The organism is Buchnera aphidicola (Rhopalosiphum padi) (assembly GCF_005080845.1).
Taxonomy (GTDB): domain Bacteria; phylum Pseudomonadota; class Gammaproteobacteria; order Enterobacterales; family Enterobacteriaceae; genus Buchnera; species Buchnera aphidicola_AO.
Genome location: NZ_CP034858.1, coordinates 403700 through 519042, shown reverse-complemented (window position 1 = coordinate 519042; position 115343 = coordinate 403700). Strand labels below are relative to the sequence as shown.

Here is a 115343-nt window from a genome sequence, read left to right as displayed (position 1 = left end):
CTTCATCATTTTTTTACCATGGGTGCTGGTTCAAACGTTAATGCTTTTTTCGGAATTACTACTATGATTATAGCGATTCCTACTGGAGTAAAAATTTTTAATTGGTTGTTTACAATGTATCAAGGTCGAGTTTATATGCATTCTTCCATGCTATGGACTATTGGATTTTTAATTACTTTTTCTATTGGTGGAATGACAGGTGTGTTGTTATCTATTCCTCCTGTTGATTTCATGTTACATAATAGCTTGTTTTTAGTTGCTCATTTTCATAATGTTATAATTGGTGGTGTTGTTTTTGGTTGTTTTGCTGGAATCAATTACTGGTTTCCTAAATTATTTGGTTTTATTCTAAATGAAGTTTGGGGTAAACGTGCTTTTTGGTTTTGGATAATAGGTTTTTTTACTGCTTTTATGCCATTGTATTTTTTAGGTTTTATGGGAATGACTCGTCGTTTAAGTCAAAATATTGATATTGAATTTCATTTTTTATTATCTATTGCAGCTATTGGTGCTGTTATTATTGGTATAGGTATACTATGTCAAATAATTCAATTTTGGGTTTCAGTAAGAGATCGTCATGTTAATTTAGATATTACCGGTGATCCATGGGATGGAAGAACTCTAGAATGGTCTACTTCTTCTCCTGCTCCATTATATAATTTTGCTATTATTCCAGATATTAAAAATAAAGATGATTTTTGGGAAAGAAAACAGAAAAAGAATCAAGTTCAAGAAAATCAATATAATGAAATTCATATGCCTAAAAATACAGGACTAGGTGTTTTTATTAGTTTTTTTTCTTTACTTTTTGGTTTTTCTGCAGTATGGGATATTATCTGGTTGTGTTGTTTATCTTTGTTCATTGTTATTATAAGTTTAATTTTTAAAAGTATAGACGAAAATATTGAGTACACTATATCAGTGAAAGAAGTCAAAAATATTGAAAATCGACACTTAGAAAATCTTCAAAAAGCAGGTTTAAAATGATAAAAGAAAAAATAAAAAATAATAAGTTATTTGGATTATGGATATATTTGATGAGCGATTGCATAATATTTGCTGTTTTATTTGCTGTATATGCAATTATTTCTTCAAATTTTTCTACAAATTTTATTAATCATAAAATTTTTAATTTATCTTATGTTTTTCTAGAAACATTTATTTTATTATTAAGTTCATTGTCATGTGGCATGCTGACTATACAAAAAAATAAAAAAAATATTAAAATAATATATTTTTATTTACTTTTAACATTTTTTTTAGGTTTATCTTTTCTATTAATGGAAATTAATGAATTTCATCAACTTGTTTTAGAAAACTATAGTCCTAGTCGACATGCTTTTTTTTCTATTTTTTTCACTATTATTGGTGTTCATGGTATTCATATTTTTTTTGGTTTAATTTTTATATTATCTATTTTTTATCAACTATTCAATTTAGGAATAACTAACACTATTCGTATTCGAATATTATGTTTTAGTTTGTTTTGGCATTTTTTAGATATTATATGGATCTGTGTTTTTACTTTTGTTTATTTAAATGGAGTTATTTAATGAATAAATGTGAAAAAATAAAAAACAATTTTAATAAAGAAATAAAGTCTTATATAGTAGGTTTTTTGTTTTCTTTATTTTTAACTATTATTCCATTTTTTTGTACTTTAAATCATTTATTTTCTAGAAAAGTGAATTTTTTTGTAATTTTACTATGTGCTTTTAGCCAAATTATAGTTCATTTTGTATTTTTTTTACATTTAAGTTTTTCTAAAAAAAATTCGTGGAATATTATATCTTTATTATTTGTATTAATTATTATTTTTATTATTGTGTTTGGTTCTGTATGGATTATGTATAATTTAAATCATCATCTTATGTTTTAACTACTACTTACTTGAAAATATTTTATTTATATGTTAAAAAATTATTTAGAAATAACAAAACCTCGTATTATTATTGGAAATATTATTTTAATAATAGGTAGTTTTTTGTTTTCATCTTTTCCTAATTTTAATTTTTTTTTATTTTTCTTTACTATTTTCGGAACTTCTTTAGTTATTGCTTCAAGCTGTATTTTTAATAATCTAATTGATATCGATATAGATAATAAAATGAATAGAACTAAGAACAGAGTTTTAGTAAGAAACTTAATAAGCCCCATATCAGCATTAATTTTTGCTTGTTTTATTGGAATTGTGGGGTTTTTAATATTAGGTTTTTTAGTGAATATTTTATCAATGTTTTTATCTTTTATAGGATTTATTATCTATGTTTTTTTCTATACTTTTTTATTTAAGAGAAAATCAATATACTCAACCTTTGTTGGGAGTTTTTCAGGTTCTATTCCTTCTGTTATTGGACACACTGCTGTTAGCAATGATATTGATTTTTTTTGTTTTTTGCTCTTTATTACTTTTATATTTTGGCAAATGTCTCATTTTTATGCTATTTCTATTCTTCATATCAATGATTACAGAAGAGCAAGTTTACCTTTTTTTCCTCTAATAAAAGGCATTTTAAAAACTAAAAAACATATCTTTTACTATATAATATGCTTTATGATTTCTACTTCGATGTTAACTTTTTTAGGTTATTTAAGTTATATTTTTCTTTTATTTTTTTCTTTTGCTTGTTTTTATTGGTTATATATATCCTATTTAAGCATACGAGCAAGAGATGATAAGAAACTTTCTAGTAAATTATTTTATTTTTCTATCGTAATAGTTACATTATTTAATTTTTTGATGTCTATAGATTTTGTGTTTTAAATTTTTATAAACATTGTGAAGGTTTAGGTATACCAGCTATCTTACTTGCTTGTTTAGCTGGTCCTTCAGGAAAAAGTTTAAATAAATAAATACTATTACTTTTTTCTCGACCTATTTCTTTTTCTATGCTTGTAATCAACATTCTCATAGATGGTGTTATATTAAATTCGAAATAGAATTTTCTTATAAAATGTATTACTTTCCAATGATCATCCTTCAAAATAATTTTTTCTTTTTTTGCAATTTCTTTTGCTAATTTTATATTCCAATCTGTAGCTTTTTTTAAAAATCCTTCGCTGTCTTTTTCGATTTTTTTATATATTTTTTTTTTATGATTTTTTTTTAGCATAATGTAAATAAGGTATAAAATTTTAATAACAATTGAGTTGGATATGAAAAATTATAAAATGAATTTTGTAGAATTACAAGTTACGTTGAGTTTTTGTATTGTTTTTTTGCTACGAATGTTAGGTATATTTGCAGTTCTTCCTATTTTAAGTAAATATGGATTATATTTAAATAATGGAAATAAATTTTTAATTGGATTGTCTATTGGTATTTATGGGGTGACTCAAATAATATTTCAAATTCCTTTTGGAATGCTTTCTGATAGATTTGGTCGCAAGGAAGTAATCATATTTGGTCTTTTTATTTTTTTTATTGGTAGTCTTATTGCTATTAGTACTAGTTCAATTTGGACTTTAATAATTGGTAGAGCCATACAAGGTTCTGGAGCTATTTCTGGTGTTTCTATGGCATTATTATCTGATTTAATTCGTAAAGAAAATCGTATAAAATCAATTTCTATTATAGGTGCAAGTTTTGCTATTTCTTTTTTAATTTCTATTGTTTCTGGACCAATCATTGCTGAAAATTTTGGTTTTTTTTCTATTTTTTGGATTTCGGCTATATTATCTATTTTTTCTATTCTAATTGTTCTTTTTTTTATTCCTTCTTCTGAGAAGAAAATTTTAAAAAATCAAAAAAAAGATATTTTTCAGCATAAAATACAATATATTTTTAATAAAATATTTGTTAGATTTTATTTAGGTGTTTTTTCTCTTCATTTTTTATTAACAATGAATTTTTTAATTTTACCTTATGAGTTTGAATGTTCTGGTCTTTTGTTACATTATCATTGGATAGTCTATTTAACTACTATAATAATTTCTTTTTTTATTTTGTTTTTTATTGTTTTTTATTTTAAATTTCATTTTTTTTTAAAAAATGTTATTGAAATATGTATTTTTTTTATTTTTTTATCATTTTTATTTTTTTTATTATCAAATCATAATTTGATATGTTTAATATTTTCTTTACAAGTTTTTTTTATTGCTTTTAATATATTAGAAATTTTTTTTCCTTCATATTTAAGTCAAGAAATATCTATAAATCACTATAAAGGTAGTATAATGAGCGTTTATTCTACAAGTCAATTCTTAGGGATAGCTTTCGGAGGGATTTTAAACGGATGGTTATATACCTTTTTGAGTACTAAAGATATTTTTTTATTTGAAATTTTTATTGTTTTTATATGGTTTATATTTAGTTTTTTTTGTAAGAAATAACTTTTTTGTAGTATAATTTATATAAATATTGCGAATATTTATATATTTTAAGTTAATTTTTTTATTAGTCTAATAATTATTCTTCTTTTAGGTGTTGGAATATGAATTTTTCTCATTTATATGAGACTTATTGTAATCGTATAAATAAAAAGTTATTTGAAATAATACAGGAATTGCCTTTTCAAAATTCTGTTCTTTTAAAGGCAATGAAATACAGTACTTTATTAGGAGGAAAGAGATTACGTTCATGTTTAATATATATTATTGGCGACATGTTTCAAGTACATATTACTACACTTGATGTTATATCTGCAGCTGTTGAATTAGTTCATTCTTATTCTTTAATTCATGACGATTTACCATGTATTGATAATGATCATTTTAGAAGAGGAAAGAGTTCTTGTCATATAAAATATGGTGAAAATTTTGCTTTATTAGCAGGTGATGCATTACAAGGATTGGCATTTAATATTTTATCAAGTAATCATATGCCAGGAGTTCATGATTCAATGCGTTTAAAAATGATTTCTGAATTTTCTAATTCAATTGGTTATTCCGGGATGTGCATGGGTCAAATGTTAGACTTAGAAAAAGAAAAAAAAAATATAAATATATCTGAACTAGAAGAGATTAATTTATATAAAACTGCATTTTTAATTCGGTGTTCTATACGTTTAGCTTGTTTTTCGTCAAATCATTTTTCTAAAGAAATTTTATTTATTTTAGATAAATTTTCAATTTCTATTGGTTTGGCTTTTCAAATTCAAGATGATATTTTTGATTTAAAAAATGATACTAAAAAATTGAAAGATAAAAAAAATACATATCCATTATTAATAGGATTAAAAAAATCTAAAATTAAAATAAAAGAACTATATAAAGAAGCTTTTTTTGCATTAGAACATTTAAAAAAAAAATTTGATGTTAATAAATTAGAATTACTAACGCAATTTATCATTAAACGTTTTAAATAAGTTTAATAATGAGTTTCCAATGAACTTTGATATTACAAGATATCCAATTTTATCTTTTGCTAATTCAGTAAAACGTTTGCGACTTTTATCGATTAAACAATTACCTCAATTATGTATAGAATTACGAAAATATTTATTGGACGTTATTTCTATTACTCAAGGACATTTTGCTTCTGGATTGGGTGTGATTGAAATTACAGTCGCTTTGCATTATGTTTATAATACTCCGTTTGATAATTTGTTATGGGACGTAGGACACCAATCTTATCCGCATAAAATATTAACAGGAAGAGCTAAAAAAATAGGTAGTATTAGAAAAAAAAATGGATTACATTCTTTCCCTTTTCGAGAGGAAAGCAAATATGATGTTTTAAGTGTCGGACATTCTTCTACTTCAATTAGTGCAGGTTTGGGATTGTCAATTGCCGCTGGAAAAGAAGGAAAAAATAGAAAAACTATTTGCGTTGTGGGTGATGGAGCTATGACTGCAGGTATGGCCTTTGAGGCCATGAATCATGCGGGTGTGATACAATCTGATCTTTTAGTTGTACTAAATGATAACCAAATGTCTATTTCAAGAAATATAGGTGCTTTAAATAAACATTTAAAATTTTTAAGAAATATAAAAAAAACTAACGAAATTGTCAATTTTTCAATATTTGAAAATTTAAATTTTAAATATTTAGGTCCATTTGATGGGCATAACATTTTTAAATTAATTGAAATTTTTAAAAAAATAAAAGATAAAAAAAAGAGTTGTTTACTGCATTTAATTACTAAAAAAGGAAAAGGTTATCTCCCTGCAGAATTAGATCCAATTAAATGGCATACAGTACCTCAATCTCTTTCTTCATCTTCTAAAGTTCTTACTTATTCAGATGTTTTTGGTTCTTGGTTATGTGAAGTGGCTTCATTTGATAAAAAAATAATAGCTATTACACCTGCTATGTGTGAGGGTTCAGGGATGTTAAAATTTTCCCGTCTTTTCCCTAATCAATATTTTGATGTTGCTATTGCTGAACAACATGCCGTCACTTTTGCAGCTGGTCTCGCTATTGCAGGATATAAACCTGTTGTGTCAATTTATTCTACTTTTTTACAACGTGCTTATGATCAAATTATACATGATGTGGCATTACAAAAATTATCGGTTTTATTTGCCATTGATAGAGGGGGAATAGTAGGACATGATGGTCCAACACATCAAGGAATTTTTGATTTATCTTATTTAAGATGTATTCCTGGAATTATCATCATGACTCCAAGTGATGAAAATGAATGTAGACAAATGTTGTATACAGGTTATATGCATAAAGAAGGTCCTAGTGTAGTTAGATATCCAAAAGGTAAGGGTATTGGAATATCATTATCACCAATGAATCCAATTCCATTAGGTAAATCTCTTATTAAAAGAATTGGAGAGAAAATAGCTATTTTAAATTTTGGTACTTTGTTACAAAACGCTTATTTAGCAGCAGAAAGTTTAAATGCCACACTTATTGATATGAGATTTGTTAAACCATTAGATACAAATATGATTTTAAGATTATCGTTAAAATATAAGTTTTTTGTTACAATTGAAGAAGGCGTTATTGCTGGTGGCGCAGGTAGTGCAGTAAATGAGTTCATTATGATGAAAAAGATTTTACTTCCAGTTTTAAATATTGGATTGCCGGACACATTTATTTCTCAAGGTAGTCAAGAAGAAATTAAACATGATTATCAATTAGATTCAGAAGGAATTCAAAAAAAAATACTTTTATGGTTGTCAGATTAGAATAATAAAATTTTTTTTAATTCTTTATTTTTTTATTTTCAATGCCGCTTTATCTAAAACACCATTAATAAATTTATGACTATCTTCAGATCCAAATAATTTTGCTAATTCAATACCTTCATTAATAGATACTTTATAAGGTATATCATTTCTTTTATATAGTTCATAGAATGAAATTCTAAGAATAGCTTTTTCAATCTGTCCTAGTTCTTTTAATGAACGAGACAAATATGGTTTCATTAAATTATCTATACTTTTACAATCATAGGTTATTCCTATGATTAATTCATAAAAATATATAATATCAATGTTTTTTTTATTTTTTTCTTTTAGAAATTCTATTGCACTATCTTTTATATTATTTTGAGAAATTTCCCAAGAATATAACATTTGTAAAGCACAAGCACGAGCTTTTCGTCGAAAATTTGGTTTTATTACCATATTTTTTTCCAATTCTATTTTATTTTAAAATTTTTTGTTTTTAGGTTCTAATTTCAATCGTATATCAGGTCCTATTCGACGAATATCCTTAAAATTAAATTTAAGACAGTTAAATAATTTTAATTTATTATCAAAAATAAATAATGGTTTTGCTTTATGTCCTAATATTTTAGGTGCCATATATATAATGATTTCATCAATTAATTCTAGTTTTAAAAAAGAACCAGATAAAGTACTGCCTGCTTCTATCCATAAATTATTAATTTCTGAATTTCCTAAAAATTTTAAAACAGACAACAAATCAACATTTTCTTTATGCGAATTCATTATAATTTGTTTTATGTTTTCTGGCCATATTTCTTTGTCTAATTTTAATCGCATTAATAAAATTTTTTCTTTTGTTTGTATTATTTTATGCGATTTTTTAACACGGTTTTTACTATCTATAATAACCCTTATAGGATGTTGAAATATTTTTTTAGGAAAAACAGATAACGTTTCTTTATTAAAGTCTTTATGACGTACAGTTAGTAAAGGATTATCATTTAATATAGTAGTACTACTAGTAAGAATAGCCGAGCTTTTTGCACGGAATTTTTGCACATCTTCACGTGAATTTTTTGAAGTAATCCATTGACTTTCTCCATTTTGCATTGCTATTCTTCCATCTATTGACATTGCTAATTTTAGTTGTATTCATGGCAATCCTGTTCTCATTCTTTTAAAAAATCCTTTATTGTACTTCTGAGATTCTTTTGACATTAACCCTGTTTTTACACAAATACCTTTTTTTCTAAGATATAAAACTCCTTTTCCAGAGACTTTAGGATTAGGATCTAAACTAGATATTATTACATTTTTTATTCCAGATTCTATAATTGCATCGCAACATGGAGGGGTTTTCCCAAAATAATTACATGGTTCGAGTGTAATATAAGCAGTTGAGCCTTGTGCTTTTTCTCCTGCTACTTTTAAAGCATTAATTTCGGCATGATTTTTTCCATATTGTTCATGCCAACCTTCTCCTACAATTTGATTATTTTTTACTATTACACATCCTACATTAGGATTTGGAGAAGTTGTAAATTCTCCTAATTTACTAATTTTTATTGCTCGTGTCATATAAAATATGTCTTTCATATTTCACCAATATTTTTGTATTTAAATATTTTTTAAATAAAGTGATTAAAACCTGTTTTTTTAAAAATTATTTTTTTTTGATTTTTTATTAAATTAAATCCATTTTCTATGGGTGTAACATAACCGATACACGTACATTTAATTATTTTTTTTTTAATAGCTAAATTTAATTTTTTAACATTTTTTTTCGAAATAGTAAAACATAATTCATAATCTTCCCCCGAATTTAAAGCCCAGTTTAAATATTGATTAATTTTAAAGTTATCAATTAAAACTTTAGAAATAGGTATTTGATTTAAATTAATATCAGCTCCACATTTACTACTTTTTAATATATGACCTAAATCAGAAATTAGACCGTCTGATATATCAATAGCGGCATTGGCAATATTTCTTAAAACTATTCCTTCAGAAATTCTAGGAATAGGTTTTAGATGTTTTTTGATTAAATAATTGCATATTTTTACATTTTTTAAAAAAGTTTTTTTTTGAAGTAAAGATAAACCTGCAGCACTTTCTCCGAGATTTCCAGTTATGTATATTAAATCTCCGTTTTTAGCATTTTCTCGTAGCAATGCATTTTTTCTCTCTATTAATCCATAAATACTTAATGTTATACTTAAAGGACCAGAATTTGTATCTCCTCCAATTAAATTTAATCCATATTTATTTAAAATATTAAAGAAGCTTATACTAAATGACTTCAGCCATATACTGTCAGATTTTGGCATTGTAATAGACAATGTGATCCATTTTGGTTTAGCCCCCATAGCAGCTAAATCACTAAGATTAACTGCCACAGCTTTGTATGCTAACTCTTTAGGAGTTATATTTTTTAAAAAGTGTTTTCCTTCAACTAAAGTATCAGTGCTAATTGCAAGAAAATTTTTTTTTGGTACTTTTATTAAAGCACTGTCATCTCCAATTCCCTTGATTTGATTTTTATCTTTTCTTTGACGGTTTTTAAAAAATTTAGATATAATTTCAAATTCGTTATATTCCATAATTTAATTGTTTATTTTTTTTAATTTTTTCATAACATTAATCATTTCTAATGCAGCTAAGGCAGCTTCAGATCCTTTATTACCCATTTTCGCACCTGATCTTTCAATAGATTGTTGAATATTTTCTGTAGTTAATATTCCCATTGTGATTGGTATAAAATACTTTGCGCTTATCTTTGAAAGATTCCCATAGGTGTCATTTGCAATATGTTTAAAGTGATCAGTACTTCCTTTGATAATTGTACCAATTGCAATTATGGCATCATATTTATTAGTATTTGCAAGATAACTTGCTACTACGGGTATTTCATAAGTTCCAGGAACATATATTTGTAAAATTTTTTCTTTCTCTATTTGACCTATTCTTGTTAATGTATCTATTGTTCCAGATAATAAATTTTTATTAATAAATTCATTAAATCTGGCTATTATTATAGCGATAGAAGTATTTTTAACGGTAATTCCTGATTGAATTATGTTCATAATTTTTCTTTTTTAGTTATTTTTTTGAATCAAACTTTAAGTATCCAAGCGTATCCATAATGATTATAGAAACCTGCTAATAAACCAGCTTTTTCTCCGATTCCTTGGTAAATATCAAAGTGTTGTCCTTTAATCACACCTCCTACATCTAATGCAATTAATAAATACATTTCATATTTATGAGTAAAAGCCCCTTTTTTATCAAGCAAAGGTATTTGTACTAACACTACACTTCCACTTTTTATTATAGATTTATCTACTGCCATCGCTGCTTTTTCAACTAATGGTATTGCACTAGCACCATATGCTTCTTTTCTTCTAGTTTCTTTAAAAAAAACAAAAGATTTATTTTTTTCAAGTAAATCTTGTATTTCCTTTTGATTATGATGTTTACACCAGTTTTTAATAGCTTGCATCGACATGTTTTTTTTTTGTATATCTCCATTTTTTATTAAAATTTGACCAATACTTGTATATGGCCAATTATTTTTTTTTGAATAACTAAAAAAAGATAATGGTTTTTTATTACCATAATCTATAAAACCACTGCCTTGAATTTCCATAATAAAATTATCTATTAAAGAATTGCTATAAGCTAAAACATATTTTTTTTTCAGAACACCATTATATATATCTTTTCTCTGTGGTAATGTTTCATTTTTTTTAAAATTAGAAGGCATTCTGTATATTGGATATATAAAATTTTTTCTTTTTATCTTACTTGCTTTTACTATTGGTGTATAATATCCGGTTATTTTAACATTCCCGTAGTTATCTACACCTTTCATTTGAAATAAATTAATTCCAAATTTGTTTAGTTCATTTATATCTGCTTTTTTTTTAACCATTTTAATATAACGTTATAAGTAGATATATTTTTTGCATATAAACTTGGAGAAAAAAATTTAATCTTTTCAAGTTGTAGAAGAAATTCTTTTTGATTCACTAATTTAGTTTTTGTATTTATTTTTTTTACATTAGTAAAGTTTTTAATTAACTTATTTTTATATTGTTGACCTTGATTTGTATTTTGAGTTGAAAAGGCTACTGAAAAAATAAAAATTAAAGTTAAGATTATTTTTGTTATATTTTCTTTCTTTTTGATTTCATTAAGTATATAAATTTTATTAAGTATATAAAAGTTAAGCATAGCAGTTTTATTAAATATTTTTAAGTTTTTTTAATAAACAATATATTCGAATCTAAGAAAAAATCATTAAAAAAAAGGTTGCTTTTTTTTTATTAAAGATGTATTCTTTATTACTAAAAGGCGCGGGGTGGAGCAGTCTGGTAGCTCGTCGGGCTCATAACCCGAAGGTCGTTGGTTCAAATCCAGCCCCCGCAACCAATTTTTCAGATTCTAAAAAAATAATCCCATCTTACAAAAAATATTCCAAATTTTACTTTTTTAAAAATTCATATTACAAATATGACAAAATTTTTTTATTTTTGATTTTTTAAGATAAAATATATGTTCAAAAAAAAGTGAATTATATAAAAAATAATATATAGATTTAAATAAAAATGCAAGAGGATTATCATGAGAGAGCGTACTACTGAATTAGTTCAGGGTTTTCGCCATAGTGTACCCTATATTAATGCTCATCGCGGGAAAAAATTTGTAATAATGTTAAGTGGTGAGGCAATTAAATATGGGAATTTTTCCGGTATTATTAATGATATAGGATTATTGCATAGTTTAGGTATTCGTTTGATTGTAGTATATGGATCTTGCCCTCAAATTAACACTAATTTAAAAGAAAAAAATATTAAAATCACTTATCATAAATATATACGTATTACTGATTTGTTATCTTTAGAACAGGTAAAACAAGCGGCAGGAAGATTACAACTTGACATAACAGCACGTCTTTCAATGAGTTTAAGCAATACCCCTTTACAAGGAGCTAACATTAATGTTGTCAGCGGTAATTTTATTATTGCTCAACCTTTAGGTGTAGATGATGGTATAGATTATTGTCATAGTGGTCGTATTAGAAGAATTGACAAGAAAGCGATTAATTGTCAATTAGAAAATGGAGCCATAGTTTTAATTGGACCAGTAGCTGTTTCTGTTACAGGAGAAAGTTTTAATTTAACTTCTGAAGAAATTGCAACTCAAGTTAGTATTAAGTTAAAAGCTGAAAAAATGATAGGTTTTTGTAGTAAGCAAGGTGTAATTGATAGTCAGGGAAAAACTATTTCTGAATTATTGCCTAATGATATACAAAATAAAATTAAAAAATTAGAGCAGCAAGGTGATTACATCTCTTCAACAGTACGATTTTTAAAAGGAGCAATCCAAGCTTGTAAAAGCGGAGTCAATCGCAGTCATTTGATTAGCTATCATAAAAATGGAGCACTACTACAAGAATTATTTTCGCGTGATGGAATCGGAACACAGATGGTTATGGAATCTGCAGAAAAAATACGACAAGCAAATATCAACGATATTGGAGGTATTCTAGAATTAATTCGTCCTTTAGAAAAAAAAGGAATTTTAGTACGTAGATCAAGAGAACAATTAGAAATAGAAGTAGATAAATTTACTATTATTGAACGTGATAATTTAACTATTGCTTGTGCTGCGTTGTATCCTTTTTTTAAAGAAAAAATAGGTGAAATGGCATGTGTAGCTGTTCATCCTGATTATCGAAATTCTTCAAGAGGAGATTTGTTGTTAAAAAAAATGAGGTTAAATGCTAAGAAAATGAATTTAAAAAAACTTTTTGTTCTTACCACTCAAAGTATCCATTGGTTTCAAGAAAGAGGTTTTATTTTAGTAGATGTTGAAATGCTTCCCGAAAGTAAAAAGAAAATGTATAATTATCAACGTTGTTCTAAAATTTTAATGATTGATTTATTTTAGATTTTTTTAATTTTTTTAATAAAAATTTCTTTTGTTGAAAAAATATTTAATTTTTTTCGAGTTCTTGTAATACCAGTGTATAAAACATCTTTTTTTAAAATTTTCGAATCTTTATTTGGTAGTATTAATGTTACATTGTCAAATTCAGAACCTTGAGCTTTATGTACAGTCATCGACCAAGCAGTTTCATAATTTTTCAATATTTCTACGGGAATATTTTTAAGGATATTATCTTTTTTTAAAAAAGACACTTGTAAGATATTTTTTTTACTAAGATTAGTGATACCTATTTCACCGTTAGATATTCCTAAATATTTATTATTTTCTGTGATTATAATAGGTTTTCCTACATACCAAAATTTGTTGTTTATATAAAAGCGTTTATCAAAAATATTTTTTTTATACATTTCTTCTTCTAAAATTTTATTTATAAAATTTACACCAAAAAAACCATTTCGTACAATGCATAATATTTGATGATTTTTAAAAATCTTTATTATTTCTTTTATATTTTTTTTTTCGTATATTTTTCTCCAAAAAATTTTACTGCTATTAATAATAACACTAATCATGTTTTTGTATTGTTTTTCAGAATTAACTTCATAGAAGAAAACGTTTTCTATTAAGTTTTTAAATAATTTTTGAAAAATTTTTTCTTTATTATTATAAATTGCATTTGACAATATATATATTCCTGTTTTTTTTCCAAATCTATAGCTTTTTTTGAGAATACATATTTTATCACTTATATAAGCAGTATTTTTTTCGTTTATTTTGTTATTTTCCATTGTATTTTGTGTAATTTTTTTTAAAATAGATTTAGTTTTTAAACTATATCCATCCTTAGCATAATTACAAATATGTTTCAAAATAGAACTTGATTTTACTGGTTTTAATTGATTATGATCTCCAATAAAAATTATTTTAGTTTTTTTAGAAAGTGCTGATAATATATTACTCATCATTAAAATATCTATCATAGATGCTTCATCAATAATTAAAACATCCATGATTAGACGGTTTTTTTTATTAAAAAAAACCTTTTCAGAAGTTTTTGAAATTCCTAGCAATTGATGTATAGTAATAGGATTAAAAAAAATTATTTTTTTTTCTTCTTTACCAAAATAACAATCAAATAATTTATCATTTAATGTTTCTATTAAATGTTCTGTAGCTTTTCCTGTTGGTGCGGATAATTGAATTTTTATTGTTTTTTTTGAATTTTTTATTAACGCAATAATTATTTTTAATATTGTAGTCGTTTTACCAGTTCCGGGTCCTCCAGTTATAAAAACAATATTATTTATTAAAGTTAATGCTACAGCTATCTTTTGAAGATCATCTTTTTTTTCAGGAAATAAATTATTTAATATGTTAAAGCATTTCTTTATATTAATTCCATCAAACTGATCATTTTCATATAAACGTTTCAAAATTTTTTTTTCAGCTTTCCATATCTTATACAGATATACTTTCTCTTCAAATAATACCAAAGGAGTTATAACAGAACCGTCACTAAACGACGTGTGTTTTGATAATTCTAATGACCAATTTATTTTTTTTTTGTTTAAACATTCTAAAATTTTTTTGATAAATTTTTTATTTGAGATAGAAAAAAAATAGTTTTTTTCGAAATATTTAATTGGTAAAAAAATGTGACCATTTTTACTTTCAAAGCTCATACAAGCAGATACCAACATAACAATAGAGTTTTCTTTTGAAATGAATTCCGAAAAATAAAAATCAATTAAACTGATAATATTTTTCTTTGCTAAATTTTTTAATAAATGAGACATCTTCATTTTAATTAAATTACTTATTTTTTTTTAGAAATAAATTAGTTAATTCTTTAATTAACAAATAATTTGGAATAGTAAAAAAAATGCTATCTTTTCTCTTTACACCTCGTACAAACATATAAAATATTCCGCCGAAATGAGTTTTATAATGATATTTTTTTATTTTTTTCTTTAAATATTGATGTAATGCTAATGTATATAGCTGATATTGTAAATCATATCGATTTTTAATAATTTCTTTTTTTATATTCTCAAAAGAATAAGAATTATCATCATTACCTAAATAATTAGACTTATAATCAAGTATATAATATTTTTTATTGAAAATAAAAACTAAGTCAATGAAACCTTTTAAAATTCCTGTAACAGGATTAAAAAATATTTTTGGAGAAACAGAAGAAATTAAATCAAGAGATTGAATAGTTTGATTAAAATCTTGACTATATAATATGTTTTTTATAGGTAAAAAAAATTCTAATTCTTTTATATATTTTGTTTTTTTTAATGACGATAACGTAATATTTAAATTATTTATTTTTAAATTTAAAATATCATTTATCCAAGATGTTAATGTTGGTATCCATTTTTCTGAAAATTCAAATTTTTTTAAAACTGTATAAAACCAACTAGTATTTAATGGGTTATTAAATTTTATTTTTTTTAATATGTAATGAATAAGAATACCTGTTTTATTACCATATGGAAAATTATGAATTGTTAGTTTTTTATCTTTTTTTTTAAAAAAACATGATTCAATATTTTCATATTGAATATTATTTAAATATTTATTTTCTTTTTTTAATTTTGTAAAACTAGTTATCTGAGAATACAATTCTATTTCTTTAAGTAAAAATTGGGGTTGCGATAATACATAAAAATTATCTTTCGTCGTTGAAATTTTTAAGTTTATAGCTTCATGTTTTACTTCAATGTACGATTTTTTATTTAGTATTTTTAATTCATCTAGCAACTCTTTATAATTCATACATTTTCCATCTTGTATGATATATCCCAAAGAACTTTGATGAATATCGCTATTATTTTTATCTTTTTTTCTTTTTTTTATTAAACAGGCTATTCCTATACTGCAATGATGAATTGATCTTGTTAAAGCCACGTATAAAAAACGTAAATCTTCTGCTAATCTTTCTTTATCTGATTTTTTTAAAGTTTCATAATTTTTTTTATTATCAAAAAATATTTTCAGAGTTTTTTTTTCATGATAAAAATATGATTTTGATTTATTAAAATCTATAATAAAAGGTATCCAAACAATAGGATATTGCAATCCCTTTGATTTATGTATAGTAATAATTCTTATTATTTTTGATTCTTTAAAATTTTTAATATATTCATTTTCTAATAGAGTGTTTTTCTCTAGTATTTTTTTTTCAAACCAGCGAATCAAAGAATTTTCTTTATAGAAATCTTCAGATTTTTCTTGCAATAATTCAGCTATATGTAAAAAATTTATGTTTTTTTCCTGATTTTTATAAATTTCAAAATTATTAGCATATTGCTGATATTCTAGTATCATTGCTTTAATAGTATTAAATATTCCTATATTTTTCCATTTTTCATTATATTCATATAATTTTTTTATTAAGAAATATGGCATCTCTTCTTTAGGATTTTCTTTTATTTTTCGAACAGCGATTTTATTTAAAATATGTGTTAAAATAGATTGTTTTAACAAATTTATATCATTTGGATCCAAAATAGATTTAAGTATTGACAGTAATTCATAAGCATCAGAAGTTTTAAATACACTTTCATAGGGAGATGAATATTTTGATGTAATATTAACTTTTTCTAATGATTCTTTAACAATTTTTGCTTCTTTTCTATTTCTAACTAATACAACAATATCTTTTTCTGTTAAAACCCTCTCTTTATTTTGATATGAAATTATTGCCTCACCTTTTTTTGCACAATTTAACCAATAACTGATTTCATTTGCACATTGTTTTGCAATCCAATCTCTATAATCTTCAATAGGGACTTTTTCTTTTTTTTGAAAGAAAAAAGAAATAGCAGCTTGATTTTTTTCTTTTATTTTAAATTTTATATTTGAGTTTTTAGAAGATGATAAAATAGGTTCAAATGGAATATTTTTAAAATAAAATGGATTTTTATTTCGTGAAAATAAATAGTTAATAGCTTTGCATATATCTTTTGAAGAGCGCCAATTTGTGTCAAGATAATAATAATTTTTAATTTTATATTTAGCATGCAAATATGAAAAAATATCTGCTCCTCTAAAGCTATATATTGATTGTTTTGGATCTCCAACTAAAAATAATCCTGTTTTTTTATTTTTATATAAAGTATTAAAAATTTGATATTGTTGTTTATTAGTATCTTGAAATTCGTCAATTAATGCCACTGGATATTTTTTAATTATTATTTTTCTTAAAATCTTTTGTTTTTTTATATTTTTTAAAAGAATTTCCAATAAATCATTAAATCCTAACAATGATTTTTTTTCTTTTTCTTTTTTTATAAACTTAGGAATGTTTTTTATAGCATAAAATAAAATAATATTTTTTAAAGAAAAATTTTTTTTTAGTATTTTGCCGATCTCTTTAAAAAAAACATGTTTTTGAAAATTATAATTTTTTGTATTTTTTTCTATATTTTTTTCTGAAAAATATTTTAAACAAATTGGAATTTTATAGTCTTTCGTTTCAGATTCAGCCCATTCTGTGATTTTTTTTTGCCATTTAAAGACATTAAAACTATTATATATTCTTTTATTAATTTGTAATGTATTAATTATTTTTAACATAATTGAATTATAATTCAACCATTTTTTTTTAAAAATATTTATTTTATTTATTATCTTTTCATGAAAACTTATTAAGGTTTCCTTTTTATCAAATTTTTCTTTAAAATTTATTAGTGAATTAATTTGCAATATTGGCTTTATTTCTCTTAAGAGAGCATCTGGGCTATTATAATCTTCATAAATTATTTTAATAATTTTTTTCGGTAAATTATAGAAAAAAAGTCTCCAAAAATCTTGTGTTGCTTGCAAATATAAAAAGGATTCGTTTTCAATTATTTCCCCACTAAAATTAAGAGTGTTGTTTTGTAAAATATCTTGACAAAATCCATGTATTGTATAAATAGAAGCATTATTTATGTTTATTTTAGCATTTTCTAATATAGAAATTGCTTCTTTAAAATTTTTTATTTTTTTTAAAAAAGATTGAAAAATAGGATCTTCGCTTTTTTTATTTATGCATGATGAATATAATTTTTCAATATTTTTTTTTATTCGTATATATAGTTCTTCTTTTGCTGCATTAGTAAAAGTTACCACTAGTATTTCTTCTATTGGTAATTTTTTTATATTTTTTTTGTCTTCTGATAATCCTAATAACAAACGTAGATATAAAAATGCGATCGTACTTGTTTTTCCTGTTCCTGCAGACGCTTCAATTAAGTTGATTCCGTTCAGAGGTATTTGAAATATATTTAATTTTTTTCTCATTATATTAATTTTAGATATTTTTTCATTTTTTTTGATTTTTTAGTATTGGAGTAAACCATTTTTGAGAAATTTTACAAATTTTTTTTACATTTAATTTAGAAATAATTTGTTGTATATACAAATCTTCTTTTTCTCCTGATATATGTTCATTTCCTATCCATGTCTGACATAGTGTTTTATATGCTTTTCTTTTTATATTATTGTCTTTGTGAATGCAATTATTTTTTTTATCATAAACTTTATCAAACCAATTTGATCCTGATTTAAGCAGTAACAAAGGATTTTTTATTCCTTTTTTGTATCCCTCAATATAGTTTAAAAGATAATTATATGCTACGTTAGATGGTAGAGAATAAAAAGAAAAAATTTGTTTTTTATACCCTATAATTTTACTTTCCCCAGTACCTCCTAAAATGCAGTAAATTAAGTGTTCTAACCATAGTGACATCTGATCTCTATAATTAATTATACCTAATTTCCATCGAAGTAAACCTGTACTTTGTATTTCATCTAAACTTCCGTTGATATTGTATTTTTCTATTTTTATATCAAAAATTTCTTTTTTAGGTAATATTCTATATTTGGAAATTTGTTTTATTAGTGTTTCTATTTCTTTCTTTTTTTCTTTTAATAGCAATAATCCAAAATATCCATGGGGTAAAACCCCAGATAAAATAATTTTTTTAAATGTATCTTTTATATTTTCATTTTTTAACATTTTTTTAAAAATTATATGACTGATTTTAAAATTATCTAATTTATTAATTGAAAATGGTTCTGTTATGATATTTTTTTCCGGTTTTCTAAGTTTGATATTTAATGTATGATTAAAGAAATAACGTATTGGATTTTTCCAAAAAGATATTATATTTTTAAAATTAATTTTAATAGAATCAAGGATTATTAAATCTTGTACAGAAAAAATTTTATTGTATATTTCTTTGTTTATTTTTTTTGTTTTTTGAATTTTATTAAAATTAACTTTTTTTATCTGTTTTTTTTCATAAAAATCTTCTTTTTTATGTTTTTTAAGAATGCTTTCAAAAATCTTTTTTTTATTATTTTTTAAATTGTAATGTTCTGAAAAATAAAAATTTGATGCGATATAATTTAATAATTGATCAATTAATATTGACGGATCAATTTTGTTATTATTTTTTAAAGAATATCCGACATAACTAACATAAAAAATTTCTTGAGTAGAAATGAAATTTTGAAGAAATATATGATAACTTTCATTGCAAGAATTAAAATCGCTAGTAAATTGATATTTATCCAGTAAATTAAAAGAATTTAAATTTTTTTTTTAGGAATTTCTTGATGATCAGCTCCAATAATACATTTTATTTTAAATGGTATATAACATATTAAAGATGGATGACAAAAATTTATTACACCTGGTAAAAATTTTTTTCTACTGAAGTAATTCATAACACATGAAAATTTTCTTTTCAAAATGTTTATAGGAATTTTTTTTTCATAATTAGACAACAACGCATCATCAATCATTTTTATCCAATTTTTATTGATCATATTAATACTATCTCTCATTTTTTTATTCTTATAAAAAAAATCATTTATGAAACAAATAAATAATGGACGCCAAGATTTAATTTTTTTTGAAAATAATAATTTTTCTCTCCATTTATCAAGTGTTTTAATTAAATTTATTAGCTTTCCTATTAATTCTGTTCTTGAAGTGTTAATGGAAGTAAAAGATAAAATGTTATCCCAAACTTTTTCTTCTTCATTTATTGCATAACTAACTAGTAGTTTTTTAATACCGTAAAACCAAGTGTTTTGATCAGTTTTTGGGGAAATTATATTGCTTTTTTGTTTTTTATCAAGACCCCATCTTATATTTGCTTTTTTGATCCATTCATGTAAGATATTTATTTCTTCTTCTGAAATATTAAAATTATCTCTTATATCCTGGATTTCAATTAAATCTAATATTTCTTCGTTGTTAAAACGGATGTTTGATAAATCTAGTATTTTATTAAAAACAAATAGTATTTTTTCTGTTTTATCAGAATGTTTTTTAGATATATAAAAAGGAATTATTTCTTTTTTATTTTTAGATTTAAATATAGAATTAATATAAGTTGTGTAAGTATTTAACGAAAATGAAGTCACAACAATATCACCAGCTTTTATTTTTGGATTTTTATTAAAAAAAGTTAATAATTTTTGATATAAAACTTCAATTTCATTTTTTTTATTATAGCAAATATTTATTGATATCGAATCATCTTTTGGTAAAAAACGTCTTTTATCTAGTATATTTTTATTTTTTTTTAAATTTAACATGTCATTTTTAATGATGTTAAGTAAATTTTTTTTATTATTTTTTTGAAAAAAATATTTGAATTTTATTTTTTTAAATTTTTTAAAGAATAAAAAATAAAATTTTTCATATTTTTCCCATAAATTTATTAATAAATTCTTCTTTTGAAGAACATAGTTTTTTTTCTCTCCAATAAAATTAGCATGAAAAATTTCTTTTTCACAAGCATTAACAGATAAAAAATATATATCTGTATGTATACTTATTTTTTTAAAAAATTCCATATATGTTGGATTTAAATGTGAAGAAGAAATAATAAAAATTCGTTTTGGAAATTTTATTTTTTCTTTTTTTATTAGTATTTTAAATTTTTTGAATAAATTTGAAAAATGCCATTTTGATTGTTTAAGTTGCTCTGTATAATGGATAATTTTAATCCATAATTTTACTTGCCATTCATCATCTTTATCAATTTTTAATGTTTTTTTTTGATTTTTTTCCCATGTATTAATCCAATTTGGTTGGTATAGAATATATTGCTCATATAAATGAGCCATTAAAAATGAAAAATTGAATTTTTTTGTTATTTTATCTTTTTTTTGAATTAATTCAATAAAATCATTTTCTTCTATAATTTTCATAATTTTCCAAGTTATAGTTGATCTTGAAAATGTGTTATTGAATTTAATATTAGGTAAAATCTTTTTAAATAATTTCCATATAAAAGCATTAGGGTGAATTAATTTAAAATCTGCAGAAATTCCTGTATTTTTAGCAATAAATGTATTTAAATATTGAAATAATATTTCATTGTCATTAATAATGATTTCTCTTTCAAAAATATTAAGAAATGGTTTTTCTTTTATTATTTCGCACATTTTGCTTAATAAAATATTAATTTGATTTGATTTGTAAACAAAAAACATAAATACCTTATTTTTAATAAAATAGAAATTTAGAAAACAATATAATATAAGTTACAAAAAATTAATTTTTATTTTTTTTATAAAGATGCACGTCTATTTGAGGATAAGGGATATTAATATTATTTTTATCTAGTTCTTTCTTAAATTTAGCCATTAAATCCCAATATACTGCGTTTAATTCGTCGGTACTGCTCCAACATCGAATAATAAAGTTTAAAGAAGATGGGGCCAATTCACTTAAACCAATAACAATATCTCGATCTTTCATGACTCTATCTTCATTTTCTATTACTTTTCTGAGTACTTTTATCACTAAATCGATATCAGTATTATATGAAACACTAATAGAAAATTCATTGCGACGAGCAGGTTCTCTAGAATAATTAATAATATTTCCAGAAATAATTTTGTTATTTGGAACTACTACAATTTTACCGTCTAATGTGCGTAATGTAGTATAAAAGATATGAATATTTAAAACTGTTCCCGCTACATTTCCTAAATTAACATATTCTCCTGTTTTTAAAGGTCTTAAAGTTACTAATAGCACTCCTGCTGCAAAATTAGATAAAGAGCCTTGTAATGCTAATCCAATTGCCATACCAGCAGCTCCTAATATAGCAATTACTGATGTTGTTTGTACTCCAATTCTTCCTAGTGAAGCAATAAGTGTAAAAGTTATAATAATGTATCGCATTAATGCAGAAAGAAAACCAGCAATAGTAGCATCTATATGACGTGTTATTAATATTTGATTTACTCCATTAGATACTATTTTGGCTATAAACATTCCAGAAATTAAAATGATAATAGCTGAAGTTAAATTAATTAAATATCCGAATAATAATTCTTGATTTCGTATTAACCAATTTCCTGCATGATTAATATCATTTACTACGTTTAATTCATCCATTTTTATCTCTATTTATTTTTTGTTAATGTAAATAATTTTTAATAAATTTAAATTATTTTTATTAATTTTTTTTAAAAAATTAAATAAATATAAAATATATTAATATATTACATAGAATAAATTTTTTAAAAAATTTCGGAGAATATTTTTATTTATTCCCCGGACTTAAATATAAAGTTTTTTTATTTATTTTTATAAAATATTAAAAGCATTAAGATCCTTAAATGTTTTTTCTAATCTTTTAGACATTGATTCTTGAGATTCTCTGATCCATGATCTAGGATCATAATATTTTTTATTAGGTATGTTTTTACCATTTTTATTTCCTAGTTGTTTTTGTAAAAAGTCTTTATTTTTTTTATAAAAATTTAAGACTCCTTTCCAACTTGCCCATTGCATATCAGTATCAATGTTCATTTTTACTATACCGTACTCAATAGATTCATGTATTTCTTTTAAATCCGAACCCGAACCACCATGAAATACGAAATTTAATGGAAGTTTGTTCAAATTATGTTTAATTTTTACATATTCTTGTGATGCTTTTAAAATGCTTGGTTTTAGATTAACATTTCCAGGTTGATATACTCCATGTACATTTCCAAATGAAGCTGCGATAGTAAAATTTGTGCTAATTTTACTTAAATTTTCATATGCATAATTAACATCTTCAGGCTGTGTGTAAAGTAATTTTTTATCTATTTTACTGTTATCTATACCGTCTTCTTCTCCTCCTGTGCATCCTAATTCAATTTCTAACATCATGTTTATTTTTTTTATTTTTTTTAAATAATTGCTGCAAGTGGAAATATTTTCTTTCAAATTTTCTTTTGACAAGTCAATCATATGAGAAGTAAAAAGAGGTTTTCCGAAATTTTGATAGTGTTTTTTACCTTCTTTTAGTAGTCCATTAATCCATGGCAACATTTCTTTCGAACAATGGTCTGTATGTAATATTACTGGGATTTGGTAGTATTTTGACATTAAATGTACGTGTTGAGCACCTGATATAGATCCTTGAATAGCTTGATCTTCAGGATTTTTTGAAGATATTCTTTTATAACCTGCAATAAAAGAAGATCCTCCATAAGAAAATTGTATAATCACTGGAGATTTTACTCTGGAAGCAGTTTCTAAGACTGTATTTATTGAATCAGTACCTATGCAATTGACAGCTGGTATTGCAAATTTCTTTTTTTTGGCTAATTCGAATATTATCTGACATTCATTACCTGTTACAACTCCAGGTTGAATGGAATTTAAAATTTTCAATTTTTTTCCTATTGTTTAAATTTGTTGTTAAAATAGATTATTTAAAATTTGTTTATTAAAATTCTCTTCTAGCATTTTTATTGCTGGTAATTTTTTTCCTTCTATAAATTCTAAAAATGCCCCTCCTCCTGTAGAAATATAAGAAATTTTGTCTTTTATTTGAAACATGTCAATGACAGATAATGTGTCTCCACCGCCTGCTATTGAAAATCCATTGTTTTCTGAAATTGTTTTTGCAATCATTTCAGTTCCTTTTCTAAAATTGGGAAATTCAAAAACTCCAACAGGTCCATTCCAAAGAATTGTTTTTGCTTTTTTAAGAATTTTAATGATTTTCTTTATTGTTTCATCACCAAAATCCATAATTTCTTCATTTTTTTTGATTTCAGAAGATAATTTTATTGTGCATTTTTCACTAGGAGAAAAGTTTTTTCCTACACGAGAATCAATTGGTATAACAATATTACTGTATTCATCACGTAATTTTTTAGCTTTTAGTATAAACTCTGCTTCATATAATGATTTTCCAACATTATTATCAATGGCTAAAAACGTATTGGCTATACCCCCTCCAACAATTATTGTATCTGATATTTTAGCTAATTTATTTAATACTTGAAATTTAGTTGATACCTTCGCGCCTCCTACTATAGCTACCATAGGACGAGTTGGATTTTTTAACGCTTTTTTTAAACTATTAATTTCAGATATCAAAAGAGGTCCAGCACATGCAATTTTAACAAATTTTCCAATGCCATATGTTGAAGATTGCATCCTGTGTGAACTACCAAAAGCATCCATAACAAAAATATCACATAAATTAGCATATTCTTTAGATAAATTTTCATCGTTTTTTAATTCTCCTACGTTAAAACGAACATTTTCTAAAACTAATATTTCTCCTGAATTTATTTCTATTTTTTTTAAATGATTATGAGAAAAATAAATTTTTGTTTCTTTTAATTTTTTTCTGAGATATTGAAAAACAGGAAATAAGGAATATTTTTGTGTGTAGTGTCCTTCTTTTGGACGTCCTAAATGAGACATAATAATTATTTTAGCTTTTTTTTGAATTGCCATTTTAATGGTAGGAAGAGCGGCAAGTATTCTTGCATCCGATTGAATTATTCCATCTTGCATGGGAACATTTAAGTCTGTTCTTATTAAAATTTTTTTTCCTGTTATATTCAATTCCGTCATTTTTCTAAAATTCATAAAATCACCTTTGTTTAATAATTTTTAATTTTTAAACCATGCTCTTATTCCATCAAGAAACATTTGGGTAGAGAGCATTATTAGTATAAGACCCATTAATCGTTCTAATGCGTTTACACCCTTATCACCAAATAATTTTAAAAATAAACCAGATAATAACAATATTATAATTGTAAAAAACCATGCAATTAGTAATGATCCCACTAAATAAGACATATGATGTAGATATTGATGAGACAATAACATTAACGTGGCTAATAAAGATGGTCCTGCAACTAATGGAATGGCTAATGGAACTAAAAATGGTTCTTCATCTGAAGAAGTTCCACTGTTGTTGTCATCTGAGGGAAAAATCATTTTTATAGCAATAAGAAATAAAATAATTCCTCCAGATATAGAAACTGTTTCAGTCTTTAAATTAAGAATAGTAAGTATTTTTTCTCCGACAAATAAGAATATTAACATAACAACTAAAGCTATAATCATTTCACGTATAACTACTATTCTTCTCCTTTTTGCATCTAAATTTTTTAGTATTGTCATAAAAATTGGAAGATTACCTAAAGGATCCATGATTAAAATTAGCAATATAGTTGTAGAAATTATTTCATTCATTTTAATTTATTATGTCCTTTTAGAAATGTAAAGTTTTTAACGATATGCAATTTGAATAAAATATTGAAAATTTTATTTAACAATATAAATATATTAATATTATTTTTTTTTATATATATATAAATCTTAATTTTAAGATAAATTTATAATTTTATAGTATATTAAAAATTTAAATAAAATTTTATATTTTCTGCAAATAACTATTTTTTTCATAAAAAGTATACAGTATTTATATTTACTTTCGGAGGACGGAAAGTTTTTACTTTAACTAAATTAGTTATCAATTTTGATAAAAATTGTTGTTAATTTAAAAATCCGTATATTAATTAATGATTAAGTCTGTTGGAATAATTGGTTGGCGTGGAATGGTAGGATCAGTTTTATTAAAAAGAATGCAGGAAGAAAATGATTTTTCAAAAATTATTCCTCATTTCTTTTCCACTTCTCAATCTGGTCAAGATGGTCCTATTATAAATAATACATTATTTAAAAATTTAAAGGATGCTTATAATATTAATTTATTACAAGAAATGGATATTATTATTACATGTCAAGGGAGTTCTTATACTGAAAAAGTTTATCCACAATTACGTAATAAAAATTGGAAAGGTTATTGGATAGATGCTGCTTCTACTTTACGAATGGAAAACGATTCTATAATCGTATTAGATCCTGTAAACTTAAATATTATAAACAATGCATTAGATAAAGGAATTAAAACTTTTGTAGGTGGTAATTGTACTGTTAGTTTGATGTTAATGGCTTTAGGGGGATTATTTTCAAATAATTTAATAGATTGGATTTCTGTATCTACTTATCAAGCAGCATCTGGTGCTGGTTCTCGTCATGTAATTGAATTATTAAAACAAATGGGTTCTTTATATAATGTTGTTTCTGAACAATTATTAGATAAATCTTATTCTGTTTTAGATATTGAGAAAAAAGTCACTCGAGCAAGTCGTAATAAAAACTTTCCATTAGAAAACTTTTCTGTACCGTTAGCTGCTAGTTTAATACCTTGGATAGATATAGAAATGAAAAATGGTCAAAGTCGAGAAGAATGGAAAGGACAAGCTGAAACAAATAAAATTTTAAATTTGAAAAAAAATATTTTAATTGACGGAACATGTGTTCGTATCAGTTCAATTCGATGTCATAGTCAGTCATTTTTAATTAAATTAAAAAAAGATATTTCTTTAGAGAATATCAAAAAAATGATTGTTAATCATAATCAATGGGTTAATGTTGTCCCTAACAACATGAAAGAAACATTATGTAATTTAACTCCATCTGCAGTGACTGGTACATTAAAGATACCAATAGGTCGATTAAGAAAATTAAACATAGGTAATAAATATCTTTCTGCTTTTACTGTGGGAGATCAGTTATTATGGGGTGCTGCTGAGCCTTTAAGAAGAATGCTAAATTTATTAGTTGATATTTAATTTTTTCAAGAAAAGAATTCTTATTTGTAGAGTATATATTAATATACACACTAAGTGTGTATATTAATCTTTTAACTTTTTTTTACATAAATTGTATGAATTAGTCTATCTTCGTAGAAGAAAGTCCTTTTTTTAATAAGTAGCGATATGGTTTTACATGAGTAAAAAAATCTATAAGTTCATGATCCATAAAATGACAAAAATGAGGAATATCTCTTTTAGTTGATGGATCATCTGTTAACACTAATATTTTTTCATTTTTTTTCATTTTTCTTAGTGTTTTTCTTATCACCATAATAGGTTCGGGGCATCGAAGTCCAATTAAATTTAATATAATATTTTTTTTTTCATATTTTTTGTTTTTTTAAAGAAATAGAAATAAATTTTGATTATAAATTTTTATACAGATTTTTTGATAAAATATATTTTTCTATTTTTGAAGGTAATAATCCATAAGAACTTTTACCTTCATAATAATTTTTCCTTATTTCAGTTGAAGAGACATTGATCATAGATATTTTTGAAAAAAAAATAAATCCAAACGGTTTTTTATGTAAAAAATTAATGTTATTAACAGTGTGAGATGTAATCCATTTTTTTAATTTGGAATTGTTTTCTTTTATATGTATTCTAGGACAAATTAATAAATGAGATAATGATAATATTTTTTTCCAATCTTTCCAAATATTTAAATTATTTAGATTATCTTCTCCTATTATAAAACATAATGGTTGTAGATAACCAATTTTTTTTCTTATTTTTGTTAATGTTTCTATGGTGTAAAAAGTTGTGTTTTTCTTTGTTTCTAAATAACTTATTGTAAATAGTTGATTATTTTTAATGGCGATCTTAATCATTTTCAATTTATCTATTATAGATGTTTTTGTTTTAGATCGATGAGGAGGTCCATGATTTGGTAGTAATATTATTTTTTTTATTGAGATTTCTTGTGCTAATTTTTCAGCAGAAGTAATATGACCATAATGAATGGGATCAAAATTCCCCCCAAATATTGCATACATTTCTTTCATTTTTTTACTATTTTTATGGTATGTATTTAATTGGTGAAGATAGTAACAATGTTAACGTTTTTAATTGTATCCATACAGAATTATTATATTCTTTTTTTATTTTAATTTCTATTTGTAATAAGATCCTGATTATTTTTAAAAAATTATTAAAATCAATAGAACGTAGTGCGTTAATAAAAAATTTAGATCTATTAAACCAAACATTATTTTTTTTTAAAAAAATATTTATATCTAATTTTTTTTCTCTTTTCATGTTTAGTAAAATTAATAAATCTTTTTGCAGTGATCGTATTAAAATAAGAGGGTTATATTTTTGTTTAAAAAAACCATCTAATATGTAAATAGCTTTTTCTGCATCATTATTAAATATTGCATTTATCCAATTTGATGGAGAAAAAATTGAAAATTGATTAATAATTTTTTTTATTTTTTCGATTCTTATATTTTCATTAGGCCATGTAATTAAAAGAATATCTAATATTTGATATGCACATAACGCGTTTCCTTCATAATATTTATGTAATAATGAAAAAGATTCGCGTGTTATTTTTAAATTTCTTTTTTTTATTTCGTACTGTAACCAGTTTTTAAATGCCCATTCATATGGAGTTGAGCAATATATAATATCGCTTTCTAACATAAGAACTTTTAGTGTTTTACTTTTTTTTATAAAACCGGATAATTCATTAAATTTTAATATTATTAATATATCTTTATTTTTAAAAAAAGGTATTTCATTTATATCTTTAATCAAAGATGGATTTAATTTTTTTATAATAAAATTAATTATTAAAATAGTTTTTTTGAAAAATAAATTTTTTAATTTATAGAAATTAATAACTTTATTCCAGTCTATAGCTTTTTCTATATTAATAATGTTTTTTTCTATAAATTTTTTATTCTTTGCTATATTAAATATTAATTTTTCAGTTTTGTTTAAAAAAAATGAATCTTCTCCTAACAATATATAGCAATAATTTAATTTTTTAATTAATTTTTTTTTTAGTTCTTCTGGGTATATAATTTTCATTTGGATAAAAATATCACTTTTATTCTCTCTTATATCTAAACTACAAAGTTGATTATTTTCTTGGGAATATAAATTGTTTTAATTATTTTTAAATTTTTTAATTTTTTTTGAATAATTAAGTTGTTTTTTATATAAGATAAAATTTCTTCTTTATTTAAATTATTTTTAACTTCTACAGTACATCTTTTTTTTCCATTTATTTGTACAATCAGTATATTTTTATCTTTAGATAAAATATTTCTTTCAAAAGTTGGCCAAGTTTCATAATCAATAGAACAGTTTTTATTTAAATTTTTCCATAATATAAAACAAAAATGCGGTGTAAATGGATAAAGCATTTTAATAATAGAAACTAAAGATTCTTTCATAATACATTTATCTTCTTCATTTTCTAGTTTAAAAATCATTAGTTCATTAACTAGTTTCATAATAGCAGAGATCGCAGTATTAAATGTTTTTCGACGACTTAGATCATCAGAAACTTTAAAAATAGTTTTATGCAGAAAACGATAAATTTTTTTTTGTTTTTCGTTTAATACATCAAAATTTATTTTTTTATTTACTGTTTTTACTTCAATATAATTAAATACTAATTTCCAGATTTTTTTTAAAAAGCGATAAATTCCTTTGACACCAGATTCTCTCCATTCTAACGATGATTCTATTGGAGCAGCAAACATTATAAACAAACGAACAGTATCAGCACCATAACGATTTATCATTAATTCTGGTTCAATCCCATTATTTTTAGATTTAGACATTTTGATCATACCTGCGCATATGACTTCTTTCTTGTTTTTATCATAGATTTTAATAGTTTCTCCTTTTAAATTTTTTTCTACTTGTATACAAGATGGATGAATCCAATTACGCTGATTATTTTGATCAAATTGATAAAATGCTTCAGCAAGTACCATACCTTGACAGAGTAAATTTTTTACTGGTTCATTAAATTCAACTAATTTGAAATCATATAATAATTTATGATAAAACCTAAAATACATTAAATGCATAATTGCATGTTCTATACCTCCAATATATTGGTCTACAGGTAACCAATATTTTGAAGCTATAGGGTCAAGCATTCCTTTATTATAATGTGGACAAGTATATCTTGCATAATACCAAGATGATTCCATAAATGTATCAAAAGTATCGGTTTCGCGGATAACATCTTGATTTTTAATTTTAATTTTAGCCCATTCGGAAGTACTGTTCATAGGTGTTTGTGATAAATTAGAACTATCTTGTATTTCTGGCAATACTACCGGTAGGTTTTTTTCTGGTATTGCTATAATTTCTCCATTTTTTTTTGTTGCCATAGGAATAGGTGCACCCCAATAACGCTGTCTTGATACACACCAATCTTGTAATTTATAATTTATTTTTTCTATTATAATTTTTTTTTGTGATAGTGTTTTTTTTATTTTCTGAGTAGCATCTTGATAATTAAGATTATTAAATTTCCCAGAATTAAATAATATTCCTTTTTCGGTTGTAAATAAATTATATAATTCTATGTTTTTACATTTTTTATTTTTAATGACATATTTTATTTTTAAATTATGCTTTATAGCAAAATTCCAATCATTTTGATTATGTCCTGGCACTGATATAACTGCACCAGTACCATATTCTTTTAGAATAAAATTTGCTATCCAAATAGGTATTTTTTTATTGGTAATTGGATGAATAACGAACATATTACTATTTATACCTTCAAATTTTATTTTTTCTATATCTTCTTGAGAAACATTATTGTTAGTTTGTTTTTGAATAAAATTTTTTATTTCTTTTTTTTCTTTAGAAATCTGAAGTGAAAATTTATGAAAAGGAGATATAGAAATATATGTTGCTCCCATTATTGTGTCTAATCTAGTAGTAAATACTTTAATTTTTTTAGTACTATTTAAAACATTCAAAACAATTTCAAATCCTTTTGATCGACCAATCCAGTTTCTTTGCATGTTTTTTACTTTTTCAGGCCAGTTTTCTAAATGATTCAGATCGTTATACAAAGATTCCGCATAATCTCTGATTTTTATAAACCATTGTGGTATTTTTTTTATTATTATTTTATTTTGGCACCTCCAGCAACAACCGTTTACAACTTGTTCATTAGCTAAAACAGTTTTATCGTGAGGACACCAATTTACAAAACTATTTTTTTTATAAACTAATTTTTTTTTGTATAACTGAATAAAAAACCATTGTTCCCAGCGATAATAGTCTGGTTTACATGTAGTTATTTCTCGGTCCCAATCATAACTAAAACCTAGCGATTGGAGTTGTTTTTTCATATATTCAATGTTTTTATGTGTCCAATCAGATGGTTTAGTTTTATTTTTAATAGCTGCTTCTTCAGCAGGTAATCCAAAAGCATCCCAGCCAATTGGTTGTAAAACGTTTTTTCCTAACATTCTTTGATATCTTGAAATAACATCACTAATTGTATAGTTTCTTACATGACCCATATGTAATTTTCCAGAAGGATATGGAAGCATCGGAAGACAGTAATATTTTTCTTTTTTGTCATCTTCATAAACGTGAAAAATTTTGTTATCTTTCCAATATTTTTGCACGTATGATTCAATATTTTTTGGACAGTATTCTTTTTCCATAATTTCACTCGTATAAAAGATATAATAATTTAAAAAAATTAGTTTTGATAAAAATATAAAAAAATGTTTTTTAATTTGATTTTTATGGATGAACGATTTATCTTATAAAAAATAAGAGGATTTTTAATTTTATTATTTAAATTAATTTTTATTAACTTTTTATTAAATTAAAAACTTAAAAATACACTGAATAATGTAATTTTAATTTTTAATAAAATAATTTTTCAGATAAAATATATGAATATAATTCTTATTTTGCTAATTTTTTGGGGATTTTATTTTCTGGAATAGTTACATGTATTTGTATAACTTTTCGACTGTCAGCTATAGAAACTTTAAAATTATATCCATTAATATTAATATTATCTCCTCTATTTGGTAAATGTCCAAAAGCTTTCATGACTAATCCACCAATTGTATCTACTTCTTCGTCGCTAAAATTAGTTTCAAAAGTATCATTAAATTCTTTTATTTCTGTAAGTGCTTTAATAGAAAATATACATTTTTTTAATTTTCTAATATTTACTTTTTCTTCATCATCATATTCATCTTGAATTTCTCCTACAATTAATTCAAGAATATCTTCTATTGTAACTAATCCTGAAACTGCTCCAAATTCATCTATTACTATAGCCATATGACTTCTTTTTAAACGAAATTCTTTTAGCATTCTATCTACAGATTTACTTTCAGGAACTACAACAGCAGATCTTAATATATTTTTTATACAGAATATATCTCTTGAATTTTTCATAAATGGTAATAGATCTTTTGCAATTAAAAATCCTTCTACATAATTTTGATCTCTACTCATTACTGGAAAACGTGAATGTGCGGATTCAATTATAATATCAAGACATTTATTAAGATTATAATTTAATTTTAATGTTATCATTTGTGTTCTTGGTATCATAATATCTTTAATTCTTTTTTTTGCAATATGCATAACGCCTTCTAACATATCACAAGTATCTTGATCTATTAACTCATTTTGTTCTGAATCACGAATTAATACTAGTAGTTCTTCTCTGTTTTTTGGTTCATCGTGAAAAATTTGATTTAGTAAAATAGAAAAAAAACCTTTTCGATTAATTTTTTCAGTACTTTGTGTGTCTTCATTGCTCATAGTATTATGATTATCTATTTTTAAAATATCTTTTTACTATTCTATAGGTAGAAAAAGATAGGTTGAAATATTTTTTATAAAAAAATTAGGAATTTTTCATAAAATATGGTTTTTCATAATTTAAAGATAACATTATTTTATTTTCTTTTTTTTCCATGATGTTTTTTTCTTTTTTATTTTTATGATCGTATCCTAAAAGATGTAGTGTTCCGTGTATTATCATATGTGCCCAACGTGATTCTAATGTTTTTTTATATTTTAAGGATTCTTTTTCAATTATTTTTTTACATAAAACAAGATCTCCTAACAATTTTTTATTTGTATTTATAAAAGAATTGAATGGAAAAGATAAAATATTTGTTGATTTATTTTTTCCTCTATATTTTAAATTTAGATTTTTTATTTCTATTTCATCAACAATTCTAATTGTAATTAAATTAATATTTTTTTTTTATATAAGGTTTGTTTTATCCATTTTTTAAAAAAATATTTTTTTGGTATATTTTTAGTGCTTTTACAATTTATTTGAATTGTTAAGATAATGTTATTTTTTTTTTTCATCTAATTTTAAATTAATTCAGCTTTTAATGAATGAGTATGTACTTCTTTTATTTTTAGTTTAATAAATTTACCAATCATATGATGAGATCCTTTAAAAGTCACAATTCTATTGTTTTCTGTTCTTCCGTATAATTCCATAATATTTTTTTTTGATATACCTTCTACTAAAACAGATTGTATACTTTTTAACATTTTTCTACTCCAAGACATAGTTTGTTTGTTTATACAATTTTGTAATGTATATAAGCGTTTTTTTTTCTCTTTTAAATCAATATTATCTTTCATTTCTGAAGCTGGTGTACCTGGTCGGCTAGAATATATAAAACTAAAACTCATATCAAAATTTATTTTTTTTATAAAATTAATAGTTTTTTGAAAATCTTCTTCAGATTCACTAGGAAATCCCACAATAAAATCCGAACTAATTTGAATATTTGGACGAGCTGATATAAGTTTTTCTATAATTGTTTCATATTCTTCTGTCGTATACGATCTTTTCATTAGCTGGAGAATTCTATTTGATCCACTTTGCACAGGAAGATGAAGAAAGCTAACTAATTTTGGTGTATCTTGATAAACTTCAATAATGTCATCACTAAATTCAAGCGGATTACTTGTTGTAAAACGAATTCTCTCGATACCATCTATTTCAGAAACTAATCGTAATAATTCTGAGAAAAAACAAATTTTTCCATTAAAAGTTCGACCTCGATATGCATTGACATTTTGTCCTAATAAATTAATTTCCTTAATACCATTTTCAGCTAATATTGATATTTCTAATAAAACATCGTCAGATGGGCGACTAATTTCATGTCCTCTAGTATATGGTACAACACAAAATGAACAGTATTTATTACATCCTTCCATTATAGAAACAGAAGCTGTATATCCTGTAGTTTTAGTTTTCAAAGAATAATTAAATTTTTCTAATTGAGGGAAACTAATATCAATTATAAATTGACGTTTTTTTTCGATTTTATCTATCATTTTAGGCAATTTATGTAAAGTTTGTGTACCAAACACAATATCTACATAATTTGCTCTTTTAAAAATTTCTTTACCTTCTTGTGTTGCTACACAGCCTCCTACTGCAATGATGACATCAGGTTTTTTATTTTTTAATTTTTTCCATCTTCCCAATTGATGAAAAACTTTTTCTTGAGCCTTCTCTCTTATAGAACAAGTGTTTAAAATTAATATGTCAGCTTTTTCGGCTTCTTTGGTAATTAAATACTTTTTTGTCTTTTCTAAGAATGTCGTGATCATAGATGAATCATATTCATTCATTTGACATCCCCAAGTTTTTATATATATATATTTCATTATGATAAAATTTATCCTAGTTATTATATAAAGATATTGTATCAGTATAAAAATATGATATTTTATACAGATATTTCTCCTTTAATTAAGGGATAGGGTTTGTATCCAACAATTTTAAAATCTTCGAAAGAATAATGAAATAATGATTGAGGTTTTTTTAAAATTATTAATTCTGGTAATTTTCGAGGTATTCGAAGTATTTGTTTTTTTGCTAATTCAATATGATTTTTATATAAATGAACATCTCCCCCTGTCCATAAAAATTCTCCAACTTGGAGTTTGCATTGTTGAGCTATCATATGTATAAGTATTGCATAGCTAGCTATATTAAAGGGTAAACCAAGAAATACATCGCAAGAACGTTGGTAAAGTTGACAACTTAATTCTTCTTTTAATACATAAAATTGAAATAATATATGACATGGAGCTAAAGACATTTTATCAATTTCTCCAACATTCCAAGAAGATACTAATATTCTACGAGAATCAGGATCTTCTTTTAGTTGTTTTAGTACATTTTTTATTTGATCTATTTTTTTTCCGTTAGATGTATCCCAACTTCTCCATTGTTTTCCATAAATTGGACCTAGATTTCCAAATTTATCTGCCCAATTATTCCAAATTGATATTTTATTTTTATTAAGGTATTCAACATTTGTTTCTCCTTTAAGAAACCATAGAAGTTCATGGATAATTGATGGTATATGACATTTTTTTGTTGTAATAAGAGGCAATCCTTTTTTTAAGTTAAATCTCATATTATGTCCGAAAATGGATAAAGTTCCTGTACCAGTCCGATCTTTTTTTAAATTTCCATTTTTAATTATTTTTTTTATTAAATTTAAATATTGTTTCATAATACCTCGAGAAAAAAATTATTTTTTATAAATAGATTTACATATTATAATACATCCAACAACAATCATTGGAATAGATAATATTTGACCCATAGTTATTATATTTTTTAATAATCCAACTTGAGGATCTGGCTCTCGAAAAAATTCACTTATTATTCTTAATATTCCATAACTTATTAGAAATAAAGCACTTATACTACCTGTATTCCTTTTTTTTCTAGAAAAAAAATAGATTATAAAGAATAAAAAGATACCTTCTAAAATAAATTCATATAATTGCGAGGGATGACGGGGTAGTACTCCATATTTATCTAATATAGGTTGTAATTCAGGATTTCTAGAAACTATTTTTAAATCTTCTTTGTATGTTGTGGGAAAAAGAACAGCATATGGAAAATTTGGTGCTATACGACCGCATAGTTCGCCATTGATAAAATTACCTAACCTTCCTGCTCCTAATCCAAAAGGTACTAGTGGAACTATAAAATCAGATATTTTTAATATTTTTATATTCTTTTTTAAAGAAAAATAATACATAGCAATCGTTGCTCCTATTAATCCTCCATGAAACGACATGCCACCTTCCCAAATGTGTAAAAAGCATAATATGTTTTGAGAAAAATATGAAAAGTTATAAAAAATTACATATCCTACTCTACCTCCGATACATGAACTTATAAAAATAATATATATTAATTTTTCTATCTTTTCTTTATCTGATTTTTTTTTAATTTTTTTTTTCCATACCACATAGCAAACACAAAACTTATAAAATACATAAAACCATACCAGTAAGCTTTTAGAGGACCAACTGAAAAAATAATAGGATTTATATTTGGAAAATTAATATACATGTATTGTATTACATCCTTTTAAATTTAAATTAGATTTAATCTTAAAAAACTTTATGTTTCTAAACTTAATAATTCTTTAATTGTTTGTCTTCTTCGGATAGTTCTGAATTTATTTTTTTCTAACATTATCTCTTGAATCAACGGTCTTGTATTATAATTAGATGACATTGAAGCACCGTAGGCACCAGTATCATGAAAAATTAAATAATCTCCTATTTTCAAAATTGGTAGTTTTCTCGTTTCTATGTTTCCTCCTTCTTTTTGTGTAAATATATCGCCTGATTCACATAAAGGACCACCTATAACTGTATCTATTGTTTCTTTTTCATTTATGTTTCGATTATCTTTAGATACAACAGATATATGATGATAACTTCCATACATAGTTGGACGCATAAGATCGTTAAAACCGGCGTCAATTAAAACAAAATTTTTATCTCCCATTTTTTTAATTGCTCTTACTTGTGAAATCAAAATTCCTGATTCTGCTACTAAAAATCTACCTGGTTCAATTTCTAATTGGATTGGAGTATTTAAAAAACGAGATATTTTTTTTCTTGCTTCATCCCAAATCATAAAATATTTTTTCGTATTAATAGGTTTTTCATCAAATTTATAGGGAATTGGCAATCCACCTCCAGCTGAAATAAATAATATTTTTTCATTTATTTTAATTGCATGCTCTATCATAGCTTGACACACTTTTTTTAAATGTTCATAGTTAACTCCTGAACCAATATGCATATGTAAACCTATTAGTTTTAATTTATATTTCTTTATAACAGGTATAGCTAAATTAGGATTCCAAATACCATGTTTACTATTTTCTCCTCCAGTATTAGTCTTTTTACTATGTCCATATCCAAATCCTGGATTAATTCTTAACCAAACATGATGACCTGGAGAAAGTTTACCTAACTGTTTTAACATATCTATTGATCCAGCGTTAACTGGAATTTTAAAATTAATTACCTTAGACAAAGTTTCTTGATCAAAAAGATCTGCAGTAAAAATTATTTCGTTTGAGTTAGGTTTAAATCCAGCAGCTAAAGCTCGTTCTATTTCACCTAATGACACTGCATCTATTTTTAAATTATTTTTTTTCATTAAGCGTAATATATGAATATTTGAACATGCTTTTTGAGCAAATCGAATAATATCAAATTCTTTTAATAATTTTATTTTTTTGTAGATAACACTTGAATCATAAACCCAAAATGGAGACTGAAATTTTTTTATTAGTATTTGAATGTTTTCAAAATTGAGATTTGTTGTGCTTGTACTTAATAATTTTGGCATTTTTTTTCCTATTTAATTATTTTAATATTGTTTTTTTAAAAAAGTTATTTTTTAAATAAACGTAATGTTGGAAACAAAATAACATCGCGAATGCTTATTTGATTTGTTAATATCATAATTAAACGATCAATTCCAATTCCCAAACCCGCAGTAGGGGGTAAACCGTATTTCAATGCTTCTATATAATTTTCATCATAAAATATATCTTTATTTTTTTCTTTTTCTGCTATTTTCATCTGATTTAAAAATCTATTTTTTTGATCTTCTGCATCGTTTAATTCGGAAAATCCATTTCCTATTTCATATCCAGCAATAAATAGTTCAAATCTATCTGTTACATTAGAATTAAAATCATTACGTCTAGCTAGAGGAGAAACTTCTACTGGGTACTCAGTAATAAAAGTAGGTTGAATAAGCTTTTTTTCTACTGTTTTTTCAAAAATTTCATTTTCTATATAGCCTAAATTCCAGTTTTCTTCTATTTCTATACCAATATTATTTGCAATTTTTTTAATTTTTTTTAAGTTTTTTAAGTCTGAAGAACAAATATCTGGATTAAATTTTAAAATAGATTCCTTCATTGTTAAGATTTCAAATGGAACATTGAAATTTAAACAATGTTTGTCATACTTTATTTTACTTTTTTCAAAAAGTAGTTTTATTAGATTTTTTATTAAATTTTCAGTGAAATTCATCATATCTTTATAATTAGAATAAACCATGTATGCTTCCATCATAGTGAATTCTGGATTATGTCGAGCAGAAACTCCTTCATTACGAAAATTTCTATTTAGTTCAAAAATACGTTCAAAACCACCTATAATCAGTTGTTTTAAATATAATTCAGGTGCTATTCTTAAGTACATTTCTTTGTTAATTTCATTATGATAAGTAATAAAAGGTCTAGCAGTAGCTCCGCCAGGAATATTATGTAACATAGGAGTTTCTACTTCTAGAAAGTCATTTTCTATCATAAAATTTCGAATTAATCTGATTATTTTAGAACGACTATTAAAAATGTTAAATAGTTTACTATTACTAATTAAATCTAAGTATCTTTTTCGATAACGTTTTTCTTGATTAGATAATCCGTGAAATTTATCAGGTAAGGGTCTTAAACATTTAGTTAAAATTGTTAACATTTTAGCAAAAATAGATAATTCCCCTGTCTTTGTTTTAAACAATATTCCTTGTACGCCTAAAATGTCTCCAATATCCCATTTTTTAAAATGATTATTGTAAAATTCAGATGTAATTTCTTTTTCTCTGGTATAAATTTGTATTTTTCCTTCCATATCTTGTAATGTAAAAAAAGATGCTTTCCCCATAATTCTTCGTTGTATCATACGGCCTGCAATAGAAACTTCGATATTTAGAATTTTAAGTTCATTAATTGTTTTATTTTTATATACTTGATGTATTTTTATGGAATTAGTATTTCTTTTAAAAATATTTGGAAAAGAAAATCCATCTTTTTTCATATTAATAAGTTTTTCTTTTCTTATTTTTTTTTCATCGTTAAAAATATTATTATTGGAATTTATTGTTTTAATCATTTTATTTCTTATAACCCCATTATTAAGCTTTGTTCAATAAAATCATCTAAATCACCGTCTAATACAGATTGTACATTATATTTTTCGATTCCAGTTCTAAGATCTTTTATTTTTGAATTATCTAATACATAAGAACGAATTTGATTGCCCCAGCTGATATCTAATTTGTTGTTTTCTATTTTTTTTTGTTTTTCTTTTTTTTCTTTTATTTTCATTTCGTATAATTTAGATTTCATCTGTTTAATTGCTTGCTCTTTATTTTTGTGCTGTGATCGATTACTTTGGCATTGAGTAACAATATTTGTAGGTAAATGAGTAATTCGAACAGCTGATTCCGTTCTATTTACATGTTGTCCCCCTGCTCCAGAAGCTCTGTATACATCTATTCTAAGATCAGATGGATGAATTTCAACATTAATTTTGTCTTCTATATCAGGATATATAAAAACTGAACTAAATGAAGTATGACGTCGTTTTCCTGAATCAAATGGACTTTTTCTAATTAAACGATGTATGCCTGTTTCTGTTCTTAACCATCCGAAAGCATATTCTCCAGAAACTTTAATAGTAGATGATTTAATACCAACTATTTCTCCTATAGATTCTTCAATGATCTCTGTTTTAAATCCTTTTTTATCAGACCATTTTAAATACATTCTTAATAATATTTTTGACCAATCTTGAGCTTCTGTTCCTCCAGAACCAGATTGTATATCGACATAGCAGTTGCAGTTATCATGTTTATTTGAAAACATACGATAAAATTCAAGTTCTTTTATTTTTTCTTTTATTTTTTTGATTTCTTTAAGAATTTCTTGTAGTAAAATACTATCTTCTGTTTCTATTGCTAAATCTAAAAAAATTATTGTTTCTTTTATTTTTTTTTCAATATTATTGATCTTATTTACTATTATATTTAATGAATTTTTTTCTTTGTTCAGATTATATATAGATTTTTTTCTTTTCCATATTTCAGGCGATGATAATTCTAAATCAATTTCTAAAATACGTGCATTTTTTACTGTATAGTCAAAGATACCTCTTTAAATCTTTTTTACGTTGTGTCAGGTTTTTTATTTGGCTTGTTATTATATTGATATCTATCATATTTTTTTCCAAAAATTTATTTAAAAAGATAATTTTATAAAAATTATTAAAAAATAAAAAATTTATTTTTTTTATTATATATTTAATCTGATAGGTTTATTCTTTTTAATTAATATATTTTGTTTTTTTAGGAGAAATGACGTTGTTATTTAAATTTTTGAAAAATACCGTTTATCCTTCAATCAATTTACCTTTAACATTAAGTTTACTTGAAGAATGGTGCTTAGTTTACATAGATGGTCTTGATAGTAAAAAACATCTTCAAAATCAATTTACTATTGATATGAATTTTTTAAAAAAAGAAGAATACAAACTTTGTGCTCATTGTAATTTTAATGGGAAAGTATGGGCAACTATGTTTTTATTTCATTATAAAAAAGGTTATGCTTATATTATTCGTAAAAGTATTGCTAAGATACAAATTAAAGAATTAGAAAAATATGCTACTTTTTCTAAAGTACAAATTCGAAAGTTAGATGATGTTTATTTATTTGGATTGTCTGGTTTTGATGCTAAGTTTTTTTTATCAAAAAATTTCGTTAACATACCAAATAAAAAATGTCCGTTAATTTCTAATAAAGATAGAACTATACTTTGGTTTTCAGAACCTTTTGAAAGATTTTTATTAGTTTTATCTTTAAAGGACGTATTGTTTTTACAGAAAAAAGAAAATGAAATAAAGCTGCTAAATAATAGTAAACAATGGCTTTTATTAGAAATGGAAGCAGGATTTCCTATTATCGATGAAAAAAATACTCAAAAATTTTTGCCACAATCTATTAATTTAACTATGCTACAAGCTGTAAGCTTTAATAAAGGATGCTATTATGGACAAGAAACAATAGCACGAGTATTTCATAAAAATTTAAATAAACATGCACTATATCTTTTATCAAGTACAGGAAATATTAATCCTGAAATTGGCTCTATTATTGAAATGAAAAAAGAAGAAAAATGGTATAGAATTGGTTTCTTACTAGCAATAGTTCATGTTAAAGTTAATGAAATTTGCATACAAGCGGTATTAAATAAGTCTATAAATATTAAAAATATATTTAGAATTTATGAATTTAAAAATGTTTTTTTAATTAAAAATTAGTATTTTTTATCTTTTATTTAACAATTTTTTTAAAAAATTTTTTTTAAAAAAATTTAGATAATACTTTTTAAAACATCATGTCTCAAGGTATTCTTTTTATTATTTCAGCGCCAAGTGGAACAGGAAAATCTAGTTTAATTGAAGGATTATTAAAAACACAATCTTTGTACAATATTCAAGTTTCTATTTCTCATACTACTAGAGTCATGAGACCCGGTGAATCTCATGGAAAACACTATTATTTCATATCAAAAAAAGAATTTAGAATAATGATTGAACAAGAATCTTTTTTAGAATATGCTAAAGTGTTTAACAATTATTATGGAACTTCGCGCCAATCTATTGAAAAAATGTTGTTTTCAGGGATTGATGTTTTCCTCGACATCGATTGGCAAGGAGCCAATCAGATTAGATATAAAATGCCAAATTCAAAAAGTATTTTTTTGCTTCCTCCATCTAAGGATGAATTATATAAAAGATTACGAGAACGAGGACAAGATAGTGATGCAGTTATTTCAAAAAGAATGGAAAAAGCTGTGGATGAAATGAATCATTATTCAGAATATGATTATTTAATTATCAATGATGATTTTCAAAAAGCTATAAATGATTTAAAAACTATTATTATTGCTGAACATTTGTGTTTATTTCATCAAAAAAATAAACATAATGTATTAATTTCTCAATTATTAAAAAGTTAAATTTATAAAATTTTTTCTATTCTACGTGAAATGCTTTTTTTTAAAATTATTTATATAATTCTATTAATAAAATAGAATTATATAATTAATAAAAGTTAATTTTTGATGAAAATTTTTTAATTAACTGTAGTATTTTTATTCCTATTTGCTTTTTTTCGTTCGTTTTCTTTTAAATAACGTTTTCGTAAACGTATTGAATTTGGTGTAATTTCTACTAATTCATCATCATTAATGAAAGATAAAGCTTCTTCTAATGTAAATTTTGTAAATGTTGTTAAAATTATTGCTTCGTCTGTTCCTGAAGCTCTCATATTAGTTAGTTTTTTTCCTGTAAGGCAATTGACTGTCAAGTCGTTAGAACGATTATGAAGTCCTATTATTTGACCTTCATAGACTTGACTGCCGTGTCCTAAAAATAATTTTCCTCTTTCTTGTAAATTAAATAAAGCGAAAGCGACTGCCATACCAGTACTATTTGATATTAAAACTCCATTTTTCCTTTGTCCTACATCATTTTTTTGATATTCTTGATAATGACTAAAAGATGAATAACAAAGTCCAGTTCCAGAAGTTATACTCATAAATTCTGTACGAAATCCAATTAAAGCTCTACTAGACAAAATATATTCAAGACGTACTCTTTTATTGGGATCAACAATAATATTTTTTAACTCACCTTTTCTTTCTCCTATAAATTTCATGATGTTGCCTTGATGTTTTTCTTCAATATCTAGAATCACGTTTTCGAATGGTTCTTGTTTTATACTATTAATTTCACGAAAAATTATTTTAGGACGAGATACTTCTAGTTCAAATCCCTCGCGACGCATATTTTCTATCAATATCGATAAATGTAATTCGCCACGTCCAGAAACAGAAAAAATATTTGCATCTTTTGTTTCTTCTATTTGTAAAGCTACATTGTGTATAGTTTCTTTTTTTAATCTTTCTAAAATTTGACGTGATGTAACATATTTTCCTTCTTTTCCTGAAAAAGGTGAGGTATTAACTGAGAAAAACATATTTACTGTAGGTTGATCTATACTCAATGGTGGAAGGGGGTGTAAATTATCTGGATGACAAACTGTATCAGAAATATTTAATTTATTTAGACCTGTAATAGCAACTATATCACCCGCTTCTCCTTTTTCTATCTCTAATCTTTTCAATCCAAAATAATTTAATACCTTATTAATTTTACCATTTCTATTATTCCCCAAACTATCAATAATAATTACTGAATCATTTGGTTTTACATAACCTTGTTTAATACGACCAACACCTATTACTCCTAAATAATTGTTGTAGTCTAGTTGCGAAATTTGCATTTGAAATTTTTGATTAGGATCAACATTAGGAGCTGGGGCAAATTTAATAATTGATTCGTATAATGGGATCATGTTTTCTTTCATACTAAGATAATTTGTCCCTGAAGTTCCACGAATTGCAGAAGTGTATACAACTGGAAAATCAAGTTGTTTATCATTGGCATCAAGGTTGACGAAAAGATCAAAAATTTCATTTACAACCCAATCAGGACGAGAGTTTTTTCTATCAATTTTATTGATAACTACAATTGGGTTTAGACCATATTTAAAAGCTGTTTTAGTAACAAAACGAGTTTGTGGCATAGGTCCATCTAATGCATCTACTACCAGTAAAACTGAGTCTACCATAGACATTACTCGTTCTACTTCACCACCAAAATCAGCATGACCTGGTGTATCAACAATGTTGATTTTATATTCTTTCCACTTAATAGAAGTATTTTTAGATAATATTGTGATTCCTCTTTCTTTTTCTAAATCATCAGTATCCATAATACGTTCTTTCTTTTCTTCATGTTTTTGAAAAGTTCCAGATTGTTGCAATAACTGATCCAGTAATGTAGTTTTACCATGGTCAACATGTGCTATAATAGCAATATTTCTTATATTCTTATGCATTTTTTTTCCTTTAAAAAGTGATCTATTTTGTAAATAAATAGATATACTACAGAGACTGTTTTTAGATAAAATATGAGAAAAGATTAAATTTTGCGGATTATATTTTTTATATTAAAAATATCAAATTTATTTGAGAAAGATTTTTTAAAAAAATAATAATTTTAAATAAAAAATATTTTTAAAAAATTTTTTTGATTCCAAACATTTGAGGTTATATTTTGAGTATTTTGAATTATAATAAAACATTTTTTTTAAAGAGTATTGCTAAAATTTCTGATATAAAAATTGAACATGGCATTGAAATTGCTTTTGTTGGTTATTCTAATTCAGGAAAGTCTAGTGCTATTAATTCATTGACTAATCAAAAAAAACTAGCTCGTTTCAGCAAGACTCCAGGTCGTACTCAATTAATTAATTTTTTTCAAGTAACTTCTGATTTTAGAATTGTTGATCTGCCCGGTTATGGTTATGCTCAAGCTCCTTTGTTAATTAAAATAAATTGGCAAAATATGATATATAGTTACTTGAAAACTAGTAGATCTTTAAAAGGATTAGTTTTATTAATGGATATTAGACATCCTTTAAAAAACTTGGATCAAGACATTATCAACATGGCTTTGATTTGTAAAATTCCTATTTTATTATTACTAACGAAATGTGATAAGTTTACAATAAATAATCAAAATATTCAATTTCGAAAAGTGCATAAAAAATTAGAAACATTTTCTAATCAATTGCATATTCAATTATTTTCATCTTTAAAAAAAATAGGAATTGAAAAGCTAAAATCTAAATTAAATTGTTGGTACGAAAAATATCGTTGAATATAAATATTTTTTATTCGTTAAATGAATATAATTTGATTGAATTCGATAATTTTTTAAAAAATGTTTTTTTTAAAGTAATTTCTTCAGAAGTAATATTGATAGGAATATCTAATTTTATTTTTGCTAATTGATATGAAAGAAAAGCGATTTTTTTATAATTTTTTAATTGAATGGCAGCATTTTTAGAATTCCGAAAAGATAAAAATTGTATTTTTTCAATGTTATTATAAACATTTTGAATATTTGAAAATTTTTTTAATAGAAATAATGCAGTTTTTATACCAATTTTAGGGACTCCTGGAATATTGTCAGAAGCATCTCCCATCAGAGCTAAAAGATCAACAAATTCTTGAGGATAAATACCATATTTTTCTTTTATTTTATCTGGAGTAATAATACTATTTTTACTTAAATTCAATATATTAATGTTATCAGTTACAAGTTGTATCATATCTTTATCATGACTAACAATTAATACTTGTTCTCCTTCACGTTCTAGTTTACATGATAAACTTCCAATAATATCGTCGGCTTCTATGCCCAAAATACTTAAAGTCTTAATCCCAATTTCTTCAAGTATTTTAAGAAGAGGTTGGATTTGTATGTAAAGTTTGTTCGGCATTGTAGATCTATTACTTTTATATTCTTTAAATATTGTATTTCTAAAGGTTTTTTTAGATGAATCAAAAATAATAATAATTTTTTGTGAACGATAATTTTTTTTTAAAATATTTTGTATCGTTTTTAACATTCCATATATAGCTCCAGATGGGTTTTCTTGATTGTGATTAAAGTTTTGAAATGTAAAATAAGAACGATATAAATATAAACTGCCATCTACTATAATAATAGGTTTTTTTTTTACGTATAACATACATTTTTTATCTTTTAATTAGTTAAAATGGAATTCATTAAAATAAAGACAAATAATATTACTAAATAATTTTTTTCATAAAATTTATTTACAGGATAACTTTGTGTGTAAAATATAGGATAGTAAAGTAATATTTTTTTATTTTTCTTTATTTTTTAGTAAAGTTAAAAATTTAATTTAATTAAATTTTAATAAAAAAATAATACAAAAAAAAGATGTAAATGAAATATTAAAAATATTTTACTACTTATTAAATAAGAGTTTACTATAAAAAATATAGATCTCTATGATTATATCGTATTAATTTACTTTTTCAAAAGTAAAAAATTTACTAGTTTTATATATTTTTTAGAAAAATTTTTTTTAAAAATCGTCTCTAGTTTATAATAGTCAATGTTATATTTACCATTTATTATCATATTAGGAACATGATCTAATTGAATTTTTTTTATGTCATTATCGTTTTTTTGTATTAATATTTTAATTGAAAAACTGTTCCAAAATTTGTTGTACTCATCGTTGCTGATACCTGTTTCTTTTAAAAATATATCTTTAATATTAGAAGCATTATTTATAGTATTATTTTCTTGAATTTCTTTGAAAATAGGCATTATAATTTTTTCTTCAACTTTCATTTGTTGAGATATGATCCACATTTTTGTTAATATTTTACTAAACTCTCCTCCTAAAAAATTAACATGATAATTTTGTACTTCTACTTTTTTGTCTATTTTATTCTTAATTAAAAATTGAATATTGTGTATTTTTTCTAACTCATAACAGTATGGACAAAAAAAAGAAAAAAAATTCATTACTTTAGGCACATCAGAAATATTTCTTTTTTTTATTTCATATTCTTTTTTATTAGTAAATTCATAAGATAAAGCACTATAAGATAAAAATATGCTGTACAAAACAATTAATATTTTTTTCATTTTTCTATCCATGTTTTATATTTTTTTACAAATTAAAAATTTAAAAATAATTTATAAAATAAAATCATACACTTATCTAGTATATAATGTTAAATTTTTATTTCATAAATTTTAAAGTATTCATTTTTAATAATTTCAATAATTTTATTAACATTTGAGTTCCAGATGACTGAAAACAATTTTTCTAATAAAAACAACAATCATACTCCAATGATAAAACAGTATTTGTCTTTAAAATCAAAATATCCTGATATGTTACTTTTTTATCAAATGGGTGATTTTTATGAATTATTTTATGAAGATGCTAAACGTGTTTCTAGATTATTAAAAATTACTTTAACAAAAAAAGGTCATTCAAATAAAAATATTATACCCATGGCTGGAGTCCCATGTCATACTGCAGAATATTATCTTGCTAAGCTTGTAAAAATGGGGGAATCTGTTGCAGTATGTGATCAAATAAAAGATATTTATTCTGAAAAAAAATTGATAAATCGTCAAGTAGTTCGAGTTATTACTCCTGGAACTATTACAGATGAAGCGTTTCTTGAGGAAAATAAAGATAATTTTATAGCAGCTGTTTGGAAAGAAAATCATAAATTCGCATATGCTGTTTTAGATATCTCTTTAGGATTTTTTGGTGTTTCTGAGCATTCTAATAAAAATTCTTTATTATCAGAAATTGAACGTACAAATCCTACAGAATTGTTATATCCTGAAAATTTTGAAGATGTTTTATTGATATCTCATAGAAAATGTATACAAAAACGCCCATTATTAGATTTCGATTTAGAAATTTCGTATAAATTACTTAATTTACAATTTAAAACTTCTAGTTTGAATGGATTTGGTATTAAAAAAAATAATTTTGTTATTTGCCCCGCTGGTTGCTTAATTAATTATGTAAAATTAATGCATATAGCGTATTTACCTCATATTCGTAAAATAAAATTTAATTATATGGAAAATAATATTTTTATGAATATCAGTACACGTAAAAGTCTTGAAATTACTGAAAGTATTTCAGATGACAACAAAAATACTTTATCTTCAGTATTAAATAAAACAGTAACATCTATGGGTGGAAGATTATTAAATCGCTGGCTAAATGCTCCATTAAAAGATTTAAATTTAATTAGAAATCGTCATAAAATGATTAAATGTCTGCAACCTTTTTATAAAGAAATACAATATATTCTTGGTCAAGTTAGTGATCTAGAAAGAATATGTTCTCGTTTGGCTTTACGTACTGCTTTACCTCGTGATTTTGTGCGAATGCGTTCTACGTTAAATGTTTTACCTAATCTAGATAGTATATTAAAAAAAATAAAATGTAATAATGTTAATAAAATTCGCCTTTCTATTGGAAAATTTGAAAAAATATTATTTTTATTAAAAAAATCAATAAATTTAACAGTTCCTTCTTCTATTCGAGATGGAGGAGTAATTGCATTTAATTATAATAAAAAGCTTGATGAATTGCGATCTTTAGAAAATAATTCTCAAAAATATTTAAGTGATTTTGAAATAAAAGAAAAAAAGAGATTAAATATCGATTCATTCAAGATTGGATACAATAATATTGTTGGTTATTATATTCAAGTAAATAAACGTCATGCTCATTTAATTCCGCAATCTTATATTAAGATACAAACTTTAAAAAACATAGAGCGTTATAGTATCCCTATATTAAAAAATTATGAAAAAAAAGTTGTTGCTGCTAAATTTCAAGCTTTACTTTTAGAAAAAACGTTATATATAGAATTATTTGACATAATAGAACCGTTTTTAGAGAAATTAAAAAAAAGTGCATTTGCATTATCAGAATTAGATGTTTTAGTAAATCTATCCGAACGTGCTATATCTTTAAAGTATGTCTGTCCTAAAATAACTCAAAAATATGGTATTTCTTTGCTAGAAAGTCGTCATCCAGTTGTTGAATGTTTTTTAGAAACCTCTTTTATCAGCAATTCTATTTCTTTGTCAAAGAAAAATAGAATGCTTATTATTACAGGTCCTAACATGGGTGGTAAAAGTACTTATATGCGTCAAATTGCTCTGATTGTTATAATGGCTTGTATAGGTAGTTTTGTACCTGCAAAATATGCTTCAATTGGTCCAATTGACAAAATTTTTACACGTATTGGTTCTGCAGATGATGTGAGCAATGGCTATTCGACATTTATGATGGAAATGACAGAAATATCTAATATTCTTCACAATGCGACTTGTAATAGTTTAATTTTAATAGATGAATTAGGACGAGGAACATCAAATAAAGATGGACTGGCATTAGCTTGGTCATGTTCTAAATATTTAATTATTAAAAATAAATCTATGATTTTGTTGTCTACTCATTTTATAGAATTAACAAAATTAGAAAATTTTTTTAAAAAAATCCAAAATTTTCATTTTTCAGCTGTTGAACATAATTCAAATGTAGCTTTTCTATATAAAATCGAAAGAGGTATTTCAAAAAAAAGTTATGGTATATCAGTGGCTGCTTTATCTGGAATTCCAGATATTGTAATAAAGGATGCAAAAGCCAAATTAGTTGAATTAGAAAAAAAATAATCTTTTTAAATAGTTCTACATAAAATTTTGATGTTTTATTAGTAGCTAAAAATTAATATTTTCTGTAAATTATACTAAATTAACAATATTAGGTTTTTTAATATAATGAGATTTAGGCATTTAGTATAATGAAAAATAAAAATCCTTTTAATACCCTTTTTCCTTTTGATTTAGATAAAATAGAAAATTTAGAAAAAATAAAAAAAAATTGTTCTAATATTCAATATGCTTGGCTTTCAGGCTATTTTTGGAATCTAGCAAATCAAAATTCTTCGGAATTAATATCTGAAAAAAACAAACTTTTTCAAAAAGAAAATACAGAGAAAACAATTACTATTATATCTGCTTCTCAAACGGGTAATGCTAGACTGCTTGCTAAGCGTTTTAATGAATATTTAAATAATGAAAATAAAAAAACTAATTTAATTAATGCTTCTGATTACAATTTTAAAAAAATTAAAAATGAATATTTTTTAATTTTTATTATTTCTACTCAAGGTGAAGGTGAACCTCCAGAAGAAGCATTGTCTTTTTATAAATTTATTATGTCAAAAAAAGCTCCTAGATTAGATAATCTACACTATAGTATATTTGCATTAGGAGATACTTCCTATGATTTATTTTGTCAAGCAGGTAAAGATTTTGATAAAAAATTTAGCGAATTAGGAGGAAAACGTTTACTTAATAGATTAGATGCAGATATTGAATATGAAGAAAATTATATTAAATGGTCTAAAGAATTATTACTTGCTTTAAATAAAATAGATATTTCTTCTGTTTCTTATTTAAAAAAAAATAATAAAGAAAGTTTTATTAATGAAGTAAATATATATACAAAATATAAACCTGCTGTAGCTACTGTATTAGTAAATCAAAAAATCACTGGTCGAAATTCAACTAAAGATGTTCATCATATTGAGTTAGATATAAGTAATTTAAACATTATTTATACACCTGGTGATGCGTTAGGTATATGGTATCAAAATAGTACTCAATTAATTAAAAAAATATTAAAACTGCTTTCTATAGATATGTTTGATAAAGTTAAAGTGAAAGATAAATTAATTACTGTTTTTGACGCTTTAAAGAATGATTTTGAATTAACTATAAATACTAAGCATATTGTTCAAAAATATGCTGATATTACACAAAATAAATTTTTAAAGAAAATTATATCTAATGATAAAGATTTAAATAATTATGTAAAAAAAACTCCTTTATTAAATATGATATATGATTACCCTAAAAAATTATCTTCTCAACAATTAATTAGTATTTTACGTCCTTTAACGCCAAGATTGTATTCTATTTCTTCTTCTCAATCTGAAACAAATGACGAAGTTCATATTACAGTCGGAGTGGTAAAAAACATGATTTCTGGCACTTTACATTTAGGAGGTGCTTCTGGTTATTTATCACAATTTTTAAAAATTGACGATTCTATAAAAATTTTTATTGAAAAAAATAATAATTTTCGTCTACCCGAAAACAAAGATTTACCTATTATCATGATCGGATCAGGAACTGGTATTGCTCCATTCCGTTCTTTTATACAGCAACGAGATAATGATGGATCTAGGGGGAAAAATTGGATATTTTTTGGTAATCCTAATTTTACTGAAGATTTTTTATATCAATTAGAATGGCAAAAATATTTAAAAAAAAGACTTCTTACAAAGATCAGTTTAGCTTGGTCAAGAGATCAAAAACAAAAAATATATATACAAGACAAAATAAGAGAAAATGGAAAGGAATTATGGAAATGGGTAGAACAAGGTGCACAAATCTATGTTTGTGGTAATGCATCTAAGATGGCAAAAGATGTTGAAAAAGCACTATTAGATGTTTTTAGTGAAAACAGTTCAATGGATATTGAAGAATCTAGTGAATTTTTAAATGATTTGAGAATAAAACGACGCTATCAAAGAGATGTATATTAATGAAAAAAGATCACAAAAAAATATTTTTAAAAACGACTCAAGAAGAACACATTAAAGAAAATAGTAATTATCTTCGAGGTACTATTGTTGACGATTTAAAAAATGAAATTACTAATGGTTTTAGTGGAGATAACTTTTCTCTGATCCGATTTCATGGTATGTATCAACAAGATGATCGAGATTTACGTTTAGAACGTAATGAACAAAAATTAGAACCCCGTTATGCAATGATGTTGCGTTGTCGTTTACCTGGGGGAATTATTGAAGCTAAAAAATGGTTAAAAATTGATCATTTTGCAAGTAAAAATACATTGTATGGAACAATTCGATTAACTAATCGTCAAACTTTTCAATTTCATGGGATTTTGAAGAAAAAATTAAAAGATGCTCATAAAATGCTACATGAAATAGGTTTAGACTCTTTAGGTACAGCTAATGATGTTAATAGAAATGTTCTTTGTACATCTAATCCTATGGAATCTTTAGTTCATCAAGAATGTTATACATGGGCTCAAAAAATTTCAAATGTTTTATTACCCCAAACTAAAGCGTATGCAGAAATTTGGTTAGATCAAAAAAAAATAGCTACTACAGATCAAGAGCCAATTTTAGGAAAAACTTATTTACCAAGAAAATTTAAAACTACAGTAGTAGTTCCGCCATACAATGATGTAGATTTATATGCTAATGACATGAATTTTATAGCAATTATAAAAAATAATAAAATAGTAGGATTTAATGTATTAATAGGTGGTGGTCTATCTATAACTCATGGAAACAAGAATACATGGCCATTTCTCGCTGTTGAATTAGGTTATATTACTCTTGAACATACCTTGTCTGTGGCTAAATCTATAGTAACAACACAAAGAGATTGGGGAAATCGTACTGACCGAAAAAATGCAAAAACTAGGTATACTATAGAAAAAGTTGGTTTAAGTGTTTTTAAAAAAGAAGTTGAAAAAAGAGCTAATACAACTTTTGAACCTATTCGTCCTTATTATTTTACTGGTCGCGGAGATAGATTTGGATGGACAAAAAATATTAATAATGATTGGAGTTTAACAATTTTCGTCCAAAATGGAAGAATATATGATAATGATAAACAGTTAGTAAAATCAGGTTTATTAAAAATAGCTAATTTACATAAAGGTAACTTTAGATTAACAGCAAATCAAAACATAGTTATCTCTGAAATATCTGATGAAAACAAGAAAAAAATAAATGAAATTGCTATGTCACATGGATTAATAAAAAAAGTAAGTCCATTACGTGAAAATTCCATGGCCTGCGTTTCTTTTCCTACTTGTCCATTAGCAATGGCTGAAGCTGAACGTATGTTATCGTTTTTTATTACGCAAGTAGAAAATATCATGTTAAAATATGGTGTTGAAAAAGAAATAATAATTTTACGTATTTCTGGATGTCCTAATGGTTGCGGAAGATCTCTATTAGCTGAAATCGGTTTAATTGGAAAAGCTATTGGTCGATATAATTTATATATTGGTGGAAATCGAATAGGCAGTCGAATTCCAAAGATATATAAAGAAAATATTACAGAAAAAGAAATATTAACTCATTTAGAATTCTTAATAAAAATTTGGTCTATTAAACGTAAAAAAACAGAACATTTTGGGGATTTTGTTGTTAGAAAAAATATTGTAAAAGAAATTGTTAATCCTATTCATGATTTTTGGAATTAATGGTGATAAAAATGTCTCAATTTAACTATGAAAATATAAATTCATTAAATTCTGAAAAAAAAAAAGAAATTTTATCTGAACTTAATATGCTAATGTCTGGATATTCTGCTGAAAAACGTATATCTTGGTCATTAAAGAATTTACCATTTACACACGTTATGTCATCTAGTTTTGGTATTCAATCGATTGTATTATTACATCTTATAGTCACACAAAAACCTGATATTCCTATTGTATTAATAGATACTGGATATTTATTTCCTCAAACGTATAATTTTATTGATATGTTAGTAAAAAAATGGAATTTAAACTTAAAGGTTTTTCGATCAACTATATCTGCAGCTTGGCAAGAAGCGCGATATGGAAAACTATGGACACAAGGTATTAAAGGAATTAATTTATATAATACTTTTAATAAAGTAGAACCAATGGATTTAGCTTTTAAAAAATTATCAGTAAAAACGTGGTTTTCAGGATTACGTCGTGAACAATCTAAAAGTAGAAGTGCATTACCATATCTTTCTATTCAAAAAGGAATTTTTAAAGTTTTACCAATTTTAGATTGGTCTAGTAATGAAATATATAAATATTTAAAAAAAAATAACTTAAAAAATCATCCTTTATTAAAAGAAGGCTATATATCTGTAGGAGATGTTCATACTACTAAAAAATTTAAAAAAGGTATGTTAGAAGAAGAAACTCGTTTTTTTGGATTAAAACGTGAATGTGGTTTGCATGAAGATTAATTTTAATACTTTTGAAAATTCTATATATTTAAATTTATACATAAAAATATATAAATTTTTTTCAAAAATTTGTATAAACTTTTTATTTTTTTAAACAGGGTAAATGTGAATTATCTTCCTATTTTTTTAGATTTAAAGTATAAAAATGTATTGGTAGTTGGTGCTGGAGAAGTTGCTTTTAATAAAATTAAATTATTGCTTCGTTCAGGGGCTATAATTAGTATTATTAGTAAAGATATATCTTTAGAAGTTAAAAAACTTCTAGATCAAAAAAAAGTACATTGGATTTCTGAAAAATTTCATTTTTCTCACTTAAATAAAACTTTTTTAGTTATTGCTGCTACTAATAATATCAAGTTAAATCAAAAAATATTTGAAACATGTAACAATCTTAGCATATTAGTTAATGTTGTTGATGATCAATCAAAATGTTCTTTTATTTTTCCTTCTATTATTGATCGATCTCCTATAGTTATAGCTATTTCTTCAGGAGGAACGGCTCCTGTTTTATTACGTTTATTGCGTGAAAAAATTGAAGCCATTCTTCCTGTAAGATTAGGTGATGTTGCTAAAATTGCAGGCAATTGGAGATCTACAATTAAACAAAAATTTACTACTTTATTAGAAAGACGTCGTTTTTGGGAAAAGTTGTTTAACAGTATTTTTGTTCAATATATAATTAATGGAGAAATAAAAAAAGCAGTTAAAATTTTAATAAAAATGATTGATAAACCTAACTTATTAATTGGAGAAATTATTTTAGTTGGAGCGGGTCCTGGAAATAGTGGGCTATTGACTTTAAGAGCACTGCAAGTATTACAGGAAGCAGATGTGGTATTATACGATCGTTTAGTTTCTTCGGAAATTTTAGAGTTTGTCCGTCGAGATGCAAAATGTATTTACGTTGGTAAATCTGCTGGTGTAAAAAACATTACCCAAGATGAAATTATTAAATTATTAATATCTTTAGCAAAGAAAGGAAAAAAAGTAGTTCGTTTAAAGGGAGGAGATCCATTTATTTTTGGCCGTGGTGGTGAAGAATTAGAAGCAGCAAAAAAAGAAGGTATTGATGTCCAAGTTGTTCCAGGTATTACATCTGCGATTGGTATTTCTGCTTATACCGGTATACCATTAACACATCGAGATTATGCAAAAGGCGTAATATTTATTACAGGTCATAAATGTGCGAATGATGTATCAAATAATTGGTCTATTTTGTCTGATTCTTCTTATACCTTAGTTGTATATATGGGAACTTTACAAGCTTCATATATTTCTCAAAATCTTATTTTATATGGTCGTTCAAAATCAACACCGATAGCTGTTATTGGAAAAGGTACTACTATAAAACAAAAAGTTATTATAGGACGTTTAGATGAACTTGATAAAATAGTTAAATTTACTATAAATCCATCTTTATTGATTATTGGGGAAGTTGTTTTATTACATAAAAAATTAGAATGGTTTAATACTTCTAGTTCATTTAATAACATAAAAAATCTCTCTTCTATAGTAAATTTAATTTAAGGAAAAAAAATGTTTAAAAAAAACACTACTCATTTACGTCAATTAGAATCAGAAAGTATTTATATAATGCGAGAGGTAATAGCTGAGTTTGAAAATCCCGTAATGCTTTATTCTATTGGAAAAGATTCTTCAGTTATGCTTCATCTTGCGAGAAAATCTTTTTATCCTGGTCGTTTGCCCTTTCCACTATTGCATATAGATACTGGGTGGAAATTTAAAGAAATGTATTCCTTTAGAGACTATATTGCTCAATCGTTAAATGTAGAGTTAATAGTTCATTCTAATCTAAAAGGAAAATTACTAGGTGTAGATCCATTTCAAGATAGTGGTACAAAATATACTGATATAATGAAAACAGAAGGATTAAAAGAAGCAATAGATAAATATAAATTTGACGCTGCTTTCGGTGGTGCTAGACGTGATGAAGAAAAATCACGTTCTAAAGAACGAATTTATTCTTTTCGCGATTCTTTTCATCAATGGGATCCTAAAAAACAACGTCCAGAATTGTGGTGGAATTATAATGGACAAATTAATAAAGGAGAAAGTATTCGTGTTTTTCCTCTTTCCAATTGGACTGAATTAGATATTTGGCAATATATTTTTTTAGAAAAAATAGAGATTGTACCACTTTATTTTGCCGCTATGCGTCCAGTTTTAGAAAGAGATGGAACTTTATTAGTTATTAATGATAAACGTATTAATATTAAACCAAATGAAAAGATAGTTCAAAAAATGGTTCGATTTAGAACTTTAGGTTGTTGGCCTTTAACAAGTGCTATTGAATCAAAAGCTGTTACTCTATCTGATGTTATTGAAGAAACGTTGATAGTTAAGACAAGTGAACGTACAGGTCGATCTATTGATCATGATCAAAGAAGTTCAATGGAATTTAAAAAGAGACAAGGTTACTTTTAAAAACAGGTTAAGATTAAAATGAATAAAAATATTAATATTAAAAAACTTAACATAAAAAATAGTTTTCAAAATTGGTTGTATTTAAATGAGCAAAAAACTCTTTTAAAATTTTTAACATGTGGAAGTGTGGATGATGGAAAAAGTACTTTAATTGGTCGTTTATTACATGATACTAAGCAAATTTATGAAGACCAGTTATCTTCTTTAAAAAATGATAGTAAACGTCATGGAACACAAGGAAAAAAAATAGATCTTGCACTTGTAGTTGATGGACTACAATCAGAGCGTGAACAAGGCATTACAATTGATGTTGCATATCGTTATTTTTCGACTAGTAAAAGAAAATTTATTATTGCCGATACACCCGGTCACGAGCAATATACTCGGAATATGGTTACAGGTGCGTCTACATGTGATTTATCTATTCTATTAGTAGATGCTAGAAAAGGATTATCAGAACAAACTTATAGACATAGTTTTATTTCTACATTACTTGGAATTAAATATTTAGTTGTTGCAGTAAATAAAATGGACTTAGTAAAATATAAAGAAGAAACCTTTATAAATATAAAAAAAAATTTTCTTCTTTTTTCTCAAAACATTTCTAAAGATTTGAAAATTTTTTTTGTTCCTATATCCGCATTAATTGGTGAAAACGTTGTATTTAAAAATAAATATATGCCTTGGTATAAAGGATTTACATTATTGCATCTTTTAGAAACTATAAAAATTCAAGACACGGTTGATTCTAAAGAAATTAGATTTCCGATACAATATGTCAATCGTCCTGATTCAAATTTTCGTGGATATTCTGGTACATTAGTTTCTGGTAAAATTTATGTTGGACAAAAAATCAAAATATTACCTATTAATATTAATTCATCTATTTCTCGTATTTTAAAATTTGATCAAGATTTAGATACAGCAGAAGTCGGTGAAGCTATTACAATAGTTTTAAAAGATGAAATAGATGTTAATCGTGGAGATTTTTTTGTAAATTTTAATTCTCCTTTAAAACCTTCCCGAGAAGCAATTGTAGATATTGTATGGATGACAGATACTGTATTAAAAATAGATAATTCGTATGCTATTAAATTAGCGGGTAAAAAAACACGTGTTTATATTAAAGAAATTTTATTTAAAATAGATGTAAATACCTTGATTAAGAAAAAAACTAATATATTAAAATTAAATAGTGTCGGACGAGTAAAAGTTCTATTTAGTGAAGAAATGATATTCGATGATTATAAAGAAAACAAAATAACAGGTAGTTTAATTTTTATTGATCTTTTAAGCAATATTACAGTAGGAGCAGGAATGATTCAAAAAAGTATACAAAAAGAAGAAAAAATTATTTCTGATAATACAAAAGATTTTGAATCAGATTTATATAATTTAATTCTAAAACATTTTCCACATTGGAATATAAAAAAGTAGAATATAAGGTTTTTTTATTAAAATGAATAATAATTTAAAAGAAAATATTATTTGGCAAAAACATTCAATAACACGTATAAAACGTGAGAAAAAAAACGGTCATAAATCTATAGTAATATGGTTTACAGGACTATCAGGATCAGGAAAATCTAGTATTGCTAATTCTTTAGAAAAAATATTGTTTAAAAGCAATTTAAATACTTATTTATTAGATGGGGATAATATTAGATCTAATTTATGTTCGGATTTGGGTTTTAGTATACTAGATAGAAATGAAAATATTAGACGTATTGGAGAAGTAGCAAAACTAATGATGGATGCAGGTATTATAGTATTAGTTTCCGTTATTTCTCCTTATAAAAATCAAAGAAAAAAAGTTTCTATTATGTTAGGAGAAAAAAATTTTTTAGAAGTTTTTGTTGATACTCCAATCAATATATGTGAAGAACGTGATCCTAAAAAACTATATAAAAAATCTCGCCTTGGTAAAATATCTGACTTTACTGGTATTCAATCTGTATATGAAATTCCAGAAAAACCAGATTTGTGTCTAGATGGAACAATATCTTTAAAAAATAATACAAAAAAATTAATTAAAATATTATGTGATAGAAATATCATATCTTTTTCAAATATTGATAAAACATTTTTATTTTAAATAAAATTATTTAGAGTGATATATGAAAATGTTAAAAATATTTTTACTGTTTTTGTTTTTTTGGTTGCAATGTTCTCTTTGGATTGGAAAAAATGGTATTTTAGACTATATTAAAATGTATAAAAAAATTATAGTCCAAAAAAAAAAACGAAGATTTTGAAATAAGGAATAATCAATTAATATTAGAAATTGAACGTTTAAATAATGTAATTAAAAAATGATATCTATTTTTAAATATATTAAATAAAACTTAATTTTTTTGGATATTAAATGAAATTAATTAATTCACCTAAACTAAAAATTATTGCTGTAGTACCAGCTGCAGGAATAGGTAGAAGAATGGAATTAGATTTTCCTAAACAATATATAAAAATTAAAAATTGTACTATTCTTGAATATACTTTAAAAACATTATTATCACATCCTAACATAGTTCGTATTGTTGTAAGTTTGCATCAAGAAGACAATTATTTTCAAAAATTATCTATATCATCTGATTTACGTGTTTTCTCTGTATTAGGTGGTAATGAAAGAATACATTCAGTTTTATCTGGTTTAATCATAGAAACAGATGCTAAATGGGTAATAATTCATGATGCAGTTCGTCCTTGTTTGAGTTATCAAGATTTAGAAAATTTAATAGCTATCACTAAAAACAGCAAAGTAGGTGGGATTTTAGCTCGACCCGTATGTGATACTATTAAATATAGTAATTGCAAAAATAAAAAAATATTACATACTCTTCCTAGAAATCATTTATGGCATGCTTTAACTCCTCAATTATTTCCAATAAATTTATTACGATTTTGTTTAAAAAAAATTATTGAAGATAAAATAAATATAACAGATGAAGCATCGGCATTAGAATATTGTGGATATCATCCATTAATCGTTTTAGGAAGTTATAAAAATATTAAGATAACTTATCCTGAAGATCTTGTTTTTGCAGAATTTTATCTGAAAGAATTATTAAAAAATTAAGAGGATATGTTCATAATGAGAATTGGATATGGTTTTGATATTCATGCATTTGGTGGTATAAAACCATTAATTATTGGAGGTGTTCAAATACCTCATAATCAAGGTTTAATTGCTCATTCTGATGGTGATTTATTAATACATTCTTTAATAGATGCATTACTAGGTGCTACCGCTATGGGAGATATTGGAACTCTTTTTCCAAGTGAGGATGAAAGGTATAACAATATTAATAGTAGAATTTTATTAAAACATGTTTGGAAAAGCATTTATTTAAAACATTATCGTATATGTAATATTGATATTACTATTATTACTGAAACTCCTAAGATATTATCTTATGTTTTTCTTATGAGATCCAATATAGCATCAGATCTTAATATTAAAGTAGAAAAAGTCAGTGTAAAATCCACGAGTTCTAAAATGATAGGATGTATCGGAAGAAAAGAAGGAATAGCCTGTCAATCAATTGTAATGATTGTAAAATCTAAAAATAATAATTTAAAAAAATAATGTAATTTAATATAAATTAAACGTATTTTTTAGTATAATATACTACTTTTTTCAATAAAATTATTACTTAATTTTGTTATTTATGTAATTAAACGGTATAATTTAATGCAATTAAAATTTTTAATATATAAATTGTTTTTTTTAATGTTTACATTTTTTCTCTGTAAAAACTTTGCTTTTGGAAATTCAATTAATAAAAAAAATATATTCTTTAATAGTTCTAAAATTTTACAGGATAAGTTTTATAAAAATCATTTAGAAGATCTTATTTTTTTAAAAAAAAAGAATGTTTTTCTTTATTAAAAAACAATAAGAAATATTTTTTTGAAAAAAATAAGATTTTTATCAGTAATCATGAATATGATATTTCTTTCAAAAAGAATACCTTCCATATTTTCTATATTATTAAAAAAAAAGATACATTATATTCTATATCTAAGCGTTTTGGTTACAATTATAACCAACTATCAAGATTTAATAAAATTAAAAAACCGTATAAAATATTTATAGGACAAAAAATATGGATAGCAAATATTGAAATTAATAATATTAATCATTTAAATTGTTCTTTTTTTAATTATAATAATAAAGTAAAAAAAGAATGTAATTCTTATAAATCTTTTTTTGAAAAATCATCAAATGTTGAAAATTTGATTAAAAAAAATCAACTTTTTACTAAAATATGTTGTTTCTATAAAAAAAAAGTAGATAAAAAAAAACATATTCAATTACAAAAAAAAATGATTATTATTGCTAATAATTGGTCTTGGCCTATAAAAAACCCAAATATAAAAAATTTTTCTCGTTTTCAAACTAATAATCAACACGGAATTGAAATTTCTGGTTTTGTAGGACAACCTGTTTTTGCAGCTGATTCTGGAGAAGTAGTATATGTTGATGATTATTTTGAAAATTATGGTAAATTGATTATTATTAAACATAAAAACGATTATTTAAGTATATATGGATTTAATGAATCTATTTTTGTTAAACAAAAAGATAAAGTATATAAAAATAAAAAAATTGCTATTATGGGTTTATCAAGTAATAATTCAGTTAAGTTATATTTTGAAATACGTCATAAAGGTGAACCTGTTAATCCATTAAATTTATTACCTAGTTTAAAAAAACAAACATAATTAAAAGTTTTGTTAATTTTTTAAAACTATATTGAGAAATATGTGAAAACTATTATATTTAAAGATTTTCAATTTGAAGCAGCACATTATTTACCGTACGTTCCTCAAACACATAAATGCAGACGATTACATGGTCATTCTTTTTTCGTTCGTTTAGAACTGAAAGATAAAATTGATAAAAAAAAAGGTTGGATAATAGATTATTCTGAAATTAAACTAATATTTCAACCTATTTATGATCAGTTAGATCATCATTTTTTAAATGATATTCCAGGTTTAGAAAATCCAACAAGTGAAATTTTAGCCAAGTGGATTTGGGATCGTTTAAAACCTAAATTATCTATTTTAAATACTATTATAATTAAAGAAACATGTACATCAGGATGTATTTATCAGGGTTATTAAAATTTCAAACATAGTTTTATTGAATTTTGAGATACTTATGTATTTGTATTGATAATCTCCAATTTTTTATTATACACGTTTTAATACAAATATTTAATGCTTCTTCATTTTGACTAATTGGTTGTAAAAAAATAAAATTATTTTTTTTATTTTTTATCTTTTTTAAAATACTTTTTAAGTAAAATAAGTCTTCTTCTTTTAAAACAGGATATTTAATTTCATTAGAACGTAATATTGATGTATTTAGTGCTTTTTTATTTGTTTTAGGAGAAAGTGTAATCCAAGTATTTAAAGAACATCTAATTAATTCAGTTCCACTAGTTTCTATTTGACATTTGTAATCTTTTTTTTCTAGTTCTTTTGTAATTTCTAAAAGATCGTATAAACACGGCTCACCACCAGTAATAACAACATGTTTAGCAGTCCATTTTTTTGTTTTTATTATTAGAATAATTTCCTTAGAATTCATGTAACTCCATGTTCTATTTGATTTTTTTTTCATTATCATTTTTTCATAAGAAATCTGATCTTGATTGTTGCACTCCCACGTATATTTAGTATCACACCATTTACAATGTACTGGACATCCTTGCAATCTAATAAAGATTGATGGTGTTCCAGCATAGTAGCCTTCACCTTGTATCGTTTGAAATATTTCATTAATTGGATAATGCATAGTTAGACTCATAAAAAAATTTTTAATGTTTTATATTAATGAGAAACAGGCATATTTTTTAAAATACCTGATTCTCTTTAAGAATGCTTTTTTATCTTAAAAAAGATGATTTAATTGCTTTTAGTCCGTAGAAAGGAGCGTTTTTTTCACCTAATTTTTCTTCTATTCTAATTAATTGATTATACTTAGCTGTTCTATCAGAACGACTCATAGATCCTGTTTTAATTTGTCCTGATGCTGTTCCTACTGATAAATCTGCTATTGATGTATCTTCTGTTTCACCTGAACGATGGGAAATAACAACACCATAATTAAATTTTTTTGCCATTTTAATAGTTTCAATTGTTTCAGTTAATGTTCCAATTTGGTTTAGTTTTATTAAAATTGCATTTGCAACACCTTTTTTAATTCCTTTTTTCAAAATATTTTTATTAGTAACAAATAAATCATCTCCTACTAATTGTATTTTATTACCTAATTTCTTTGTTTGATATAAAAAGCCTTCCCAATCTGATTCATCTTGTCCGTCTTCTATAGAAACAATAGGATATTTATTTGATAAATTTTCCAAATAACGAGTTAATTCTTGTGAATTAAATTGAATTCCCTCTCCTATAAATTGGTATTTTTTTCTATTTTTATTATATAATTCAGAAGCTGCACAATCTATAGCTAGTGTAATATCTTTTCCTAATTTGTATTTAGTTTTATGTATTGCATCTTGAATTGTGTTTAACGCTTCTTCGTTGGATTTAAAATTTGGAGCATATCCTCCTTCGTCTCCTACTGTAGTACTTATTCCTTTATCTTTTAGTAAGTTTCCCAATGAATGAAATATTTCTGCCCCGATGCGTATAGCTTCTTTTATTGATTTAGCCGAAACAGGTTGTATCATAAATTCTTGAAGATCAATATTATTATTAGCGTGTTTTCCACCATTAATTATATTAATCATTGGTAAAGGCATTGAAAATACACCTGGTGTATTATTAATTTCCGCAATATGTTGATATAAAGGCATTCCCTTAGAAGCTGCAGCTGCTTTTGCAATTGCTAAAGATACCGATAAAATTGAATTAGCCCCTAAATTAGACTTATTTTCTGTACCATCTAAATTTATCATAGTTTGATCGATGTCAAATTGATCTTTTGCATTTTTATTTTTTAAAGAATAGAAAATTTTATTATTTATTGCTTCGACTGCCTTTTGAACACCTTTACCCATAAATCGATTTTTATCTTGGTCTCTTAACTCCCATGCTTCAAAAGAACCTGTTGAAGCTCCAGAAGGTGCTGAAGCTAAACCAACAAAACCTCCTTCAAGAAAAACTTCACATTCTATAGTGGGATTACCTCTAGAATCAATTATTTCACGACCAATTATTTTTATTATTTTAGACATTTTTTACCTTTAAAATTATTTTTTTTGTTTTTTTGCCGATTTAATAAAATCTATGAATAACGGATGCCCATCGCGTGGTGTGGAAGTAAATTCAGGATGAAATTGGCAACCAATAAACCATGGGTGATTAAAAATTTCTATAATTTCAACTACATTGTTTTTTTTAGAACGTCCTGCGATTCTTAATCCGTTTTTTTCTACTTTTTTTAACAAAATATTATTTACTTCATAGCGATGTCTATGCCGTTCTATAATAATATCTTTTTTATATAATTTTCTAGATAAACTATTAACAATTAATTTACAAGGTTGACTACCTAGTCTCATAGTACCTCCTAAATTAGAATTGTTATTTTTTTTTCCATTAATTATATCTTTTGTATTATTTTTTTTAATTTTAATTAAATCAATAACGGGAAATTTACATTTTGGATCGAATTCTGTAGAGTTGGCTTCTTTAATTCCTATAACATTTTGTGCAAATTCTATAATTGCTATTTGCATTCCCAAACATATTCCAAAATATGGAATGTTGTTTTCACGTGCGTATTGAACAGATAATAATTTTCCTGTTACACCACGATCTCCAAAACCACCTGGTATTAAAATACCGTTAAGATTTTTTAATAATTTAAAATTTTTATTTTCTATTTCTTGAGAATTGATTAATTCTATTTTTACTTTAATTTTATTTTTTAATCCTGCGTGTTTAAGTGCTTCTATTACTGACTTATATGCATCAGGTAATTTGACATACTTTCCAATTATACCAATGATTACTTCATTATTAGCATTTTTTTCTTCATAAATAACTTTTTCCCATTCTTTTAAATTAGCTTCAGGAACATCTAATTTAAAATATTCGCAAATATAATTATCTAATTTTTGATCTTTTAACAGTTTTGGTATTGTGTATATTGAATCTACGTCTTTTAAAGAGATTACAGCATTCACTGGAACATTGCAAAATAATGCAATTTTTTTTCTTTCATTTTTTGGAACTGTTTGTTGAGAACGACAGATTAAAATATCTGGTTGTATTCCAATTGATAGCAATTCCTTTACTGAATGTTGAGTAGGTTTAGTTTTAATTTCTCCAGCTGTTTTTATATATGGTACGAGTGTTAAATGTATATATATTACATTTTTACGTCCAATATCTACTGCTAATTGACGAATAGCTTCTAGAAATGGCAAAGATTCAATATCTCCCACTGTTCCACCTATTTCAACAAGAATAATATCGCTATTTTGAGAACACAAAATAATTCTGTCTTTAATGGCGTTAGTAATATGAGGTATTACTTGAATAGTTGAACCTAAATAATCACCTCTTCTTTCTTTTTTTAAAACTTCAGAATAAATGCCTCCAGTAGTAAAATTGTTTAAACATGTCATTTTTGTTCGAATAAAACGTTCATAATGACCTAGATCTAAATCAGTTTCAGCACCATCTTCAGTAACAAAAACTTCTCCATGTTGAATAGGACTCATTGTTCCTGGATCAACGTTAATATATGGATCTAACTTCATAATAGTTATTTTTAAATTTCGTGCTTCTAATATAGCTCCTAATGAAGCAGCTGCAATACCTTTTCCTAAAGATGACACTACGCCACCAGTTATAAAAATATAATTTTTAGTCATGCTAAATATAAAAACATCAGTTAAAATGAATAGGTAGTTTAAAAATTTTAATATTTAATTGAATTATTTTAATAAAAAATAATTTAAAAATTTTTTAAAAATATAAAATTTTTTTATTTAAAAAATATTGGCTATAATATACATTTTTAATTTTTCATTTTTTTTTCAAATTCCATGAATCTCGTAAATTAACAGTGCGATTAAAAACTAATTTATTTTCTTTTGAATCAAGTTTATCTAAACAAAAATAACCAATTCTTTCGAATTGAAAAAATAAATGTATAAAATTGTCATTCATTTTTTTTATTATTTTTTGAGCTATTTTTTTTTCGATAAAACCATTTTTGACTATTAACGAATTAGAATTTAAAAAAGATAAAAAATTTTCTTCTTGTTCAGGGTTTTTTATTTTAAATAATTGATTATATAATTTAAATTGAGCTGGAAATGAATTTTTTATTGAAATCCAGTGAATCACTGCAGGATTTTTTTTATTGACTGGCTTTTTTCCTAAACTATTAACATCACAGAAACATATTATATTAATAATATTCCCATTTTTGTCTTTTTCTATTTTTTCTGCTTTTATTATGTACGAATATCTTAAACGAATTTCTTCTCCAATTTTTAATCTTTTGTATTTTTTATCGTATTCTTCTTTAAAATCTTCTCGTTCAATATATATAGTATTTGTAAATATAATTTCATGAGTTCCTAAACTTGGATTATTTGGATGATTTGGAACTATTAATTTTTCTTCGTGATTATCATCTATATTGTATAGAAATATTTTAATTGGTTCTAATACAGCCATGGTACGTACTGCTTTTTGATTCAGTTCATTTCTAATACAGTATTCTAGCATAGAAAATTCCACTAAATTGTTTTGCTTAGTGACACCAATTCTATGACAAAATTCACGAATAGAAGATGCTGTATATCCTTTTCTTCTTAATCCTGAAATAGTTAGTATTCGTGGATCATCCCATCCATTAACTATTTTTTTTTCAATTAAAACTGCAATTTTTCTTTTAGATAAAATTGAATATTCTAAATTTAATCTAGAGAACTCATACTGTTTTGAATAATGTGTAACACTAGTTTTTTTTAGAATCCAGTTATATAAATTTTTATTATCTTGAAATTCTAATGTACAAAAAGAATGTGTTATGCCTTCAATGGAGTCAGAAAGACAATGAGCAAAATCGTATGTAGGATATATACACCATTTATTTTCAGTTTGATGATGTGTGGAAAAAATAATTCGATATAATACTGGATCACGCATAACAATAAATGAAGAACTCATGTTAATTTTAGCACGTAAACATGCTTCTCCTTCATTAAATTTTCCTTGTCTCATTTTTTCGAATAATTTCAAGTTTTCTGTAATACTTCTATCTCTATAAGGACTGTTTTTTCCTATAGTCTTTAAAGTTCCTCTATATTCACGTATTTCTTGTTTTGTCAATTCATCTACATATGCCAAACCTTTTTGAATTAGTTCTTTTGCATATTCATATAGTTTTGAAAAATGTTCAGAAGAATACCGAATTTTTTTATGCCACTTATAACCTAACCATTTAATGTCATTTTGAATTGAATTAATATACTTGATATTTTCCTTAATAGGATTTGTGTCATCAAAACGAAGATTACAATATCCATGGTATAAATTTGCGAGTTCAAAATTTAAGCATATTGATTTAGCATGTCCAATATGAAGATGTCCATTAGGTTCAGGAGGAAAACGGGTATGTAATAACAAATTTTTATTTTTTTTTAAATCTTTATTGATAATTTTATAAATAAAATTATTACTATTTTTTTTTGTTTTAGTATTCATTTTTTTAGAGCTCATTTTTTTTATTAAAATACATAAAAAAATTACTTGTTTTACGCAAATAATTATATTGATTATTTACTTTTTATATTATAAAATAAAAACAGTAATATCTTTATAAAATCTTAAAAAAAATATTTTATATTTTAATAAGGCTACGTAGCTCAGTTGGTTAGAGCACAGCACTCATAACGCTGGGGTCATGGGTTCAATTCCCGTCGTAGCCACCATTAGTAGCGGGAGTGGCGAAATAGGTAGACGCACCAGATTTAGGTTCTGGCGCCGTAAGGTGTGCGAGTTCAAATCTCGCCTCCCGTATATTAAAATATTCTTCTTTTAAAAAATCTGTAATGATAATGGGGTATAGCCAAGTGGTTAAGGCACCGGTTTTTGATACCGGCATCCCTGGTTCGAATCCAGGTACCCCAGCCATTCTGGAAATATCTTTTTCTTCTCTATATAAAAAAGTTTTTTTTTAAACACATAAAATTATTTTTTATATTACCGAAATTATATATAATTAAATTATCAATTTAATAATGTTAAAAATCTATTATTCTTTTCTATTTTAGAATATTTATTTAAAATAAAATAGGTTTTTTATACTATGAATTTAAATGAATTAAAAAAAAAAGCAGCATGGGCTGCATTAGACTATATTTGTCCCGGAACTGTTATAGGAGTAGGAACAGGTAGTACTGTTTTTTATTTTATTCAGGCTTTAAGCACAGTAAAAAATTTAATATCTGGAGCCGTTTCCAGTTCTAATTCTTCTACTTTTTTATTGAAAAAAAACGGAATAGAAGTATTAGATTTAAACACTTTTGATTCATTAGAAATTTATGTAGATAGTGCAGATGAAATTAACAATGCAATGCAAATGATTAAGGGTGGTGGAGCAGCTTTAACAAGAGAAAAAATTATTGCTGCTATGTCAAAAAAATTTATTTGTATTATTGATGAATCAAAAAAAGTAAATATTTTGGGTACTTTTCCATTGCCTATTGAAATAATTCCTATGGCAATATCCTATATTTCAAAAGAAATATTAAAAATAGGAGGACAACCAAAATTAAGAGAAAATATTATAACAGACAATGGAAATATAATTATAGATGTATATAATTTATATATACATGATCCTATCTCAATAGAAAAAAAAATAAATTCATTACCTGGAGTAGTTAGTGTGGGTTTATTTGCTTCAAGAGTTGCAGATATTGTTTTAATTGGCACTCAAAAAGGAGTTAAAATTATTAATAATTAAATCTAATTATTAAAAATCACTAATTTTATAATTTATATATATAATGTTAACTAAATTTTTACAAAATCGGAAAGAAATTCGATCCTATATTCGAATGATACGTAGTTCAGTAACATTAACAAAACAATATGATGAATCAAATAAAATTTTAAGCACGGCATTTAATTGTAATCTTATCTACAATGCTAAAAATATTGCTTGTTTTTTGTCATTTGATGGAGAAATAAATACATATCCGTTAATTTTAAAATTGTGGTTAAAGAAAAAAAATATATTTCTCCCTATAGTAAGTTCTATTTATTCAAGAAAATTATTTTTTGTTCCGTTTACTTCTCGATCTATTTTATATTATAATAAATATAATATATTAGAACCTTTCTATAATGTTAAAGATATTATTTTGGAATCAGATTTAGATTTAATAATAGTACCTCTAGTTGCTTTTGACCGCAAAGGTGTTAGGCTTGGTATGGGTGGAGGTTTTTATGATAATTTTTTAATGAATTGGAAAATAAAAAATTTTATTCCAGTAGGAATAGCTTATGACTTTCAATTCGTAAATTACATACCTAGACAGCCTTGGGATATTTCCTTGCCTGTTGTTTTAACTCCTAATAAAATATATTTTTTTCATTAAAATCAACTTAAATCACCAAATTTTATTTGTAAAGCAGTAATTGCTGCAATTACAGCTGTCTCTGTTCTTAAAATTCTAGGTCCTAATTTAATAGGAATAAATCCATATTTAATTATTTCTTCAATTTCCAAGGATGAAAATCCACCTTCACAACCAATTAAAAATCGAACAAAATTAATTTTTTTAGGTATTTCATTAATTGTTAAAATAGCATTTGGATCAAATACTATTTTTATTTCATTATCATATATTTTTTTACACCATGTAAGCATGTGTTCTGGACTTTTGATTTCAGGAATATTATTACGATTACATTGTTGACAAGCAGAAATTGCTATATTTTTCCAATGTATGTGTTTTTTTGAAAAACATATTAAATTTTCTTGAATATTACAATATTCTGAAAATAGTGGTGTAATTGTATTGACTCCTAATTCAACAGATTTTTGGATAGAAAAATTCATTTTTTCATTTTTTGACATTACTTGTCCTAAATGCATTGATAATGGTGATTCAAGATTTTTTATTTGTTTTTTTAAAATAATTATTTTTAATATTTTACTATTAATCTCTATTATTTCGGAAAAAAAAATACAATTAGTATTGTTAAATATTTCTAATTTGTCTTTTTTTTCCATTCGTAATACTCTTTTTACGTAATGTGTATGAGATTTGGATAATGATATCACTTGATTAATATTTAAATAATCTTCAATATAAATTCGTGGAATGCGTTTTTTCATTTTTTTAATTTTTTATTTTTGAATAAGAAATTTTACATTTTTTATAAATATAATTATTATGATTTCCTTGTACTTGAAATATTAAATTTTCTCTTTCACATTCCCATTTAGTGACAGGAAAACTAATATCCCATATTTTTAATAAATTTCTTTCTTTTTTAGATAATTTAATTTTATATGTTTCACTCATATAAAAATAAGTACGAGCTATTTTCCCTCTAGCTCTTTTAGGTGGTTCAGCTACTTGTTTTTTAAAATCTATTTTCATATTGCATTTACCATATTGTTCGATATGACTATTTAACTGGCCATATTGAAAATTAGATCTATCTCCATTTATTTCTCCAATAGCAGGTTGTAAATTATGAAGATCAAATTCAATTTTTTGATATAATTTGTTTTTAATACATTTTTTTCGTCCTCCATTTTTCCAACATTTTTTTTCATGTCCAAATTTCCATGCTGGTACTACATGTTCCCATTCGATTCTCATTGCTCGGTTTTTATTTTTTCTAATTTTATATCCGCATGATGATAAATCAGGTACTCCTTTTTTTCCATTCCAAATAATTTTACATCCGCAATAAAATGATCCAGGTGCATTTTTATGGATTTTGATTGCAATGGTTTTAGCTTGTTGAAAATTTTGTATATAATTTTTTTTAAAGTTATTTTTTTTAGTTGAAGATAAAAAAAAAATATACTAATTATAATAAAAATTATTTTTTTTATCATATTAATTTATCTTTTTAAAAAGTTAATTTGTATTAAATAAGCAATTCTTTATTTTTTATTTTAAATAAATATGTTAATCAAGTATTATTTTTAATAATATTTAAATTAGATAGAAATATTAGCACATCTTTCATTCAAATATTTTTTAAATTTTCAGAATTTTAAAAAAAGGTAAATAAAAAAATGACTGAATATCTTTTTACATCAGAATCAGTTTCAGAAGGACATCCTGATAAAATTGCAGATCAAATTTCTGATGCTTTATTAGATGAAATTATTAAACAAGATTTAAAAGCAAGAGTAGCATGTGAAACTTATGTTAAAACAGGTATGGTTTTAATTGGAGGTGAAATTACAACTACAGCTTGGGTTGATGTTGAAGAAATTACTAGAAATACTATTAATAATATTGGTTATATTAATTCTGAAACAGGTTTCGATGCCAATTCTTGTGCTGTACTTAGTACTATAGGAAAACAATCACCTGATATTACTCGAGGAGTAGATCGTTGCGATCCTTTAGAACAAGGAGCAGGAGATCAAGGAATTATTTTTGGTTATGCTACTAATGAAACAGAAGTTTTAATGCCAGCACCTATTACTTATGCACATTTATTGGTAAAAAAACAATCTGAATTAAGAAAAAAAAATATTTTACATTGGCTTAGACCAGATGCTAAAAGCCAAGTAACATTTAAGTACAAAAATGGCCGTATACTTGGAATAGATACAGTAGTTTTTTCTACTCAACATAAAGAAAGTATTACGCAGAATATTTTAAAAGAAGCTGTTATGGAAGAAATTATAAAACCAATTTTACCTAAAAAGTGGTTAACTAAAAATACAAAATTTTTTATAAATCCTACAGGTAGATTTGTTATTGGAGGTCCTATGGGGGACTGTGGTTTAACAGGTCGTAAAATTATTGTAGATACTTATGGAGGGATGTCAAGACACGGAGGAGGTGCTTTTTCTGGTAAAGATCCTTCAAAAGTAGATCGTTCCGCCGCTTATGCAGCAAGATATGTAGCTAAAAATATTGTTGCAGCAGGATTAGCTGATCGTTGTGAAATTCAACTATCTTATGCTATTGGAATTGCCGAACCTACTTCAATTATGATAGAAACTTTTAGAACAGGAAAAATAAGTAATAAATCTTTAATCGATTTAGTGCGTAATATTTTTGATTTACGTCCTTATGGATTAATTAAAATGCTTGATCTTCTTCGACCAATTTATCTTAATACAGCAGTATACGGACATTTTGGAAGAGAGGAATTTCCCTGGGAAAAATTAGATAAAGTAGAGGAATTATTGCAATAAAAATCATTTAATATAATTTTTTATCTCTTACTAAAGATAAAATAATTAAATAAATTATATATATTGAATTAAACTTAATATGGAAAATTATGTTGATTTTTAATCATTTCCCATGTTAGATTTTTAGCATGGGAGAAATTGTTTTTTTAGATAAAATTTCATTATTTTCTATTTGTTTTTGTTTTTTATGCGAACGTATAGTTTCACGTTCTAAAATGTTTTTATCTGAATTATAATGAAATTTGTTAATAAATTGTTTGTGATATTTATTTGCCAAATCTAATCCAGTTTTTTTTATTCCATTTTTTATTATCAATTTTAAAAACTGTGCTGAATAAGTTAATTCTGGGTTTTTAAAAAAAAGCATTGTTTCTTGACATGCTTGCTGATATTCAAAATTTTTAGATTGATCATCAAGTATTTTGGCAATTTTTTTTAAATCTTGAAAAATTGTTTCACCAATTTCAATTAATGTTTTTGTTTCATATTTACTGTTAATATAAATTTTTTGATTTGGTTTTCTTCCTTCTAAAATAATTTTATCCCAATTTTTATTATTTACTAAAAAATTTTCTTTGTTCATTTTAGGGGCGTTAATTAGTGCACACCAGATTAGAAATAAATCTAATATGAGTATTTGTTTTTTATTTATTCCTATTGAAGAGAATGGATTTATATCTAAAGAACGTATTTCTACATATTCAATTCCTCTTTTTCCAAGAGCTTCTAAAAGTGATTCACCAGGATTAGTTTTTCTTTTTGGCCTGATTAGAGTATATAGTTCACTTTCCATTTGTAATATATTTGTATTTAGTTGTAGAAATTCACCTTTTTTATTTTTTATTCCTATATCAGAAAACTTTTTTGAAGGTGTATTTATTGCCTTGTGTAAAGATTCAATGTATGATTTTAAATCATTAAACATAATATTTAGTTCTGTAATCGGTGTTTTAGTATATCCTATATCACTTAACCTTAATGAGGTTGACCATGGTAGATATAGTATATTCTCTATATTTTCTTTAAATTCATGTTTTTTGTTTTTTAAAAAATGTTTTGATATTGCAGGTGACGCTCCAAATAAATAAGTAATAACCCATCCAAATCGATAATAATTACGAATTAAATTTAAATAACCACATGAAATATAATCTGAATTTTTTTCATATTTTTTCCGATTTTTCCAAAATATTTTCGGTAAAGAAAAGTTATAATGTATACCTGAAATAGTATTTACTAAATCGCCATATCGATTTTTTAAACCCTTTCTATAAAGACTTTTTATTTTTCCAAGACGAGAATTTCCATATTGAGCTATTTTGATAGTTGTCGATTTATCATAAAGATATGGAATACTGAATGGCCACATTCGTTCATGTTGTATGTTATATGCTACAAAGGAATGTAAGTTGTTTAAAAAATTTAATAAATAATTTATACTATTACTAGTAGGTGTGATAAACTCTAATAAATTTTCTGAAAAATCAGTTGTAATCCACTTATGTGTTAAGGATGAGCCAAGTAAATATGGATGTTTAGTATTAGAAAAGTTTCCGTTTTTTTCAATTCTTAAAGTTTCACGTTCAATACCTCGAAAAATATCTTTTAATATTACAGGTTGATTTTTCAGCCAAGCGATTTTTTTTGAGATATCTTCTATCAATTTTTTCTCCTATATTTTTTTAAAAAAGATAATTATTTTTTAAATAAATCAATTTTTTTTATATAAGGATTTATTTTTAATTATTGTATCTGATGGATTAAGATTTTTTTGGATTTTTATTTTGCATCCGGAAGGATTCGAACCTCCGACCGCTCGGTTCGTAGCCGAGTACTCTATCCAACTGAGCTACGGATGCAAATTTAAAAGTAATATAATAAAATATGGCGGTGAGAGAGGGATTCGAACCCTCGATGCAGATTTTTTCTGCATACTCCCTTAGCAGGGGAGCGCCTTAATCCTCTCGGCCATCTCACCTGACTAAAAAAAATTTTTACTATTCTAATTTTACTTTTTTTTCGATATAAGTCAATTTTTTTTTAAGAATATTTTTTATAAAAAATAAAAACGCATCTTACTTAAAACAAGTAAGATGCAGTATTTATTATCAACTTTTTTTTTGTTTTTTTTCAGCCTGAATACGTTGATATATTTCTTCACGATGTACCGAAACTTCTTTAGGGGCATTTACACCAATACGAACTTGGTTACCTTTAACTCCTAGTACTGTTACAGTTATCTCATCGCCAATTATTAACGTTTCGCCAACTCGACGAGTTAGAATAAGCATTCTTTTTTCCTTGAAATAAAAAATTTCAGCCCATCTGGTTCCTGGTGTTATAAATAACATGGGGTTAAACGTAGACTATAAAATATCTTAATAACATATCATTACACAAAATTCTTTTAATTATAAGTAATTTTTTCGAAAAACAATTATAAAACAAGTGTTTTTTTATTTAAATTAAGAACAGTTTAATTAAATACTAATTGTTAAAATTTTCTATTTTTATATTTTCTAATTGTTTTTTAATCCATGATTTTACATCAGTTAAAATTATAGGTAATGTTTTTATATTCATACTTCCTCCTTCAGCAATTTCTTTTTTTCCCCCTCCCTTGCCATTAGTTTTTTGAATAAAAATATTAATAATTTTTAATGCAGTTATATGATTAGTTATATTTTTTGTAACTCCAATAATAACTCTAAAATCTTTTTTCTTTTTATTTATCAGTACAATAATTGCAATCTTTAGTTCTTTTTTTAATTGATCAACTATTATTCTCATTGATTTTTGATCATAATTTTGAAATATATTAATTAATAAATTTATTCCTTTAATATTATCAACGTTTTGAATTAATTTTTTAATTTGATATATATTTTCTTTTTTTTGTAATTGGTCTGTTTTTTTTTCTAAGTTTTTAACTTGTATTATTAATTTTTCTATTTTTTCTTTTATATTAGAATGTTTACATTTTAAAAGAAAAGATATATTTTGCATATCATTGTCTTTAACATGTAAATAATCTATTGCTTTTTGTCCAGTTATAGCTTCAATTCTTTTAATTCCTGATGATATACTTGATTGTTCTATAATTTTAAATAATCCAATGTTTCCAGTTCTTTTTGTGTGAGTACCACCACATAGTTCTATAGAAAAGTCTTTTATAAATACGACTCGAACAAAAGCTTTATATTTGTGATCAAATAATGCTATAGCTTTTTTCTTTTTAGCCTCGTCTAAACTTAAATTTTTAATTTTAATTAAATCGTTACTGCGAATTTTTTTATTAATAACATTTTCAATTTTTTGTATTTGAGATAAATTTATATTACTAGAATAAGAGAAATCAAATCTTAAATGTGTATCACTTACCAAGGAACCTTTTTGAACAACATTTTTTCCTAAAACTTTTTGTAATGCAGCATGAAGTAAATGTGTTGCTGAATGATTTAACTGAATAGAATTTCTATAAATTTGATTAATCTTGCTATATATTAATTCATTAACAACAATTTTACCTGAAATTAATTTTCCGAAATGTCCGATTGCATCGCCATATTTTTTTGTGTTTTCTACTATAAAACAAGATTTTTTATAATATAATTCACCTATGTCACCTATCTGACCACCAGATTCTGGATAAAAAGAAGTTTTATCAAGGAAAATAGTGGCTATTTGACCTTTTGAGATTGTGGAAACTGATTCGTTTTTTATAAAAATATGTTTCACAAACGATTTCGTTTTATATTTTGTATAACCTTCAAATATACATGAATCATTAACAATGATATTTTGATTGTAATCTTTATAAAACTTATTTTTTATACTAGATCGTTTTTTTTGTTCTTCTTTAGCTATATTATAACTTTTAAAATCAATTGTTATATTTTTTTCACGACAAACATCAGATGTTAAATCAATAGGAAATCCGAATGTATCATACAGATAGAATGCAGTTTTTCCAGAAATTTTTTTATTAATACTTTTTTTTATTTCTGCATTTAGTATTTTTAAACCTTTATCTAATGTTTGAGAGAATTGTATTTCTTCTATTTTCAGCGTATTTTCTATTTTTTTTTCTTTTTTTTTCAATATTTCAGCAGAATCACCCATAATTTCTATTAAACTAGGAACTAGTTTATAAAAAAAATTTTTTTTTATTCCAATTTTATGACCATGTCTAAGTGCTCTTCTGATAATTCTTCTTAAAACATATCCTCGATGTTCATTCGAAGGTAAAATATCTTCAGCAATAAGAAATGCACAAGATCTAATATGATCTGCTATTATTTTTAAAGAAATATTATTTAAATCTTTTAACTTAGTAAAGTTAGATATTTTTTTTATCAATTTTTGAAAAATATCAATATTATAATTTGAATGAACATTTTGTAAAACAGCAGTTATTCTTTCTAAACCCATACCTGTATCTATTGATTTATTTACTAAAGGCACTATTTCTGTTTTAGAAATACGATTAAATTCTATGAAAACAATATTCCAAATTTCTATGAAACCTTCATCTTTATTTTTTAAAAAATCATTATGTTCATCTGAATTATTATAATTATAAAATATTTCTGTACATGGACCACATGGTCCAGTGTCACCCATTTGCCAAAAATTCTCCGAATCATATTGAGAATTATTTTTATTACCTATCTTGATAATATGATTTGAAGGAACTTGGATAATATTACGCCATATTTCGTACGTTTCTTCATCTTCTTCGTATACTGAAATCCATAACTTATTTTTGTCTATATTAAACCATTTTTTCGATGTAAGTAATTCCCATGCATACATAATGGCTTCTTTTTTAAAGTAATCGTTAAAACTAAAATTGCCAAGCATTTCAAAAAATGTATGATGTCTTTTTGTATAGCCTACATTTTCTAAATCGTTGTGTTTACCTCCAGTTCTTAAACAGTGTTGTGCAGTTGTAACACGTGGATAAAATTTTTGTTTTTGACCTAAAAAATATTCTTTAAATTGATTCATTCCTGCATTAGTAAATAGTAATGTAGAATCATTTTCTGGAATTAAAGAGCTACTTGGAATAATCACATGCCCTTTTTCTTTAAAAAAATTTAAGAAACTTTGTCTTATTTCACTTGTTGTTTTTTTCATTTTTTTTACTTAAATATTAAAAATAAAAATTAATTTATTCACAAAAAAAATTAAAATTTATTTAATAAAATAATTTTAGATATTTTTTCAGCTGTATCAAAAATTTTTAATGCAAGGAAAGATTTTTTCATGTATTTAAGTGTATCTATTGCAGCTAATGTTTCTGGATACTTTTGAAGTATTTCTTCTCCGCGATTAATAACTGCTATGTGTTTTTTGTGAAAAAAATAATATTTTAATATTTTTAGATCATATTCTGATAAACGTTTTTTTAAATAAAATAAATCTTTTTTTGCATTTATAACATATACACTATTAGGATAATTATAAATAAAGTTTTTAAGTTGGAAAAATGCTTTAGTTGCGTAAATAGGATTGCTTTTATAAGTTTGGATTGGAAAAAAATTGTGAAATATTTTTTTATCTAGAGATATATCAATCAAACTTTTTATATAAAAGATATAATCTATATTTGGATGTTTTGGATATAATTTAATAAATTCTTCTATATTTTTTTCGGCTCTTTTGAAGTCTGAAATTTTATAATAAGCATAAATTAAATTCATTTTAATTTTATCGTTATTATAATGATTTTTTTTCATTGTTTCTAAATCAATTATTGCTTTATAAAAATTTTTTTCTTTTAATTCTATTCTGCATTTTTGGTAAAAATAACCATTTGATATAAAAATATGATTTTTTAAATTTTGAGAATATACTGCAAAACTTAAAAATAATATCATAAAAATAAACACAACATTTTTATTTTTTTTCATTAGTATTGTTTTCTTTAAATTAATAAAAATTTTTTTTAAATCATATTTATATTTAATAATATATAAATTACTACGAATCTTAGTAAAATATAGAATATTAATAATATTATAGAATATCATATTCTGTAAAAATTAAAGGTTTAGATTTATATAAATATATTTTATTGTAAAACAAGGATTATTCCATTGGAAAAAAAAGAATTGAATGTTTTTGTACCTTTTATTGGTTTTTTTGGAAAAAGATTAGATCAAATTTTATCTCAATTTTTCATACAATATTCTCGTTCTTGTTTAAAGAAATGGATTATTATGAATTATGTTTATGTTAATGGAAAAATTGAAAATCAACCTGATAAAAAAATATTAGGAGGAGAAAAAATTACTGTGTATCCTCCAATTGAAAAAGTGCGTTGTAATTTACCTGAAAATATTTTATTAAACATTATTTACGAAGATAACAATATATTAGTTATCAACAAACCGTCTGGTTTAGTTGTTCATCCAGGAGCAGGTAATCAAAATGGAACAATTTTAAATGCATTATTACACCGTTACACTGATATTAGTAATATACCCCGTTGTGGAATTGTTCATCGTTTAGATAAAAATACAACTGGATTAATGGTTATTGCAAAAACAATTTTTTCATATAATGAATTAGTAAAATTGATAAAAAAAAGACAAATTATTCGAAAATATCAGGGTATTGTTAAAGGGAATATGATTTCAGGTGGTATTGTGAATTATCCTATAATGCGCCATCCTCTCAAAAGAATATGTATGATGGCCCATTCTTTAGGAAAAAAATCTATTACACATTATAAAATAATTAATCATTTTAAATTTTATACACATGTTTCATTTAGATTAGAAACAGGTCGTACACATCAAATTCGTGTGCATATGCTGCATATTGGACACCCTTTACTAGGAGATCCTTTATATGGTGGTATTAACTATAGTTTTAATTATTTTAAAGAAAAGAGGAATATTTATCAAAAATTTGATTTTTTTCGTCAAGCACTACATGCTAATTATATCGAATTTATTCATCCTGTTACTAAAAAATTAATGAGTTGGACAGCTCCCTTACCAGAAGACATGAAAGACCTTCTTTTATATTTAGATAAATAAATATATAATATTTTTAATAAAATCGAAAATAATTAGATTTTTTTAAAATAACATATTACTTTTTCGAAGTATGATTTATTGTTTTAATAAAAAATTTAATTAATAATGTATATACATTAAAAAAAGATTAAAGAGTCGATAATTCTATGTCAGAAGAGTCAATGAATACAGAATTTTTAGTCATTAACACTAAAGATAAAAAAGATAAAGTTGTAAAAAAACCCTTGCGTATATTAATAAAGAAATCTTTAGAAAATTATTTTTTACATTTAGATAACAGCAAATGTGTAAGTAACTTATATCAATTAGTGCTATCTGAACTAGAACGACCATTGTTAGATATAATTATGCAGCATACACGTGGGAATCAAACACGAGCTGCTTTGATTATGGGTATTAATCGAAGTACTTTGCGAAAAAAATTAAAAAGGTATGGTATGAATTAATTTAAAAACTAATAATAAATTTTATATTTTAAAATCCTGTTGCACTTTCTAAAATTTTGTCTTAGAGCAGAAGGTGCAAATCAGATTTTATTTATTAAAATAAATTTTTATTTAGACTTCTTTTATAAAAAGCATCTTTTTGATATTGTTTCTAATGCCCAGCGATAACCATCAAAACCTAAACCTGTAATAACACCTTTAGAAATATCAGATAACCATGAATGTGAACGAAAGTTTTCTCTTGCATAAATATTAGAAATATGGACTTCAATAAATGGGATATCAACAGCAATTAATGCATCTCTTATTGCTATACTTGTATGTGTAAACGCTGCAGGATTAATAATAATATAATTAATTTTATCTTTTTTAGAAGAATGTATTTTTTCAATTAATACATGTTCGGCATTAGATTGAATATGACTTAATGATATATTAAGTTTTTCTGATCTTTTTTTTAAGTCATTTACTAAATGAGATAAAGTTTCATCTCCATAAATTTCGGTTTCTCTCGTCCCTAAAAGATTTAAGTTGGGTCCATTTATTAATAATACGTTTATAATTTTTTTCATTATTATCTCGAATAAATATTTAATTTAAAGTTTTTATTAAAATTTTTGAAAATATTATATAACAATATCTATAAAAAATATTTTTTATTTTTTTAAATAATATTTTATAATAGACATATAATATTTTAACGTAAAAAGTGAATTCCAATGACATTGAAATTAGTTAGCGAGTCTTTATTAACTGCAAATAAAATAAATCATCAAGATGTGTTTTCTTGTTTAGAAGAGTTTTGTAGCCATAATATAGATTATGGGGATTTTTATTTTCAATCTCGTATTTATGAATCTTGGTCACTAGAAAATAGAATTATTAAAGAAGGTGATTATCATTTAGATCAAGGAGTTGGTGTAAGAGCTGTTGCTGGAGAAGCAACAGGATTCTCATATTCTGATCAAATATCAATAGATGCAGTAAGAAAAAGTGCTCATATAGCAAAAAGTATTTTTGATAAAAAAGAAAAAATAAAAATTAAACCTTTATTAAACCAAGAAAAAAAATTTTTTTATGATCCTATTAATCCATTAAAAACATTTACTTCTAGTGAAAAAACTAATTTACTTTATAGAGTAGATCATATAGCACGTAAGATTGACGATCGCGTTGTACAGGTAAATGCGAGTTTAAGTGGATCATATGAACAAATTTTAGTTGTTTCTACTGAAGGTGATTTAGCTACAGACATAAGACCATTAGTTGAATTTTCTGTTAATGTATTAGTAGAAGAACGAGGTAGAAGGGAGAGAGGTAGAAGTGGAGGGGGTAGTCGTACTAATTATAGCTTTTTTATAACTCAAGATGATTTTTTAGGAGAAAACAGAGTTGATTTTTGGACAAAAGAAGCTGTTCGCATAGCTTTATTAAATTTATCTTCAAAAGAAGCACCTTCTGGTACTTTTCCAGTTGTTTTAGGATCTGGATGGCCTGGTGTTTTATTACATGAAGCAGTAGGACATGGTTTGGAAGGTGACTTTAATAGAAAAGGAACTTCAATTTTTACTAATATGATTGAAAAAAAAGTTGCTTCGGAATTATGTACTGTAATCGACGATGGAACAATAAAAAACCAACGTGGTTCATTAAATATCGACGATGAAGGAGTTCCAGGACAATACAACGTACTTATTCAAAATGGTATTTTAAAAAAATACATGCAAGATAAACTTAATGCTCGTTTAATGGGAACAAAATCCACTGGTAACGGACGTCGTGAATCTTATTCCCATTTACCTATGCCTCGCATGACGAATACTTATATGACATCTGGTGAATCTAAGTTAGAAGATATTATTAAGAGTATTGATTATGGAATATATGCTATTAATTTTTCTGGTGGACAAGTCGACATTACTTCTGGACAATTTGTATTTTCCACTTCAGAAGCTTATTTAGTAAAAAAAGGAAAAATTTTTTCACCAATTAAAAATACTACTCTTATTGGATCTGGTTTGGAAGTTATGCAAAAAATATCAATGGTTGGAAACGATTTGAAAATGGATCAAGGTATGGGTATGTGTGGAAAAGAAGGTCAAAATATTCCGGTAGGGATAGGTCAGCCATCTATAAAAATAGAAAAGTTGACTGTAGGTGGGACTGCTTAATGTTTTAAAATAAAAATTTTTAATTTTTACGAATAATCGTGCAGTCAAGAATAACGTCATGACTGCATATTTAAATGTTTATTTTAAATCAAACAATTTATTCTATTCTTTCTTTAATTCTTGCAGACTTTCCAGTACGTGTTCTTAAATAATATAGCTTTGCTTTCCTAACGTGTCCTTTTCTTTTTACAAATATATTATCAATACTGTGGGAATGAGTTTGAAAAACACGTTCAATTCCTTCTCCATTAGAAACTTTTCGTACAGTAAATGATGAATTTAAAGAACGGTTTTTTATTGAAATAACTACTCCTTCAAAAGATTGTAGACGTTTTTTTGAACCTTCAATCACCCATACTTTTACTTCAACTGTATCACCAGGACGAAAATTAGGTATATTTTTTTTTAGTTGTTCTTTTTCAATTTCTTGAATAATATTAGTCATTTTTTTTCCTTTTTGTAAAAAAATTAATAATTATTTTTGTTCTTTTTTTTATTAATTTTATTTTTAAATTCATTTAAAATTATTTCCTCTTCTTTTTTTAAAATTTTATTTTTTAACAAATCTGGGCGTTTTGTCCAGGTTTTTTCTAGAGATTTTTTTAGACGCCATAGACGAATTTTATCATGATTTCCTGAAAGTAATATTTCTGGAACTTTCATATTTTTTATTACTTGAGGTCTTGTATAGTGCGGATAATCAAGTAAATCATTAAAAAATGAATCTTCTTGTACTGATTGTTTTTTTTTAATAACACCTGGTATAAATCTAGAAATAGAATCTATTGCAACCATGGCTGCAAGTTCTCCTCCAGTAAGTATATAATCTCCTATAGACCATTCTTCATCTACTTGATTATCAATAATTCTTTGATCTATTCCTTCATATCGACCACATACAAAAATAATTTTTTTCTTTTTTACTATTTCTAGAATTTTTTTTTGATTTAATCTTCTTCCTTGAGGTGATAAGTAAATAACCACTGCAGTTTTTGATAAATCTTTTGCATGTTGAATAGCTGAATATAATGGCTTGACACTCATCAACATTCCTGGTCCTCCTCCATAAGGACGATCATCTACAGATTTATATTTATTATCAGTAAAATCTCTTGGATTAAAAAGTTGAATATTTATAATTTTTTTATGAATCGCTTTTCCAGTTACTCCGTAATTTGTGATTGCATAAAACATTTCCGGAAAAATGGTAATAACATAAAACCACATTAAGGTAATATCATATTTTTTTTTAGTTTGAGAATAATTATTTAATTCCATATCACTGTTATAATTTTATGTGTAATATTAATACATTGAACTATTTTTTTATGAACAAAGGGAATCATTATTTTTTTTAAATTATTTTTTTCTAAGTGATTTTGTATAATAAGAACGTCGCTGTTTTGATTTCTTATCAAATTAATAACCTTTCCCAAATATGTTTTCCTTGTATTAAATACTTTGCAATCAATAATATCATTCCAGTAATATTCATCTTTTTTTAATATAGGAAGTGTATTTTTTTCTATAAAAATTTCTAAATTAGTAAATTTACTGATCATTGAACGATCAATAATATTTTTTATATGAATAATAAAATTATTATTATGTTTTTTCCATTTATCAATCTGAATCATTTCCCATTTTTGTTGTTTAAAAATAAACCATGGAAAATAACTAAATATTTTTTCTTTATTTTCACTAAAAGAAAAAATTTTTATCCAACCTAGTATTCCATAAGCTTTTCCTATTTTCCCTATTACAATAGGATTTAACGGTTTTTTCAAAATAATATTTATAATGTATCCTCTTTTTTACTTAATATTTTTATTAGTTTTTTAGATCTTTTTGAAATTTGAGCTCCTTTTTTTTGCCAGTATATAATACGATCTAAATTTAATTTGAGGGCTGAATTTTTACATTTAGAAACTGGATTAAAATAACCCAATCTTTCAATAAATCTTCCATCTCTAGAAAATCGGCTATCTGCTACTACCATTTTGTAGAACGGACGCTTTTTACTGCCATATAAGGCTAATCGAATTCTTACCATCTATTTTTTCTCTCTTAATATGTAAAGACTTTAATTTATTATATGTATTTTTTTATATATAAAACTAAAAATTGTTAATTTATTCTTTTTTAAAAGTTTTTAGGTAGTATATTTTTTATATTTCGAATAATTTTTCCAATTCCTCCTTTTTTGATTTTTTTCATTATTCTTTGTATATCATCAAAATTTTTTAATAATTTATTTACATCTTGAATTTTTGTTCCAGAACCTAAAGCAATTCTACGTTTCCGAGAACCTTTAATGATGATCGGATGCATTCTTTCTTTATGAGTCATAGAATATATAATTGCTTCTATTCTATTTAAAGTGTTTTTATCTCCGTCTAATAATGGATTCTTAGATAGAAATTTATTTTTTGAGAATTTTTCTATGAAATAGTTTAAACCTCCCATTTTTTTCATTTCTTTTAGTTGTATTAAAAAATCATTTAAGTTAAAATCGTCACCTTTTCTAAATTTTTTAGTTAAATTTTCTACTTGAGATCGATTTACTTGTTCTTCTATATCTTTAATAAGAGATATAACTTGATTCATTCCTAAAATTCTATCAGCTATCCTTTCAGAATTAAATATTTCTAATTGATTTAATTTTTCCCCAGTTCCTATGAATTTAATTGGTTTTCCAGTAATACAACGAATTGATAAAGCAACACCACTTCTAGCATCACTGTCGGTTTTAGTTATTACTATACCTGATATAGATAAATATTCGCTGAATTTTTTTGCTACATTTATTGCATCTTGACCCATCATTGAGTCTACTATTAATAGTGTTTCAATCGGTTTTGAAATTTTTTGTATTTGATTTATTTCATTCATCATTGTTTCATCAATATGTAAACGTCCTGCTGTATCAATTAACAAAACGTCATATAATTTTAGTTTTGCATATTCGATTGCTTCTTTTGTTATATTTATTGGTTTTTGCTCTATATTAGATGAATAAAAATCTATTTTAACTTGATCAGATAGTATTTGTAATTGTTTAATTGCAGCTGCTCGATAAATATCAGTTGACGTTGTTAATATTTTTTTCTTATGTTTATCTTTAATCCATTTTGCTATTTTTACTAAAGTAGTTGTTTTTCCAACTCCCTGTAGTCCTACAACTAATATTATTGCTGGTGGTTGAATAGAAAAATTCAAATTATTATGTTTTTCACCCATTACTAAAATTAATTCATTTTTTACAATTCTTATGAATTCTTGACCCGGTGTTAAACTTTTATTTATTTCATGACCAATTGATTTTTTTGAAACATTTTTTATAAATTTTTTTATTACTGACAGCGTTACATCAGCTTCTAAAAGTGCTTTTCTTACTTCTCGTATGGTATCTTTAATGTTTTCTTCTGTTAGTCTTCCTTTATTAATAATTTTACGTAAACTTTGTGAAAGACGTTCAGTTAAGTTATTAAACATTTTTCCTTACTCATTTTTTGAATTTATATTAAATTATTATTTTTAACAATTTTTTTTTAATTAGATAATTCTATGGAATTATTGGTGCTATATTTTCACTTGGATAACAACCTAGAATCTTTATAAATTTAGTAATTTTTTGAATTTGTTCAAGAGTTTCTTGCATTAAAGAAGATGATAAATTTCCTTGAATATCAATATAAAACATTTCTTCCCATGGATTTTTATAAATATTTTGAGAAGTTAATTTTTTCATAATTAATTTTTTTTTCTTTAAGATTAGCAAGACTTCAGCAAGGGCTCCTGATTCTTGACCTGTATTAAATATTAACGTTGTTTTTGTAGGTATTTTTGAAGAAGAAACAATGGGTTTCCTTGATAATAAGATAAATCTTGTAATGTTTTTCTTTTTGTTTGCTAGATTCTTAGATAATATTTCTAATCCATAAATTTTACTTCCTAGTTCACTTCCTAAAGCGGCATTGGTTTCTATATTACATTTGGCAATTTTTTTCATTGCATCAGCTGTACTATTAGTATATTGAATTTTCCAATTTGGAAATTGATTTATAAAATAACTACATTGTTGAAATGGTTGAGGATGACTATATATGACTTTAATTTTATTCAATTCTATTTTCTTTATTGCAAGTAAACAGTGATTTATTAAAATATTAATTTCTCCAACAATAAACAAATTTGTTTTTTTTAAAATGTCAAATATTTCATTAATAAATCCAGAACAGCTATTTTCTATTGGTAAAACAGCATAATCTGCTTGATTGTTTTCAACTGAGTGTATAACTTCATTAAAATTTAAACATGCATTTTCAATGCATGTTTTGAAATTTCGTTCTGCATATTGAGATGCAGCAATATGTGAATAAGAACCTTTAGGTCCAAGAAAAGAAAAGCTAGAAAGATTAAGATTATTATCATTACAAAACTTATTTAATAATTTTTTTTGTGTTAATACAGATTCCTCGATTATTAATTGAAATAAACGTGTTATATAATTAGTATCTAAATTGTTTTTTTTTCCTAAATTCGTTAGTTTTTCTAACAAATTTTTTTCTCTTTCTATATCTCGTATAGGTTGATTATTCTTTATTTTTGATTCTGCTATATTTAATACTAACTTTTTTCTTTTTGCTAATAATTGAACAATATTTTTATCGATATCGTTAATTTCATGTCGAAAATTTAATAAATCATTTTTAGATAGCATAATTTATTTTACCTGTGAAATATTTAGTCTTTTTTATATTGAAATAAAATATATTTTTAATATACATTTTTATTATTTTAAAATAAAAATAATATTAATTTACATAAATTAGAATTTATTATGCTTTTTTTACTTTTTCTGTGGTTTTATATAAAAAATTTATATTTTATATGTTTAAAATATAGGTAAATATTAATCTTAAATTAAAATGATATAATTTTATTATTTATTAAAAGATGTGTATTTTTGATTAATTTTTTATAAAAAAATTTAAGAAAGTATTATTATCAATAATATATTTACTATATCTTATTAATTATAATCATAGTATTATTTTCTCTATGAATAACTATTTTAAGTGAGTTATGAAATGAAAACTTTTTCAGCTAAATTAAATGATATAAAACGAAATTGGTTTTATGTTGATGCAACTAATAAAATATTAGGTAGATTTGCAAGTGCATTATCTATTCGTCTTAGAGGTAAACATAAGATTGAATATACTCCTCATCTTGACACTGGAGACTATATTATAGTTTTAAATGCTTCAAAAATATTAGTTACTGGACAAAAAAGAATTAATAAAATTTATTATCACCATACTGGTTACATCGGCGGTATAAAACAATCAAGATTTGAAGAAATGATGTTAAAAAATCCTACTAAAATAATAGAAATAGCTGTAAAAGGAATGCTACCCAAAGGGCCATTAGGTCGCTCAATGTTTAAAAAATTAAAAGTTTTTTCTAATGAAAATCATGATCATATAGCACAATGTCCTCAGTTTTTAAATATTTAAAAAAGGTATAAAAATAAATGGTTAAAATTCAAAATTATGGAACTGGACGTCGTAAAAGTTCTTCTGCTAGAGTTTTTCTTAGATCTGGTAATGGAGAAATAACTGTAAATAAACGTTCTTTAAAAGATTATTTTGGTCGTGAAACTTCTTGTATGATTGTACGTCAACCATTAGAATTAGTTGATATGATGAACAATTTTAATATTTATATCACAGTAAAAGGAGGAGGAGTTTCTGGACAAGCTGGTGCAATTCGACAAGGAATTACACGTGCTTTAATTAAATACAATCATTTACTACGTTCTGAATTAAGAAAATCTGGTTTTGTTACACGTGATTCGCGACAAGTTGAACGAAAAAAAGTAGGTTTTCGTAAATCTAGAAAACGTACACAATTTTCTAAACGTTAACTAATTTTTTTAAAGAACTTGGTTTTTATAACTTGATTTTTATAATAAACCGAGTTCTTTTTTTTATTTTCACAATGTTAAAAATTTTTATTTTAAATTAAAATGTTAAAAAAGAAATTTTTATAAAAAACTACTATTTTTTTAAGTAAAGCACTATATCAGAACATAACTTTTTAATGCCTGTTTTCTTAATTGAAGAAATTAGATAGAACTTTTCTTTTATTCTTAAAAAATTTTTAATTTGACTGATTATTTTTTCTATTTCTGAAGATTTTATTAAATCAATTTTATTAAGAACTAACCATCTTGGTTTTTTATATAAACTTGTATTATATTTTTTTAATTCGTTTAAAACAATTTTTATATTTTCGATAGGACTGGAATAATCTGTAGGACATAAATCAACAATATGAAGTAATATTTTACATCTTTCTAAATGTTTTAAAAAATGAATACCCAAACCAGAACCTTGAGATGCATCTTTAATTATTCCAGGAATATCAGCTATAATAAATTTTTTATCCTGTATGCTCACACTTCCTAGAACAGGATTTAGTGTGGTAAAGGGATAGTTTGCAATTTTTGTTTTAGCACCAGATATATTTTTTACTAAAGTAGATTTTCCGGCATTTGGCATACCGAGTGTTCCTACATCAGCTATTAAAATCAATTCTAATTGTATATCACGTTTTTCTCCTATTGTCCCTAATGTTCTTTGTCGTGGAGTTCTGTTAATCGAAGATTTGAATCTAGTGTTGCCTAATCCGTGCCAACCGCCTTTGGCTATCAACATTTTTTGTTTATGTTTAATTAAATCACCTATTATTTCACGTGTTTGATAATTAATAATTTTTGTACCAATAGGAACATATATTTTTATATCATCTCCTTTTTTTCCAGAACAATTTCTTCCAGATCCATTTTCTCCATGTGGAGCTTGAAATATTTTTTTAAATCTTAGATCAATAAGAGTATTTAAATTATTGTTAGATTCTAACCAAATATTTCCACCATCTCCACCATCCCCACCATCTGGTCCACCTTTGGGAATGTATTTTTCTCTCCTAAAATTAACACATCCATTTCCTCCATTTCCAGCAATAACTTGAATAATTGTATGATCAATAAATTTCATTTTTTCATTCTTTATTTTTATAAAAATTATCTGTTATATATTTTTATATATTCTACTTTCTAATTTTTAAAAAGAGAATCCCCCTCCTTAATTTAAAAAAGGGGTTTTCTATAATTAATATTTTATAGAATATTTTATATTAGTTAATTATGTTAATATAAGTTCTTTTTTTAATTCCCTTTTTTTTAAATTCTACTTTCCCCTTTATAATGGCAAAAATAGTATGATCTTTTCCACAACCTACATTTTTTCCAGGATGAAATTTAGTTCCTCGTTGTCTTACAATGATACTACCTGCTGAAATAAGTTCGCCACCAAAACATTTAACACCTAATCTTTGAGCATTAGAATCTCTGCCATTTCTTGTAGATCCACCAGCTTTTTTATGTGCCATTTTTATTTATTTCCCATTAAAATTATTAATATCTAAAATTTTTACATTAGTAAAATGTTGACGATGACCTTGTTGTTTTTTATAGTGTTTACGACGATTAAATTTTATTACTTTAATTTTTTTTAATCTACCATGATTTTCAATATGAGCTTTAATTTTACTTCCATGTAAAAAAGGTTTTCCTATTTTTATTTCATTTTCATCAGCAATCATTAAAATTTTGTCAAACTCAATTATTGAACCCGGTGAATTATTTAATTTTTCTAATTTAATAATTTGATTTTTTTTTACTCGATATTGTTTTCCACCACTAATAAAAACTGCATACATAAAAATACTCCCATTTTTTTAGTTATTTTATTAACACAATATTGTTAATCAACACTTGATTGTTAGTTTAAATGAATATGAATTACGTTATTAAAATATAAAAAAAATTTTATATATATTTAATATTCGCTCCTAATTTATTTAGTTTTTCAGAAAATAATTCATATCCTCTTTTAAAATGATAAATATTATTAACTATTGTAATTCCTCTGGCAATACAACCTGCTAGAACTAATGTTGCTGATCCTCTTAAATCATTAGAAAACACATTTTGGGAATATAAATTAGTAACGCCTTTGCAAATAATAGAATTATTTTTTATTTTTATTTGTGCTCCCATTTTAATTAGTTCTGAAACGTAAATAAAACGATTCTCAAATATATTTTCAGTAATAACACCTTTACTTTGAGAAATGCTATTAAGCAAAGTAAATTGTGGTTGCATATCTGTTGGAATTCCTGGATATGGAGAGGTTGAAACATTTATAGATTTTGGTTTTTTCCCTCTCATATCTAATTGAATCCAATCCTTTCCTGTTTTAATTTTAGCTCCTGATTCTGATAATTTTATTAATACTTTTTTTAAATTTTTAGGTTCGGTATGACAGCAAGTAATATATCCTTGAGATACTGCTGCTGCGATTAAAAAAGTCCCTGTTTCAATTCTATCAGGTATAATTTGATGCTTTCCTCCAGTCAGTTTTATAACACCTTTGATAAAAATCTTATTACTACCTGCTCCGATAATATTTGCGCCTAAAGTATTTAAAAACTTTGCAATATCAATAATTTCTGGTTCTTGGGCTGCATTTTCAATAATAGTTGTACCTTGAGCCAATGCAGCTGCACTCATAATAGTAATAGTTGCTCCTACACTTATTTTTTTGATATAAATATGTTTTCCTACTAAGGGTTTTCTAATAGAAGCAGAAATATAATTTTTTTCTAAAACAATTTTGGCTCCTAATTGAATTAAACCTTTAATATGAAGATCAATAGGTCTAGAACCTATTTTACAACCTCCTGGTAGAGATATTTTGGCTTGACCGAAACGAATTAAAAGAGGCGCTAGCATCCAGATAGATGCTCTTATTTTTTTTGTTAAATCATATGGTGGAGAAAAATTTTTTATTGAACTTGTATCAATACATAAGAGTTTTTTTCGATATTTTATTTTTGCTCCTAAACTTTTTAGTAATTCAATTGCTATAGTGATATCTGTTAGTTGCGGTATGTTACTTATCTTAATTTTTTCTTCTGTTAATATAGTCATAAACAAAATAGGAAGAGCTGCATTTTTAGAACCAGAAATTCTAACATTTCCATTTAAATTTTTATTGCCTTCTATATATAATTTATTCATTTACTATTAAATCTCTATACTATTTTTTAATATACGTTATTCGTGATTTTTTATCCCATTCTTCTAACGTGTAAGATTTTATAGATATAGCATGAATTTTATTTTCTGTGATCATATCTACTAAAGGATGATAAATTGTTTGTTGTCTTTTAACTTGAGTTAATCCTTTAAATATATTTCCTATGGCTGTTATTTTATAATGATTATTATCTTCTGTAACATAAATGTCTTTTAAATTTAATTTTTCTTTTAGTATTGATATTATTTTTTGTCTATTCATTTTTAAATATGCTTTTGAATGATTGTTGTAAAATATTAAATTTTTAAAATTTTGATAAATTTTATTTTTTACATTAAAATAGATATCTAAAATAGATATATAAATTGTTAACTAATGGTTATGAATATATGTACTACTAGAGCATATAATTTAAAAAAAATATTAAATTTAATAATTTTTTTAATTTAAAACTTGTTAAATTTTATCAATGATATAGTAATATTGCTATATTTTTATTTGAATCATTACTTATATAAAATAAAAATTTTTTAATATTTAAAAAATTTTTATAGAAATATAGAAATAATGATATTTTATAAATATTTTTTTATGCTTAAAAAAAAAGATTAGTTTTATATTTTTTTAAGAAGTAACATAATGAGGTATTTTATATGATTAGTTTAATCCCAATGACTGTTAGAGGTGCTGAAAAACTTCGTGAAGAACTTGAACAACTAAAAAACGTAAAACGTCCTCGTATTACTATCGAAATAGCAGAAGCTAGAAAACATGGTGATCTAAAAGAAAATGCTGAATATCATTCAGCTCGAGAAGCACAAAGCTTTTGTGAAGGACGAATACAAGAAATTGAATCTAAATTATCTAATTCTCAAATTATAGATATAACAAAGATATCAAATGATGGAAGAGTAGTTTTTGGTTCTACAGTTACTATTTTGAATATAAAAAACAATGAACTGTTTACTTATCAGATTGTGGGTGATGATGAATCAGATTTTAAAAAAAATTTAATTTCTATTAATTCCCCAATGTCAAGAGGTTTAATTGGTAAAACTGTGAATACTATTGCCATTATATGTACACCATCGGGTAACGTTGAATATAAAATTTTAAAAATAGATTATATTTAAATTTATATTTTTTTTATAAAGATACTAAAAATATGATTTCTAAAAAAAAATCAAATAGTTCTAAGCGTTGGTTAGAAGAACATTTTAAAGATCAATATGTTAAGGAGGCTAAAAAGAAAAAAATACGTTCACGATCTTGGTTTAAATTAGAAGAAATTGATAAAAGTAATAGGTTATTTAAACCTGGAATGAATGTTCTTGATTTAGGATCTTCTCCTGGAGGTTGGTCTCAATATGCAGTTAGTAAAATCGGGAAAAAAGGATATATTTTAGCTTGTGATATATTGCCCATGAAGAAAATAATAGGTGTTGATTTTTTTCAAGGAGATTTTTGTAATAAAAAAACATTAAATTTCATATTAAGTAATTTATCTAATATTAATTTTAATTTAATTATGTCTGATATGGCTCCTAATATTACAGGTTGTTCGTCTATTGATATGCCACGGATTATCGAAATATGTAAAACAGTTTTTAAAATATCCGATTATTTATTATCTCGAAATGGTGTTTTATTAGTAAAATCATTTCAAGGAGAAGGTTTTAATGAATTCTTTGCACACATTAAAAATTTATTTTCAAAAATTAAAATTTGTAAGCCCAAAACTTCTCGATCAAGATCTCGAGAAATATTCATTCTAGCAACCAGATAAAAAAATGATAATCTGTGTTGTTTTTTAAAAATAGATGTTAATGAGAGGTTGTTCCCTTGAGTGACATGGTTAAAAACCTGATCTTCTGGTTAGTTATTACAGTTGTTTTAATGTCTGTTTTTCAGAATTTTAATTCTAGCGATACCAGTAATCATAGAGTTGATTATTCCACTTTTTTATCAGAAGTTAATCAAGATCAGGTCCGTGAAGCATATATTAACGGACGGATAATTAGTGTTACTAAAAAAGACAGTAGTAAATATGTTACATATATTCCTATTAATGATCCTAAGTTATTAGATAACCTTTTAACAAAAAACGTTAAAATTATTGGTGAAATGCCTGAAGAACCCAGTCTTCTTATCTCTATTTTTATTTCTTGGTTTCCAATGCTATTACTGATAGGTGTCTGGATTTTCTTTATGCGTCAAATGCAAATGGGTGGTGGGAAAGGAGCAATGTCTTTTGGTAAGAGTAAAGCACGTATGCTATCAGAAGATCAAATTCAGACCACCTTTTCTGATGTTGCAGGATGTGATGAAGCAAAAGAAGAAGTTAGTGAATTAGTAGAGTATTTAAAAGAACCTAGTCGTTTTCAAAAATTAGGAGGAAAAATTCCTAAGGGTATATTAATGGTAGGTCCTCCTGGAACTGGTAAAACATTACTTGCAAAAGCGATAGCAGGTGAAGCAAAAGTTCCATTTTTTACAATTTCTGGTTCTGATTTTGTTGAAATGTTTGTTGGAGTAGGGGCGTCTAGAGTAAGAGATATGTTTGAACATGCTAGAAAATCTGCACCATGTATTATATTTATTGATGAAATTGATGCAGTTGGTCGTCAAAGAGGTGCTGGATTAGGTGGTGGCCATGATGAAAGAGAACAAACATTAAATCAAATGCTTGTGGAAATGGATGGATTTAATGGTAATGAAGGTGTTATTTTAATAGCTGCTACTAATAGGCCAGACGTTTTAGATCCTGCTTTACTTCGTCCTGGTCGTTTTGATCGTCAAGTAATTGTAGCGTTGCCAGACGTACGTGGAAGAAAACAAATTTTAAAATTACATATGCGTAAAGTTCCTTTATCTAAAGATGTAGATCCAATGATAATTGCTCGCGGTACACCAGGTTTTTCAGGAGCAGATTTAGCTAATTTAGTTAATGAAGCTGCACTTTTTGCAGCTCGGTTTAATAATCGAGTAGTATCTATGATACATTTTGAAAAAGCAAAAGATAAAATTATGATGGGTTCTGAACGTAGATCCATGGTAATGAGTGACTTCCAAAAAGAATCTACTGCATATCATGAAGCGGGTCATGTCATCATCGGAAGATTAGTACCTGATCACGATCCTGCACATAAAGTCACAATTATTCCTAGAGGTCAAGCATTAGGAATAACCTTTTTTTTACCGGAATCAGATACACTCAGTATTAGTCGTCAAAAACTAGAAAGTCAGATATCTACACTTTATGGTGGCCGTTTGGCAGAAGAAATTATTTATGGTTCTAAAAATGTTTCAACTGGTGCTTTTAACGATATCAAAGTTGCCACAAATTTAGCACGAAACATGGTAACTCAATGGGGGTTTTCAGATAAACTTGGTCCTTTGTTATACGCCGAAGAAGAAGGGGAAGTTTTTTTAGGTCGTTCAGTTGCTAAAGCAAAGCATATGTCGGATGAAACAGCTAGAATTATCGATGAAGAAGTAAAATTATTAATTGAAGTTAATTATAACCGCGCTAGAAAAATTTTAAATGAAAATCTTGATGTTTTACATGCCATGAAAGATGCTCTAATAAAATATGAAACTATTGATTCATTGCAAATTGATGATTTAATGGAAAGACGAGAAGTGCGACAACCAAAAGGATGGCCTGAAATTGATCAGAAGAAAAATGTTTAAATATATTTTTAAAATAAGTTGCTATTTTTTTATTTAGTTTTTAAAAAAATATTTTTTTGTTAAAAAAATAAAATTTTAATGTAAATCACATTCTTTTTTTAAAAAGAATTAGAATAAGATGAAGTCATAAAATTATTATAGCTTCATCTTTTTTTCTAAAAATTAAGATTGTATTTTGTTTTTTTATAAAAATATTTACTATATTTAAATAATAAAAATAATTTAAAAAAAGATAAGGATAAAATGTTTATGACATGTTTAAAGTATTTTAGAACTGACGGTATACGTGGTCCGGTAGGAAAAAAACCTATAACTCCAGATTTTTTATTAAAGCTAGGACAAGTTATTAGTACAGTGTTAGGTGAAAATAAAAAAAAAAATTGTTATAGGAAGAGATACACGTATTTCAGGATGTATGTTACAGTATTCTTTAGAGTTTGGAATTTTGTCAAAAGGGTTTTCGACTTTTTTAGTTGGTTGTATACCTACTCCTGCAATTGCATATTTAACTCAGTCTTTAAATGCTTCTGCTGGAATTGTTATTTCAGGTTCTCATAATCCTTTTTATGATAATGGAATAAAAATTTTTTTTAAAAATGGAATAAAAATAACTGAAGAAAAAGAATTTATTATTGAAAAAAAATTAGATGATTCTCTATATGATTCTTCTTATTCAAAAAATTTTGGTTTTTCTAATAAAATCAGAAATGCCGTAAAAAAATATGTAGATTTTTGTAAAAGCACTTTTCCTCGTAATATAAACTTATCTAAATTTACTATTGTACTAGATTGTGCCAATGGTTCAACTTATAATGTAGCACCTAAAGTTTTTCAAGGTCTTGGTGCAAAAGTCATAACTTCTTCTATTTATCCAAATGGAATCAATATCAATAAAAATTCTGGCTCTACTAATATTTGTGAGTTAAAAAAATTAGTTGTATCAGCAAAAGCAGATATTGGTTTAGCATTTGATGGTGATGGGGATCGTGTTATTATGGTAGATCATTTAGGGAATGAAGTAAATGGAGATCAAATTATTTATATTATCGCACAAGAATATTTAAAAAATAATCAATTAAAGGGTGGGGTAGTAGGAAATTTAATGACTAATATGGGTGTTGTTTCTGGATTAAAAGCACTTGGCATTCCTTTTTGTTCAGCAAAAAAGATAGGGGATCGTTACATATATAAAAAAATTAAAGAAAAAAAATGGATTCTTGGCGCAGAACAGTCAGGACATGTTGTTTTATTAGATAAACACTCTACTGGTGATGGAATAATAGCTAGTTTACAAGTATTATTAAGTATGATTAGAAACAATACATCTTTATATTTTTTGTCTAATCAAGTAAAATTATTGCCCCAAATATTATTGAATGTTTTTTTCAATAAAGATAAAGATTTCGAAAAAGATACAAGATTTCAATCTATTGTCTATAAATCTAGAAATATTTTAGGCCAATCAGGTCGTTTATTTGTACGGAAATCTGGTACAGAACCGTATATTCGAATTATGGTAGAAGGTGAAAATTATCTTCAAATAAAAAAATTAGCTTATGATGTTTCAGATATAATTAAATCAATGTAGTTTCTTATAAATAAGAAATTTTCTTTTAATTTTTTTTGAATTGAAAATATATTATTTTAATATTTATTTAAAAAATAAAAAAAAGAAATATTTTAAATATAAAAATAGAATTATTTTAAAAAAAACATATATAATCTAAAAATGTTTGTACTTTGTATAGTATAAAATATTTTTTAAATAAAATATGAATTGATGTATATTTAAAAAATAATTTATAAAAAAGGAAGATAATATTTTATGTATTTGTTTTTTTTAATTTTTTTAATTTTAATTTCTTTTTCTTTAATTTTTTTGATTTTATTACAACCAGGAAAAGGATTTAATAACACTATACATTTAAATACATCTAATAATCTCAATTTTTTTAATAATATTGGAAATGGTAGTTTTATAAAAAATGTTATTGGTGTTTTTTCTGGTTTTTTTTTAATTCTTAGTATTGTTTTATGCAATATTAATGATAAAAAAGTTAATTCAGATGTTTTTTTAGAAAATAGTATACAAAAAAAGATTGTAAATGAAAAAAAAGAGTTAAAAATATTAAATAATGAATTACCACATTAAATTTTAAATTTTTTAGTATAAAAATTTTTTATACTTATATATATTTTATACCGAGGTGGTGAAATTGGTAGACACGCTATCTTGAGGGGGTAGTGCCTTTTGGCATGTGGGTTCAAGTCCCATCCTCGGTATTTTTTTTTAATGAAAAAAAGTTATAGAAAAAGTATTTTATAAGTCATATTTAGTCATTTTACAAATAGGGTGGTCTTACCTAAAACCCCGAATTTTCGGGGTTTTTTATTATAATATTTATTTGAAAAATTTTTAGTTTGAGGTTGTCTAAGATGAATAAAGAAATCTTAGCTGTTGTAGAAGCTGTGTCTAATGAAAAATCACTTCCACGTGAAAAAATTTTTGAAGCTTTAGAAATTGCGTTAGCAACAGCAACTAAGAAAAAACATGAACAAGAAATTGATGTAAGAGTCAGTATAAATCGTAAAACTGGAAATTTTAGCACTTTTAGACGATGGATGGTAGTAGATATAGTTACTCATCCAACAAAAGAAATTACTTTAGCAGCAGCTTGTTTTGAAGGTGAAAAAGTTAAAATTAATGATTATATAGAAGATAAAATTGAATCTGTAAATTTTGATAGAATAACGACTCAAACTGCTAAACAAGTAATTGTTCAAAAAGTACGTGAAGCGGAACGAGCAATGTTGGTTGATCAATTTCGAAAACATATTGGTCAAATAATTACTGGTGTAGTTAAAAAAATCAATCGAGATAATTTAACTTTAGATTTAGGTAATAATGCTGAAGCATTGATTTTACGTGAAGGCATGTTACCTCGAGAAAATTTTCGGCCTGGAGATCGTATTCGTGGTATTTTATACGGAGTATGTCCAGAAGCCCGTGGTGCACAATTGTTCCTTAGTCGTTCAAAAACTGAAATGCTTATTGAGCTTTTTCGTATAGAAGTGCCTGAAATTGGAGAAGAAGTGATTGAAATTAAAGCAGCTGCGCGCGATCCTGGTTCTCGTGCTAAAATTGCAGTAAAAACTAATGACAAAAGAATTGATCCAGTAGGGGCTTGTGTAGGAATGAGAGGTGCACGAGTACAAGCTGTATCTAGTGAATTATGTGGAGAACGAATTGATATTATTTTATGGGATGACAATCCTGCCCAATTTGTTATTAATGCTATGGCTCCTGCTGATGTCGTTTCTATTATAGTAGACGAAGATCACCATACTATGGATATTGCTGTAGACTCGAGTAATTTGGCACAAGCTATTGGACGAAATGGTCAAAATGTTCGCTTGGCTTCTCAAATTAGTGGTTGGGAACTTAATGTCATGACTACAGAAGATCTTAGGTCTAAACATAAAGAAGAAGCTTATGCTGCTTTTAATACTTTTAAGAAAAATTTAAATGTTAGTGAGAAAATTATTAAAATTTTAGTTAAAGAAGGTTTTTCTTCTCTTGAGGAATTAGCTTATATACCATTTAATGAATTATTGGAAATTGATAATTTAACAGAAAAAGAAGTACAATTAGTCCGTGAAGGTGCTAAAAATGGATTACTTCTTCTTGAGTTAGATCAAAAAAATAAAATTAAAAATAAAAAAATTGAAAAAGATTTATTAAATATAAATGGTATGAATGAACTATTAGCTTTAAAATTAGCGGAAAAAAATATATTTACCGTGGAAGAATTAGCTGATCAAGGAATAGATGATTTAATTGATATTGAAAATTTAAATTCTGAGCAAGCTGGTCTGTTAATTATGGCAGCTCGTAATATATGTTGGTTTGGTAGTAAAGTCTGATAATAGGAAAAAACAGTATGGTTGATACAAATTTAAAAATTTTTTCAAATGAAATTAAAATATCTGTTAAAGAATTAATAAAAAAATTATCTGAAATTGGTATTTCAAAAAATGAAAATGATTGCATCAATATAACAGAAAAGAAAAATTTATTAAAATATTTAGAGAATAAAAAAAAACCTTTTTTAAATACTTTTATTTTACAAAGAAAAACAAGAAGTACCTTAAATGTATCAACTCCTGGAGGTAAAAATAAATCTGTTCAAATAGAAGTAAGAAAAAAAAGAACATATCTTAAAAATAATAAATCTGAATTAGAACCTTTATTGAAAAATAATATTTTATCGCAAAAAAAAGAAAAAAATCACTTAAAATTATTTAAAAAAACTCTTTCAAAAGAAAAAAAATCTCAAAAAAATATTGAAATTTTAGAAGAAAGTAAAGCTAATATCAATTTTAAAAATCCAGGTAAATTAAATCAATTAAAAAAATCTAATACTTTAAACAAAAATGAAAGAAATAAATCTTTAAAAAAAAACATAGATTTAAATAATCGTTCACTTAATACAAAAAAAATAATAAAAGATAACACTGAAAATCGAAAATTATATAAGGAAGAAAAAAAAGATTATCATTTAACAACATTTCTTCATACTCGAAATACAGAAGATGATAATAATCGTGAAATCGAAAAAAATAAAAAAAATTATAATCGAAACATAAAAAATCATCGTCAAAAGAAAAACAATAAACCAAATAATCAAATAAAAAACAAAAAGGATGAAGTTCGTATTTCTAAAAGTAAAAAAAATATTAAAAAAAAGAATAAATCTACTTTATTACAACAAGTTTTTAAAAAGCCAGAATCTATTATTAATCGAGATGTAGTTATCAATGGTACTATGACTGTATCCGATTTGGCGAATAAAATGGCAATAAAAAGTTCTGAAGTAATAAAAAATATGATGAACATGGGGATAATAGGAACAATTAATCATGTTCTTGATCAAGATACAGCACAATTGATTGCAGAAGAAATGGGACATAAGGTTATTTTACATCGTGAAAATGAATTAGAAGAATTAATAATGAAAGATCGTGATACAGGAAATAACATTTCTGTACGTGCACCTGTAGTTACTATTATGGGACATGTTGATCATGGTAAAACATCACTTTTAGATTATATTCGTTCTACAAAAGTAGCTTCTCATGAAGCAGGTGGGATTACACAAAATATTGGGGCTTATCATGTTACTACTGATTTAGGTTCTATTACTTTTTTAGATACACCAGGACATTCTGCTTTTACAGGTATGCGATCTCGTGGTGTCAAAATTACTGATATTGTTGTATTAGTCGTTGCAGCTGATGATGGGGTCAAACCACAAACCATTGAAGCCATTCAACATGCAAAAGAAGGTAATGTTCCAATTATAGTTGCTATTAATAAAATAGATAAATTAGATTCCAATATAGACCAAATTAAAAATGATTTGACAAAATATAATGTTCTTTCAGAAGAATGGGGCGGTGAAAATATATTCGTACTTATTTCTGCAAAAACAGGTAAGGGTATAGATGATCTGTTAAATGCAATTGTATTACAATCAGAAATATTAGAACTTAAAGCTACATCTACAGGTATGGCTGAAGGCATTGTAATAGAATCTTTTCTAGATAAAGGAAGAGGGCCAATAGCAACTGTTTTAGTTCAAAAAGGAAAATTAAAAAAAGGAGATATAATATTATGTGGTTTTGAATATGGTCGTATTAAAATGTTACGTAATGAAACTGGGAAAATACTCAAGCATGCAGGACCATCTATTCCAGTAGAGGTTTTAGGTTTATCTAAAGTTCCTTTTGCTGGTGAAAAAGTAACTGTAGTACGTGATGAAAAGAAAGCGAAAGAAGTCGCTTCCTATAGAAAAGATAAATCTCGTGAAATTAAATTATCTAATCAGAATAGATCAAGTTTAGAAAATATGTTTGAAAATATCAAAAGAAATGATTTTTCTGAATTAAAGATTATTATCAAATCTGATGTACAGGGTTCTTTAGAAGCTATTTCTGGTGCTTTGTTTAAGTTATCTACTAATGAAGTAAAAGTAAATATTATCGCTTCAGGTATTGGAGGTATTACAGAAACAGACGCTTCTTTAGCACTTGCTTCTAATGCCATTATTTTAGGTTTTAATGTTCGAGCAGATGCTTCTGCTAAGAAAATAATTGATTCAGAACGTTTAGATTTGCGTTATTATTCAGTTATTTATGATTTAATTGATGAAGTCAAAACAGCTATGACGGGTCTTTTGTCACCCGAATATAAACAAAATATTATTGGTCTAGCTGAAGTAAGAAATACATTTAAATCTCCTAAATTTGGATTAATTGCAGGATGTATGGTTACTGAAGGTATTGTTAAAAGAAATAATCCAATTCGTATACTAAGAAACAACATAGTTATATATGAAGGTGAATTAGAATCATTACGTCGTTTTAAAGAAGATGTAAATGAGATACGAAACAGTATAGAATGTGGAATTGGTATAAAAAATTATAATGATCTACGTATTGGGGATGTTATAGAGGTATTTGAAGTTAAAGAAGTAAAAAGAATATTATAAATTCAAATTTATAGAAGATTATATATTTTTTAGAATACCTTAAATTTGGTAATAAAATCATGGAAAAATCGTTTAGTCGATCTTTTAGAATTGCTCAAGAATTACAAAAAAAAATTGCTGTTATTATACAGCATTCTCTTAAAGATCCACGTATTAAAACTATAATAACAGTTTCTGAAGTTCGATTATCAAAAGATTTATCTTATGCTCAAGTATTTATTAGTTTTTTAGAAACTAAAAACAGTTTAACTGTAAAAAAAATATTGATTGTATTAAATAATGCTTCTGGCTATATTCGAAAATTGTTATGCAAGAAAATGAATTTAAGAATTGTTCCAACTATTGTTTTTTGCCATGATGATTCTTTTTTTAAAGGTAATAAAATTTCTATATTATTAAACAAATTAACAAAAAAGAATAACATTATATTATGAATAAAATAAGGGATAAATAAATGTTTTTTCATAAAAAACGTAATGTTAATGGATTTTTATTATTAGATAAACCTCAAGGAATGTCTTCTAATAATGTTTTGCAGAAAGTAAAAGTTATTTTTAATGCTAAAAAAGCAGGTTATATTGGAACTTTAGATCCCTTGGCTACTGGTATGTTACCTATTTGTTTTGGTGAAGCCACAAAATTTTCTCATTATTTGAGTGAATCTGATAAATACTACAATGTAGTTGCTAAGTTAGGTGAAAAAACATCTACTTCTGATTCTGATGGAGTAATCTTAAGAAAACGACCTATTATCTTTACTTCTCTTGAACTTAGTTTAGCCTTAAAAGAATTGACAGGTTTGATTAATCAAACACCTTCAATGTACTCAGCTATTAAATATAAGGGTCTTCCTTTGTATAAATATGCACGAAAAGGAATAAATATTAAACGTAATATCAGACGTGTTTTTATATATAAGATTACTCTTATTGAGCAAAAAGATAATTGGATTGAATTAAATGTGCACTGTTCAAAAGGTACTTACATTCGAACACTTATTGAAGATTTAGGAGAAAAATTATTTTGTGGAGCTCATGTAATTACATTACGTCGTTTAAAGATAGGATTACTTTCTTGTTCTAAACTAGTTAAGTTGTCTTTTTTAGAAAAATTATTGAATAAAAAAAATACTAAACAAACAAATTTTTTAAAAAAAATAGACGATTTACTAATGCCAGTTGACACCCCAATTCATTTTTTACCTAAGATATATATTTCTATTAAAAAATTATCTGTTTTTAAATTAGGACAAAAAGTTAATTTTTCATCTACTATTCAAAACAGTTTAGTGCGTGTTTTTGAAAAAGATAATAATACATTTATCGGATTAGGAAAGATTAATTCTGAACAAATATTAATTCCATATCGATTGGTTTCTATGTTGACTAATTAAGTTAATCTATATTAAATTTAACAATAGCATGATATTATTTTTTAAATAATTTTATTAAATTTTAATTAGTTTTACATAGTTTAAAACATATGGAGTTCCAAATGTCTCTCGGTATAATAGGTATCAAAGAAACAATTTTAAAATATGGCCAAAATGAAAAAAATACTGGAAAAACAGAAGTTCAAATTGCATTGTTAACGAATCAAATTAATCACCTTCAATTACATTTTTCTCAACATAAAAAAGATCATTGTAGTCGTAGAGGCCTTTTAAATATGGTTTCAAAACGTCGTAAATTATTGAATTATTTAAAGAAAAAAAACATATCTTGTTATACTAAATTAATTGAAAGTTTAAATTTAAGACGATAAATAATTTTTTCAAGCATTATAAAATTAAAAAAATATTTAAAAACTTTAAATTAACAGATAAAAATTTTTTTATTAAGGGCTTTTTAGCCCTTTTTTTACAATTTTGTTTGGATATTTATTAAAAATACATTAAGTAAAAATTTTATTTAAAAAAAATAAACAAAATGCATATGTATAATAAATATTATATTTATAATTTGTAGATCAAATACTATATTTATTTATAATGCTAACTTTTAAAATTAAAAGTTTTTTATGAATATAAAATTATTTTTATATTAAGGATATTATTTTGCTAAATCCCATTGTACGTAAATTTCAATATGGCCAACATACAATTACTTTAGAAACAGGTATAATGGCTCGTCAAGCAACAGCAGCTGTTATGGCTAGTATGGATGATACGGCTGTTTTTGTAACTGTTGTTGGAGAAAAAACAACTCATTCTACTCAAAAATTTTTTCCTCTTACAGTAAATTATCAGGAACGAACATATGCTGTGGGTCGAATACCAGGAGGTTTTTTTAGAAGAGAGGGACGTCCAAGTGAAAATGAAATATTAACTGCTCGACTAATTGATAGACCAATTCGACCTTTATTTCCAAAAGGTTTTTTTAACGAAATTCAAATCATTGCCACTGTAGTATCAGTCAATCCACAAATAAATCCTGATATAATTTCTATTATAGGTGCTTCAGCAGCATTAAGTCTATCAGGAATACCATTTTATGGACCGATTGGCGCTGCTAGAGTTGGTTTTATTAATAATCAATATGTTTTAAATCCCACAACTGAAGATATGAAATCTAGTTTTTTAGACTTGGTTGTTTCAGGTACTCAAAATGCTATTTTAATGGTAGAAGCAGAATCAAAAGTATTAAGTGAAGATAAAATTCTTGGTGCCATTATGTTTGGTCATCAACAACAACAAGTAGTTATTAATAATATTCGTTCTTTATCAAATGAAGCAAGTAAATTACCTTGGATAGTATCTTATCCTGAAATAAATACAGAATTAGAATTAAAACTTACCAAGTTAGTTGAGAAAGATATAAGTAGTGCTTATTTAATATTTAACAAACAAGAAAGATATGAGAAGTTAAATTTTCTTAAAGAAGAAATAACAAAATTATTTTTAAGTGAAAATCCAAATATAGATATATCAGAAATTGAAGATATTTTTAAAAAGATTGAAAAAAAAATTGTAAGAAAACGTATATTGAATAACGAAAATCGTATTGATGGACGAGAAAAAGATATGATTCGTGCATTAGATGTTAGAACAGGTGTTTTACCTCGTACGCATGGTTCTTCTTTATTTACTAGAGGTGAAACACAATCTTTAGTTTCTGTGACTTTAGGTACTTCTCGAGATGCTCAAAATTTAGATGAATTATTAGGAGATAAAACTGATAATTTTTTATTTCATTATAATTTTCCTCCCTATTCTGTTGGAGAGATTGGAATGGTAGGTTCACCTAAAAGACGAGAAATTGGACATGGTCGTTTAGCTAAAAGAAGTCTTTTAGCAGTTATGCCTAAATTAGATGATTTTCCTTATACTATAAGGATAGTATCTGAAATTACTGAATCTAATGGTTCTTCTTCTATGGCTTCAGTTTGTGGCGCATCTTTAGCTTTAATGGATGCCGGAGTACCTATAAAATCTGCTGTTGCCGGGATATCTATGGGTCTAGTGAAAGAAGGCGATCAATATGTCTTACTTTCAGATATTTTGGGTGATGAAGATCATTTGGGAGATATGGATTTTAAAGTTTCTGGAACAGAAGAAGGAATTACAGCTTTACAAATGGATATGAAAATAGAAGGAATTACTAATGAAATCATGCGTATTGCATTAAACAAAGCAAAATCTGCTCGATTGCACATTTTAAATGTCATGAAACAAGCATTAAGTGAACCTAGAAACGAAATTTCTGAATTTGCACCTCGTATTCATACAATTAAAATTAACCCTGAAAAAATTAAAGATGTAATAGGTAAAGGAGGATCTGTCATTCGTATGTTAACTGAAGAAACGGGGACTATAATTGAAATAGAAGATGACGGTACAGTTAAAATATCTGCAACAATTGGGGAAAAAGCAAAAAATGCTATTCGTAGAATTGAAGAAATTACAGCAGAAATTGAAGTTGGACGCATTTATTCTGGAAAAGTAACTCGTATTGTTGATTTTGGCGCTTTTATTTCAATAGGTATTGGAAAAGAAGGTTTGGTACACATTTCACAAATTTCTGATAAAAGAGTAGAAAAAGTTTCTGATCATTTAGCAGTTGATCAGATGATTTCAGTAAAAGTATTGGAAATAGATCGTCAAGGACGTTTAAGATTAAGTATTAAAGAAGTAGAAAATTCTATTATTTCCAATAAACCTATAAATAATATTTATATCTGATATAATTACATTTAAATTATTAAAAAATTTAATTTTCTTTATTTAATTAATCTATTTTTTATAAATTCAAGGATTAAAAAATTTTTATTTTCAATAAAATATAGATTTATATCTTATCAGATAGTACCATATAAATAATATATAGATAAAATCTAATCTTTTAGATTATTATTTACAGTTTTTTTACTAATAGTAGAAATAAAGTTTTTAAAAATAATTCTCACTATTTGCTGATTTTATATTTTATGTATTTAAAAAATTATTAGCAATAACTAATAAACATTATTTACTTTTAATGTATTTATTAGATCATTTAATTTGAGCCGGTTCACAACTTTCAATGAGAATAATAAATAATATATATTTTCATAATGAGCTATGTAGACTGGCCACTGTAACTTAAAAGGCATATCTATTGCATGACTCATACTGAAAGCACGTTTTCTTTTCTTGGTTTAAATCCTTTTATTATTAAATCTTTAGCTAAAATGGGATATGTTAAACCTTCTCCTATTCAAGCGTCTTGTATTCCATTGCTTTTAGAAGGACGAGACGTATTAGGAATGGCACAAACAGGAAGTGGAAAAACAGCAGCATTTTCATTACCCTTATTACATAATCTTGATGTTAACTTAAAAGCACCTCAAATTTTAGTATTAGCTCCAACAAGAGAGTTAGCTGTTCAAGTAGCTGAAGCTTTTTCAGATTTTTCTAAATATATAATAGGAATACACGTATTACCTTTATATGGTGGTCAACGATATGAAGTACAACTACGAGCACTACGACAAGGACCTCAAATTGTTGTAGGAACTCCAGGACGTTTATTAGATCATTTAAAAAGAGGAACGCTTAATCTTTCAAATTTACGTGCATTAGTTTTAGATGAAGCAGATGAGATGTTACGTATGGGTTTCATAGAAGATGTAGAAACAATTATGTCTCAAATACCTAAAGAGCATCAAACAGCTTTATTTTCAGCAACAATGCCAGAAGCCATACGTCGTATTTCTAAAAGATTTATGAAAAATCCTCAAGAAATAAAAATACAGTCGAATATAACTACACGTCCAGATATTAAGCAAAGTTATTGGATGGTTTATGGCAGAAAAACTGACGCATTGATTCGTTTTTTAGAAGTAGAAGATTTTTCTGCAACAATTATTTTTGTAAAAACAAAAAATGCAACTTTAGAAGTATCTGAAGCCTTAGAACGCAATGGATACAATAGTGCTGCATTAAATGGAGATATGAATCAAGCATTACGAGAACAAACTTTAGAACGACTAAAAAATGGTCGATTAGATATTTTAATTGCTACAGATGTAGCTGCTCGTGGTTTAGATGTTGATCGGATTAGTTTTGTTATTAACTACGATATTCCTATGGATTCAGAATCTTATGTTCACCGCATAGGTAGAACAGGTAGAGCCGGTAGAGCTGGTAGAGCTTTATTATTTGTTGAAAATCGTGAACGTCGATTGTTGCGTAATATTGAACGAACAATAAATCAAACTATTCCAGAAGTTCAATTGCCGAAAATTGAATTATTATGTAAAAGACGTCTTGAACAATTTGCGAAAAAAGTACAAGAGCAATTAGAAAGTAGAGATTTAGATGAATACAGTTCATTGTTAGATAAATTATATGCTCCTGACGATTTGGATATAAAGACCCTTGCTGCTGCTTTATTAAAAATGGCCCAAGGAGGACGACCTTTGATTATTAAAAAAGATTTATTAAAACGTCCATCTAGAGAGTTTTCTTTTAAAGATGATCGCCGACGTGAAGAGAATAATCGCAATAATAATCGAAATCGTCGTGAACGTCGAGACATAAAAGATATAGACTTATATCGAATTGAAGTAGGTCGTAATGATGGAGTTGAAGTGCGTCATATAGTTGGTGCTATTGCTAACGAAGGGAATATTAATAGTCGTAATATTGGAAATATTAAACTATTTTCTTCTTATTCAATCTTAGAATTACCTAAAGGATTATCTAAAGATTTATTGCAACATCTCATGAAAACAAAAATTTTAAATAAACAAATAAATATAAAATTATTGCGTGATATTAAAAATTATGAAACTAGAACACATAATCGTTCTATTTTTAATAAAGATAAAAATAATAAGCGTCGTTTTTCTGAAAACCGTTTAAATAAATCTAATAACATTAAAAATGAAACAAAATCATCTTTTTTTCGTCGTAAAAGTATTTGATTTTATGCCGCTTTGCGGCATATTGAAGATATTATAGTAGAAAATTATTTAAAATTTTTGTAAAATTTATTTTTTAAATGCCATTGCTTCCATTTCAATTTTTACATTTTTTGGCAATTTTTGAACTTCTATACAAGATCTTGCAGGAAATAATGATTTGTTATCTATAAAAAACTTTTCATAGATTTCATTAATTATATGAATTTTTTTTAAATTAGTAGTAAAAATTGTTATTTTTATAATGTCTTGTATTTTATATTCTGACGCAATAATAATTGATTTTATATTTTTTAATACAATATATGTTTGTTCAGAGATGTTATCTGGTATGTATCCTGATTTAACATCAATAGGTATTTGACCAGACGTAATCAAAAAATTTTCATTTTTTATAGCTTGTGAATATGGTCCGATAGGTTTTGGAGCGTTTTCCGTGTTAACTATAACATTCATAAAACACCATTTTTTTATGTTATTAAATAGAGAAATAGAATTTTTTCTAAAAAAAATATAATATTTAGATTCTTTTTATCATAAAACTATGTTTTTAGCGAATTCTTTTTCACAATATTGACATTTTAAGTTTATTTCGTTATTTATATCTTTTGTAAAAATAAAACTAGAAGTGATAAAATGATTGTGACTAGCACAATTACTATTTGGACAAATTAAAATACGATCTATTTTTTTAGGTAAAGACGGAAAAGTTTTCCCCACTAAATTATATTCTTCAATGTAATTAACTGTAGCACATGGTGCATAAACAGCTAATTGATTAATTTGATCATCGCTTAGAAAAGTATTTTCAATCTTTATAATATCTTTTTTACCTAATTTTTGAGAAGGTAAATTTAATCCAATAGTGATTCTTTTTTCTGTTTCGGTAAATCTGAATAGAGAAAGTAGTTTAAAACCAATATGTGCTGGAATGTGATCAATTACACTACCAGATTTAATAGCTTCTACTTGAAGTTTATTTATTTGCATATATTTTTATTAAAAATGTTTTTCTATTAGTACTAATGATAAAATTGCTTGACGTGCATAAATTCCGTTTGCTGCTTGTTTAAAATACCAAGCATAAGGTGTATAGTCAACATCATGATCTATTTCATCTATACGAGGTAGTGGATGTAATATTTTTAAATTATTACGCGCATTTTTTAAAGTTGAAGTTTGTAAAACAAATTTTGATTTAGCATTTGCATATTCAGTTGAATCAAGTCTTTCTTTTTGAACACGAGTCATATAAAGAATATCAATTTCAGAAATTATTTCTTCTATGTTTTTATATCTTTTCCAATAAATTTCTTTTTTATAAAGCATATCATTGATGTAATTTGGCATTGTTAATGCATCAGGTGAAATAAAAAAAAATTGATTATTTTTATACTTAGCTAATGCTTGTGTTAATGAATGAACTGTTCTTCCATATTTTAAATCTCCTACCATGGCAATGTTTAAATTACTAAGCTTAGTTTGTGTTTCTTTAATAGTAAATAAATCTAAAAGTGTTTGTGTTGGATGTTGGTTTGCCCCATCTCCTGCATTAAATATTGGTATTCCATTAGAAAAGTTTGCAGCTAAACGTGCAGATCCTTCTTGGGGATGTCGAATAACAATTGCGTCTACATATGAACTTATAACTGAAATAGTATCTGCTAATGTTTCTCCTTTTTTTCCTAAAGAAATGTTTTCACCATCAGAAAACCCTATAATTGATGCTCCCAAGCGATGAACAGCTGTTTCAAAAGATAAACGAGTACGTGTTGACGCTTCAAAAAAACAGCTGGCAATAATTTTATTTTTTAGTAAATTAGGTTGTGCTTTTTCTTTTAGGAATGCAGATTTTTTTAATACTAACTCTAATTCATTTCGATTAAGATCATTGATTGAAATTATATTTTTTTTATACAGAGAATTTCTCAATGTTTATTTTCCTTAATTATAGTGAAAAAGATAGTTTTGAATATCTTATCAACATACAAAGAGATAAGAAAAAAAATTATTGAGTGATTTTTTAAATATTAAAAATTTCATATTTTTTTATATTTACATATATAATTTTTTTGTATAAATTATGTTAATTATTAAAAATTAATTTCTTTTACAAGACTGGATATAAGAAGCGCTTTTATAGTATGTAATCTATTTTCTGCTTGTTCAAAAATAGTTTTTTGATGTTTTTGAAAAAGATTATCTGTGATCTCCATTCCATCTTTTAATCCATATTCTTTCAATATAGATTTTCCTATGCTTGTTTTTTGGTCATGTAAAGCAGGAAGACAATGCAGTATTTTTACTTTAGGATTCTTTGTCATTTCTATCATAGAATCATTTAATTGATAATTTTTTAATAATTCAATTCTTTCTTTCCATTTCTTTTTATCTTCCCCCATCGACACCCAAACATCAGTATAAATAAAATCTGTGTTTTTAACACCTTCTTTAACATCTTCAGTACATGTTATATTACCTTTATTTTTTCTTGCTAATTTTTTGCATTCAATAAAAAGATTTTTATCAGGCCAACATTTTTTTGGAGATACTAAACGCAGATCTAACCCTACTATGGAAGCAGCTTCTAAAAGACTATTTCCTATGTTATTACGCGAGTCACCAACATAAGCACATTTTATATCAGAAAAATTTTTATTTAAAAAAATTTCTTTCATGGTTAGTAAATCAGCAATTAATTGTGTGGGATGAAATTTTTCAGTTAATCCGTTCCAAACTGGTACAGTAGAATACTGTGCTAAAATTTCTATCGTTCTATGATTATGACCTCGATATTGAATACCATGATATAAACGACTTAGTACTCTTGCTGTATCTTCAATTGATTCTTTTGTTCCAAGATGCGTACTACCCGGTCCAAGATAAGTAACATGTGCACCTTGATCAAAAGCTGCCACTTCAAATGAACATCTTGTACGAGTTGATTCTTTTTCAAAAATTAAAGCAATGTTTTTTTGTTTAAGAAGCTTAATTTCTTGATGATTTTTTTTTATTTTTTTTAATTTTTCTGATAACGTAATAATGTTTTTTAATTCTTCAGTGGTAAAATCTAGTAATCTTAAACAGTCACGTTGATAAAGATGATTCATAACTTAGATTCTCCATAATTAGATAAAAATATATTTTTAATGAAGTTAAATTAGAAGTTAAAAATACCATTATATAGTATATAATATTTTTCTGTATTTTATTTCTTTTTTTAATATTTAAAAAATAAAACATATAATCAATTGATAACATTTGTTATATTTTTCGAGAAAAAATTATGAAATTTTTTATAAAAAATTCTCTTCTAAGAGAAGAAAAGACTGATTGTATAGTAATTGGTATTTTTGAATTTTGTGAATTCACCTGTGCAAATAATTGTTTCAATGAATCTGTTTTGAGTTATATTAATAATTTTATTAAAAAAGGTGATATACAAGGAAAAATAGGTCAAACACTTTTATTATATAATATTCCTAATATTGTTTCTGAAAGAATATTACTAGTTGGATGTGGAAAAAAAGATAGTTTAAACAGATACGATCTTAGTAAGATTGTAGAAAAAAGTATGAGAATTTTAAATAAATTTTCTATTAAAAATATTCTTTTTTCTTTAATGGAAATAAATATTGAAAATTGTGATATATATTGGTCTATTAGGACAATGGTTAATGCTATTAATAAATATTTTTATAAAAATTTTAAGATAAACACATCTTTAGAAAAAGATATTTATTTATATTCAATTTCATTTCACATAATGGAAAAAAAATACTTTCATATAGCAAATAATGCTTTAAAGCATGCTTTAGCAATTAATTCTGGAATTACAGCTGCAAAAAAGTTAGGTAATTTACCACCTAATATTTGCAATCCATTATATTTATTTTTACAAGCTCAAAAATTATCTGAAAAATATAAAGGTAAAATCGATGTAACATCAATTGATATCAAAGAAATGCATGATTTAGGCATGAATGCTTATGTTGCAGTTGGAAGTGGATCTAAAAATAAGCCATATATGTCTGTGATTAAATATTCTGGAAAAAATACAATTAAACAGGAAAAAGTTATTGTATTAATAGGAAAAGGATTAACATTTGATTCTGGAGGTATATCTATAAAACCATCTAAAAATATGAATGAAATGAAATATGATATGTGCGGTGCTGCAGCAGTATATGGGACTTTAATCGTTGCAGCTAAATTAAACTTACCTCTAACTATTATAGGCATTCTGGCAGGTTGTGAAAATATGCCAGGAGGTAATGCTTTTAGACCTGGCGATATTTTAACTACTATGTCAGGTAAAACAGTAGAAATATTAAATACTGATGCTGAAGGACGTTTAGTATTATGTGATGTTTTAACATTTATAAAACGTTTTTCTCCAGATATAGTTATTGATATTGCTACTTTAACCGGAGCATGTGCTGTAGCATTAGGAAGTCATTTTAGCGGTCTCTTTTCAAACGATGAAAAACTTGCTTATGACTTAGAAAAATCTTCACAACAAACTAACGATAAAATATGGCGTCTACCCTTGTCTTCAGAATATGAAAAAGAATTAAATTCTAGCTTTGCAGATTTTTCAAATGTTGGAAAAGGTAAAGCAGGTGCGATAACTGCTGCTTGCTTTCTTTCTCAATTTTCAAAAGAATACACTTGGGCTCATTTAGATATTGCTGGAACTGCTTGGGAATCTGGTAACAATCAAGGTGCAACAGGTCGTCCTGTTGAACTATTAAGTCAATTTTTATTAAATGAATCTAATTTTTTTTAAGTTTAAAAAATATAAAAAAATTTATTTTTTAATACGGCAATGTTGCCATTTTTAAATTAACAATATAGTTGAATACAATGGAAAAAAATTATAACCCTAAAGATATTGAAGAATCTTTATACAATTTTTGGGAAAAAAATGGATGTTTTAAACCTAATAACAATTTAAATAAACCAACTTTTTGTATTATGATGCCACCTCCTAATATTACAGGTAATTTACATATGGGGCATGCTTTTCAACAAACAATTATGGATATATTAATTCGCTACAATAGAATGCAAGGAAAAAACACGTTATGGCAAGTTGGAACAGATCATGCTGGAATAGCAACACAAATTTTAATTGAGCGTCAAATATATTCAGAAGAAAAAAAAACGAAAAAAGATTACAGTAGAAACGATTTTATTAAAAAAATATGGAAATGGAAAAAGAAATCTAATTTTTCCGTTACGAAACAAATGAGACGGTTAGGAAATTCTGTCGATTGGGATCGAGAGAAATTTACTTTAGATCCTGATATTTCTAATTCTGTTAAAGAAGCATTTATTATTTTATACAAAAATAATTTAATTTATCAGAAAAAGAGATTAGTACATTGGGATTCAAAATTGGAAACAGTAATATCAGATTTAGAAGTAGAGCATCGTTTAGTAAAAGGTAAAAAATGGTTTATTCGATATCCAATTGTTAAAAATACGAAAAATATAAATATTAAATATTTATTAGTAGCTACAACTAGACCTGAAACTTTATTAGGTGACACTGCTTTAGCTGTAAATCCAAACGATCATAAATATAATCATTTAATTGGTCACTCTGTTATATGTCCTATTGTTAACAGAATAATACCAATTATTGGAGATGATTATGCCGATGTAAACAAGGATACAGGTTGCGTAAAAATAACTCCTGCACATGATTTTAATGATTATAAAGTAGGACAACGTCATAAATTACCTATGATTAATATTTTTACCCTTAATGGAAAAATTAAATCTAGTTTTTCAATTTATAATTATCAAGGTATAAAATCTAATGTTTATAATTCATCTATTCCAATTAAATTTCAGAACTTAGATATTTTATCTGCAAGAAAAAAAATTGTTTATGAAATTGAAAAATTAGGATTTTTAGAAAATATTGAAGAATGTGAAATTCTCGTTCCTTATAGTGATCGAAGTAATGTTATTATTCAACCAATGTTAACTAATCAATGGTATTTAAAAACATTACAGTTATCTAAATTAGCTATTAATGTTGTTAAGGAAAAGAAAATTAAATTTATACCCGATCAATATGAAAGTATGTATTTATCTTGGATGAATAATATTGAGGATTGGTGTATTTCACGCCAATTATGGTGGGGTCACCGTATCCCGGTATGGTATGATGATAAGAAAAATATATATGTTGGTTACAGCGAAAAAAAAATACGTAAAGAATATGATATAGCAGACAATACAATATTAAATCAAGATAATGATGTATTAGATACCTGGTTTTCTTCTGCTTTATGGACTTTTTCCACATTAGGTTGGCCTAAAAAAACAAAATTTTTAAAAACTTTTCATTCAACTAACGTTTTAGTTAGTGGTTTTGATATTATCTTTTTTTGGATTGCTAGAATGATTATGTTAACAATGTATCTTGTTAAAGATTGTCATGGAAATCCACAAGTACCATTTAAAGATGTTTATATAACAGGTTTAATACGTGATGAAGAAGGTAAAAAAATGTCAAAATCAAAAGGAAATGTTATTGACCCAATAGACATGATAGACGGAATTTCGTTAAATAAATTAATTGAAAAAAGAACAAGTAATTTATTACAACCTAATTTATCTGAAAAGATTCGTTATCGTACTATAAAACAATTTCCTAATGGAATAGACGCAACAGGTACAGATGCATTACGTTTTACTTTTTCTGCTTTAGCATCTAATACACGTGATATACAATGGGATATGAATAGATTAAAGGGATATCGTAATTTTTGTAATAAACTATGGAATGCTAGTCGTTTTGTTTTAATAAATACAAAAGATCATAGTTATTTTAATTTTTCAGTTCATGATAATATGTTATTAATAAATAAATGGATATTAATAAAATTTAATAATGTTATTAAATTATATAGAAGTTCATTGGATACTTATCGATTTGATATCGCAGCAAATATTTTATATGATTTTATTTGGAATATTTTTTGTGATTGGTATTTAGAATTTGTGAAATCTATTATAAAATTAGGTTCTCCTGAAGATATATGTTTTACTAAAAATATTTTAATTCATATATTAGAATTATTGTTAAGATTATCTCATCCTATAATTCCTTTTATTACAGAAGCCATTTGGCAGCGGGTAAAAAAAATAAAATATATTAAAGGTAAAACGATTATGCTTCAATCTTTTCCTGAATATAATGATCAATTACTTGATAAAAATATATTATCTAATATCAGTTGGATGAAAAAAATCATTATTTTTTTACGGAATACTAGAGTTGAGATGAATATTAGTTCTACTAAATTGTTACCATTATTTTTAAAAAACGTTAATTCCGAAAAAGAGAAAACAATTAAAGAAAATAAATTTTTATTAAAAAATATGGCGTTTTTAGAAAAAATTAAAATTTTATCTAAAAAAGATGATGAACCTTTTTTATCTATAAAAAAAATAATTGATGGAGTTGAAATTTTAGTTCCCATACTTAAAATGGTTGATAAAAAAACTGAACTAAAACGATTAAATAAAGAAATAAAAAAAATAAAATCACAAATATTAGTTTCTGAAGAAAAAACATCTAATCAAAATTTTTTATCTTATGCTCCTAAAAATATAATAAATCAAGAAATAAAAAAATTAAAAAATTTAAACGAAATATATTTAAAATTATCTAAACAATTAGAATCTCTTAATAACTCATATTGTGAAAAAAAATAAACATTTTTAATTATAGGTTTTTTTATTATGTCAAATTTATGTAATCGTACTTCCAAAAAAGAATTAAAAAAAAAGATGTTGATTGATCAAGAACCTCGTTTTGTAGTTTCTTTTTATAAATATTTTTTTATAAAAAGTACAAAAGAATATAGAGATCAAATTTATAAAAATTTTTATAAATATAATGTTTTAGGAAGAGTTTATATATCTGATGAAGGGATTAACGCACAGATTAGTATTCCTGTAAAATGGTATTTTTTTGTAAAAAATTTTTTATATACTCTTGATCCAGAACTAAATAATTTATTTATTAATAAATCATTAAATAATGACGTAAAAGCATTTTGGGTTCTTTCTGTTAAAATTAAGAAAAATATTGTTAATGATGGTATTAAAAATCCATTATTTGATTCTAAAAACGTAGGTATCTATATAAAATCAAAACAAGTTAATATGATGTTAAGTGATCCAAAAACAATATTTGTTGATATGAGGAATTCCTATGAATATCAAATTGGACATTTTCCTAATGCTATAGAAATTAAAAGTCAAACTTTTCGAGAGCAATTGCA

At 24.9% G+C, this 115343-nt stretch carries 98 protein-coding genes, 7 tRNA genes and 4 pseudogenes (2 of these 109 running past the window's edge); 52 read left to right on the top strand and 57 right to left on the bottom strand.

What is annotated here, in order from left to right; translation table 11 throughout:
* The 4 genes in view from cyoB to cyoE are tightly spaced (at most 30 nt apart) and all read left to right on the top strand, a layout consistent with a single transcriptional unit that may run on beyond the window.
* On the top strand, positions 1 to 987 hold the end of the coding sequence (gene cyoB / locus D9V76_RS02415; RefSeq protein ID WP_158337457.1) for a cytochrome o ubiquinol oxidase subunit I. Its footprint begins 993 nt before the window's first position; only the last 987 of its 1980 coding nucleotides appear in the window; its start codon lies beyond the left edge, outside the window; the stop codon is at positions 985 to 987.
* Complete coding sequence (gene cyoC / locus D9V76_RS02410; RefSeq protein ID WP_158337455.1) at positions 984 to 1553, top strand: cytochrome o ubiquinol oxidase subunit III; 570 nt, start codon at positions 984 to 986, stop codon at positions 1551 to 1553. Before cyoB ends, cyoC begins: the two co-directional genes overlap by 4 nt.
* Complete coding sequence (cyoD, locus tag D9V76_RS02405; protein WP_158337453.1) at positions 1553 to 1879, top strand: cytochrome o ubiquinol oxidase subunit IV; 327 nt, start codon at positions 1553 to 1555, stop codon at positions 1877 to 1879. Before cyoC ends, cyoD begins: the two co-directional genes overlap by 1 nt.
* A 30-nt stretch (positions 1880 to 1909) precedes the next feature.
* The gene (gene cyoE / locus D9V76_RS02400) at positions 1910 to 2764 is read left to right on the top strand and encodes a heme o synthase (protein WP_158337451.1); all 855 of its coding nucleotides are present in this window, start codon (positions 1910 to 1912) and stop codon (positions 2762 to 2764) included.
* A 4-nt stretch (positions 2765 to 2768) separates the two neighbouring features.
* Here cyoE and D9V76_RS02395 read toward each other — a convergent pair whose 3' ends face one another.
* On the bottom strand, positions 2769 to 3113 hold the full coding sequence (locus tag D9V76_RS02395) for a TusE/DsrC/DsvC family sulfur relay protein (protein WP_158337449.1): 345 nt from the start codon (positions 3111 to 3113) through the stop codon (positions 2769 to 2771).
* A gap of 58 nt (positions 3114 to 3171) precedes the next feature.
* On the opposite strand from D9V76_RS02395, the gene D9V76_RS02390 reads away from it, so the two are divergent.
* The 3 genes from D9V76_RS02390 (at position 3172) to dxs (ending at position 7083) form a co-directional block, all read left to right on the top strand.
* A complete protein-coding gene (locus tag D9V76_RS02390; RefSeq protein ID WP_158337447.1) occupies positions 3172 to 4332 on the top strand; it encodes an MFS transporter in 1161 nt (386 codons plus the stop codon).
* 101 nt (positions 4333 to 4433) lie between these two features.
* The gene (locus tag D9V76_RS02385) at positions 4434 to 5306 is read left to right on the top strand and encodes a polyprenyl synthetase family protein (RefSeq protein WP_158337445.1); all 873 of its coding nucleotides are present in this window, start codon (positions 4434 to 4436) and stop codon (positions 5304 to 5306) included.
* A gap of 19 nt (positions 5307 to 5325) precedes the next feature.
* Positions 5326 to 7083: a 1-deoxy-D-xylulose-5-phosphate synthase gene (dxs, locus tag D9V76_RS02380; RefSeq protein WP_158337443.1), complete on the top strand. Its 1758-nt coding sequence runs from the start codon at positions 5326 to 5328 to the stop codon at positions 7081 to 7083.
* Positions 7084 to 7107: 24 nt separating this feature from the next.
* Here dxs and nusB read toward each other — a convergent pair whose 3' ends face one another.
* The 5 genes and pseudogenes from nusB to mltA all read right to left on the bottom strand — a co-directional run bounded on the left by nusB (position 7108) and on the right by mltA (position 11301).
* Positions 7108 to 7518 (bottom strand): transcription antitermination factor NusB, encoded by a 411-nt coding sequence (gene nusB, locus D9V76_RS02375; RefSeq protein WP_158337730.1) that lies wholly within the window; start codon positions 7516 to 7518, stop codon positions 7108 to 7110.
* 30 nt (positions 7519 to 7548) lie between these two features.
* A pseudogene (gene ribD, locus D9V76_RS03230) lies at positions 7549 to 8646 on the bottom strand (bifunctional diaminohydroxyphosphoribosylaminopyrimidine deaminase/5-amino-6-(5-phosphoribosylamino)uracil reductase RibD).
* A 50-nt stretch (positions 8647 to 8696) separates the two neighbouring features.
* On the bottom strand, positions 8697 to 9668 hold the full coding sequence (gene thiL, locus D9V76_RS02360) for a thiamine-phosphate kinase (protein WP_158337439.1): 972 nt from the start codon (positions 9666 to 9668) through the stop codon (positions 8697 to 8699).
* A 3-nt stretch (positions 9669 to 9671) separates the two neighbouring features.
* Positions 9672 to 10151, bottom strand: coding sequence for a 6,7-dimethyl-8-ribityllumazine synthase (gene ribH, locus D9V76_RS02355; RefSeq protein WP_158337437.1), 480 nt, complete (start codon positions 10149 to 10151; stop codon positions 9672 to 9674).
* Positions 10152 to 10180: 29 nt separating this feature from the next.
* A pseudogene (mltA, locus tag D9V76_RS02350) lies at positions 10181 to 11301 on the bottom strand (murein transglycosylase A).
* A gap of 121 nt (positions 11302 to 11422) precedes the next feature.
* Here mltA and D9V76_RS02345 point away from each other — a divergent pair.
* A tRNA-Met gene (locus D9V76_RS02345) sits at positions 11423 to 11499 on the top strand.
* A 192-nt stretch (positions 11500 to 11691) separates the two neighbouring features.
* Positions 11692 to 13020: an amino-acid N-acetyltransferase gene (gene argA / locus D9V76_RS02340; protein WP_158337435.1), complete on the top strand. Its 1329-nt coding sequence runs from the start codon at positions 11692 to 11694 to the stop codon at positions 13018 to 13020.
* Here the strand turns inward: argA and recD are convergent.
* From recD to D9V76_RS02305, 8 genes are all read right to left on the bottom strand, one after another.
* Positions 13017 to 14822 carry an exodeoxyribonuclease V subunit alpha gene (gene recD, locus D9V76_RS02335; RefSeq protein ID WP_158337433.1) on the bottom strand — a complete coding sequence of 602 codons (1806 nt, stop codon included), beginning with the start codon at positions 14820 to 14822 and terminating at the stop codon, positions 13017 to 13019. The genes argA and recD overlap by 4 nt on opposite strands.
* Positions 14823 to 14832: 10 nt before the next feature.
* A complete protein-coding gene (gene recB, locus D9V76_RS02330) occupies positions 14833 to 18315 on the bottom strand; it encodes an exodeoxyribonuclease V subunit beta (RefSeq protein WP_158337431.1) in 3483 nt (1160 codons plus the stop codon).
* A 22-nt stretch (positions 18316 to 18337) separates the two neighbouring features.
* On the bottom strand, positions 18338 to 19198 hold the full coding sequence (locus D9V76_RS03225) for a hypothetical protein (protein WP_437177678.1): 861 nt from the start codon (positions 19196 to 19198) through the stop codon (positions 18338 to 18340).
* 410 nt (positions 19199 to 19608) lie between these two features.
* Positions 19609 to 21528, bottom strand: a complete 1920-nt coding sequence (locus tag D9V76_RS03220) for an exodeoxyribonuclease V subunit gamma (RefSeq protein WP_253254721.1) — start codon at positions 21526 to 21528, stop codon at positions 19609 to 19611.
* Between the two features lie 61 nt (positions 21529 to 21589).
* Complete coding sequence (gene mscS, locus D9V76_RS02320) at positions 21590 to 22441, bottom strand: small-conductance mechanosensitive channel MscS (protein ID WP_158337429.1); 852 nt, start codon at positions 22439 to 22441, stop codon at positions 21590 to 21592.
* Positions 22442 to 22633: 192 nt separating this feature from the next.
* On the bottom strand, positions 22634 to 23713 hold the full coding sequence (gene fbaA, locus D9V76_RS02315) for a class II fructose-bisphosphate aldolase (RefSeq protein ID WP_158337427.1): 1080 nt from the start codon (positions 23711 to 23713) through the stop codon (positions 22634 to 22636).
* 27 nt (positions 23714 to 23740) lie between these two features.
* Positions 23741 to 24928 carry a phosphoglycerate kinase gene (locus tag D9V76_RS02310; RefSeq protein WP_158337425.1) on the bottom strand — a complete coding sequence of 396 codons (1188 nt, stop codon included), beginning with the start codon at positions 24926 to 24928 and terminating at the stop codon, positions 23741 to 23743.
* A 24-nt stretch (positions 24929 to 24952) separates the two neighbouring features.
* Entirely contained in the window at positions 24953 to 25543 is a 591-nt protein-coding gene (locus D9V76_RS02305) for a YhgN family NAAT transporter (RefSeq protein WP_158337423.1), read from the bottom strand.
* 332 nt (positions 25544 to 25875) lie between these two features.
* On the opposite strand from D9V76_RS02305, the gene asd reads away from it, so the two are divergent.
* Positions 25876 to 26988 carry an aspartate-semialdehyde dehydrogenase gene (gene asd, locus D9V76_RS02300; protein ID WP_172599442.1) on the top strand — a complete coding sequence of 371 codons (1113 nt, stop codon included), beginning with the start codon at positions 25876 to 25878 and terminating at the stop codon, positions 26986 to 26988.
* A 100-nt stretch (positions 26989 to 27088) separates the two neighbouring features.
* Here asd and tusA read toward each other — a convergent pair whose 3' ends face one another.
* The 12 genes and pseudogenes from tusA to prfB all read right to left on the bottom strand — a co-directional run bounded on the left by tusA (position 27089) and on the right by prfB (position 40356).
* A complete protein-coding gene (tusA, locus tag D9V76_RS02295) occupies positions 27089 to 27325 on the bottom strand; it encodes a sulfurtransferase TusA (RefSeq protein ID WP_158337419.1) in 237 nt (78 codons plus the stop codon).
* Positions 27326 to 27377: 52 nt separating this feature from the next.
* On the bottom strand, positions 27378 to 28019 hold the full coding sequence (nadD, locus tag D9V76_RS02290; RefSeq protein ID WP_158337417.1) for a nicotinate-nucleotide adenylyltransferase: 642 nt from the start codon (positions 28017 to 28019) through the stop codon (positions 27378 to 27380).
* A gap of 13 nt (positions 28020 to 28032) precedes the next feature.
* On the bottom strand, positions 28033 to 29049 hold the full coding sequence (gene holA / locus D9V76_RS02285) for a DNA polymerase III subunit delta (RefSeq protein WP_158337415.1): 1017 nt from the start codon (positions 29047 to 29049) through the stop codon (positions 28033 to 28035).
* Between the two features lie 35 nt (positions 29050 to 29084).
* On the bottom strand, positions 29085 to 31670 hold the full coding sequence (gene leuS, locus D9V76_RS02280; protein ID WP_158337413.1) for a leucine--tRNA ligase: 2586 nt from the start codon (positions 31668 to 31670) through the stop codon (positions 29085 to 29087).
* 250 nt (positions 31671 to 31920) lie between these two features.
* Complete coding sequence (gene corC, locus D9V76_RS02275) at positions 31921 to 32796, bottom strand: CNNM family magnesium/cobalt transport protein CorC (protein ID WP_158337411.1); 876 nt, start codon at positions 32794 to 32796, stop codon at positions 31921 to 31923.
* 85 nt (positions 32797 to 32881) lie between these two features.
* A complete protein-coding gene (ybeY, locus tag D9V76_RS02270) occupies positions 32882 to 33199 on the bottom strand; it encodes an rRNA maturation RNase YbeY (RefSeq protein ID WP_253254734.1) in 318 nt (105 codons plus the stop codon).
* A gap of 164 nt (positions 33200 to 33363) precedes the next feature.
* Entirely contained in the window at positions 33364 to 34683 is a 1320-nt protein-coding gene (gene miaB, locus D9V76_RS02265) for a tRNA (N6-isopentenyl adenosine(37)-C2)-methylthiotransferase MiaB (protein ID WP_158337407.1), read from the bottom strand.
* A gap of 62 nt (positions 34684 to 34745) precedes the next feature.
* Positions 34746 to 35540 (bottom strand): thymidylate synthase, encoded by a 795-nt coding sequence (gene thyA, locus D9V76_RS02260; protein WP_158337405.1) that lies wholly within the window; start codon positions 35538 to 35540, stop codon positions 34746 to 34748.
* Between the two features lie 18 nt (positions 35541 to 35558).
* Positions 35559 to 36319: pseudogene (lgt, locus tag D9V76_RS02255) on the bottom strand (prolipoprotein diacylglyceryl transferase).
* A 126-nt stretch (positions 36320 to 36445) separates the two neighbouring features.
* Positions 36446 to 37693 carry a diaminopimelate decarboxylase gene (gene lysA, locus D9V76_RS02250; RefSeq protein ID WP_158337403.1) on the bottom strand — a complete coding sequence of 416 codons (1248 nt, stop codon included), beginning with the start codon at positions 37691 to 37693 and terminating at the stop codon, positions 36446 to 36448.
* A 44-nt stretch (positions 37694 to 37737) separates the two neighbouring features.
* Positions 37738 to 39249, bottom strand: coding sequence for a lysine--tRNA ligase (gene lysS / locus D9V76_RS02245; protein ID WP_158337401.1), 1512 nt, complete (start codon positions 39247 to 39249; stop codon positions 37738 to 37740).
* Between the two features lie 8 nt (positions 39250 to 39257).
* Positions 39258 to 40356 (bottom strand): peptide chain release factor 2 gene (gene prfB, locus D9V76_RS02240; protein WP_158337399.1). Its coding sequence is split into 2 segments (ribosomal slippage): positions 39258 to 40280 and positions 40282 to 40356, totalling 1098 coding nucleotides; the frame shifts between segments, so codons are not numbered across the junction.
* A gap of 136 nt (positions 40357 to 40492) precedes the next feature.
* Here prfB and ygfZ point away from each other — a divergent pair.
* Together ygfZ and gmk are read left to right on the top strand one after the other, a co-directional pair.
* Positions 40493 to 41455: a tRNA-modifying protein YgfZ gene (gene ygfZ / locus D9V76_RS02235; protein ID WP_158337397.1), complete on the top strand. Its 963-nt coding sequence runs from the start codon at positions 40493 to 40495 to the stop codon at positions 41453 to 41455.
* Positions 41456 to 41532: 77 nt separating this feature from the next.
* Positions 41533 to 42156, top strand: a complete 624-nt coding sequence (gene gmk, locus D9V76_RS02230; RefSeq protein WP_158337395.1) for a guanylate kinase — start codon at positions 41533 to 41535, stop codon at positions 42154 to 42156.
* Between the two features lie 116 nt (positions 42157 to 42272).
* Here gmk and typA read toward each other — a convergent pair whose 3' ends face one another.
* On the bottom strand, positions 42273 to 44102 hold the full coding sequence (gene typA, locus D9V76_RS02225) for a translational GTPase TypA (protein WP_158337393.1): 1830 nt from the start codon (positions 44100 to 44102) through the stop codon (positions 42273 to 42275).
* 218 nt (positions 44103 to 44320) lie between these two features.
* On the opposite strand from typA, the gene yihA reads away from it, so the two are divergent.
* Positions 44321 to 44926 carry a ribosome biogenesis GTP-binding protein YihA/YsxC gene (gene yihA, locus D9V76_RS02220; protein ID WP_158337391.1) on the top strand — a complete coding sequence of 202 codons (606 nt, stop codon included), beginning with the start codon at positions 44321 to 44323 and terminating at the stop codon, positions 44924 to 44926.
* Positions 44927 to 44939: 13 nt separating this feature from the next.
* Here yihA and D9V76_RS02215 read toward each other — a convergent pair whose 3' ends face one another.
* Positions 44940 to 45803: a 5'-3' exonuclease gene (locus tag D9V76_RS02215; RefSeq protein WP_158337389.1), complete on the bottom strand. Its 864-nt coding sequence runs from the start codon at positions 45801 to 45803 to the stop codon at positions 44940 to 44942.
* Between the two features lie 305 nt (positions 45804 to 46108).
* Positions 46109 to 46738, bottom strand: coding sequence for a DsbA family protein (locus tag D9V76_RS02210; protein WP_158337387.1), 630 nt, complete (start codon positions 46736 to 46738; stop codon positions 46109 to 46111).
* A gap of 165 nt (positions 46739 to 46903) precedes the next feature.
* On the opposite strand from D9V76_RS02210, the gene mutS reads away from it, so the two are divergent.
* The 12 genes from mutS to queD all read left to right on the top strand — a co-directional run bounded on the left by mutS (position 46904) and on the right by queD (position 61276).
* Entirely contained in the window at positions 46904 to 49312 is a 2409-nt protein-coding gene (gene mutS / locus D9V76_RS02205; protein WP_158337385.1) for a DNA mismatch repair protein MutS, read from the top strand.
* A gap of 128 nt (positions 49313 to 49440) precedes the next feature.
* The gene (locus tag D9V76_RS02200) at positions 49441 to 51252 is read left to right on the top strand and encodes an assimilatory sulfite reductase (NADPH) flavoprotein subunit (protein WP_158337383.1); all 1812 of its coding nucleotides are present in this window, start codon (positions 49441 to 49443) and stop codon (positions 51250 to 51252) included.
* The gene (gene cysI, locus D9V76_RS02195; RefSeq protein ID WP_158337381.1) at positions 51252 to 52955 is read left to right on the top strand and encodes an assimilatory sulfite reductase (NADPH) hemoprotein subunit; all 1704 of its coding nucleotides are present in this window, start codon (positions 51252 to 51254) and stop codon (positions 52953 to 52955) included. Before D9V76_RS02200 ends, cysI begins: the two co-directional genes overlap by 1 nt.
* Before the next feature lie 11 nt (positions 52956 to 52966).
* Positions 52967 to 53701 (top strand): phosphoadenylyl-sulfate reductase, encoded by a 735-nt coding sequence (locus tag D9V76_RS02190; RefSeq protein ID WP_158337379.1) that lies wholly within the window; start codon positions 52967 to 52969, stop codon positions 53699 to 53701.
* 105 nt (positions 53702 to 53806) lie between these two features.
* The gene (cysG, locus tag D9V76_RS02185) at positions 53807 to 55228 is read left to right on the top strand and encodes a siroheme synthase CysG (RefSeq protein ID WP_158337377.1); all 1422 of its coding nucleotides are present in this window, start codon (positions 53807 to 53809) and stop codon (positions 55226 to 55228) included.
* A 9-nt stretch (positions 55229 to 55237) separates the two neighbouring features.
* Complete coding sequence (cysD, locus tag D9V76_RS02180) at positions 55238 to 56146, top strand: sulfate adenylyltransferase subunit CysD (RefSeq protein WP_158337375.1); 909 nt, start codon at positions 55238 to 55240, stop codon at positions 56144 to 56146.
* Between the two features lie 18 nt (positions 56147 to 56164).
* Positions 56165 to 57583, top strand: a complete 1419-nt coding sequence (cysN, locus tag D9V76_RS02175; RefSeq protein ID WP_158337373.1) for a sulfate adenylyltransferase subunit CysN — start codon at positions 56165 to 56167, stop codon at positions 57581 to 57583.
* Positions 57584 to 57605: 22 nt separating this feature from the next.
* Positions 57606 to 58241, top strand: coding sequence for an adenylyl-sulfate kinase (gene cysC, locus D9V76_RS02170; protein ID WP_158337371.1), 636 nt, complete (start codon positions 57606 to 57608; stop codon positions 58239 to 58241).
* Positions 58242 to 58511: 270 nt separating this feature from the next.
* Positions 58512 to 59222, top strand: a complete 711-nt coding sequence (gene ispD, locus D9V76_RS02160; protein ID WP_158337369.1) for a 2-C-methyl-D-erythritol 4-phosphate cytidylyltransferase — start codon at positions 58512 to 58514, stop codon at positions 59220 to 59222.
* A gap of 15 nt (positions 59223 to 59237) precedes the next feature.
* Positions 59238 to 59732, top strand: a complete 495-nt coding sequence (gene ispF, locus D9V76_RS02155) for a 2-C-methyl-D-erythritol 2,4-cyclodiphosphate synthase (protein ID WP_158337726.1) — start codon at positions 59238 to 59240, stop codon at positions 59730 to 59732.
* A gap of 650 nt (positions 59733 to 60382) precedes the next feature.
* Positions 60383 to 60871, top strand: a complete 489-nt coding sequence (locus D9V76_RS03215; protein ID WP_253254718.1) for a peptidoglycan DD-metalloendopeptidase family protein — start codon at positions 60383 to 60385, stop codon at positions 60869 to 60871.
* Positions 60872 to 60913: 42 nt separating this feature from the next.
* The gene (gene queD / locus D9V76_RS02145) at positions 60914 to 61276 is read left to right on the top strand and encodes a 6-carboxytetrahydropterin synthase QueD (RefSeq protein ID WP_158337367.1); all 363 of its coding nucleotides are present in this window, start codon (positions 60914 to 60916) and stop codon (positions 61274 to 61276) included.
* 16 nt (positions 61277 to 61292) lie between these two features.
* Here the strand turns inward: queD and queE are convergent, their stop codons facing one another.
* The 4 genes from queE to glnS all read right to left on the bottom strand — a co-directional run bounded on the left by queE (position 61293) and on the right by glnS (position 66847).
* Positions 61293 to 61952, bottom strand: a complete 660-nt coding sequence (gene queE / locus D9V76_RS02140; RefSeq protein WP_158337365.1) for a 7-carboxy-7-deazaguanine synthase QueE — start codon at positions 61950 to 61952, stop codon at positions 61293 to 61295.
* Positions 61953 to 62043: 91 nt separating this feature from the next.
* Positions 62044 to 63354, bottom strand: coding sequence for a phosphopyruvate hydratase (eno, locus tag D9V76_RS02135; protein WP_158337363.1), 1311 nt, complete (start codon positions 63352 to 63354; stop codon positions 62044 to 62046).
* Between the two features lie 15 nt (positions 63355 to 63369).
* The gene (locus tag D9V76_RS02130) at positions 63370 to 65001 is read right to left on the bottom strand and encodes a CTP synthase (RefSeq protein ID WP_158337361.1); all 1632 of its coding nucleotides are present in this window, start codon (positions 64999 to 65001) and stop codon (positions 63370 to 63372) included.
* A 154-nt stretch (positions 65002 to 65155) separates the two neighbouring features.
* Complete coding sequence (glnS, locus tag D9V76_RS02125; RefSeq protein ID WP_158337359.1) at positions 65156 to 66847, bottom strand: glutamine--tRNA ligase; 1692 nt, start codon at positions 66845 to 66847, stop codon at positions 65156 to 65158.
* A 150-nt stretch (positions 66848 to 66997) separates the two neighbouring features.
* On the opposite strand from glnS, the gene D9V76_RS02120 reads away from it, so the two are divergent.
* The 5 genes from D9V76_RS02120 to D9V76_RS02100 all read left to right on the top strand — a co-directional run bounded on the left by D9V76_RS02120 (position 66998) and on the right by D9V76_RS02100 (position 68748).
* Positions 66998 to 67074: transfer RNA gene (locus D9V76_RS02120), tRNA-Met, on the top strand.
* Positions 67075 to 67080: 6 nt separating this feature from the next.
* Positions 67081 to 67162, top strand: a tRNA-Leu gene (locus D9V76_RS02115).
* 39 nt (positions 67163 to 67201) lie between these two features.
* Positions 67202 to 67276: transfer RNA gene (locus D9V76_RS02110), tRNA-Gln, on the top strand.
* Between the two features lie 175 nt (positions 67277 to 67451).
* Entirely contained in the window at positions 67452 to 68111 is a 660-nt protein-coding gene (gene rpiA, locus D9V76_RS02105) for a ribose-5-phosphate isomerase RpiA (RefSeq protein ID WP_158337357.1), read from the top strand.
* Between the two features lie 43 nt (positions 68112 to 68154).
* Positions 68155 to 68748 (top strand): 5-formyltetrahydrofolate cyclo-ligase, encoded by a 594-nt coding sequence (locus D9V76_RS02100; protein WP_158337355.1) that lies wholly within the window; start codon positions 68155 to 68157, stop codon positions 68746 to 68748.
* A 2-nt stretch (positions 68749 to 68750) separates the two neighbouring features.
* Here D9V76_RS02100 and D9V76_RS02095 read toward each other — a convergent pair whose 3' ends face one another.
* Both D9V76_RS02095 and D9V76_RS02090 read right to left on the bottom strand, forming a co-directional pair.
* The gene (locus D9V76_RS02095) at positions 68751 to 69491 is read right to left on the bottom strand and encodes a 16S rRNA (uracil(1498)-N(3))-methyltransferase (protein WP_158337353.1); all 741 of its coding nucleotides are present in this window, start codon (positions 69489 to 69491) and stop codon (positions 68751 to 68753) included.
* A gap of 4 nt (positions 69492 to 69495) precedes the next feature.
* A complete protein-coding gene (locus tag D9V76_RS02090; protein WP_158337351.1) occupies positions 69496 to 70191 on the bottom strand; it encodes an endonuclease in 696 nt (231 codons plus the stop codon).
* Between the two features lie 218 nt (positions 70192 to 70409).
* On the opposite strand from D9V76_RS02090, the gene metK reads away from it, so the two are divergent.
* Complete coding sequence (gene metK, locus D9V76_RS02085) at positions 70410 to 71549, top strand: methionine adenosyltransferase (RefSeq protein ID WP_158337349.1); 1140 nt, start codon at positions 70410 to 70412, stop codon at positions 71547 to 71549.
* Between the two features lie 115 nt (positions 71550 to 71664).
* Here metK and gshA read toward each other — a convergent pair whose 3' ends face one another.
* From gshA to D9V76_RS02055, 6 genes are all read right to left on the bottom strand, one after another.
* Positions 71665 to 73212 (bottom strand): glutamate--cysteine ligase, encoded by a 1548-nt coding sequence (gshA, locus tag D9V76_RS02080; protein ID WP_158337347.1) that lies wholly within the window; start codon positions 73210 to 73212, stop codon positions 71665 to 71667.
* A 122-nt stretch (positions 73213 to 73334) separates the two neighbouring features.
* Positions 73335 to 73408: transfer RNA gene (locus D9V76_RS02075), tRNA-Arg, on the bottom strand.
* Positions 73409 to 73434: 26 nt separating this feature from the next.
* Positions 73435 to 73527 (bottom strand) — tRNA-Ser (locus D9V76_RS02070).
* Between the two features lie 130 nt (positions 73528 to 73657).
* Positions 73658 to 73840, bottom strand: coding sequence for a carbon storage regulator CsrA (csrA, locus tag D9V76_RS02065; protein ID WP_011053910.1), 183 nt, complete (start codon positions 73838 to 73840; stop codon positions 73658 to 73660).
* A gap of 196 nt (positions 73841 to 74036) precedes the next feature.
* Positions 74037 to 76688 carry an alanine--tRNA ligase gene (gene alaS / locus D9V76_RS02060; RefSeq protein ID WP_158337345.1) on the bottom strand — a complete coding sequence of 884 codons (2652 nt, stop codon included), beginning with the start codon at positions 76686 to 76688 and terminating at the stop codon, positions 74037 to 74039.
* 50 nt (positions 76689 to 76738) lie between these two features.
* Entirely contained in the window at positions 76739 to 77464 is a 726-nt protein-coding gene (locus D9V76_RS02055) for an outer membrane protein assembly factor BamD (protein ID WP_158337343.1), read from the bottom strand.
* A 186-nt stretch (positions 77465 to 77650) separates the two neighbouring features.
* Here D9V76_RS02055 and rluD point away from each other — a divergent pair, with 186 nt between their 5' ends.
* Both rluD and fis read left to right on the top strand, forming a co-directional pair.
* Positions 77651 to 78598 (top strand): 23S rRNA pseudouridine(1911/1915/1917) synthase RluD, encoded by a 948-nt coding sequence (gene rluD / locus D9V76_RS02050; protein ID WP_158337341.1) that lies wholly within the window; start codon positions 77651 to 77653, stop codon positions 78596 to 78598.
* 146 nt (positions 78599 to 78744) lie between these two features.
* On the top strand, positions 78745 to 79044 hold the full coding sequence (gene fis / locus D9V76_RS02045) for a DNA-binding transcriptional regulator Fis (RefSeq protein ID WP_158337339.1): 300 nt from the start codon (positions 78745 to 78747) through the stop codon (positions 79042 to 79044).
* Positions 79045 to 79166: 122 nt separating this feature from the next.
* Here fis and aroQ read toward each other — a convergent pair whose 3' ends face one another.
* Positions 79167 to 79616, bottom strand: a complete 450-nt coding sequence (gene aroQ, locus D9V76_RS02040; RefSeq protein WP_158337337.1) for a type II 3-dehydroquinate dehydratase — start codon at positions 79614 to 79616, stop codon at positions 79167 to 79169.
* Between the two features lie 147 nt (positions 79617 to 79763).
* Here aroQ and tldD point away from each other — a divergent pair, with 147 nt between their 5' ends.
* The gene (tldD, locus tag D9V76_RS02035; RefSeq protein ID WP_158337335.1) at positions 79764 to 81215 is read left to right on the top strand and encodes a metalloprotease TldD; all 1452 of its coding nucleotides are present in this window, start codon (positions 79764 to 79766) and stop codon (positions 81213 to 81215) included.
* Positions 81216 to 81312: 97 nt separating this feature from the next.
* On the opposite strand, the gene rplS is transcribed toward tldD, so the two are convergent.
* From rplS to D9V76_RS02005, 6 genes are all read right to left on the bottom strand, one after another.
* A complete protein-coding gene (gene rplS / locus D9V76_RS02030; protein WP_158337333.1) occupies positions 81313 to 81660 on the bottom strand; it encodes a 50S ribosomal protein L19 in 348 nt (115 codons plus the stop codon).
* Between the two features lie 23 nt (positions 81661 to 81683).
* Positions 81684 to 82493 carry a tRNA (guanosine(37)-N1)-methyltransferase TrmD gene (trmD, locus tag D9V76_RS02025; RefSeq protein WP_158337331.1) on the bottom strand — a complete coding sequence of 270 codons (810 nt, stop codon included), beginning with the start codon at positions 82491 to 82493 and terminating at the stop codon, positions 81684 to 81686.
* On the bottom strand, positions 82484 to 83017 hold the full coding sequence (gene rimM / locus D9V76_RS02020) for a ribosome maturation factor RimM (RefSeq protein WP_172599441.1): 534 nt from the start codon (positions 83015 to 83017) through the stop codon (positions 82484 to 82486). The genes trmD and rimM overlap by 10 nt, the downstream gene beginning before the upstream one ends.
* On the bottom strand, positions 83011 to 83268 hold the full coding sequence (gene rpsP / locus D9V76_RS02015) for a 30S ribosomal protein S16 (protein ID WP_158337327.1): 258 nt from the start codon (positions 83266 to 83268) through the stop codon (positions 83011 to 83013). Before rpsP ends, rimM begins: the two co-directional genes overlap by 7 nt.
* A gap of 89 nt (positions 83269 to 83357) precedes the next feature.
* Positions 83358 to 84710 carry a signal recognition particle protein gene (gene ffh, locus D9V76_RS02010; RefSeq protein ID WP_158337325.1) on the bottom strand — a complete coding sequence of 451 codons (1353 nt, stop codon included), beginning with the start codon at positions 84708 to 84710 and terminating at the stop codon, positions 83358 to 83360.
* A 70-nt stretch (positions 84711 to 84780) separates the two neighbouring features.
* Positions 84781 to 85938 carry a chorismate mutase gene (locus D9V76_RS02005; protein WP_158337323.1) on the bottom strand — a complete coding sequence of 386 codons (1158 nt, stop codon included), beginning with the start codon at positions 85936 to 85938 and terminating at the stop codon, positions 84781 to 84783.
* Between the two features lie 370 nt (positions 85939 to 86308).
* On the opposite strand from D9V76_RS02005, the gene rplM reads away from it, so the two are divergent.
* Positions 86309 to 86737 (top strand): 50S ribosomal protein L13, encoded by a 429-nt coding sequence (gene rplM, locus D9V76_RS02000; RefSeq protein ID WP_158337321.1) that lies wholly within the window; start codon positions 86309 to 86311, stop codon positions 86735 to 86737.
* Positions 86738 to 86754: 17 nt separating this feature from the next.
* Entirely contained in the window at positions 86755 to 87147 is a 393-nt protein-coding gene (gene rpsI, locus D9V76_RS01995) for a 30S ribosomal protein S9 (protein ID WP_158337319.1), read from the top strand.
* A 133-nt stretch (positions 87148 to 87280) separates the two neighbouring features.
* On the opposite strand, the gene cgtA is transcribed toward rpsI, so the two are convergent.
* The 5 genes from cgtA to D9V76_RS01970 form a co-directional block, all read right to left on the bottom strand.
* Positions 87281 to 88282, bottom strand: a complete 1002-nt coding sequence (cgtA, locus tag D9V76_RS01990) for an Obg family GTPase CgtA (RefSeq protein ID WP_158337317.1) — start codon at positions 88280 to 88282, stop codon at positions 87281 to 87283.
* Between the two features lie 139 nt (positions 88283 to 88421).
* Positions 88422 to 88676, bottom strand: a complete 255-nt coding sequence (gene rpmA / locus D9V76_RS01985) for a 50S ribosomal protein L27 (RefSeq protein WP_158337315.1) — start codon at positions 88674 to 88676, stop codon at positions 88422 to 88424.
* Between the two features lie 6 nt (positions 88677 to 88682).
* Positions 88683 to 89006 (bottom strand): 50S ribosomal protein L21, encoded by a 324-nt coding sequence (gene rplU, locus D9V76_RS01980; RefSeq protein ID WP_158337313.1) that lies wholly within the window; start codon positions 89004 to 89006, stop codon positions 88683 to 88685.
* 109 nt (positions 89007 to 89115) lie between these two features.
* The gene (murA, locus tag D9V76_RS01975; RefSeq protein ID WP_158337311.1) at positions 89116 to 90369 is read right to left on the bottom strand and encodes a UDP-N-acetylglucosamine 1-carboxyvinyltransferase; all 1254 of its coding nucleotides are present in this window, start codon (positions 90367 to 90369) and stop codon (positions 89116 to 89118) included.
* 19 nt (positions 90370 to 90388) lie between these two features.
* A complete protein-coding gene (locus D9V76_RS01970) occupies positions 90389 to 90649 on the bottom strand; it encodes a BolA family protein (protein WP_158337309.1) in 261 nt (86 codons plus the stop codon).
* A gap of 392 nt (positions 90650 to 91041) precedes the next feature.
* On the opposite strand from D9V76_RS01970, the gene greA reads away from it, so the two are divergent.
* The 13 genes and pseudogenes from greA to D9V76_RS01905 all read left to right on the top strand — a co-directional run bounded on the left by greA (position 91042) and on the right by D9V76_RS01905 (position 107037).
* Complete coding sequence (gene greA / locus D9V76_RS01965; RefSeq protein WP_158337307.1) at positions 91042 to 91521, top strand: transcription elongation factor GreA; 480 nt, start codon at positions 91042 to 91044, stop codon at positions 91519 to 91521.
* 32 nt (positions 91522 to 91553) lie between these two features.
* Positions 91554 to 92174, top strand: a complete 621-nt coding sequence (gene rlmE / locus D9V76_RS01960) for a 23S rRNA (uridine(2552)-2'-O)-methyltransferase RlmE (RefSeq protein ID WP_158337305.1) — start codon at positions 91554 to 91556, stop codon at positions 92172 to 92174.
* Positions 92175 to 92239: 65 nt separating this feature from the next.
* Positions 92240 to 94081, top strand: coding sequence for an ATP-dependent zinc metalloprotease FtsH (gene ftsH / locus D9V76_RS01955; protein ID WP_158337303.1), 1842 nt, complete (start codon positions 92240 to 92242; stop codon positions 94079 to 94081).
* Between the two features lie 249 nt (positions 94082 to 94330).
* Positions 94331 to 95669 (top strand): annotated as a pseudogene (glmM, locus tag D9V76_RS01950) (phosphoglucosamine mutase).
* A gap of 237 nt (positions 95670 to 95906) precedes the next feature.
* Entirely contained in the window at positions 95907 to 96233 is a 327-nt protein-coding gene (secG, locus tag D9V76_RS01945) for a preprotein translocase subunit SecG (RefSeq protein ID WP_158337301.1), read from the top strand.
* Between the two features lie 49 nt (positions 96234 to 96282).
* A tRNA-Leu gene (locus tag D9V76_RS01940) sits at positions 96283 to 96364 on the top strand.
* Between the two features lie 153 nt (positions 96365 to 96517).
* Positions 96518 to 98005: a transcription termination factor NusA gene (nusA, locus tag D9V76_RS01935; RefSeq protein ID WP_158337299.1), complete on the top strand. Its 1488-nt coding sequence runs from the start codon at positions 96518 to 96520 to the stop codon at positions 98003 to 98005.
* 17 nt (positions 98006 to 98022) lie between these two features.
* On the top strand, positions 98023 to 100632 hold the full coding sequence (infB, locus tag D9V76_RS01930; RefSeq protein ID WP_158337297.1) for a translation initiation factor IF-2: 2610 nt from the start codon (positions 98023 to 98025) through the stop codon (positions 100630 to 100632).
* Positions 100633 to 100691: 59 nt separating this feature from the next.
* Positions 100692 to 101066, top strand: a complete 375-nt coding sequence (rbfA, locus tag D9V76_RS01925) for a 30S ribosome-binding factor RbfA (protein ID WP_158337295.1) — start codon at positions 100692 to 100694, stop codon at positions 101064 to 101066.
* A 20-nt stretch (positions 101067 to 101086) separates the two neighbouring features.
* Complete coding sequence (gene truB / locus D9V76_RS01920; RefSeq protein ID WP_158337293.1) at positions 101087 to 102025, top strand: tRNA pseudouridine(55) synthase TruB; 939 nt, start codon at positions 101087 to 101089, stop codon at positions 102023 to 102025.
* Positions 102026 to 102126: 101 nt separating this feature from the next.
* A complete protein-coding gene (gene rpsO, locus D9V76_RS01915; RefSeq protein WP_158337291.1) occupies positions 102127 to 102396 on the top strand; it encodes a 30S ribosomal protein S15 in 270 nt (89 codons plus the stop codon).
* 292 nt (positions 102397 to 102688) lie between these two features.
* A complete protein-coding gene (pnp, locus tag D9V76_RS01910) occupies positions 102689 to 104812 on the top strand; it encodes a polyribonucleotide nucleotidyltransferase (protein ID WP_158337289.1) in 2124 nt (707 codons plus the stop codon).
* A 419-nt stretch (positions 104813 to 105231) separates the two neighbouring features.
* Positions 105232 to 107037 (top strand): DEAD/DEAH family ATP-dependent RNA helicase, encoded by a 1806-nt coding sequence (locus D9V76_RS01905; RefSeq protein WP_158337287.1) that lies wholly within the window; start codon positions 105232 to 105234, stop codon positions 107035 to 107037.
* A 66-nt stretch (positions 107038 to 107103) separates the two neighbouring features.
* Here D9V76_RS01905 and D9V76_RS01900 read toward each other — a convergent pair whose 3' ends face one another.
* The 4 genes from D9V76_RS01900 to argF form a co-directional block, all read right to left on the bottom strand.
* A complete protein-coding gene (locus D9V76_RS01900; protein WP_158337285.1) occupies positions 107104 to 107490 on the bottom strand; it encodes a Rid family detoxifying hydrolase in 387 nt (128 codons plus the stop codon).
* 78 nt (positions 107491 to 107568) lie between these two features.
* On the bottom strand, positions 107569 to 108024 hold the full coding sequence (pyrI, locus tag D9V76_RS01895) for an aspartate carbamoyltransferase regulatory subunit (RefSeq protein WP_158337283.1): 456 nt from the start codon (positions 108022 to 108024) through the stop codon (positions 107569 to 107571).
* Positions 108025 to 108033: 9 nt separating this feature from the next.
* Positions 108034 to 108966, bottom strand: coding sequence for an aspartate carbamoyltransferase (gene pyrB / locus D9V76_RS01890; protein WP_158337281.1), 933 nt, complete (start codon positions 108964 to 108966; stop codon positions 108034 to 108036).
* A gap of 161 nt (positions 108967 to 109127) precedes the next feature.
* Positions 109128 to 110144, bottom strand: coding sequence for an ornithine carbamoyltransferase (gene argF / locus D9V76_RS01885; protein ID WP_158337279.1), 1017 nt, complete (start codon positions 110142 to 110144; stop codon positions 109128 to 109130).
* Between the two features lie 176 nt (positions 110145 to 110320).
* Between argF and D9V76_RS01880 the strand changes: the two genes are divergently transcribed.
* The 3 genes from D9V76_RS01880 to trhO form a co-directional block, all read left to right on the top strand.
* Positions 110321 to 111823 carry a leucyl aminopeptidase gene (locus tag D9V76_RS01880; protein ID WP_158337277.1) on the top strand — a complete coding sequence of 501 codons (1503 nt, stop codon included), beginning with the start codon at positions 110321 to 110323 and terminating at the stop codon, positions 111821 to 111823.
* 77 nt (positions 111824 to 111900) lie between these two features.
* Entirely contained in the window at positions 111901 to 114771 is a 2871-nt protein-coding gene (locus D9V76_RS01875) for a valine--tRNA ligase (RefSeq protein ID WP_158337275.1), read from the top strand.
* A 27-nt stretch (positions 114772 to 114798) separates the two neighbouring features.
* Positions 114799 to 115343, top strand: the 5' portion of a protein-coding gene (gene trhO, locus D9V76_RS01870) for an oxygen-dependent tRNA uridine(34) hydroxylase TrhO (RefSeq protein ID WP_158337273.1). The gene runs 394 nt beyond the window's last position; only the first 545 of its 939 coding nucleotides appear in the window; its start codon is at positions 114799 to 114801; its stop codon lies beyond the right edge, outside the window.

Bases quoted from the DNA above. Each gene is read 5' to 3' on its own strand.
- lysS (WP_158337401.1), bottom strand. From the start codon at position 39,249: ATGATTAAAACAATAAATTCCAATAATAATATTTTTAACGATGAAAAA.
- D9V76_RS02190 (WP_158337379.1), top strand. From the start codon at position 52,967: ATGTCTCAATTTAACTATGAAAATATAAATTCATTAAATTCTGAAAAA.
- argF (WP_158337279.1), bottom strand. From the start codon at position 110,144: ATGAATCATCTTTATCAACGTGACTGTTTAAGATTACTAGATTTTACC.
- tldD (WP_158337335.1), top strand. From the start codon at position 79,764: ATGACATTGAAATTAGTTAGCGAGTCTTTATTAACTGCAAATAAAATA.
- cysI (WP_158337381.1), top strand. From the start codon at position 51,252: ATGAAAAAAGATCACAAAAAAATATTTTTAAAAACGACTCAAGAAGAA.
- D9V76_RS02005 (WP_158337323.1), bottom strand. From the start codon at position 85,938: ATGCTATCTAAAAATGATTTATTAAATTTTCGACATGAAATTAACGAT.
- D9V76_RS02390 (WP_158337447.1), top strand. From the start codon at position 3,172: ATGAATTTTGTAGAATTACAAGTTACGTTGAGTTTTTGTATTGTTTTT.
- D9V76_RS03220 (WP_253254721.1), bottom strand. From the start codon at position 21,528: ATGTTTTTTGTTTACAAATCAAATCAAATTAATATTTTATTAAGCAAA.
- rplS (WP_158337333.1), bottom strand. From the start codon at position 81,660: ATGACTAATATTATTCAAGAAATTGAAAAAGAACAACTAAAAAAAAAT.
- holA (WP_158337415.1), bottom strand. From the start codon at position 29,049: ATGAAAATTATATACCCAGAAGAACTAAAAAAAAAATTAATTAAAAAA.
- D9V76_RS02210 (WP_158337387.1), bottom strand. From the start codon at position 46,738: ATGAAAAAAATATTAATTGTTTTGTACAGCATATTTTTATCTTATAGT.
- cysC (WP_158337371.1), top strand. From the start codon at position 57,606: ATGAATAATAATTTAAAAGAAAATATTATTTGGCAAAAACATTCAATA.
- argA (WP_158337435.1), top strand. From the start codon at position 11,692: ATGAGAGAGCGTACTACTGAATTAGTTCAGGGTTTTCGCCATAGTGTA.
- eno (WP_158337363.1), bottom strand. From the start codon at position 63,354: ATGTCTAAAATAATAAAAATAATTGGTCGTGAAATAATTGATTCTAGA.
- D9V76_RS02310 (WP_158337425.1), bottom strand. From the start codon at position 24,928: ATGAATTTTAGAAAAATGACGGAATTGAATATAACAGGAAAAAAAATT.
- cysD (WP_158337375.1), top strand. From the start codon at position 55,238: ATGTTTAAAAAAAACACTACTCATTTACGTCAATTAGAATCAGAAAGT.
- thyA (WP_158337405.1), bottom strand. From the start codon at position 35,540: ATGAAACAATATTTAAATTTAATAAAAAAAATAATTAAAAATGGAAAT.
- D9V76_RS02305 (WP_158337423.1), bottom strand. From the start codon at position 25,543: ATGAATGAAATAATTTCTACAACTATATTGCTAATTTTAATCATGGAT.
- cyoC (WP_158337455.1), top strand. From the start codon at position 984: ATGATAAAAGAAAAAATAAAAAATAATAAGTTATTTGGATTATGGATA.
- aroQ (WP_158337337.1), bottom strand. From the start codon at position 79,616: ATGAAAAAAATTATAAACGTATTATTAATAAATGGACCCAACTTAAAT.
- rpmA (WP_158337315.1), bottom strand. From the start codon at position 88,676: ATGGCACATAAAAAAGCTGGTGGATCTACAAGAAATGGCAGAGATTCT.
- rlmE (WP_158337305.1), top strand. From the start codon at position 91,554: ATGATTTCTAAAAAAAAATCAAATAGTTCTAAGCGTTGGTTAGAAGAA.
- D9V76_RS01905 (WP_158337287.1), top strand. From the start codon at position 105,232: ATGACTCATACTGAAAGCACGTTTTCTTTTCTTGGTTTAAATCCTTTT.
- rpsP (WP_158337327.1), bottom strand. From the start codon at position 83,268: ATGGTAAGAATTCGATTAGCCTTATATGGCAGTAAAAAGCGTCCGTTC.
- D9V76_RS01900 (WP_158337285.1), bottom strand. From the start codon at position 107,490: ATGAATGTTATAGTTAACACGGAAAACGCTCCAAAACCTATCGGACCA.
- rpsI (WP_158337319.1), top strand. From the start codon at position 86,755: ATGGTTAAAATTCAAAATTATGGAACTGGACGTCGTAAAAGTTCTTCT.
- dxs (WP_158337443.1), top strand. From the start codon at position 5,326: ATGAACTTTGATATTACAAGATATCCAATTTTATCTTTTGCTAATTCA.
- rbfA (WP_158337295.1), top strand. From the start codon at position 100,692: ATGGAAAAATCGTTTAGTCGATCTTTTAGAATTGCTCAAGAATTACAA.
- miaB (WP_158337407.1), bottom strand. From the start codon at position 34,683: ATGAAATATATATATATAAAAACTTGGGGATGTCAAATGAATGAATAT.
- secG (WP_158337301.1), top strand. From the start codon at position 95,907: ATGTATTTGTTTTTTTTAATTTTTTTAATTTTAATTTCTTTTTCTTTA.
- cyoD (WP_158337453.1), top strand. From the start codon at position 1,553: ATGAATAAATGTGAAAAAATAAAAAACAATTTTAATAAAGAAATAAAG.
- recD (WP_158337433.1), bottom strand. From the start codon at position 14,822: ATGAAGATGTCTCATTTATTAAAAAATTTAGCAAAGAAAAATATTATC.
- mscS (WP_158337429.1), bottom strand. From the start codon at position 22,441: ATGGATGAATTAAACGTAGTAAATGATATTAATCATGCAGGAAATTGG.
- cgtA (WP_158337317.1), bottom strand. From the start codon at position 88,282: ATGAAATTTATTGATCATACAATTATTCAAGTTATTGCTGGAAATGGA.
- D9V76_RS02215 (WP_158337389.1), bottom strand. From the start codon at position 45,803: ATGTTATACGTAAAAAAAAAACCTATTATTATAGTAGATGGCAGTTTA.
- D9V76_RS02385 (WP_158337445.1), top strand. From the start codon at position 4,434: ATGAATTTTTCTCATTTATATGAGACTTATTGTAATCGTATAAATAAA.
- rplU (WP_158337313.1), bottom strand. From the start codon at position 89,006: ATGTATGCAGTTTTTATTAGTGGTGGAAAACAATATCGAGTAAAAAAA.
- cysN (WP_158337373.1), top strand. From the start codon at position 56,165: ATGAATAAAAATATTAATATTAAAAAACTTAACATAAAAAATAGTTTT.
- D9V76_RS02395 (WP_158337449.1), bottom strand. From the start codon at position 3,113: ATGCTAAAAAAAAATCATAAAAAAAAAATATATAAAAAAATCGAAAAA.
- nusA (WP_158337299.1), top strand. From the start codon at position 96,518: ATGAATAAAGAAATCTTAGCTGTTGTAGAAGCTGTGTCTAATGAAAAA.
- D9V76_RS02200 (WP_158337383.1), top strand. From the start codon at position 49,441: ATGAAAAATAAAAATCCTTTTAATACCCTTTTTCCTTTTGATTTAGAT.
- D9V76_RS01875 (WP_158337275.1), top strand. From the start codon at position 111,901: ATGGAAAAAAATTATAACCCTAAAGATATTGAAGAATCTTTATACAAT.
- rplM (WP_158337321.1), top strand. From the start codon at position 86,309: ATGAAAACTTTTTCAGCTAAATTAAATGATATAAAACGAAATTGGTTT.
- D9V76_RS02100 (WP_158337355.1), top strand. From the start codon at position 68,155: ATGTTAACTAAATTTTTACAAAATCGGAAAGAAATTCGATCCTATATT.
- ygfZ (WP_158337397.1), top strand. From the start codon at position 40,493: ATGACGTTGTTATTTAAATTTTTGAAAAATACCGTTTATCCTTCAATC.
- rpiA (WP_158337357.1), top strand. From the start codon at position 67,452: ATGAATTTAAATGAATTAAAAAAAAAAGCAGCATGGGCTGCATTAGAC.
- gmk (WP_158337395.1), top strand. From the start codon at position 41,533: ATGTCTCAAGGTATTCTTTTTATTATTTCAGCGCCAAGTGGAACAGGA.
- rpsO (WP_158337291.1), top strand. From the start codon at position 102,127: ATGTCTCTCGGTATAATAGGTATCAAAGAAACAATTTTAAAATATGGC.
- ribH (WP_158337437.1), bottom strand. From the start codon at position 10,151: ATGAACATAATTCAATCAGGAATTACCGTTAAAAATACTTCTATCGCT.
- cyoE (WP_158337451.1), top strand. From the start codon at position 1,910: ATGTTAAAAAATTATTTAGAAATAACAAAACCTCGTATTATTATTGGA.
- ffh (WP_158337325.1), bottom strand. From the start codon at position 84,710: ATGTTTAATAACTTAACTGAACGTCTTTCACAAAGTTTACGTAAAATT.
- leuS (WP_158337413.1), bottom strand. From the start codon at position 31,670: ATGGAAAAAGAATACTGTCCAAAAAATATTGAATCATACGTGCAAAAA.
- pyrI (WP_158337283.1), bottom strand. From the start codon at position 108,024: ATGCAAATAAATAAACTTCAAGTAGAAGCTATTAAATCTGGTAGTGTA.
- typA (WP_158337393.1), bottom strand. From the start codon at position 44,102: ATGCATAAGAATATAAGAAATATTGCTATTATAGCACATGTTGACCAT.
- csrA (WP_011053910.1), bottom strand. From the start codon at position 73,840: ATGCTTATTCTAACTCGTCGAGTTGGCGAAACGTTAATAATTGGCGAT.
- D9V76_RS02055 (WP_158337343.1), bottom strand. From the start codon at position 77,464: ATGAAAAAAAATAAAAATGTTGTGTTTATTTTTATGATATTATTTTTA.
- metK (WP_158337349.1), top strand. From the start codon at position 70,410: ATGACTGAATATCTTTTTACATCAGAATCAGTTTCAGAAGGACATCCT.
- queE (WP_158337365.1), bottom strand. From the start codon at position 61,952: ATGCATTATCCAATTAATGAAATATTTCAAACGATACAAGGTGAAGGC.
- thiL (WP_158337439.1), bottom strand. From the start codon at position 9,668: ATGGAATATAACGAATTTGAAATTATATCTAAATTTTTTAAAAACCGT.
- D9V76_RS01880 (WP_158337277.1), top strand. From the start codon at position 110,321: ATGAAATTTTTTATAAAAAATTCTCTTCTAAGAGAAGAAAAGACTGAT.
- alaS (WP_158337345.1), bottom strand. From the start codon at position 76,688: ATGAAAAAAACAACAAGTGAAATAAGACAAAGTTTCTTAAATTTTTTT.
- D9V76_RS01970 (WP_158337309.1), bottom strand. From the start codon at position 90,649: ATGAATAGACAAAAAATAATATCAATACTAAAAGAAAAATTAAATTTA.
- infB (WP_158337297.1), top strand. From the start codon at position 98,023: ATGGTTGATACAAATTTAAAAATTTTTTCAAATGAAATTAAAATATCT.
- ftsH (WP_158337303.1), top strand. From the start codon at position 92,240: ATGGTTAAAAACCTGATCTTCTGGTTAGTTATTACAGTTGTTTTAATG.
- D9V76_RS02130 (WP_158337361.1), bottom strand. From the start codon at position 65,001: ATGACTAAAAATTATATTTTTATAACTGGTGGCGTAGTGTCATCTTTA.
- ispD (WP_158337369.1), top strand. From the start codon at position 58,512: ATGAAATTAATTAATTCACCTAAACTAAAAATTATTGCTGTAGTACCA.
- glnS (WP_158337359.1), bottom strand. From the start codon at position 66,847: ATGAATACTAAAACAAAAAAAAATAGTAATAATTTTATTTATAAAATT.
- nadD (WP_158337417.1), bottom strand. From the start codon at position 28,019: ATGAAAGAAATGTATGCAATATTTGGGGGGAATTTTGATCCCATTCAT.
- lysA (WP_158337403.1), bottom strand. From the start codon at position 37,693: ATGCCAAAATTATTAAGTACAAGCACAACAAATCTCAATTTTGAAAAC.
- murA (WP_158337311.1), bottom strand. From the start codon at position 90,369: ATGAATAAATTATATATAGAAGGCAATAAAAATTTAAATGGAAATGTT.
- ispF (WP_158337726.1), top strand. From the start codon at position 59,238: ATGAGAATTGGATATGGTTTTGATATTCATGCATTTGGTGGTATAAAA.
- trmD (WP_158337331.1), bottom strand. From the start codon at position 82,493: ATGGAATTAAATAATTATTCTCAAACTAAAAAAAAATATGATATTACC.
- D9V76_RS02095 (WP_158337353.1), bottom strand. From the start codon at position 69,491: ATGAAAAAACGCATTCCACGAATTTATATTGAAGATTATTTAAATATT.
- truB (WP_158337293.1), top strand. From the start codon at position 101,087: ATGTTTTTTCATAAAAAACGTAATGTTAATGGATTTTTATTATTAGAT.
- corC (WP_158337411.1), bottom strand. From the start codon at position 32,796: ATGAGCAATGAAGACACACAAAGTACTGAAAAAATTAATCGAAAAGGT.
- fis (WP_158337339.1), top strand. From the start codon at position 78,745: ATGTCAGAAGAGTCAATGAATACAGAATTTTTAGTCATTAACACTAAA.
- recB (WP_158337431.1), bottom strand. From the start codon at position 18,315: ATGAGAAAAAAATTAAATATATTTCAAATACCTCTGAACGGAATCAAC.
- mutS (WP_158337385.1), top strand. From the start codon at position 46,904: ATGACTGAAAACAATTTTTCTAATAAAAACAACAATCATACTCCAATG.
- greA (WP_158337307.1), top strand. From the start codon at position 91,042: ATGATTAGTTTAATCCCAATGACTGTTAGAGGTGCTGAAAAACTTCGT.